We start from the raw sequence: 115,343 nt of genomic DNA, 5'->3' as shown, positions 1-115,343 counted from the left end.
TATCCGAAAGGGCAGGCGGTGGTGCATACCTATCCCCTCGGAATTGGTCGTGAGGGCTGGTCATCGCCCGTCGCTGAAACTCGCATCGCGGCCAAGTTTGCCAATCCCGCTTGGTATCCACCCAAGTCGATTCGCGAAGAGCATGCTGCCGAGGGTGATCCCTTGCCGAGCGTGGTGCCACCCGGTCCCGATAATCCCTTGGGACCCTACAAGATGACCTTGGCTTTACCGGGTTATCTCATTCATGGTTCGAACAAGAAGTTCGGTATTGGCATGCGTGTCAGTCATGGATGCTTTCGCATGCTCAATCACAACGTGTTGGAATTGGCAGCGATGGCTTCGGTTGGCACTGCGGTGCGTATTATTGATCAGCCCTATAAGGTGGGGGTCAGTGCTAATAAATACTACCTTGAAGTGCATGCGCCACTGGAAGGTAAAGAGGGCAAACTCTCGGTGGTGGACAAACATGCGAAGGTGATCAATACCTTACTGCGCTGGGACGAATTGCAGAACCTGCAGTTGGACTGGGAAATGTTGCGCGAAGTGATTGCGGCAGAAGATGGACTGCCAATCGAGATTGCCACAAGAAATACGGCGCTCGCTGCTGAGATAACACCCCGCTGATTCGGGTTCGCTTGTTTGCCAATCGTTAAGCTACGCCGCTCATAAAAAAAGCCGACCCTGTTAGGGTCGGCTTGATAGCCTGAGGCCAGACTCTTACTTGCGGCTGGCGCGCTCCAGCATGCGCAAGGCGCGTTCGTTGGCCTCGTCTGCGGTCTGCTGTGCTTTCTGCGCAGCGGCCATTGCTTCATCAGCCAGGCGGTAGGCTTCGTCGGCACGAGCTTGAGCGCGAGCGGCAGCATCCTCGCTGGCGGTCAGGCGTGCTTCGGATTCCTGTGACATGCTGCTGCAACCGGTAGCCAGAACTGCGGCCAGGGCCAGAGCAGAGAATTTCAGAACGTTGTTCATCGTGTTCCCCTTCTTTGGGCTTTCTAAAGTGCAATTTCCCGTTGGGGAAATCAGCGGCGTACATAGTACCTGTAACTTTTAGTAAGTAAACGGATATGGTGCAAGTTAGGTGGTTTTTTTATTGTTCTGCAGAGGTTTTAACTGTGATGGCGCTTTCTTTAGTTTAGGTTTTATTGGGGCAAGCTATTATAGAGTTTTGTTTCGGTAAGAGGTTCCGTTGCCGAGAGAAGTAGAGCGCTATAAATAAGTTTAACTGGGATGAACTTCTAAGAGTGTTTATTGTCTCGACCGGCGCTCAGGAAGTTTGCCTTGCGTTGTTTGCTTTGGTCAGCGCATCAAGGGGGTGTACAGTGTGGCGGCTGGATGCCCGGCACGAGGTATTGCAATGGCCAGGCAGGCTTGCTTTGCACAGTAATCGGTTCGGCCTGACGAGGAATCACATGAACGAGCTAGCTATCCATCATGACGTGGCCGGTCATCAATTTGAGGCGACCGTGGAAGGCCATCACGCCTATCTGGCTTATATGGACCTGGGTCAGCAAACGCTGGATATTTATCGCACCTATGTACCCAATGCCTTGCGCGGCAAGGGCATTGCGGCGGCCCTGACCGAGCATGCCTTGCAGTATGCCGAGAGTATGGGCTATTCGGTAATCCCTTCATGCTCCTATGTAGAACGCTATATGGAGCGGCGAGAACGAAGGGCAGGTAAACAGTGACACATAAAAAAGCCGGGCAGTGCGAATGCCCGGCTTTTTACGTTCCGCAGCCTTAGCGCTTGCGGCGCTCGGGCAGCTTATCCTTCAATTTCTCATGCATGCTAAGCACGGCTTTCTCAGTCGTTTGCCAATCGATACAGGCATCGGTAATCGAGACGCCGTACTGGAGTTGGTCAAGGTCCTTGGGAATGGATTGGCTGCCCCAGCCAAGGTGGCTCTCGACCATCAACCCGATGATGGAGGTGTTGCCTTCCAGAATTTGATTGGCAACGTTATCCATGACCAGTGGTTGCAGGCCGGGGTCCTTGTTGGAGTTGGCGTGACTGCAGTCGACCATGATGTTGGGCGTGATACCGGCTTTGGCCAGTTCTTGTTCGCAGACCGCGACGCTTACCGAGTCATAGTTGGGTTTGCCGTTGCCGCCACGCAGCACGACGTGACCGTAGGTGTTGCCCTTGGTGGTGACGATGGAGACCGCGCCTTGCTGATTGATACCCAGGAAGCGATGCGGGCGAGAAACGGATTGCAAGGCATTGATAGCGACGGCCAAGCCGCCATCCGTACCGTTCTTGAAGCCCACTGCTGAAGAAAGGCCAGACGCCATTTCCCGGTGGGTCTGGGATTCGGTGGTTCGCGCGCCGATGGCGGCCCAACTAATCAAATCCTGCAAATATTGCGGGGAGATGGGGTCCAGGGCTTCGGTGGCAGCTGGCAGACCCATGTCGGCCAGGTCGAGCAGCAACTTGCGACCAATGCTCAGTCCGTCCTGGATCTTGAAGGAGTCATCCAAGTAAGGGTCGTTAATCAGGCCTTTCCAGCCTACCGTGGTTCTCGGCTTCTCAAAATAGACGCGCATGACCAGGAACAGCGTGTCGGATACTTGCTCAGCCAGCACTTTAAGGCGTTCAGCGTATTCATGGGCCGCTTTGAGATCATGGATCGAGCAAGGGCCAATCACGATGAACAGGCGATGATCCTTGCCATCAAGAATGTCCCGAATCACCTGGCGACCGTGTGTCACGGTGCGGCGGGCGGCTTCGGTGAGGGGCATTTCGTGCTTCAGTTGCTCCGGCGTGATCAGGGCTTCGTTGGAGGCAACGTTCAGGTCATTGATCGGTAAATCTGCCATCGGTGTTACTCGTCAGTCGGGGGCCAGGCATCCCCTTGCGGCGTGCACAGCAGGAAGGGCATGGTGAGGAAGAGAGCAACCTTAACGCTTTATCTGCGGGCTCGACAATGGGGCGGGCTGGCGAAAGCCCTGTTTGCCTGTGTGTATTCGCTCGGTCATTCCCATCCGGTTGCTTTGCGCTCGAGGTGGGCGCCGCAACGTTTTCGCGACACCGATACGGTTTTTAATACTTGTCTCAGTTGTTTTTTGTCTGATTGGATTAATATGGTTATAAGAAACCGCTAGCCACATCGCCGCCGCAACATTTGAGGATCTGCCATGAAGCTTCAGCAACTGCGTTACATCTGGGAGGTGGCACACCATGATCTGAACGTGTCGGCTACTGCCAAGAGCCTCTACACGTCGCAGCCAGGAATCAGCAAGCAGATTCGCCTGCTGGAAGATGAATTGGGGCTGGAAGTGTTCGCCCGTAGCGGCAAGCACCTGACGCGTGTAACTCCGGCGGGCGAAAGCATCATTCATACCGCCGGGGAGATTTTGCGCAAGGTCGAGAACATCAAGCAGATTGCCCAGGAATTCTCCAACGAGAAAAAAGGGGTGCTCTCGCTGGCCACCACGCATACCCAGGCCCGCTACGCGCTGCCGCCAGTCATCAGTTCCTTTATCAAGCAATACCCGGACGTTGCCCTGCACATGCACCAGGGATCGCCAACCCAAATTGCCGAAATGGCAGCCGACGGCACCGTGGATTTCGCCATCGCCACTGAAGGCCTGGAATTGTTCGGCGATCTGATCATGATGCCCTGCTATCGCTGGAACCGCTGCGTGGTGGTGCCCAAGGGACATCCCTTGTGCAAAGTGCCGAAGCTGACCCTCGAAGCGCTGGCCGAGTATCCGATCGTGACCTATGTCTTCGGTTTCACCGGCCGCTCGAAGCTGGATGAGGCGTTCAGCCGCCGCGGCCTGAGCCCCAAGGTGGTGTTCACAGCAGCCGATGCCGACGTGATCAAGACCTATGTACGCCTGGGGCTGGGTGTCGGCATCGTGGCGAAAATGGCCGTGGACGAGCAACTGGATCCGGATCTGGTCGTGCTCGACGCCAGTGAGCTGTTCGAGTCCAGCGTCACCAAGATCGGCTTTCGCCGCGGCACTTTCATGCGCGGCTTCATGTACGACTTTGTCGAGAAATTCGCGCCGCACCTCAACCGCGATGTGGTGGCCAAGGCGGTGCAATGCCGCAACAAGGCAGAAATGGATGAGCTGTTCGAGAAGGTCGAGCTGCCGACCCACTGACACACCGATAGGCTGTTGAGTGAGGTGGAAAACCCTTCTTGGGTTTTCCACCGGCAGCCTAAATGAATACCCCAGCCATCCCCATCATTCTTTAGCGATCAAATTTCCCGCATGCAGCCCGCATTCTTTGTGGGTGGCTTCTTCCCACCACCAGCGGCCTTCGCGTTCATGCTGGTTGGGCAGTACGGGGCGGGTGCAGGGTTCGCAGCCAATGCTGATAAAACCGCGCTCATGCAAGGGGTTGTAGGGAACCTCCAGCATGCGGATATAGCTCCAGACCTCCGCGCTGGTCATCTGAGCCAGCGGGTTGAACTTGTAGAGGCTCTGTTCCGGCGTGGAAAAGGCGCTGTCCACTTCCAACACCGCCACCTGGCTGCGCGTGCCCGGGCTCTGGTCACGACGCTGGCCTGTCGCCCAGGCGCTCACCGTAGCCAGTTTGCGGCGCAGCGGTTCGATCTTGCGGATGCCACAGCATTCACCGTGGCCGTCCTTGTAGAAGCTGAACAGGCCTTTTTCCTTGACCAGCGGTTCCAGCAGGCGCGCGTCGGGGGAAAGGAGTTCGATGGGGATGCCGTAGTGCTCGCGTACCTGCTCGATAAATCGGTAGGTTTCCGGATGCAGGCGACCGGTATCCAGGCTGAAGACCTTGACGTTCTTGTTGAGCTTCCAGGCCATGTCCACCAGCACGACATCCTCCGCACCGCTGAAGGAGAGCCAGAGGTCGTCGCCAAAGTGCTCGAAGGCGAGTTTGAGAATGTCCTGGGGAGAACGTTCGGCATACAGCGCCGCCCATTCGGCGACATTGAAAGGGTGACTCATCAGGCTTCCTCATGATCATGGCGCTGGACGCGCTCTGCGGCGGCATCCTAACAAACCCTTGGCGGTGCCCAGAAATAACCAAGAAGCGTGCATTTGTCTTATCTGGTTATAAGAGGCGGCATTGCACGGGGTATGGCGAGCAGCTAGAGTGCCGCCTTCATTTCAAACCTCGCTTAGGAGTAGCTCGTGGAGATTGCCTGTCTCGACCTGGAAGGCGTGTTGGTGCCAGAAATCTGGATTGCCTTCGCGGAAAAAACTGGTATCGATGCGCTCAAGGCCACGACCCGGGATATTCCCGATTACGACGTGCTGATGAAGCAGCGTTTGCGCATTCTCGACGAGCATGGCCTGAAGCTCGGTGATATCCAGGAAGTCATCGCCACGCTCAAGCCGCTGGACGGCGCGGTGGAGTTCATCAACTGGCTGCGTGAGCGCTTTCAGGTGGTCATTCTCTCCGATACCTTTTATGAGTTTTCGCAACCCCTGATGCGCCAGCTGGGTTTTCCGACGCTGTTGTGCCACAAGCTGCTGGTTGACGAGACCGACCGCGTGGTGGGTTATGAGCTGCGCCAGAAGGATCCGAAGCGCCAGTCCGTGGTGGCCCTCAAGAGCCTTTATTACCGTGTAATCGCGGCCGGTGATTCGTACAACGACACCACCATGCTCTCCGAAGCGCACGCCGGCATCCTGTTCCATGCCCCGGACAATGTGATTCGCGAATTCCCCCAGTTCCCGGCAGTACATACCTTTGAAGACCTGAAGCAGGAATTCCTCAAGGCATCGAACCGGACGCTGAGTCTGTAAGACCCAAAAAAGGCGGCCCCGGAGGTCGCCTTTTTTGTCCACCGTTGCGATGTGTCGCCGGGCCGCGAACGTCCTGAGCCCACTCGGCGACCAGAAAAGCGCTGACCGCCCTACACGGCATAGCTCGGGCGTAGGGTGGACAACGCTGTTCTTGTCCACCGTTGCGGCGTATCGGCGGGCCGTGAATCTCCGGAGCCCCGCCCCGGCGGCTAGCAAAACGCTGACCGCCCTACGCCCGGGCTATGCAGTGCAGGGGCGCATCCAGCGCCAGCATGTGCTGCTGCTTGATGCTGACTCCGGCCTGTTTCATCTCTGCCCACACCGCCTGCCAACCGCCCAGTGCGCTGCCGTCCAGATGCCTGGCCTGCAGGTGCTGCCGGTGAAAATGCTCGCGGCTGCCCTTGGCCAGCAGCTCGGGCGTGAGCTGCGGCACCAGCAGGTGGTTGGCGTGCGGCAGCGTCGCGGCGATCACCAGGCCTGCCGGGTCATAGTCCGGAAACACGACAACCGGAACCGCTGAGGGCAGGCGTTGCAGTAGCTGCCGCGTGCCGCGCGTGGCGGCGCCATGCCCCCGGTACAGCACCAGCGCATCGTGCAGGTTGTCGGGGAGGGCGAAGCGGTGAATCTGATCGAAGCAGTCGAGGTTTTCCACCACTAGTACACAGGTGATCGCTTCAATATCCAGCTGATCCAGCGCGATGCGCAGGGCGCAGCTGTCAGGCACATCGGGCAGCGGTGCAGGCAGCGTCCCCTTGGCCAGCACGAAGCCGTCATCGGGTCGTTGCGGGGCAAGCTTTTCGTCGATGGCCTGGGTCGCCGCCTGGATGCGATCCTGATCGGGCAGCGGTTCGATCAGATCCCAGCCAAATCGCCGCTCGGCTTCTTTGCGTAAAAGATCACGCTCACGAGGGGTAAACACCAGGCGACGACGCTCGACCCGGCCCAGCTCGAACGCCCGGTGGATGTCTTGCCAGGTGGCGTTATAGGTCGCCTCCAGCAGGTGGTTGCGCAGCAGGCGATGGAGCGCTCCAGCGTGTTTTTTCCCTAAGCCGACAGACATAACGACAGATCCCGCACGATGTAGTTACCGCTGAACACCGGGTGGTCATCGCCTTCGGCCAGCAGTTCGAAGTAGTCCTTCTGTTCATCGGGCAAGGCTTCGTAGCCGCCAATCACCTGATACAGCCAGGTTTCCTCATCCCAGGACAGGCGTTGTTCGGCGCGCCAACTGAGCGCGGAAATCGGTTGGCCGGTCTCGATGACCTGGCAGAAATAGTCCTGCACCGCGTCCTGGATCGGGCTGGTCTCTACTTCGAAGCTTTCCAGGGCATTTAGCGTCAACTCGCCGGCTTCGGGCAGCGCCACAAGGGGACGCTCCTCTCGCTGGGCGCGCACCTGTGCCGCCAATGCCAACAGGTCGGCTTCCAGCACGCTGTCATGAATGTCTACGGCGGCGGGCGCGAGCAGAGACTCGGCCAGATTGAGCAGCTGGGGCATTTGCGGCAGGGCGGTGTGCTGGCCGGGCTGATAGTCCGGTTGCTGTTCCACATGCAGGCTCCAGCCGCGCAGCAGGCGTGTACGGCCTCGGATCTTGCGGAAGCGGCCGAGCAGATCGAGCAGGCGACCCTGAACCACACCCAATTCCAGGTAGCTGTCGCTGACATTGCGCTGCAGGCTGCTGACCAGCAGGCGGCGCAGCTCTCGCAAGTCGCCGGCGGTGTCGGCAAGGTTCTGGAAGTCGATCAGCTCCAGGCCCACCAGCAGTTCACTGACCTGGGCCTGGGCCAGTTCGTTTTCGCGGATCTTCGCGTTCAGGCTGCCGACGTAGCCAAATTCATTGTTGATGCGGCTCCAGAGCATGCGAATGCTATGGGTCAAGCCTTCGCAGAAGCTGTACACGTGCTCGCGCAGGTCGGCCAGGTAGGCATCGGCAGCGGCGAAGTCGCCTTGGTGACGCGCCTCGGTGTAGTGGGCGGCCAGGGTTTTGAAGGTGGCCAGGGTGGCGCCGGTGTTGGCGTCGATCTGCCGGTTGCGGTCGTCCTTCAGGGCCTCTTCCAGCAGGGCGCGCACGCTGCGTCGCAGGTGCAGGTCGGCGCCGGGTTCCGGGCGGTAGAGCACACCATCCTTGACCAGCCGTTCCTGCACGCCGGGCTCCAGCGCTTCATCACTGACGGAGCCGGCCAGGTACGCATCCATGATGGGTTCGGCATGGCGGCCCAGCTGGCGCAGGAAGCGCACCCCGGCTTGATGCAGGTTGCCGCTCATAGCAGGTTGCCCTGGCTGGCGGCCTCGGCGCGCTCTTCCAGCGACAGCCCTTCCGCCTCGTCGATGAAGCGGATCACCTCATAGAGGTAATCCAGTTTGCCGGTGCCGATGTAGATCTGCTTTTCCGGGTTGGGGCGCACCAGGTAGCCCAGCTCACACAGCCTCTTGAACACTTGCTTGATCTGCATGTCGATGCTGGCGCTCTGTGAGCCGAACAGCCGGTAGTGGCTGATGCGCGCCAGTTGTTCGCGGAAGGCGGGCGTGTCCTCGACGATGCCCTGCAGTTCGTTGAGGCGGATGGGGCTGCCTTCGGTCAGCGGCGCGTCCTGGGCGCTGGCGTCCTGCACCAGCAGCAGCCACTCCACGAGCGGGGTGAGGGCGTGGCAGACATCGCGAAACTGCTGGCCCACTACGCGACGTTCGTTTTCGCCCAATTGACGGTAGGCGCAATAAAAGACCTCCGCGTCCGCGCCGCTGCCTACGCTGGCCACCACCCGGTTAAGGGTGCTCAGGTAGTCGTCGGTCTGCTCACGGTTCGCCGGATTTTTCAGGAAGCGCCACCCTTCCTCGTCAGTGGTGCGGCAAATGAAGGCGCCCTGCAGCAGGCGTTCGATGACCTGTCCCTTGTTGGAAAGCATCAGGCGATCTCCTCGGTCTGGCGGGCTTTCAGGCGTTCGCCGATCACGTCCAGACGCGGCTTGACCACCTGCAGTTGGCGGGTCTGCTTGTTGACGATGTAGCGGTTCTTGAACAACGACAACACCTCGGAATCCGGGTTGGGGAAGGCGCCCAGAATGCGGATGCGGTTGCTGGTGCAGGCATCGAAGATCTTCTTCACGTTGTTGTGGTGCAGGGTGCCCAGTTCATCGATCGGCCAGTGAATCACCGCCGGGGCGTTGCCGCGCAGCAGGCGGGTGAAGGCCAGCAGGAACTTGCAGAGAATCAGGTAGGCCATGCCGTGGCTGGAGGATTCGTTGAGCTGGCGGTCGGTGCGGATGACCAGGTCGCTGTTGCCCTCACGCAGGCGCAGCTCGATTTCCAGCAGGGCGGAAATGCCGCTGGTCAGTGCCGAGCGACCGAGCACTTCCAGGGCGCGCCGCATGCTGCCGGTGTACTCCTCTCCCGGTAACTCGGTGAAGCCGCTGTTCTGCCATTCGCGGTAAGCGTTCACGAAGCTGCGCAGCTCCGGCCAGAATTCCAGCTCGGTGATGCGCGAGCGGATGGTGACCGCCGAGTTGGACACGCCGTCGAGGAACAGCTCGTCGCTGACCTCGCGGGTAATGCGCGCGCTTTGGCTGGCGATGCGTTTGTCGATATCGGCTAGTACGTCGAAGAAGTTATAGAGCTGTCTTCCGTAGTTCTGCCCGAGATCCATCAAGCCCTTGATGCTCTGCGGTACCAGCTCGTTGAGCAGCTGCGCCAGCACTGGCACCAGGCGGCGGTAATCGAGGGTCGGCACGCCGCGCTCGCTGACCACGGTGCATTCCTCGCGGCCGCGCTCCCAGGTCTCGGTGAGGCTGGAGCCGCTCTTGCCGGCCAGCAGGCTGTCGAAGCGGTCGACGTGTTGCTTGATGGTGGTCATCAGCGACTCGCGGCTGTGCAGCAGTTCCTGGCCGAGGCGCAGACGCTCGTCCAGTTCGCCTTCCGGCGCCTGCCCTTCGCGGGGCAGCTTGCAATCGTTCAGGCGGCGCAGCAGCCCCTTGAGCAGGTCCACTTGTTCGCTGATCTGGCCCTGGCGCTGCAAACCCTGCTTGCGCTGCTGTTCCAACTGGTCGCGCTGGGCCTTGTAGGCCTGCGTGGCTGTATCCAACTGCTGCTTGAGGTCGCTGGCTTCGGCCTTGCGCGCCACCAGGTCGTCTTGCAGATGCGGCTTGCGCTTGAGCCAGGTGACGGCGTACCACTCTTCGTAGCGGTGCACCTCCGAACGGAGGGCTTCGGTTTCGCGGATGCGCAGCTCGCGCTGGCGAATTCCGCTCTTCAGCTCGATCAGCTGGGTTTCGTCTACGCCGCGGGATTTCAGCTCGTTTTGGTACCAGCTTTCACAGGCGGCCAGCTCGGCCTTGCCCTGGGCACGCTGCTCATCCATTTGGCCGCGTAGTAACGCCAAACGCTGTTCCAGATCCTGAATGACCTGTTGCCAGTGGGCCGAGGCTTCCAGGCGAGCTTCCTGACGCTGTTTACCCAGTTCGGCCAGCAGCTGTTGCTGTTCCGCCGTCAGGCGGGCCAGGCTGTCGTCCAGCGCGCTCAGCTGTTTACGGGCTTCGAGACGGCGCTCGGCCAGGGCGGTGTCCAGGCGTTCTTTCAAGGCGGCACGTTCGTCGCGCAGGCGCTGCCGGTCTTCTTTTAGACCCTGCAATTGGGTACGGGTCTGCACCAGGCGGGTGTTGAGGTCATCCAGCGCTGCGGTCTGTTCAGACAGCTGGGTTTCCAGGCCGTCCTGATGGTTGCGGGCGGCCTGCAGATTGTCTTCGGCCTGTTGCAGGCGGATGCGCAGCGCGGCTTCGTCGGCGGCATGCTCGGGAGTCGGCAGCGCGGCCAGGTCCAGGCGCAGGCCATGGAAGCTGTCGGCCGGGGTGTCGCTCAGCCCCGGCTTGAGGTCGGTGCGCTGAAGCAGGCTCGGCTCGATCAACTTGCCCAGGTGCTGTTCCCAGCCCGGCTGCTCTCGGCGCAGAAACTCCAGCAGGGTGTGTTGGCCGGCGTGGAGAAGACGTGTTGCGGCATCTTTTTCCTGCTCGCGCTCGGCCACCTTGCGAGCCGCCAACTGGTGCTGCTGAGCAACGTCCTCGCGCTGGCGCAGCAATTGGCGCTCCTGCTGGGTCAGCGTCTCGACCTGCTGGCTGCTGGCATCACGCTTTTCGTCGGCTTCTTCCAGGCGTCGGTCGAAGATGTCCAGGCTGCGGCGTTCTTCTTCGCTGTAGCTGAACTGGTTGATGCGCTGCTCGTGGTCCTTGCGCTCCAGTTCGCGGGCGTGTTTCCGATTGCGAAAGACGTTTTCGGCCTCCTGGCGACGGTTGGCGAACGATGTGTCCAACTGGCTGAGTGCATCGTTTTTCTGCTGGGTGCGCGCTGCCAGTTCGTCGCGCACCGTGCCCTCCTGTTCGTGCAGGCGGTCCAGCGCGTCCTGCTGGCGTTCCTGGATGATCTGCTTGCGCTCGAGATAGGCGTTTTGCACGTCGGCATGCTGCTCGGTGAGCAGGCGCAGGCGCTCCCTGAGGTTGTCCAGTTCCAGCTTCCAGCCGTCGAGCTTTTCCAGGTCGGCCTTGGCCTGGTCGATGTCGGAATCCAGGTACTGCTGGTACTGCTCCTCAATGTGGTTGAGCTGGGTTTCATCGCTTTCGATGCGGGCCTGCACCTGGGAAAGCGCCAGGCTCAGTTCGTCGCGCCGGTCCTTCCAGGAGTCTTCCAGCAGCTTGAGCTGGAAGCCGATCTGCTCGAGTTCGTGTTTGAGGGTTTCCTGGTGGGCGAACAGCAGGGGCTCGTCGGTGCGGAAGGCCAGTAGCAGCCCGCTCAGGCGCGCCTCGCAGGTGTGCAGTTCCTGAAAATCGCGCTCCAGACGTGCAAATTCGGGACGCAGGTCGGCAAAGCCTTGAATCAATTGGCTGTCGCGAATCCAGTCTTCCACTTTCTGCGCGCTGAGGTGGGTGATGGGCGGCGCCACGCCGTCCTCTTCAAGGATGGCGGCGACCATCGACTTGATGGTTTCCATCTTGCCTTCGCGCGAATGCACGGCGCGCACCAGCTTTTCGATGTGACGCAGGCTGTGCTCACCGCTGCACAGGGAGAACTGGCGGGCCAGCTGGCGCAGTTCGGTGCGCTGGCTGTCGGCGGACAGCAGGGTGCGGTCGTTCTGAATGATCGCCCGGTACTGGCGGGTGTTGAGCTGGTTGCTGACGGGGACGCCCAGCGAACGGAAATGATAGCCAAGCTCTCTCATGGTGCGGCAGACGATGCTGTCACCCTGGCGACTGCGGGTGTAGTCCTCCAGATCGAAGCCTTTTTGCACCAGCCGGTAATCCACCCCTCGACCGTCGCTGCTGGTGGCCAGAATGGCCTGACAGGGCTCGCCATCCATGCGTTGGTATTCATAAACGAGGAAGCTATGCTCGGTGGGCAGGTACCAGCGCTCGAAGCTGTCGCGGGTCGCCGGGACCACACGACTGGGGTACTCGCCGTAAAACACCGGCACCAGGCGTTGCAGGGTGGTTTTGCCCGAGGCGTTGGTCCCACAGATGTTGGTGTGGTCGTCCACGACCAGCTCGACGACACCCTTGAGGTGGGTGTTGATCAGAATGAGGCGATTCAGGCTGGGCATGGCAATCCTTTTGAAGAAATGAAGCAGGGCGCAGTTTAAGCAAGCAGACGGCCGCTGCCGAGCCGCTTTCGACGGGAACCCTCATATTTGGGATGTTGTGCCGCCGTGCAGCCGCCCTGTGCGGCTCACCCGTGCCATGAACGTTTACAGCGCTTCCAGGGTTTCCATCAGTACGCGCACCTTGGTGAGGGATTCCTGGTATTCGGCTTGCCACTCGGAATCCATCACAATGCCGCCACCCCCCCAGCAGGCCACCTGGCCGTCCTTGACGAGCAGGCTGCGGATGGCGATTGAGCTGTCCATTTCTCCACGCACATCCAGGTACAGCAGCGAGCCGCAATACAGGCCGCGGCGGGTGGGTTCCAGTTCGTCAATGATCTGCATGGCGCGCACCTTGGGCGCGCCGGTGATCGAACCGCCGGGGAAGCTGCCGGCCAGCAGATCCAATGCATCCTTATTGGCGTCCAGCTCGCCAGTCACGCTGCTGACCAGATGATGCACGTTCGGGTAACTCTCCAGCGCGAACAGTTCGGGCACGCGTACCGAGCCGATACGGCAACTGCGGCCCAGATCGTTGCGCAGCAGGTCAACGATCATCAGGTTTTCCGCGCGGTCCTTGGGGCTGGCCAGCAGGGCGTCGGCCTGACGGCGGTCTTCTTCCGGCGAAGCATCGCGTGGGCGCGTCCCTTTGATCGGCCGGGTTTCCACCTGGTTGTCGTGAACGCGCAGAAAACGTTCGGGCGACAGGCTGAGGATGCTGGCGTCGGAGAGCTGCAGGAAACCGGCAAAGGGCGTCGGGCAGGCGGCGCGCAACGCTCGATAGGCGTGCCAGGCATCTCCGCTACAGGCGGCACGAAACCGCTGGGCGAAGTTGACCTGATAGCAATCGCCGGCCTGGATATAAGCCTGGATACGGTGAATGGCGGCTTCGTAGGTAGCGGCACTGATATCCGCTTGAAACGGAGCGGCCAGCCGGAAGGGCGCGCCTTCGCGTGCCACTGCCGGCTGGCTGAACAGGCGGATCAGGCGCTGGCGCTCGGCCTCATCCAGTCGCGGATGGAACACCAACTGGCTACGCTGGAGCTGGTGATCGCTGATCAACGCCCAGGCGTACAGGCCGAAATGGGCATCCGGCAGGGCCAGGTCATCCACTGCGGAATTCGGCATGAGTTCCAGGCGCCGGCCGAAGTCGTAGGAGAGGTAACCGATCAGGCCGCCCACAAAGGGCAGAGGCTGATCCGCGGGTGCTTCGCTCGGACCCAGCAGGCTCAAGGCATCGCGCAAGCGTTGGAAAAAGACGTTGGCGGCTTCGCCATCGGCAGCCGTCAGCTGTGCCATAGGCCATGCGGAGAGCAGATCATAGCGTCCTCGCTCCGCTGTGGGCCGGCCGCTGTCAAGCAGCACGGCTCCCGGAGCGTGGCGGACAAGCGCGAAGTAGTCAGCTGGATCAGCGAGGTAGGGCAGGGGATGACAAATGCAGATGGACATCGGAAACCGTCGTTTTTTGTGAAGGCGATTGTATTCCGTAGGACTGCTTCGGCCTAGAGTTCTGCCATATTTGCGCACTGCCCAGCGGGGCTGGTAAGTATGGAACACCCTGCGGATTTCAAAATCCGGGCATAACGATAAATATAAAGGGGTTAAATCATGGATGTTGTATCTGGGTCAGGAAGCCTTGCGCGCCCAACGCGACTCCCTCCACCCACATCGGCCGGCTACTTGCCGCGCCCGCGTATTCAGGCTCTGTTTGCCGCCAATCCCCAGGCGCGGCTGATTCTGCTGTGCGCGCCGGCGGGATTCGGCAAAAGCACCGCGCTGGGCGAACTGGTCATGGCTCAGCAACCCGGCAGCACCTGTGCCTGGCTGGCGTTGGGCGACGGTGATGATGATCCTGCGCGATTCCTGATGCGACTGATCAATGCGTTGCGTACGGTGTTGCCAGGGTTCGGCGAGGACGCGCTGGCGTATCTGTGCAACACGATGAGCACGCCGGTAACGGTCGTGATGGAGAGCGTGCTGGTCGAGCTGACCCGGCTGACACACCCCCTGCTGGTGGTGCTGGACGATTTCCAGGTCACCGATAAGGAGCTGCTCGCTGCCCTGGGGCGCCTGATCCTGCTGGCATCGCCCGGATTTACCCTGGCGATCGGCGCGCGGACCCAGCCGGCCTTGAATCTGGCCACGCTGCGGGCCAAGGGCCTGTTGCTGGATATCGGCCCGGAGGAGCTGCGCCTCGATCCGACCGAGGCCCGTGATTATTTGCACTACCGGGGCCTGCGACTGGATGAAGCGGGCCTGCAAACGCTGTATGCGCAGACCGAAGGCTGGATGATCGGCGTGCAACTGGTCAGCTTGTGGCTGAGCCATCAACCACAGGGCAGTAGCCTGCAGTCCATACCCGCAGGCGATCAAACCGCGGTGGGCGATTACCTGCTGTGCTCAGTCTTCGAGCAACTCTCGACCGAACTGCAAGATGTGCTGCTGGCGTTGAGTGTGGCCAGCCAATTAAGCGGGGAGCTGGCCAACGCCTTGACCGGTCGCGAGGATGGCCAGGCATTGTTGGAAAGCTTGGAAGTCAGGCAGTTGTTTCTCGTGCCGCTGGACCGCGAGCGGCAGTGGTATCGCTTCCACCATCTCTTCGCCGATTTCCTGCGTAACCGGTTGCGGCAGCAGAGCTTTGAACGTTTCAAGCAGCTGCATTTCAAGGCGTCCCTCTGGTTCACCAATCATCGCATGCAGAACCTGGCCATCGAGCATGCCAGCCTGGCTGACGATCCCGAAATGCTGGCCGCGCTGGTGGACGGCTACGGGTTGGAGCTGATCAACCGGGGGCAACTCAACCGATTGTATCGCTGGCGCTTGCAGGTTCCCGATTCGATTGTTGAGCGCTATCCGGTGCTGATGCTGGCCGATGTCTGGGACAAGGCGGCTAAACAGGCCTTGCCTGAAGCCAATCGTTTGCTCGATGAATTGCTGTCACGCTGGTCCGGTGAGGTGGACGTACCCCTGCGCGAGGGCTACCTGGCTGCGTTGGCGGTCAAGTCCATGCTGGCCCTGCAAAAAGATGATCTGGACGTTTGCGTCAGTCTGGCCCGCAAGATCGAAGCCCAGCTGGGCCAGCATGCCGCTTTCCTTGAGGTAGCCATGCTGGTGATCGGTGCGCTGGCCCTGGTGATGCTGGCTCAGCCCGACCAGGCGCGTCGTTTACTGGCGCTGGCCCAGCAGCGCAATCATTTCCTGGAAGGCCGTTACCTGGATATGCAGCTCAGCAACGTCGAGGTGATGCTGGCGTTGGAACAGGGCCAACTGCGTCAGGCGCAGCATTTGTCCGAGCAGTTGCGCGCCCGCATGGTGCCGGGGTTTGGCGAAACCAGCCCAGCCCTGGCGCTGCCCGTCATCAGCGCGTGTTTGATTGCCTATCACCAGGGACGTTTCGGCGGGCTAGAAGAAAGGCTGCACTGGGCGCTCAAGCATGTTGACGTGATCAATCCGATTGATTTGTACGCCCAGGGGCTCCTGTGCCTGGCACGGCTGCAGCGCACCCAGGGGCATATCAAAGAGGCCATGGCCAGCCTGGCCGCGATGCAGAATCTGGCCTCGCGCAATCAGTCCTGGCGATTCTATGCGCAGGCGGTTGCGGAAGAGATTGCACTGATTGTGCAAGAACCGGGCGATGACTCGTTCAAGCGCGCCGAGCAGCGCTTGAAAAGCATCGAATGGAGCCGACTGGCAGCTAGCTATGCGCAGCGCACTTTCAATCCTGTCACCCTTTTTCTGGGGCTGAGCCGCATTCGTCTGTACCAGAAACGAGGTCAATACAGCGAGGCATTGCATGAAATCACCCAGCTTCGAGGGCAGCTGCAAAAAGGCTGGCATGGCTTGCAGCATCTGCGTCTGGATGTGCTGGCCGCGCTCAGCTACCAGCGTCTGGGCTATCAGGAACGAGCGCAAAGTTTGCTGGTTCAAGCCTTGATGAGGGCTGAGCGCGAAGGTTTGCGCAGTGTATTTATCGAAGAAGGGCAGGCTGTTCGGGTCATGCTGCTGCAGTTGGAAGCCGCAGAGAGACACCCTGCGCTGCAAGGCTTTCTACGTGATTTGCTGGGCTTTTGGCCGGGCAGCCAGGTACCGGCCGCGCAGGAGGCACCGAGTGACGGTTTGACCGCACGGGAGCTCGATGTGATGCGCCTTGCAGCCCAAGGCATGTCCAATGAAGAAATAGGTCAGCAATTGTCGCTGGCCCTTGGCACGGTCAAATGGCACCTGCATAACATCTACGCAAAGCTCAAGGTACGCAATCGCACCCAAGCCATTCGCCGTGCCCGCGAGCTGGAGATGCTCTGATCATGACCAACCAGATCTCCGCACAATCTCAGCGGCTGCCGTTGTTACGCACCAAGCTGTTTCCTGCCGAACTGGAGGGGCACTCGCTGCTGTCCCGTGAGGTACTCATCGATCGCCTGTTCCAGGCCCGACGGTTTCCCTTGCTGGTGCTCAGTGCACCGGCCGGGTATGGAAAAAGCACCGTGCTCAGTCAACTCCGCCAGCGCTTGCAGGCGACAGGGCACAACGTTGCCTGGCTGTCCTGCGATGACGGGGACAGTGAGCCGCAACGACTGCTGGAGTACCTGCTGGCTGCGGTGGAGTCGGTATTGCCTGGCTTCGGAGCCAATACCGCCGGGCTACTGCGCGATGGCCTGAGCTGGCCGCTGGAAGCCTTGCTGGAAGCGTTCATAACCGATCTGCGCCGGGTGGAAGAACATATCTATCTGATTCTGGACGACGTACATCGCATCCGTCATCCAGGCTTCGGCCAGGGTGTGGCGTATCTGCTTCGCAATCTTCCAGAGCAGATACATCTGATCAGCAGCACCCGTTTCAACCCCCAATATCTCACGGCTCCAGGTCTGTCAGAGCGGGTCTATTGGCTCAAGGCTGAAGACCTGGGTTTGAGCCGCCAGGAAACTGCGGATTATTTCCGCTGCATCCGGCAGCAAGAGGTGAGCGATGAAGAGCTTGCGCTGTTGCACAAACGCACGGAAGGCTGGATCACCGCGCTTCATCTGGCCAGCCTGGCGCTGGCTCGTCATCCGGACCGCCGCCAGTTTCTTGTCGAGTTGTCGGGCACCGAGCGTGATATTGCCGATTACCTGACGGAAGATGTGTTGGAAGGTTTGCCAGCGGACGTGCGCTGGTTTCTAGAGCAAACCTCGATTCTCGATGAGTTTTGTGCCGATCTCTGTAACACCTTGACCGGGCATGACACGGGTCGCGCGATGCTCAAGCGATTGCAGGCCGAGCAGCTGTTCATAATCCCGCTCGATACCCAGGGGGAGTGGTTTCGTTATCACCATTTGTTCACCGAGTTTCTTCAGGGGCGCCTGGTCAGGCAAGGCGAGCCGGCGGCCTTGCTGCTCGCGGCAGCTCGCTGGAGTGAGACTCAGGGATATGCCGACCGTGCCATTGGTTACGCGCTGCGCGCCCGGGACTTCGCCTTTGCAGCCGACTTGCTGGAGCGCCAGGGCATTCGTCTGGTAACGGGGAATCGGGTTTATAGTGTGTTGGCCATGCTCAAGCGCGTGCCTGCCGAACAGATCCGCGAGCACACCGTGTTTCAACTGTTCTATGCCTGGCAGTTGGCATTCGAACAGAAATTTGCCGAAGCCGAAGCCCTGATAGAAGACGTAAGCAATCGATTGCTGCAAGGGCAGGGCAGAACGATGCATACCGGGCTCGCCGAATTGCTCGGTGCGGCTCAGGTACTCAAAGCCTTGATTCTGCTGTATCAGGATAAGCTGGAGACTTCCCTGAAAGTGGCGCGCCACTGGTTGGGGGTGGTACGCGAAGGGCAGCCTTTCTTCCGCGCCAGTCTATTTTGCGTGCAGGCAGCGGCCTACGCCTTGCTGGGTGATTTTGCCGAAGCGGCCAAATCCATTGCCAGTGCACGTACGCATCTCAACGACGTGGACAGCGAATACCTAAGCGTCATGATCAGCCTTATCGAGTCCCTGATTTGCAAGGAGTACGGCGAGCTGGAGCGTGGCCGTGCTCTCGCGGAGGCCGCGAGAAAACGCGTGGATCAGGTGTTTGGACGACACAGCCGGGTGGGCGGTCCGTTGGCGCTGGCGTACTCCGACTTGCTTTATGAGCAGGACCGGCACGCGGCCATTCTTGCCGAGCTGCCTCGGGCGACCACCTGGCGTGATGTGGCCACCCCTGTTGAGCTGGTCAATCGCGCACGCCTGGTCATGGCCAAGGCGCGTTTTTATGCGGGGGAAGCCGAACAGGGGCTGGCCGATCTCGATGAATGGCTGGAAGGCTTGCAGGACCCCGGCTACCAGCGAGTCTTCGCCCTGGCGATGGGCTGCAAAGTGCAGTTTTTGTTATGGATGCGCCGCCCCAACGAGGCATCGCGAGCCTGCCTTCAACTGGAGCAGCATTTGGACAAGCTTGATCCCATCCGCTATCCGGATGCCTTTGCTGCCTTGGCGATGGCGCAAGCTCGTCTGGCACTGACCGAACAGCGGCCAGACAAGGCTCAGCTGGCATTGGAAAACATGCTGGCCAGGCAAACGGCCGCACACCTGTGTGACCGTCGCTTGCGACTGTCGTTGTTACTCTGTGTAGCGTATTGGCGCAAAGGTAACAGCGACAAGGCGTTCTTATTGCTGCGTCAAACCGTGCAAGATGCCTGGGCGCGGGGTTACCGACGAGCATTTCTGGATGATGCGTTGTGGCTGCTGCCGCTCTGGAATGCCTGGCAAGCCCGTGAACCGCGCACCGAGGCCTGGCAAATGTTGGGGGAAATGCTGCGCGAACAATGTCGCCGGCTGGCTGTTGATCCGCTGAAAATCGATGAGAATCAAGATGTCAGCCATCGCGAGCGGGAAATATTGAGGCTGGTGGCGGCGGGATTGTCGAACCGCGACATCGCCCAGGCCATCCACCTCTCCGAAGCCACCATCAAGTGGCATCTGCACAACTTGTTCGCCAAGTTCGGCGTGCGCAGCCGCACCCAGGCCGTGCTCAAGGGCAAGAGTCTCGGCTTGCTCAGCGAAGCCTGAGCCTCATCAATGGGGCCGCCATCCCTTGGATGGGCTGGCAGCCAGCCCAACCGCCACTAGTTTTGTTCGCAGGACGAGCTCAGCGCTTTCCGCCCCACAAGGAAGATGCCGTACGGGGCGGTGAGGGGTCCTACTGTCGAGGCAGGTGTCGCGGCAGTGTCTATGGATAACCCCATCTGTGAACTGTGGAGATAACAATAATGAAATTGAACCAACTGGCTCTGGCTGCAGCGTTTCTGGCCGCTCCGTTCATGGCTCAGGCCGACCTCAAGGCCATGGATGACAACGCCCTGGCAAGCGTGACCGGTCAGGACGGCATTAGCCTGTCCGGTGACTTCAACGGCAGCATCGGCGCCATTGTGTACACCGATAACGATACCAACGGCGGCAGCCTGCGCCTGGAAGGTATCACCTTCACCGGCTTCAGCATTTCCGATGCCAACCCGCTGATGATCGACGTGGTTACCACTGATATCGCCGGTACCGATACTCAGCAGCTGCAAATCTCCCTGCCGGAAATGACCGGTCAGATCGAAATCGCCGCCATCAAGGTCGGTGACGCCTCTGCCGCCAGCATTGGCTCCCTGGCAATTATCGATCAGAACCTGGCCGGTACTACCATCAAGATCTGGGGTCACTAAGCACCAGTTGGCTTGAGGCTTAAGGTGGTCTACCGGCTCTGGCTGGTAGATCGCTTCCTCAGGTAAGGGAGTGCACAGCAAAGATGATCGAGATTTTATTGGGCAGCTTGCTGGCCGTTGTCGGTTTTACCGAGACAGTGGATACCAAGCCGGTCCGCGAGGGTACGGTCAATCTGACCTACGGACTTACTCCTGCAGGGCAATTGCGCGAAAGCGTAGTGCTGGAGCCGATGAATCAATTGCAGTTTCGTAATGTGATTCGTCAGGCCTATGACTACAGCTGCGGTTCAGCCGCTCTGACGACGCTGCTGGATTACTACCTGGGGCGCAATCTGGAAGAGCGCCAGGTCATGGAAGGCTTGCTGCACTACGGGGAGGCAGAAAAAATCGCCGAGCGACGCGGTTTTTCTTTGCTGGATATGAAGCGTTTCGTAGCAGCGCTGGGCTATGAAAGCGGTGGTTTTCGAGCTGAATTCGACGATCTGGAAGGCCTGGAACATCCTGCAATCGTGCCTATTGAATATGCTGGCTTCAAGCATTTCGTCGTAGTGCGGGATGTACGTGACGACCATGTGTTTGTGGCCGACCCCGCCTTGGGCAATATCAGCTTTACCCGGGCACGTTTCGAAGCTGTGTGGGATCAGAACGTATTATTCATCGTCTACCCGGGGGATAACCCCTCTATAAATGCGCTGGCATTGGATGAGCGAGATATGCGGCTTGTGGATGATCGAACGACCAGCCTTCTGGCTTTCCGCGAATTTCCACAGTTGGCGAAATTTAGCCAGAACCAAGCTGCCGAGCTTGGCTCAGGCGGTGGCATTCAATATATCCGCCGTAAGTAATTATCCGCCGCAATAAGCACCCGCTGCACAGGATGTGTCGGCATCTAAAAATAATAGGGGTAGCGCCATGGGAGTTAGGGGAGTTGCGTGGCTGGCTTTTTTGGTAATAGCCAGTGCTGGTCCAGTGTGGGCGGCCGAACAGGACGTTAATGAGGCTCGCGAAGCATTAAGCAAAAAAGAGGAAGACGCAGATAGCGCAAAAGCGCTGGAAGAGGTTTTCCAAGCGGCGGAAAAAAGCTATACCTTGCTGAAGAAAGGGGAGCGTACACTGACCTACGGTTTCGATTACTCCCTTACTCGCGATACGGTGATTCAGACCATCCGGGCCAATAACGATATAAGCAACCCCGTATATAGCGTAATAGGCCAAAGCGAGGCTCAGCACACCTTTACCAACTCGTTTACGTTCGACTATGGCGTTTGGGATAACCTGACCTTTAGCGTGCGTTTGCCCATGATTGCCAAATACGACACCGAACGGGATCTGGATGTATATAGCCTGGGCGATATATCTACCAGCCTGCGCTGGCAACCCTGGAATTCGCATCGCGGCCGGCCGGTCACTACCTTGTATGCCAACCTTGGCCTTCCCACCGGCGAAAGCCCATACGACATCAATCTCAGTGAAGACTTATCGACAGGTAACGGTTATTACAGCCTGGGCCTCGGGGCAAACATGTCCTATGTCATTGATCCAGTCGTTCTGTTCGGCTCGTTGGGTTATACCTACAACCTGCCGGTCAAAGATATAGACCAAGTATTCGGCAGCAGGTTACTGCAAGAAGTCAGACCCGGGTCAACCTTCTCATTGAGCATGGGATTTGCTTATGCCTTGTCCTACGATGTATCGCTGGCTGCTTCCTATCAGATGGCTCACAACCTGAAGCCTGAATACGAGTTTATTGATAGCACCAGCAAGGGAACTGAACAAACCAGTGCGGTTATGAATTTCTCGCTGGGTCTGCGAACTTCTCCAGACCGCATCGTTAATGTCAATGCCGGGTTTGGCATGACCGAGGATTCGCCCGATGTCCTGCTGGGAATCTCCATGCCCTTGGATATCAAGGGCCTGAAGGCCCAATAACCCGCAGGCGGACTATTCATGAGTAAGCGAATTTCGCCGCTCGCGCGGGCGATTGCCGGGGTGACGTTGCTCTGGGCGATGCAAAGTCAGGCTCAATTTTCTCAAAACCTGACCATTGGCAACCCTAAGGCCATGGCCTTGGGCAATGCCATCACTGCGGATTCCAGCGGTATTGATGCCGTGCATTATAATCCTGCCGCTCTTACCAAGCTCAAAGGTCGGCAAACGGCTGTAAAGATCATTGCCGGTGGTATGGACATTCGCGCTGAGTTCGATGCGCCAGCCGATTATGGAAGCAATTTCTTCGGGTATAACCAGGATCCCATTGCTGGAAGTCGAAGCAGAACCACCACGTCGGCCATGTATTTGCCTGGACTGGGCGGGACAACCGAAATCCCCGTCCTGGTGGCTCCACTTGCCGGCCTCTCCATTAACCCGCCCGGTTCCAAGTTTACGTTTGCCACCAATATTTATACGCCCCAAGCCGTAGGTTATACGCGGGAAAACGATGACCCCGGCCGTTATCAGGGCAAGGAAGTCGTCATGCAGCGCATCACGTATTTCTCACCGTCGGTGGGTTATCAGGTAAACGATGAGCTGTCAGTTGGCTTGTCGATTGGCTTTTCTCACCAGGCGCTGGCGCTAAAACAAGACCTTCGGGCCCCAGGCATGTTCACTGGCCTGATCGCGGCTGTGCAGGATGCAATGTGTGTCGTGGGCAGCAACCCGCTGGATATCATTCTCAACCTGTGCGGAGGAGAGCTTGGCCCGTTCACTGATCTCGCCGAATTGGAAGTGGATTTAGAACAAACCCTCTCGCCGACCTGGAACCTTGGAATTCTATGGGAGCCCAGAGACTGGTTTGCCTTGGGCGCTGTGTATCAAAGCGAAGCAAAAATGCACATGCAGGGTACCTACCGCATTGATTACACGCAAAACTGGCAAGGTCTGTGGCAGGGGTTGAAAAGTTCTGTCTTCGGTATCTTGCCACCGCTGAGTGTGATGTCCGCTGATGGGCTTTATGCCTATGAGCAAGGCAACGTGTCGATGGACCTTACATACCCGGCCCATTTTTCCACGGGGATCAAATTGAAGCCGCATCGCCAGTGGCAGTTCAATATGGATGTCAAATGGACCGACTATTCGGCGTGGGAAAATTTCGAGCTGAAGTTTGATCGACCTCTGGACTTCCTGAAAGTGGCCAGTGTGTTTTCACCCAACAACGCCACGCGCAATTCAATCATTCTTTCGCGTGATTATGAGTCCGTCTGGAGCATGGCCTTCGGGCTGCAATTCGATGTCAATGATCGCTTGAGTTTGCGCATGGGATATGAGCCGCGAAAATCGGCGATACCTGGCAATAAGGCGGATGCTCTTGCCCCCTTGGGAGATGCCGATCTTTATGGCTTGGGCGCTGGTTATCGGTGGGATCCGGAAACCGAGATCGATATCGGCTTCAATTACATGGTCAGCAAACAAAGCATTCCGGGAGGAAGCAGTTGCAACGTGAACTGTTCGGGGCTGCTGGATATGGTTTATAACCCGTATGCCGACCTGGACATCAAAACCACCGTAAAAGCCTATGTGTTTGCCCTGACTTATCGAACCCGCTTTTGAGTACGCGCTATGCCTTTTGTGCTGCTTATGTTGCTGATCGTCGGAACCTGCGCCCAGGCAGATAATGGTCGGTATCTGACCTGGATCGATGATCAGGGTCACGTGCATAACACCTTCGTCGATGATCGTTATGCCGCGCAGCAGCGGCAGGCCGAGCGGCGTATCGAGGCTGGCGATCAAAAGCGGAGCGGGGGATGGACATCAGGTGCGGTGGCTGAAAGCAAGCGTCGCTACTTCACTTGGGTCGATGCCAATGGCACGTTGCACAACAGTGCTTACTCCGGTGTAGAAGAGGCGGGGCACGACACCAAACGACTGCGCAATGGAGGCGCGGCCGCGGAGTACATTGATGCCGACGTTCTGGAAGGCCGCAGCTTTGTGCGCAGCGAACACGGCACGGCTTACTACACCTGGGTCGACGATCAGGGGCGTATGCATAACTCGCCGTTGCCGCAAGGCGCAGAACGAATCGCCGAGCCCACGTCCATCGCATTCACCGAGGGGCGGCAAATCGAGTTCGCTCGTGCCACACCTGGGCTGCCTGCCTTGGATGGCCAGCCCAGCCCAGCCCTGCAGGCGTTACTCAAGGGAAGCCAGGCGCGCGATGGCGGTCCATACCAGGCATTGCTTGAACGTTGTTGCACACAATTGTCGGACAGTGCATTTACCGAGCTTTCCGTAGAGGAGCCTCGCTACCAGGAGCTGAGCCGCTTCTCGCCAAGTTTGCAGTTCCCCATGGGGCGTAGTTATTACGCAGCCCTCAGTCTGCCGCGCTCGCAGCACACCTACGGTTTGCGGGTGCGCAGTTTCGCCAACAAGCAAGTTGTTTATCCCTCTCTATTGTTTCTGGACGAAGCCAAGCGTCCCACTCGCCTGGTGAGCGATGCCGTGTACCAGCTGCATCCGGAAACCTGGTATCGCTATGCCTTTCTGGAAGGCACTGTTCCCGTGCATGCGGGACAGGGGGAACGCTATGTGCTGTTGCTGACCACGGATGAAGACCGCGTCTTGCGCACTCTGGATAACAAGCCCTTCAACCGTCCCCTGCAGCGAGCAGCGATTGATTCGACTGGCCTGCAGACGCACCGCCATGTAGATCATGGCGAGTTCGAACTGGCTATCATTCGCTGAGTCGATGTAAAAAAGCCCGACGCGTAGGTCGGGCTTTCTTCTAGCAGTGATTGGTTCAAATCTTTGCTGGGACGTGCCCGAACAACTCCTGGGCAAATTTCACGCGCTGTTCAGGCGTGTCCTTGTCGCCCTTCTTCTTCAAGTTTGCCAGGTGCGCCTCGACGGCATGGGCCCGGTGTGTCAGGCCGCAATCGTTGGCAATCTGGATGTTAAGACCGGGGCGGGCATTGAGTTCGAGAATCAACGGCCCCTTGTCCTGGTCGAGGACCATGTCAACGCCGATGTAACCCAGTCCGCAGAGCTCGTAGCAGCCTGCGGCGAGCTTCATGAAACCGTCCCAGTTGGGCAATTGCACGCCATCCACGGCATTGGTGGTGTCTGGGTGCTTACTGATCTTGTTGTTCAGCCAGGTGCCTTGCAGGGTAACCCCCGTGGCCAGATCCACGCCCACGCCGATGGCCCCCTGATGCAGGTTGGCCTTGCCGTTGGACTGGCGGGTGGGCAGGCGCAGCATGGCCATCACTGGGTAGCCCATCAGCACGATGATGCGGATGTCCGGTACGCCTTCGTAGCTGATGCTCTTGAAGATCGGATCGGGCGTGACGCGATACTCGATCAGCGCCCGGTCACGGTGGCCGCCCAGGGAATACAGGCCCGAGAGAATGTTGGAGATCTGCTGCTCTATTTCCTCGAGGCTGATGATTCGGCCGGACACCGTTCGGTAACGGCCTTCGAAGCGGTCGGCGATCACCAAAATGCCGTCACCCCCGGCGCCTTGTGCAGGTTTGATGACGAAATCCTGGCGACCGCCAATGATCGTCTCGAGCTTCTCGATCTGCTTTTCCGTCTCGATGATCCCGTACATTTCCGGGACGTGAATACCGGCCTCGATGGCCCGTTCCTTGGTGATGATCTTGTCATCGACAATCGGGTACAGACTGCGCTTGTTGTACTTCAGCACGTAGTCCGCATTGCGCCGATTGATACCCATGATGCCTTTGTCGCTGAGGCCCTTCCAGGTTCTCCATAGACCTAACATGGCTCAGTCCTTCAAAAAGGCTTTGAAGCGGAACAGTTCGGTCAGGCGGTAACCACGGTAGCGGCCCATTGCCAGCATGAAGCCCACCATGATCAGCAATACCGCCGGGAAGGTGAAGATGAAATAGGTCAGCTCTGGAATGCTCATCAGCATGAAAGCCAGGGTGGCCGCAACCAGCGTGCCGATCGCCACCTTGAAGGCATGGGTGCCGCCGCGTTCTTCCCAGGTGATCGACAAGCGTTCGATGGTCATGGTCAGGATGACCATGGGGAACAGGGCGATGGACAGGCCGCGCTCAAGGCCCAGCTTGTGGCTGAGCAAACTGATGATTGCAATCAGCACCACAACGAAAGTCAGCACCACGGAAAGGCGTGGCAGCATCTGTAGCTTGAGGTGCTCAAGATAAGATCGCAGTGACAGGCCCAGTGCGGTAATCAAGGTAAACAGGACAATACCGAAACCCAGTTGGGTTTCGCGGAAGGCCAGGGCGATCAGTACCGGGGTAAACGTTCCAAGGGTCTGCAGGCCGCCCAGGTTGCGCAGGATCAGGATCACCAGCACGCCGATGGGAATCATGATCATGATCTGATAAGTCTGCTGGGTTTGCAGCGGCAGACCGTAAAGCGAGTATTCGAGGAAGCCGGCGTCGGTTTGCTCATCGGTGAGCTTGGCCAGACGGATCGCATTGATCTCGCTGTTATTGAGGGTGAAGGTGACATGGGGTTGTTTGCCGCCTTCGACGCTGACCAGCGGGTCGTCGCCGACCCACCAGATCAGCCGGTCGCTCGGTAGCCCTTGCTCCCCGGTAACCGGATTGAAGTACAACCATTGGCTGCCGTTGTAACTGCGCAGCCACAGCTCCGGCGTCTGGGAGATATCGGCGGTCAACCGAATGGCATTGACCCGTTCCATCGGGACATGGGCAACGGACAGCAACAGGTCGATGACCTTGGCCTTGTTGGGGATTGATCGGTCTCCCCCCAATAACAGCCCGACATTGTCGTCAGCGGTATTGTTGACCCGCTTGATCGTTTCGCTGATGAACGTTTCAACATCCGCCGAATGTTGGCGAATGGGCGCCAGCAGCGCTTCGGCGGCAATTTTTTCCGGCCCTTCAATGGGGATGCTATCGCGGAAGATAGGCCCTTTTTCTTCGGGCTTTTCCACACCGTAGCGCTTGGTAAGCACCAGGCGGTAATACAGCGTCTGGCTGCCGTTGGCCCGGCGGGCCGACCAGGTAACTTTGCGGTTGCCATCGATGCGGTTGATGCTCACCCCGTAATTGTTCGAGATAAAGCTTTCATTGAGGCTGACATGGTCTTGGTTCAGCGGCGGGACGAACATTTGAACCTTGACCGGTTCCCTGGGGTTGGCTTGAAACTCGACTTTGGCGTCGATATTCCACAGATCATCGGTTTCGTCCTCAGTGACCGGAATGCCCAGTATGAAGATCTGATAGGCCGTAATCAGAACGCCCAAGGCCACCAGGATGGTGATCAGGATTTTCAGATGCAGGGTAAGAGAGCGCATGGGGCTGTTTACTCGCCAGAGGGTGCGTCAGGTGCGCAGTCGGGTTTGCCGGCTGCGTATTTAAGGCTGGGATCGACCAAGGCTTCAAATTGTTTGAGCGCTTCGGAGCCTATCAATAATGGATATTGAAAGGCGCTGCGATCTGTGAGGTTTACCTCAATCGTACGTTGTGCCTGACCCAGGCAGAGCTGCAGCTCAATGACTGGGCGAGCGGTGTAGGTCTTGTTTTCCTCAGGATCAATATCACCAGCACGACGCTTGATCTTGCTGATGCGCGATAACGGCCGCTCGATCACCGAATCGTCGGCCCCCTCAAGGCCCAGACGGAAACGAACCCAGGTTTCTCCCTCACGACTGAAGCGTTGAATGTCATGGGCGCTGAGGGATGAGGTTTTCGCCCCCGTGTCGAGTTTGGCTGCCAATTGTTTATCGAGGTCGGCAAGCAGGGCGTACTCGTTCAAACCATAGATGGTTTTTTCAAGGGCAAAGCTTTGGCTGGCAAAGCAAAACAGAAAGCTGAAGGCGATCGAAAACGTGCGTCTCATAGGGTCCAGTAATTGCTGTCGGCGGCGGGGTCAAAGATGACTGGCGGCGTGGCGGAAGCCTATGGGTGCCAGCGAGTTCAGGGAAATGGACTGATTCGCGGTGCTCAGGTTAGCGCTTGGGGCGCAGATTCTAACACGCAGGTTTTGTGACTGCGATTGCATCGCTGTTACGCGATCGGGGGCCGGAAAGGATGACGAAGGTAGCATGGCGTTTCTCGATGAGTGTCGACAATACTGGGTAATCGGCTAGTTGATTTGCCCGGTTTTCGGCTATCCTTGCCCGCAGGAGAATTCAAGGTGTCGACAATGTTTGAAATTGAGTTCGCTGCTCAGGTCAAGGGCGAGGACGGGGAAACCCTGTCCGAACAAGTGTTTCGCAGCATTCAGGCGGCAATTGTCAGGGGAGAGATTGCTCCGGGGAGCAAGATTTCCGAGCCGGAGCTTGCGCGAGTGTATGGCATCAGTCGCGGGCCGCTTCGGGAAGCCATTCACCGCCTTGAGGGACAGCGACTTTTAGTAAGAGTTCCCCATGTGGGTGCGCGAGTTGTGTCATTGGGCCAGAGCGAGCTTATCGAGCTGTACGAAATACGTGAGTCACTGGAAGGCATGGCCTGCCGTTTGGCGGCTGAGCGCATGACCCAAGGGGACGTCGACGAATTGCGGCGCGTTCTGGAAACCCATGAGCGCGACGAAGCGTTCCGGGCTGGGCGTGGTTATTACCAGCAGGAGGGCGATTTTGATTTCCACTACCGGATTATCCAGGGCAGTGGCAATCAGACGCTTGTGAAGTTGCTCTGCGACGAGCTGTACCAGTTGGTACGCATGTACCGCATTCAGTTTTCCAAAACGCCAAACCGGCCGCATCAGGCCTTCAGCGAGCATCATCGTATTCTCGATGCTATCGCCGAGCGAGACGGCGAACTGGCCGAATTATTGATGCGTCGGCACATAGCAGCGTCGCGGCGCAATGCCGAGCAATACTTTCAGGACAATCAGCAAAGAGGTGAGTCATGAGCCAAAGTACTCCGGGCCAGCGTTTTCGTGACGCGGTGGCTGCCGAGCATCCCCTGCAGGTGGTCGGTGCCATCAATGCCAACCATGCACTGCTGGCCAAGCGCGCGGGTTTCAAAGCGATCTATCTGTCGGGGGGCGGGGTGGCCGCCGGTTCTCTAGGGGTGCCGGATCTGGGCATCACCGGTCTGGATGATGTCCTGACCGATGTACGCCGTATTACTGATGTCTGCGACTTGCCGCTGCTAGTGGATGTCGACACCGGCTTTGGCGCCTCGGCCTTCAACGTGGCGCGCACGGTCAAGTCGATGATCAAGTTCGGCGCTGCCGCGATTCATATTGAGGACCAAGTAGGCGCCAAGCGGTGCGGTCATCGTCCCAACAAGGAAATCGTTTCCCAACAGGAAATGGTCGATCGCATCAAGGCGGCGGTCGATGCCCGCACGGACGACAGCTTCGTGATCATGGCGCGTACCGATGCGCTGGCGGTGGAAGGCCTGAACGCCGCACTGGACCGCGCAGCCGCCTGCGTGGAAGCCGGTGCCGACATGGTGTTTCCCGAGGCCATTACCGAATTGGCCATGTACCGCACGTTCGCCGAGCGTGTAAAGGCGCCGATTCTGGCCAATATTACAGAATTTGGTGCCACACCGTTGTACACCACCGAAGAGCTGGCCAGTGCCGCTGTATCTCTGGTGTTGTATCCACTCTCTGCGTTCCGGGCCATGAACAAGGCGGCCGAGAACGTTTACACCGCGATCCGTCGCGATGGATCGCAGAAGAACGTGATCGATACCATGCAGACGCGCATGGAGCTGTACGAACGCATTAATTATCACGCCTTCGAGCAAAGTCTCGATGCGTTGTTTGCGCAGAAGAAAGGCTGAAACGAACAAGGCGCCTGACAAGGAGCCGGCAAGGCAATTGTGCACTATCCAGAACAAATCCAAGAAGGAGAAAGCAATGGCTGACGCAAAAGTACTCACCGGCGCAGGACTGCGCGGGCAAATCGCCGGGCAAACCGCCCTGTCCACGGTTGGCAAGGAGGGCGCCGGTCTGACCTATCGCGGTTATGACGTGCGTGATCTGGCCGAGCATGCCTGTTTTGAGGAAGTGGCCTACCTGTTATTCCATGGCGAGTTGCCGAATGCTGCCCAGCTGGCCGCCTATCGCGAGCGGCTGCACCAGTGGCGCGACCTGCCCGATGTGCTGAAGGAAGTCCTGGAGCGCGCTCCGGCCAATGCGCACCCCATGGACGTGATCCGTACCGCCTGCTCGGTGCTGGGCATGCTGGAACCGGAAACCGATTTTTCCCAGCAGCAGGACAAGGCAGACCGGCTGTTGGCCATGGGCCCTTCGGTCATGGCCTACTGGTACCGCTTCAGCCACGGCGGCGTGCGCATCAACTGCACCAGTGATGAAGAAAGTCTCGGGGGGCATTTCCTGGCCCTGCTACATGGGCGAAAGCCGAGCGAGCTGGAGGTCAAGGTGATGAACGTCTCCTTGATTCTGTACGCCGAGCATGAGTTCAACGCTTCCACGTTTGCGGCGCGGGTGTGTGCTTCGACCCTGTCCGACATCTATTCCTGCGTCACCGGCGCCATCGGCACGCTGCGTGGCCCGCTGCACGGCGGTGCAAACGAAGCGGCGATGGAGATGATCGCCAGCTACAAGACGCCGGAAGACGCCCGTGCCGGCACCTTGGCGCTGATTGAGCGCAAGGAAAAGATCATGGGTTTCGGCCATGCGATCTACAAGGACAGCGACCCGCGTAACGAAGTGATCAAGCAATGGGCGAAAAAACTTGCCGACACCGTGGGCGACACCGTGCTTTACCCGGTCTCGGTGGCCATCGATGAAACCATGTGGGAACAGAAGAAGCTCTTCCCCAACGCGGATTTCTACCACGCCTCGGCTTATCACTTCATGGGCATTCCGACGCCGCTGTTCACGCCGATCTTTGTCTGCTCGCGCATGGCCGGTTGGTGCAGTCACGTCTTCGAGCAGCGTGCCAACAACCGCATCATCCGACCCAGTGCCGAGTACGTCGGCGTGGAGTTGCGCAAGGTCGTGCCGATCGACCAGCGCTGATTTGCCAGGAGCGGGCCGGCACCGGTCCGCTCATCCGCTTTATGAAACATCACCATGAGTCCAAGGCATGAACACCGAATTCCGTAAATCCCTGCCAGGCACCCAGCTGGACTATTTCGATACCCGGGCCGCGGTCGAAGCCATCCAGCCGGGCGCCTACGACACGCTTCCCTATACCTCGCGAGTTCTGGCTGAGCAGCTCGTACGCCGCTGCGATCCGGCCATGCTGAGCGACTCACTGAGGCAGATCATCGAGCGCCGGCAGGACCTGGACTTTCCTTGGTACCCGGCTCGCGTGGTGTGCCATGACATCCTTGGCCAGACCGCGCTGGTGGATCTGGCAGGCCTGCGCGATGCGATTGCCGAGCAAGGGGGCGACCCGTCCAAGGTCAACCCGGTGGTGCCGACCCAACTGATTGTCGACCACTCACTGGCGGTGGAACATGCCGGCTTCGACCCGGACGCGTTCGAGAAGAATCGCGCCGTGGAAGAGCGTCGCAACGAAGACCGTTTCCACTTTATCGAGTGGACCAAGACTGCATTCAAGAATGTCGACGTGATCCCAGCCGGTAACGGGATCATGCACCAGATCAACCTGGAGAAGATGAGCCCGGTGATCCAGGCGCGCGACGGTGTGGCCTTCCCGGACACCTGCGTCGGTACCGACTCGCATACGCCCCATGTGGATGCCCTGGGCGTCATCGCCATCGGTGTCGGCGGCCTGGAGGCCGAAACCGTGATGCTGGGCCGCGCTTCCATGATGCGCCTGCCCGATATCGTCGGCGTCAAGCTGACCGGCAAGCGTCAGCCGGGCATCACTGCCACCGATATTGTCCTGGCCCTGACTGAATTCCTGCGTCAGGAGCGCGTAGTCGGTGCCTGGGTCGAGTTCTTTGGCGAAGGTGCCGACAGCCTGTCCATCGGCGACCGCGCCACCATCTCCAACATGTGCCCCGAGTACGGCGCGACGGCGGCGATGTTCTACATCGACCAGCAGACCCTCGAGTACCTCAAGCTAACCGGTCGCGAGCCGGAGCAGGTGGCGTTGGTCGAGAATTACGCCCGCACCACTGGCCTTTGGGCCGATGCCCTGAAAACCGCCCAGTATGAGCGCGTGCTGTCGTTCGACCTGTCCAGCGTCGTGCGCAACATGGCCGGCCCGAGCAACCCGCACCGTCGCCTGCCGACCAGTGCGCTGCAGGAGCGCGGTATCGCCAGCGACGCCCAGCTGGCTGCGGCCCGCGCCGAGGAAGCCCAAGGCCTGATGCCCGATGGCGCAGTGATCATTGCCGCCATCACCAGTTGCACCAACACCTCCAACCCGCGCAACGTGGTCGCTGCCGGCCTGGTGGCGAAGAAGGCCAACGAACTGGGTCTGCTGCGCAAGCCCTGGGTCAAGACGTCCTTCGCTCCGGGTTCCAAGGTCGCCAAGCTGTATCTGGAAGAGGCCGGCCTGCTGCCCGAACTGGAAAAGCTCGGTTTCGGCATCGTCGGCTACGCCTGCACCACCTGCAACGGCATGTCCGGTGCGCTGGACCCGGTGATTCAGCAGGAAATCATCGACCGCGACCTGTATGCCACGGCCGTGCTGTCCGGCAACCGCAACTTCGATGGCCGTATCCATCCCTATGCCAAGCAGGCGTTTCTCGCCTCGCCACCGCTGGTGGTGGCCTATGCCCTTGCCGGCACCGTGCGCTTCGACATCGAGCAGGATGTGCTGGGCCACGACGCCCAAGGCAACCCCGTGACCTTGAAGGATCTGTGGCCGAGCGACGAGGAAATCGACGCCATCGTTGCTGCCAGCGTCAAACCGGAGCAGTTCAAGCAGGTCTACATTCCGATGTTCGATCTGGGTACCGTGGAAGAGGCCAAGAGCCCGCTGTACGACTGGCGCCCGATGTCCACCTATATTCGCCGTCCGCCCTACTGGGAAGGCGCCCTGGCTGGGGAGCGCACACTCAAGGGCATGCGCCCGCTGGCAGTGCTGCCGGACAACATCACCACCGACCACCTGTCGCCCTCCAACGCCATCCTGCCCGACAGCGCTGCGGGTGAATACCTGGCGAAGATGGGCCTGCCGGAAGAGGACTTCAACTCCTACGCAACGCACCGCGGCGACCACTTGACGGCGCAGCGCGCCACCTTCGCCAACCCACAGCTGGTCAACGAAATGGCCGTGGTTGATGGGCAGGTGAAAAAGGGTTCACTGACCCGTGTCGAGCCCGAAGGGCAGGTGATGCGCATGTGGGAAGCCATCGAAACCTACATGAATCGCAAGCAGCCGTTGATCATTATCGCCGGCGCCGATTACGGACAAGGATCGTCTCGCGACTGGGCGGCCAAGGGCGTGCGCCTGGCCGGTGTAGAGGCCATCGTGGCCGAAGGCTTCGAGCGCATTCACCGCACCAACCTAGTGGGCATGGGTGTGTTGCCGCTGGAGTTCAAGCCGGGCACCGACCGCAAGACGCTGGGCATCGATGGTAGCGAAACCTTCGATGTGATCGGCGAACGCACTCCACGAGCAACCCTGACGCTGATCATCACCCGGCGCAACGGCGAACGCCTGGACGTGCCGGTGACTTGCCGCCTGGACAGTGATGAAGAGGTGTCGATCTACGACGCCGGCGGCGTATTGCAGCGTTTCGCCCAGGACTTCCTGGAGTCGGACGAGGCCCGTTAAATCGCTCTGGGCCAGCGGCTGCGGTCGTGCAGCCTCTGGCCATTATTCAGGACAGCATTCATGGCACACCTACCCCAAATCAAGATTCCCGCCACCTACATGCGCGGCGGTACCAGCAAGGGCGTGTTCTTTCGCCTGCAGGATTTGCCCGAAGCCGCTCAGGTGCCAGGGGCTGCGCGCGATGCGCTGTTGCTGCGCGTGATCGGCAGTCCCGACCCGTACGGCAAACAGATTGATGGCATGGGCGGAGCGACTTCCAGCACCAGCAAGACAGTCATCCTGTCCAAGAGCACCCGACCCGATCACGACGTCGACTATCTGTTCGGCCAGGTATCGATCGACAAACCCTTCGTGGACTGGAGCGGCAATTGTGGCAACCTGTCGGCAGCGGTCGGCTCGTTTGCCATCAGTGGCGGTCTGGTAGAGGCCAGCAGGATTCCTGAGCACGGTGTGGCAACCGTGCGGATCTGGCAGGCGAATATCGGCAAGACCATCATCGCCCATGTACCTATCACTCAATGGGATGTACAGGAAACCGGCGGCTTCGAGCTGGATGGGGTGACATTCCCCGCGGCCGAAGTGCAGCTGGAGTTTCTCGATCCAGCCGATGAGGGCGAAGGTGAGGGCGGTGCGATGTTCCCCACCGGCAATCTGGTGGATGAATTGGAGGTGCCGGGTATCGGTACGCTCAAGGCGACAATGATCAATGCCGGTATTCCTACGATCTTCGTCAATGCACAGGAGCTCGGCTACACCGGCACCGAATTGCAGGAAGCGATCAATGGCGATGCCAAGGCGCTGGAGCTGTTCGAAAGCATTCGTGCCCAAGGTGCAGTGCGCATGGGGTTGATCAAGGACCTGTCCGAGGCGGCCCAGCGTCAGCACACGCCGAAGGTGGCCTTCGTGGCGCCGCCGGCCGATTACGTTTCTTCCAGTGGCAAGGCCGTGAACGCTGGCGACGTGGATCTGCTGGTACGCGCAATGTCGATGGGCAAGCTGCACCATGCGATGATGGGCACGGCTGCGGTGGCAATCGGTACTGCTGCAGCTATTCCCGGCACCCTGGTCAACCTCGCTGCGGGCGGTGGCGAGCGCAGCGCGGTGCGCTTCGGTCACCCATCAGGCACCCTTCGGGTGGGTGCCGAAGCCCGTCACGTGAAGGGTCAGTGGACGGTTACCAAGGCCATCATGAGTCGCAGCGCCCGGGTGCTGATGGATGGCTGGGTGCGCGTGCCCGGCGACGCCTTTTAGCCGGCCTGCCAGAGCGGGTCTCCTACACTGATCCTCATTACCGAGGGTCAGTGTCATGAGCGCCAACGTTGATCTGAACGATCGCCCCGAGTACGACCAGGTTCTGCAGGATATCGCCGACTATGTCCTGGGCTACCGGGTCGAGTCGCAAGAGGCGCTGAGTACTGCGCGTCATTGTCTGATGGACAGCCTGGGTTGTGCGTTGCTGGCGCTGCGCTTTCCCGAATGCACCAAGCATCTGGGCCCCCTCGTCGAAGGCACCTTTGTGCCCCGGGGCGCCCGCGTACCAGGCACACGTTTTTGCCTGGACCCGGTCAAGGCGGCTTGGGATATCGGTTGCCTGGTCCGCTGGCTGGATTACAACGACACCTGGCTGGCGGCGGAGTGGGGGCATCCCTCGGACAACCTGGGCGCGATCCTCGCCGTAGCCGATCATCTCTCGCAGCTCGCGGTTTCCCGAGGCGATGCACCGTTGCCGCTGCGTGTCGTGCTCGAGTCGATGATCATGGCCCATGAGATCCAGGGCGTGCTGGCCCTGGATAACGCATTCAATCGTGTCGGCCTCGATCACGTGCTGCTGGTCAAGGTGGCCTCCACCGCGGTGTGTGCCAAGCTGATGGGAGCGAGCCGTGAGCAGGTATTGTCTGCACTGTCCCATGCCTTTGTGGACGGACAGGCGTTGCGTACCTATCGCCACGCACCCAACGCCGGTTCGCGAAAATCCTGGGCGGCGGGCGATGCGTCCAGCCGTGGCGTGCGTTTGGCCGATATCGCCCGGCGCGGCGAAATGGGCATACCCGGTGTGCTGAGCACGCGGCAGTGGGGCTTTTATGACGTGTCGTTCAGTCATACAAATGTTGATTTGCAGACCAAAACACAGAACGAGCGCGAGTTCCGTTTTTCACGTGGCTACGGAAGTTACGTCATGGAAAACGTGCTGTTCAAGATCAGCTTTCCCGCCGAGTTCCATGCACAGACTGCATGCGAGGCGGCGGTGATACTGCATCCGCAGGTGCGGGGGCGGCTACACGCGATCGACCGGATCGTTATCACCACCCAGGAATCAGCAATTCGCATCATTTCCAAGGTCGGCCCGCTGGCCAACCCCGCCGACCGTGACCATTGCCTGCAGTACATGACTGCCGTGCCGCTGATCTTCGGCCACCTGACTGCCGAGCATTACGAGGATGGATTCCATGCTGCTCACCCGATCATCGATGAGCTGCGCGAAAAGATGGGCGTGGTCGAGCAGCCGCGTTACAGCCGTGACTATCTGGACCCTGACAAGCGCTCCATTGCCAATGCCGTGCAGGTGTTCTTCCAGGATGGCTCGTGTACCGAGAATGTGGAGGTGGAGTATCCGCTGGGCCACCGGCGGCGCCGTACCGAGGGCATCCCCTTACTGGCGGAGAAGTTCAAGGCGAGCCTGGCTACGCGTTTCGCCCCTCAGCGATGTGCGCAGATCGTCGAGTTGTGCTCGGATCAGGCTCGGCTGGAGGCGATGCCGGTTAACCGCTTCATGGAGTTGTTTGTGATCTGAGCAAGACGGCAGGGCGCGACGTCACGCCCTGTCCAAGAGGCGCGGCGTTACTTGAGTCGCCGCTCTACACCGATCTCGACCAGAATCTTGGCGGAGATCTCTTCCACCGAGAAATGCGTGGAATTGATGTGGGGGATGTTCTCGCGGCGGAACAGATTCTCCACCTCGCGCACCTCGAATTCGCACTGGGCGAAGCTGGCGTACCGGCTGTTGGGCTTGCGCTCGTTGCGGATGGCGGTGAGCCGGTCCGGATCGATGGTCAGGCCGAACAGCTTGCTCTTGTATTGCTTGAGGGCCGCCGGCAATTGCAGGCGCTCCATGTCTTCTTCGGTCAGCGGGTAGTTGGCGGCGCGGATGCCGTATTGCATAGCCATATAAAGGCAGGTCGGCGTCTTGCCGCAACGCGATACGCCAACCAGAATCAGATCGGCCTTGTCGTAGTAATGCGTGCGCGCACCGTCGTCATTGTCGAGGGCAAAGTTCACCGCCTCGATGCGCTCCATATAGTTGGCGCTGTGCGAGATGGAGTGCGACTTGCCCACCGAGTAAGAGGAGCTGGCGTTGAGTTCCTGCTCCAGCGGCGACAGGAAGCAGGAAAAGATGTCGATCATGAAACCGTCTGACTGCGCCAGGATGTCGCGGATGCTCTGGTTCACGATGGTGTCGAAGATGATCGGGCGCATGCCGTCTTTTTCAGCCGCGGTATTGATTTGCTGTACCATGGCCCGCGCTTTTTCGGCACTGTCGATATAAGGCCGGGTCAGCTTCTGAAACGTGATGTTTTCAAATTGTGCAAGCAGGCTTTGCCCAAGCGTTTCGGCGGTGATGCCGGTTCCATCCGAGATGAAGAAAGCAGTTCGTTTCATTTGCGCCGAAGGCCTTAAGGTAGGAACGATTCTTGGCTATCATACCCGGGCTATGTCCACGCCGGGTCGGTGGGCATTGTCACTTATTTCCCCGGGGCAGGCCAATCGAGCGGAGCAGATCCGCATGAGCCTATCCCATACAGCGTGGAGAGAATACCTTGGTTGAGTACGTAGTTTCCCTCGATAAGCTCGGCAATCACGACGTCGAGCGCGTAGGGGGCAAGAACGCCTCCCTGGGCGAGATGATCAGCAACCTCGCAGGTGCCGGCGTTTCCGTACCCGGTGGTTTTGCGACCACCGCCCAGGCGTATCGCGACTTTCTGGAGCAGAGCGGTCTGAACGACCAAATCCACGCGCTGCTCGATTCGCTTGACGTCGATGACGTGAATGCCCTGGCCAAGGCCGGTGCGCAGATTCGCCAGTGGGTGATGGAAGCTGAGTTTCCCGAGCAACTGAATGCCGATATCCGCACCGCCTTCGCCGAAATGTCCCAGGGCAACCCGAACATGGCCGTTGCCGTGCGCTCCTCAGCCACCGCTGAAGACCTGCCGGATGCCTCGTTCGCCGGCCAGCAGGAAACCTTCCTCAACATTCGTGGTGTGGAGAACGTGATTCGCGCCGCCAAGGAAGTCTTCGCGTCCTTGTTCAACGACCGTGCCATTGCCTACCGTGTGCATCAGGGCTTCGATCACAAGCTGGTCGCCCTGTCTGCTGGCGTACAGCGCATGGTCCGTTCGGAAACCGCTACCGCGGGCGTCATGTTTACCCTGGACACCGAATCCGGTTTCCGCGATGTCGTGTTCATTACCGGTGCCTACGGCCTGGGCGAAACCGTCGTGCAGGGCGCGGTCAACCCCGATGAATTCTATGTTCACAAGCAGACCCTGGAGGCGGGCCGTCCGGCCATCCTGCGTCGCAACCTGGGCAGCAAGGCGATCAAGATGGTCTATGGCGACGAAGCCAAGGCCGGCAAATCGGTGAAAACCGTCGAGGTCGATCGTGCCGACCGTGCCCGTTTTGCCCTGACCGACGAAGAAGTGACCAGCCTCGCCAAACAGGCGCTGATCATCGAGAAACACTATGGCCGTCCGATGGACATCGAGTGGGCCAAGGACGGTGACGACGGCCAGCTGTACATCGTGCAGGCGCGTCCGGAAACCGTGAAGAGTCGCACCAGCGGTAACGTCATGGAACGTTACCTGCTGAAAGAAAAGGGCACCGTACTGGTTGAAGGTCGTGCCATCGGCCAGCGCATCGGCGCCGGTCCGGTCCGGATCATCAACGACGTGTCCGAGATGGACAAGGTTCAGCCTGGCGACGTGCTGGTCTCCGACATGACCGATCCGGACTGGGAGCCGGTCATGAAGCGCGCCAGCGCGATCGTTACCAACCGTGGCGGGCGCACCTGCCACGCGGCAATCATCGCGCGTGAGCTGGGTATTCCGGCTGTGGTCGGCTGCGGCAATGCCACCCAGGTGCTGAAAGATGGCCAGGGTGTGACCGTATCCTGCGCTGAAGGCGATACCGGGTTCATTTTTGAAGGTGAGCTGGGTTTCGATATTCGCAAGAACTCCGTCGACGCGATGCCCGAACTGCCGTTCAAGATCATGATGAACGTCGGCAACCCGGACCGCGCCTTCGACTTCGCCCAACTGCCTAATGCCGGCGTCGGCTTGGCGCGTCTGGAATTCATCATCAACCGCATGATCGGCGTGCACCCAAAGGCGCTGCTGAACTACGCCAGCCTGCCGCCGGAAATCAAAGACAGCGTGCAGAAGCGCATCGCGGGTTATGACGATCCGGTGAATTTCTACGTCGAGAAGCTGGTCGAGGGCGTCAGCACCTTGGCTGCTGCGTTCTGGCCGAAGAAAGTCATCGTGCGCCTGTCAGACTTCAAGTCCAACGAATACGCCAACCTGATCGGCGGCAAGCTTTACGAGCCGGAAGAAGAAAACCCGATGCTCGGATTCCGTGGTGCCTCGCGCTACATCAGCGAGTCCTTCCGCGACTGCTTCGAGCTGGAATGCCGCGCCATGAAAAAGGTGCGCGACGTCATGGGCCTGACCAACGTCGAGCTGATGGTGCCGTTCGTGCGCACCCTGGGCGAAGCCTCCCAGGTGGTGGATCTGCTTGCCCAGTATGGCCTCAAGCGCGGCGAGAACGGCCTGCGCGTGATCATGATGTGCGAGTTGCCTTCCAACGCCCTGTTGGCTGACGAGTTCCTGGAATTCTTCGACGGCTTCTCCATCGGCTCCAATGACATGACCCAGCTGGCCCTTGGCCTGGACCGTGATTCGGGCATCATTGCCCACCTGTTTGACGAGCGTAATCCGGCGGTCAAGAAGCTGCTGTCCAGCGCCATCCAGGCTTGCAACAAGGCCGGCAAGTACATCGGCATTTGCGGCCAGGGCCCCTCGGATCATCCGGATCTGGCCAAATGGCTGATGGAACAAGGCATCGAAAGCGTGTCGCTGAATCCTGACTCGGTTCTCGATACCTGGTTCTTCCTGGCGGAAGGTCAAGTCTGAGTCTATCGACCATACTGGCAAGGCGGGTGTTTCTACCCGCCTTTTTTTATGTTCAAGAAAATCAAAAAATGCAAAGTAGCAGTCGGCTTTTTCCTGTTGTACTGCTCAGCGCCGACCTTTGCGGCGATCTGAGCGAAGATGTTTACCTGCTGAAACCCCGCAACAGCCCCGACGAGACGGTCGAACTGGCCGTCACCCGACTGGGCCGGGCACAAGAGCCGGGCAAGCGGGGCATTCCGGTCGTCCTGTTGCACGGCAGCTTCTCCAATCGACGATTCTGGTTTTCGCCGCGAGGAATCGGTTTTGGCGCCTTTCTGGCGCGTGCCGGGTTCGATGTGTGGATACCTGAAATGCGCGGGCATGGCCTGTCGCCGCGCAATCGTGACTATCGACGTAACCGGGTAGCGGACTATGCCCGTTACGACCTGCCGGCCATCGCGGCCTTCATCCAGGAACAATCTGGCCAGGCGCCTCACTGGATGGGGCATTCGCTGGGGGGCGTAGTGCTGGCGGCTGCGTTTGGCGGTCACTACCTGACCGACCGTGAAGCTGCATCGATTGCGCTGTTTGGCAGTCAGGTAAGTCAGATCTATTGGCCGCTGAAATTTCCGCCGCTGGAACTGGCTGCGCATGGGTTGCTCAGTTGCTTCAAGTACCTGTCGGGGCATCGTCTGAAGCGCGGGCCGGAAGATGAGCCCGTTGCTGTAGTCAGGGAAACCCTGCGCTGGCACGGATTGTTCGGGCGTTTTGGGAACGCGCAAAGCAACTGGTGGGCTGGGTTGGCTGACGTGCAGATTCCGGTTCTGGCGGTGGCGGCAGAAGGGGATCGGCAGGATTCACCCAAAGCCTGCCAAAAGCTGCTCAAGCAGTTTGGCTCGTCGCAGCGGGAGTTCCTGTGTCTGGGACCCAAGAGCGGATTCAGTAATCCCTTCGGACATATTGAGATGCTGGTCAGCAAATCGGCGCAGCGTGAAGTCTGGCCCTTGATGCTCGACTGGCTGCAGGAGCAGCGACTGGCGGCGCCGCAGGCGACACCTCCGGTTACGGGCAAAGCCCTGTGCTAAAGGCGTTACTGCAGATAAGATGTCTCGCCTGACGGCTGTTTCGTTCACCGAGAACAATCCAAGGAGCTACCTCATGCAATACGTCACCCCTGATCTGTGCGATGCCTATCCGGACCTGGTGCAGGCCGTCGAACCGATGTTTGCCAACTTCGGCGGGCGTGATTCCTTTGGTGGCCAGATCGTCACCATCAAGTGCCACGAGGACAATTCGCTGGTCAAGGAGCAGGTCGATCAGCCGGGCGAAGGTAAAGTGCTGGTGGTCGATGGCGGTGGTTCGCTGCGCCGTGCGCTGCTCGGCGACATGCTGGCCGAGAAGGCCGCCAAAAACGGCTGGGAAGGCATCGTGGTGTACGGTTGCGTGCGTGATGTGGACATGTTGGCGCAAACGGACTTGGGCGTGCAGGCGCTGGCCAGCCATCCAATGAAAACCGATAAGCGCGGCATCGGTGACCTCAATGTGGTGGTGGCGTTTGCCGGTGTGACTTTCCACCCCGGACATTACGTGTATGCCGACAACAACGGCATCATTGTTTCCCCACAGCCGTTGAGCATGCCGGGTTGATACATCTGTTGCGCTGATGCAGATGACCAACGTGGTTGAGAGTGGCCTGCTGCATGCCTTCGTGATGGATGGCCGAGGCGGTGCGCGAGGACTGGCACCCGAGGACCTTGAAGGGCTTTGCCTGGAAGAGGGGGAGAGCCTCTGGTTGCATTGGGATCGCGGTCATGTCCAGGCGCAACGGTGGTTGCGCACGGCCAGCGGGCTCTCTGTCTTCAGTTGCGATCTGCTGCTCGAAGACGCAACCCGCCCGCGTGTGCTGACGCTGGACGACGAGCAACTGCTGCTGTTTCTGCGCGGCGTCAATTTCAATCCCGGCGCCGAGCCGGAGGACATGGTGTCGGCGCGCTTCTTCGCCGATAGCCGACGGCTTGTTTCACTGCGTCTGCGCCCCCTACATGCAACCGATGAGATGATTGCCGCCTGGGCACGCAGCGAAGGACCGAAAACGCCTTCCGAAGCCTTGTTGTACCTGGCTGAGAGCATGACCGAGAAGCTTGAGGCGCCACTGACTCAGCTGGCTGAGCAGCTCGATGAACTGGAAGAGCGTGCCGAAGCCGATGAGCGTCATTTGCCTGAACATGGTTCACTCCTGCAGATTCGTCGCCGGGCGGCTGCGTTGCGCCGTTTTCTTACCCCGCAGCGTGATCTGTTCGCCACGCTGTCACGCAGTCGTCTGTCCTGGTTCGTGGCGGACGATACCGTTTACTGGAATGAGCTTAACAACCGCTTGATCCGGTATCTGGAAGAGCTTGAATCGATCCGCGAGCGAGTGGCCTTGCTGCTGGAAGCTGAACAGCAACGGCGCAGCGAGCATGTGGGACGAACCCTCTACCGCCTGGCCATCATTACCGGTTTGTTTCTGCCGCTGAGTTTTTTGGCTGGATTGCTGGGCGTCAATGTCGGTGGCATGCCGGGGATCGAAAGCCCTTATGGGTTTCTGCTGGTGTGCCTGTTAATGGCGCTAGTGCTGGCCATTGAGTGGTGGTGGTTCCGCCGTTTGCGCTGGTTGTGATGTGACTTGCCCATTTCTCGCCACGTCTAGCCGACAGGCAACCCGAGGTTCCCATGCAAGATCCCTTTGAAGAATCCCTGCGCGACATGCTCAAATCGGTGCCGGCCTCCCATGATGACGGGGCTGCGCTGGGACGTGTTCTGAAGACCGCCAATCGCCAGGTTGGAGCCGGTGATCTTTTCTCGCTGGTGGGTAACTGGTTCGAGGCGCTGATGATTGCCCTGAACAACGGTTCGGGGCACCTCAAGCCGACCTCACGAAAACTCTCTGCATCCGCTCGTTTTGCTGAAAAAAAGGCTGACTGAATAATGGAATTCGATCCCTGGACCCAAAGCCTCGTCAACGCCATGAGTACCATGTGGGGCTCGGTAGCGGCGTTCATTCCTCGGATGTTCGGCGCGCTGGTCGTGGTGCTGCTTGGTTTCGTGGTAGCCAAGCTGCTTGATACGCTGTTGTCGAAGCTGCTGGCCAAGATCGGCCTCGACCGGTTGATGGCCGGTACCGGCATGAACAAGATGATGTCTCGCGTGGGCATCCGGGTTCCGGTGTCCACCCTGATTGGCAAGATCGTTTACTGGTTCGTGTTATTGGTGTTCCTGGTCTCGGCGGCCGAGTCGCTGGGGCTGCAGCGGGTATCCGCGACCCTCGACGTGTTCGCTCTGTATTTGCCCAAGGTGTTCGGCGCGGCTCTGGTTTTGCTCGCCGGTGTGCTGCTCGCCCAACTGGCGAGCAGTCTGGTGCGTGGCGCCGCCGAAGGTGTCGGCTTGGAATATGCCAATACCCTTGGCCGTGTGGCCCAGGCCATGGTGATCATCATCAGCATCTCAGTGGCTATTGGCCAACTTGAGGTCAAGACCGATCTGCTCAACAACATCATTGCCATCGTGCTGATCACGGTTGGACTGGCGGTGGCGCTGGCGTTGGGGCTGGGCAGTCGGGACATCGCCGGGCAGATCATTGCCGGGATCTACGTACGGGAACTGTATGAGGTCGGGCAGGATGTCGTGGTCGCGGAAATCAAAGGCCAAATCGAAGAAATTGGTACGGTGAAAACCGTTTTGCTCACCGATGAGGGCGAATTGGTGTCGATTGCCAATCGAATGATGCTAGAACATCGGGTCAGCAGCCGCTAAGGCTGCAATCCTGCTACTGTATGCACCGATTTGCCCGACCCTAAGGGCTGATGCGGATTCGACCCGACCTCCGATAGACTAGTTTTGAATAAAGCCCATCCCCCCAGCCAGCGCTACAATCCCCGCGATCTATCCGATGAGGAGTTGGTCGCGCGCGCCCATTCGGAGTTGTTTCACGTTACTCGGGCCTACGAGGAGTTGATGCGTCGTTATCAGCGCACCCTGTTCAATGTCTGTGCCCGTTATCTGGGTAATGACCGGGATGCCGATGATGTTTGTCAGGAAGTCATGCTCAAGGTTTTGTATGGCTTGAAGAACTTCGAAGGCAAGTCGAAGTTCAAAACTTGGCTATACAGCATCACCTACAACGAATGCATTACCCAGTATCGCAAGGAACGTCGCAAGCGCAGGCTGCTCGATGCTCTGAGTCTGGATCCTCAGGAAGAAGCCGCGGAAGAAAAAACCGCCACGCTTCAAGATACCGGGGGATTGGATCGCTGGCTGGTGCACGTCAATCCGATCGATCGTGAAATACTCGTGTTGCGGTTTGTCGCAGAGCTGGAGTTTCAGGAAATTGCCGACATCATGCACATGGGCTTGAGTGCCACCAAGATGCGCTACAAGCGCGCCTTGGACCGAATGCGGGAAAAATTTTCCGGCGCGCTGGAAACTTTGTAGCGGCAATCCCCCTCTATGGTTCAGGCTCCTCGAACTTTTAAATCACAAGTTCATTATCAGGAGCGCACATACCACATCAGATGGGGATATAAGGATGAAGCTCAAGAACACCTTAGGTGTTGCCATTGGCTCCCTGCTTGCCGCGACTTCTTTGCAGACGCTGGCCCAAGGTCAAGGTGCTGTTGAGGTGGAAGCCTTCGGTAAACAATATTACCCGGATAGCCGACGTGATATTGAAAGCTCAGGTGAGCTCTACGGCGCAGGTATCAGCACCTTTCTCACCGATGATGTTTCTCTGGGCTTGTCCTATGGCGAATATCACGATCTCTCCTCAGACGATCCCGTCGCCGCCGATGGCGGGCACAAAAACATCAAAGGTAGCTTGGCGGCTCTCGATGCCGTCTATCACTTCGGTGAGCCAGGTGTAGGGCTGCGCCCGTACCTGTCCGCCGGAGTGGCGCACCAGAGCATTGGCCAGGCTGACCGCAGTGGCCGCGACAGCAGCACGTTTGCCAATGTCGGCGCAGGGGTGAAATATTATTTCACTGAGATGTTCTTCGCCCGCGCTGGTGTCGATGGCATGCATAACATCGACCGTGGCGACAGCGAGTGGATGGCCGGTGTCGGCGTGGGTTTGAACTTTGGCGGAACCCAGCGTGAGGTAGCGGCAGCACCGGAGCCGATGCCGGAGCCGATGCCTCAGGAAGAGCCAGTACCTGACGTGGTAAGTGTCGAGCTGGACGTCAAGTTCGACTTCGATAAGGACGTCGTGCGGCCTGACAGTTACGCCGATATTCAGAACCTCGCGGACTTCATGAGCCAGTACCCGGATACCCGGACCACGGTCGAAGGCCATACTGACTCCGTGGGCACCGATGCCTATAACCTCGACCTGTCCGAGCGGCGCGCCAACTCTGTGCGCAAGGTATTGGTTGATGATTACGGTGTTGGCGGCAACCGTGTCGACTCGATCGGCTACGGTGAAACCCGACCGGTCGCGGACAACGCAACCGAGGAAGGACGCGCGATCAACCGTCGTGTGGAAGCGCATGTGGAAGCTGAGGCTCAATAAGCTTCCTCCCCAGTTAGGAAAAACCGGCTTCGGCCGGTTTTTTCGTTTAGGCGGATTGCGACAGTTGCAACGTGGCGGGAAGCGCCGCTACTTCGCCAATTACCAGGATCGCCGGACTTTTCAATTGAAAGTCCGTAGCCGCCTGTTGCATGGCGGCTAATGTGCTGCGGCAATGGCGTTGCTGCGGCAGGGAAGCATTTTCGATCAGGGCCACCGGCATGTTGCTGCGCATACCACCGGCCAGCAGGCTGTCACGCACTTCTGTCAGTTTGGCCACGCCCATGTACACCACCAAGGTAGTGCCGCCCTTGGCCAGCGCGGCCCAGTCCTGCGTACTGTCATCCTGGGTGTGAGCGGTCACCAGGGTTACGCCACGGGCAATGCCGCGCCGGGTCAAGGGTATGCCACAAGCAGTGGGGCCGGACAGCCCGGCGGTAATGCCGTTGACGATTTCGACTGGGATGCCGCGAGCGCTCAACCAGTCGGCTTCTTCACTGCCGCGACCAAAAATGCACGGATCGCCGCCCTTCAGGCGCACCACACACTTGTCCTGCCGGGCGTAGCGCAGCATGAGCCGGTGAATGAACGCCTGGGGTGTAGAGCGACAGCCGCCGCGCTTGCCCACCGGGATCACACGGGCATTGGGGCAGTGCTCCAGTACCGCCGGGTTGACCAGATCATCAATCATCACGATGTCGGCGTGCTGCAACGCCTTCACCGCCTTGAGTGTGAGTAACTCCGGATCACCGGGACCCGCACCGACCAGCCAGACTTTTGCATTCATGGTTTTTCCTTCCATAACGAATATGTTCAAACAGCCATCGGCCGACTTGCCAGCAATCGCCGGATCTCAGGCACGCAAGAGCCACAACTGGTACCGCATTTGAGTTCGTGTTTCAGGCCGCTGAGATCGAGCCCCCTGGCTATGCCGGCGCAGACACTGTTTTCGCTGACGTTCAGGCAATTGCACAGGGTCTTGCTGGGTTTGGTGTCGCCGCCGGGTTGCGCAGAAAGCGGGGCCAGCAGCCAGCGGCGCAGTTCGGTGTCAAACCGGCCTTCTTCCCATAGGCTTTGCAGCCAGTCACGGGCCAGGGTTTCGCCGGCCAGGCGCAGGGCGACGATGCGATCGTCCTCAATGCGCAGGCGCTTGCCCACTGTGCGGTGCGGGTCGTCGTAGGCCAGGACCGCTCCTTCGTGCAGGCCGAGCAACCTATCGATACGTGCCAGCCACTCGGCATCAGGCGCCCGTGAGTGGGCGGCCTTGATCCGCAATGCCGGGCGATCGCGCCCCGCCAGGCTCAGGTTGGCGTAGGCGAAGTTTTCAAATAACGGGCGTAACTCGTTGAAATGGCGCTGCACATCGCCTTCGATCAGGACAAACAACTGCCAAGGCAGCTCCACTTTTTCTACGTCAACGGCACTGATTTTAAGCTCCGGCTGCTTGGACAGCGGGTCGAAAGCGGGCTGGGTCAGCACGTTAATACCCAGGCCTTTGAGAAAGCGGTTGCCCCAATGCATGGGCAGCCAGGCCTGGCCGGGGAGCAGCGCTTCGTCGGCGTGAACCGGCAGGATCAGGCTGCCGCGCCGGCTGCGCAGCCGCACCAGATCGCCGTGCCGCAGCTGGCGTTGGCGCAAATCATCAGGATGCAGGCCGAGCACCGCGTCTGGCGCGTGGCCAAACAGCTGCGCGGCGGTGCCGGTACGGCTCATGCCGTGCCACTGATCCCGCAGGCGACCGGTATTGAGGAGCAGCGGATAACGGGCGTCGCGTAGTTCTTTCGCGGCCCGGTAAGGCTCGGCGATAAAGCGCGCGCGGCCATCTGCGGTAGAAAAGCGCCCGTCGAGGTACAGGCGCGGCGTGCCCTGGCGGGCGCCAGGCGGAAACGGCCATTGCTGCGGGCCCAGTTGTTCCAGCACAGCGTGGCTGAGGCCGGAATAATCCAGGTCGCGGCCAGCAGTGAGGCCCTTGTACTCCTCGAACAGCGCTTCGGGGCTAGTAAAGTCGAACAGGCTCGGCCGGCCAGGCCGTAGGCGCTGCTCCAGACGGCGGGCGAAATCGCAGATGATGGACCAGTCCGTGCGCGCCTCGCCGGGTGGCGTGACGGCGCGGCGTACCCGGCTGATGCGCCGTTCCGAGTTGGTCACGGTGCCGTCTTTTTCACCCCAACTGGCGGCGGGGAGTAACAAATCGGCGAAGCTGCAGGTTTCTGTCGTGGCGAAGGCGTCCTGCACCACCACGCACGGACAACGACTCAGCGCCTCATGAATTTTTTGCTGGTCCGGCAGCGACTGCGCCGGGTTGGTGCAGGCGATCCACAGCGCCTTGATGCGTCCGTCATGTACCGCGTCGAACAGCTCCACGGCGGAAAGGCCGTTGGTTACCGGCAATTGCTCCACGCCCCAATAGGCCGCGACTTCGGCACGGTGTTCAGGGTTGCCTGCTTCGCGATGGCCGGGCAGCAGGTTGCTCAGGCTGCCGGTTTCACGGCCGCCCATGGCGTTCGGCTGGCCGGTCAGGGAAAAGGGGCCGGCGCCAGGTTTGCCAATTTGCCCGGTGGCCAGGTGCAGGTTGATCAGCGCGCTGTTTTTGGCGCTGCCGGCGGTGGATTGGTTCAGGCCCATGCACCACAGGCTCAGGAAGGTGGGTGCACTGCTAATCAGGCGGGCGCAGTGTTGCAGTTCCTCGAGGCTGATGCCGCATAGCCGGGCGACGCTGGCCGGCGAATAGTCACGCACCAGTAGCTTGAGCTCATCGAAGCCCTGGGTGTGCGCATCGATATAGGCTCGGTCGATCCAGCCTTCCCACAGCAACAGGTGCAGCAGGCCGTGGAACAATGCGACATCGGTACCGGGCAGGATGGCCAGGTGCAGGTCGGCCAGTTCGCAGGTGTCGGTGCGCCGCGGGTCGACCACGATGATGCGCATCTGTGGGCGTGCCGCTTTGGCGGCTTCCAGACGGCGGAACAACACCGGGTGGGCGTAGGCCATGTTGCTGCCGACAATCAGCAGGCAGTCGCTTTGTTCGATGTCCTCGTAGGAGCAGGGCGGGGCATCGGCGCCCAGGCTGCGCTTGTAGCCCACCACTGCGCTGGACATGCACAGCCGCGAATTGCTGTCGATGTTGTTGGTGTGCACCATGGCGCGGGCCAGTTTGTTGAAGGCGTAGTAGTCCTCGGTCAGCAACTGGCCGGAAATGTAGAAGGCCACGCTGTCCGGGCCGTGCGCGGTGATAGTGTCCGCGAACACCGTGGCGGCGTGGTCCAGTGCGGTGTCCCAGTCGGTGCGGCTGCGGGCCGGGGTTTTACCCAGGCGCAGCTCAGGGTACCGGGCGCGGGCGTCGACATCGCCGGTCAGGTGCAGGGACGCGCCCTTGCTGCAAAGCCGGCCGAAATTGGCCGGATGGTCAGGGTCGCCTTGTACGCCGAGGATGCGCTCGCCGTCGTGTTCGATAAGCACGCCGCAGCCGACACCACAGTAGCAACAGGTCGAAGCGGTGATAGTGGGCTTAGTAGGCACGACACCCGATTCCAGGATTGGCGGCGGGTTCATGCGCAGTCGGCCGCGGTGTTTGGGTGCATGACCTGAGGCGGGCTAGCGGGACTGTGCGGGTCCCGATGGGCCCCGTCGCCGAAGCAGCTTTGGCCGAACATCATGTAATCGCGTATCTGGCTGATATCGCTCCGTTCGCGCACCTGGCGGAAATACCAGCCGCCGTCAGCGGTGTCGCCATACAGGCAGGCGCCAACCAGTATGTTGTCCTTGATCACCAGTTTTTTGTATACGCCGCCGAGAGGGTCGGAGAGGATGATGGTTTCGGTGCCTTCAGCACCCATGAAGTCTCCAGCCGAGAACAGGTCGATGCCGGTGACCTTGAGCTTGGTGGAGGTGACTGAGCCCTTGTATAGGCCAATGCCGAACTGAGCCAGATGGTTGGCGCAGACCTTGGCCTGCTCGAACAGCGGCGCCACCAGGCCATAGGTGGTGCCGCGATGGTTGGCGCACTCGCCGACTGCGTAGATGCGCGGGTCGTAAGTCTGCATCGTGTCGTTGACCAGGATGCCGCGGTTGCAGGGCAGGCCAGCGCTTTCTGCCAGAGCGGCATTCGGGCGAATGCCGGCGGCCATGACCACCAGGTCGGCAGACACCACCTCGCCGTCCTTGAAGCGGACAGCGCAGACGCGGCCGTCACCGTTGTTGAGCAACTCGTCGGTGACGGCGCTTAGACGAAAGCGGATGCCGCGTGATTCCAGGGCGCTCTGCAGCAACTTGCCGGCGGTACGGTCGAGCTGACGCTCCAGCAGCCAGTCGCCCAGGTGCACCACGGTGACGTCCATGCCCCGTTGCTTGAGACCGTTGGCGGCTTCCAGGCCGAGCAGGCCGCCGCCGATGATCACGGCGTGACGGTGGGTCTTGGCGGTGTCCAGCATTGTGCGGGTGTCGGCAATGTCGCGGTAGCCGATCACGCCGTTCAGTCGGTGTCCCGGCACCGGCAGGATAAACGGGGTGGAGCCGGTGGCGAGCAGCAGGCGATCGTATTCAACCTCGCTGCCGTCGTCGGCAATCACTGCGCGCCGGTGACGGTCGATCTTCACCGCCGTGCGGCCAAGCAGCAGGCGGATGCTGTGCTGTGCATACCAGTCGAGGTCGTTGAGGACAATTTCCTCGAAGGTCTGTTCGCCTGCCAAGACCGGCGACAGGAGGATGCGGTTGTAATTGGGGTGCGGCTCGGCGCCGAACACGGTGATGTCGTAAAGATCTGGAGTGAGCTTGAGCAACTCCTCCAGTGTGCGCACTCCGGCCATGCCGTTGCCCACCAACACCAGCTTGAGTTTTTTCATCCTGCTTCTCCGTCACGGAGGCCGAAGCCGAAAAACAAAAAAGGCGTCCCGCCGGTTATCCGGCAAGGACGCCTTTGTCCTGTTCCCCGATTCATTCGGGAAGCGCTGGCTGTCGTCGTTGAGGGCCGAGCGCGATGTCTGTTCAGTGGGGATAAAGCAGGGGTTGTGCCAACTGGTCAAACGGCCGATCCAGGAGCTTTTCAGGAGCGCTGGGTCCGCTGGAGCTGCACCGCAATAGTGCGGGTTGCCCGCATGGGTGCGCGTTCGCTGGGCGGTGTACGCGAGGCGGTGTTCGGGTCAGGGAAAGCAGGCCGGTACACGAAGGTGTACCGGCCTCAGGCTTAGTGCGCCATGAAACGGCGGAAGCCTTGCAGCTCCGTGCGAATCACGGGCAAGAGCTGTTGCACGACCTGCATCGGATTAGGCAGAGCATTGTCATTGGCCTGGCTGGCCTGCATCGCGGTGAAGTTGCCATTGGCGAAGGGCACTACGACCTTGTGGTGTTCATCAATAAAGGCCAAACGATCCCAGTCGCCGGCGATCAGCGTACGGTTGGCCTTGGGTTCGAACAGGCTGTGGCCGATGCTGTAATCGCGTCCCGGATTCTGCACGCCGAGCAACGGCAACAGAGTTGGCAACAGGTCGACATGGCTGGTGCGCAGGCTTTCTTGCTGGGCTTCCCGACCGGGCACCCAGAGCACCATCGGTACGCGGATCTGCTCATCGGAGAAGGTGGAATTGTGGCCCCAGCGGCCGTGCTCCATAAACTCCTCGCCATGATCGCCGGTGATCACGATCAGCGTGTCGTTCATCAGGTCCTTGGCCTTCAGGTGGTCGAGTACCCGGGCGATCTGGCCGTCCAAGTGATGCACGGCGTTCAGGTAGCGCTTGCGAATGCCTTCGATATCACGCTCAAGATCCATACTGGCGTAGCTGAAATCTGGCAGGTAATCCGGTTCGATCACCGACTCGGGCGGGAAATTGTAATTGGCGTGGGGCGACTCGAAGAACATGAACGTCATGAACGGTTTGTTCGGGTCGCGCTGGTCGATGAAGTCCAGCAGGTCGCCAACGTTCTTGCGATCGCGCTGCCAGGTGGGGGCGCTGTCGAACGCTTGCATCTGCTCCGGTGGGACGCGGACGAACAAGGTCTTGTCGAACTCCGGATAGGTGAACTTGGCGCTGGTGAACAGACGGATCTGATAGTCCTGCTGCTGCAGCACGTCGATCACTGGGCTACCGATTCGCGCGTTGAGCACCGGGAACCAGAGGTTGGCCGGTAGACCGTAGAACTGACTGAACAGCCCCATGCGTGTGCCGTTGCCGCCGGAAAAGTGGTTCTGATAGCGCAGCGCGTGTTCGGAGAAGGCCGTCGTTTGGGGCATGACATAGGCATTGAGGGTGTCGGCACGCCAGGACTCGGACACCAGCCAGACCAGGTTCAGCGGTTTTTCCGGCGGCTGGATGTATAGAGGTGCCTGCGGGTAGGCCAGTTGGCCCTTGAGGGTGGCGTTTTCGATTTTCAGGCTTTGCGGACGGTCCAGCCCCAGCGTTTCATCCAGGAATCGGCTCATGGTCAGCGGCTGATAGAAAGGTACGCGTTGCGCCGTTTCCAGCAACGGGGTGTAGCCATAAAACTGGCTCACGGCATAACTGAATCGATCACCCAAGGTCATGATGAAGAACAGCGACAACACCCAGGCCATGCGCGGCAGGCGCAGGCGGGGAGCGAAACGGAGCACGGCGCTGGCCAGCAGGCGCAATACTGTCTGGCTGAGGAGAAAGCCGAAGCCAATCATGGCGAAGCCGAAATAGCTGGACTCCGAAGAGCCCAGCGCGGCAATACCGCCTGGCGTGGTAATGATGTTCCAGACGAAGCCATTTAAATGGAAGCCGTACAGGGTCCATAGCAGGCCATCGGTATAAACCAACAGCTGCACCAACGTAGTCATCACGATCTGCACTGTGAATTGCCCACCGCGGGGCAACCAGCGGCTCAGGCGACTCAGCAACCACGAGGGGAAGAGGAACATCAATGCGTAGGTGCCAATCAGCACGAACTGATAAAACATCAAGCCAGGCGTGGTCGAAGCTTCAAAAAAAGTAGTCAGGTGCACTGCCAGCGCTAACCAGCTCAGCATCCAGAACAGGGTATCGGCACGCAGGCGATAGGGAATTGGGCGATGCATGGAAATTCCTGTGTCTCGGGAGCCATGCTCCCCGCAAGTTGGCAAGAGCGCTTTCGGGCATTCAATGGCGGTCAGGAGCGACGCTCTGTGACCGAATGCTGATTGCGCTGAGGTGGCAGGGCAGAAACTCGCACGGATTGCTTGACACAGGTGCATCGTTTCTTGCCTGCGTGGAGGGATAATCGGCGGGAGAGAACGTTTCTTTAATAACAAACAGGCCTGTTTTGCACAGGCCCTGAACACATGGAGATCACGCTGCCGGTCGCTGCTGGCGCTGATAGAGGAATTCCAGCACCGCGCTGCGGTAGCGGTGGTACTGGGTATCGTTGGCCAGTGCCAGACGGTTACGCGGTCGCGCCAGTTCGACCCTGACGATGTCACCGATTGTAGCGGCCGGGCCGTTGCTCATCATCACGATACGGTCGGAGAGCAGCACTGCCTCGTCAACGTCATGGGTCACCATCACCACCGTGCTGCGGGTGGCGGTAACGATGCGCAGCAGCTCATCCTGCAGGTGGGCGCGGGTCAGGGCGTCCAACGCGCCGAACGGCTCATCCATAAGCAGCACCTTGGGTTCCATGGCCAGTGCGCGTGCGATGCCGACGCGCTGTTTCATGCCGCCGGAGATCTCGCTGGGGTATTTGTGCAGGGCGTGATCCAGGCCAACCATGTGCAACGCCGCCTCGGTGCGCGCGGTGCGCTGAGCTTTGCTTTCCTGAGCGAACACCTTCTCCACCGCCAGGTAGACATTGGCGAAGCAGGTCATCCAGGGCAGCAGGCTGTGGTTCTGGAATACCACGCCACGCTCCGGCCCTGGACCGTCGATTTCCCGGCCATTGCAAATCAGTCCGCCCTCGCTGGCATCCAGCAGGCCGGCGATGAGGTTGAGGACGGTGGACTTGCCGCAGCCGGAGTGGCCAATCAGCGAAACGAATTCGCCCTGGGCGATGCTCAAGTTGACGTCGCTGAGGGCCTGAAAGCGGCCTTTGCGGGTATCGAAGTGCTTGCTGACTCGGGTCAGCTCAACGAATTTGTCCATCACAAAGCTCCTGCGTGCTGTGTACGTTTGGCGGACAACACACAACGGTTGTCCACCCGGGGTTCAGGCCGTAGGTAAATGTCGTTTTGGGAGGTGACAGCCAGCGTGCTGGCCTAACAATCAGCTCGCGTAATCGAAACGCTTGGCCAGCCACACAAGACTCTGTTCCAGTACCAGGCCAACCAGGCCGACGATGATGATGGCGATCAGAATGTGCTCGACGTTGAGGTTGTTCCATTCGTCCCACACCCAGAAGCCCAGACCGATGCCGCCGGTGAGCATTTCCGCCGCAACGATCACCAGCCAGGCGACGCCGATGGCCAGGCGAATGCCGGTCATCAGGTGCGGCAGCACCGCGGGGAACAGGATGCGGGTAAGCACCTTGAACTCGGAGAGCTTGAGCACTCGCGCCACGTTCAGGTAATCCTGCGGCACGCTGGCCACGCCGGCGGCGGTGTTGAGGATGATCGGCCAGATCGCGCTGATGAAGATCACCCAGATGGACGCCGGCCCGGCCGCCTCGAAGACCAGCAGGCCAATGGGCAGCCAGACCAGCGGCGAGACCGGGCGCAGCAGGCTGATGATGGGTGACAGCATGCTGGCCAGGAAGGCGAAGCGGCCGATGGCGAAGCCCAGCGGAATGCCGACCAGCGCCGCCAAGCCGAAACCGACCCCGACCCGACCCAGCGAGTTGAGAATGTTCCAGCCGATACCCATGTCGTTGGGGCCGTTGTCGTAGAAGGGGTCGGCAAACAACAGCAGCGCCGCCTGCCCGGTGCTCAGCGGTCCTGGTAGTCCTGTGCTTTTCGCTGCAATCAGCGACCAGACGAATAGAAACAGCGCAATCCCCAGGAGCGGCGGCACGCAGGCCTTGAACAGCGGGCGCAGTAGAGTGGCCAGCGTTCTGGTCGGCAACTGCGCGCTGGGCGTTTGCAGGGGGGGCGTCACGGAAGCATTCATGGTGACTCTCCTAAATGTCAGGCTTTGACGGCAAACGACTGGACGTAGGCCGCCGGGTTGCTGCCATCCCAGAGCTTGCCGTCGATCAGCGTGCTGCTGCGCATCACGCTATCCGGTACAGGCAGGTTGAGCGCGCTGGCTGCCTCGCGGTACAGCGCGGTCTGGTTAATGCCTGCGGCCACGGCGGCGTAGTTCGGCTCCTCCTTGATCAGACCCCAGCGGCGGAACTGGGTAAGAAACCACATGCCGTCGGAGTGATAGGGGAAGTTGACGCTGCCTTCACGGCAGAAAACCATGGCGTGCGGGTCCTGCCAGCTCTTGCCCAGGCCGTCCTCGTAGTTGCCGAGGAAGCGCTGCTCGATCACGTCCACCGGCGCGTTCACATAGGCCTTGCCGGCGATCAGCCTGGCCGTGCTTTTGCGGTTCTCCACGCTGGCATCAATGAACTGGCTGGCTTCCAGCAAGGACATGACCAGTGCGCGGGCGGTATTGGGGTATCGCTCGATAAAAGAGCGCGTGGTGCCGAGCACTTTTTCCGGGTGATCCGGCCAGATCTGCTGGCTGGTGGCTGCGGTAAAACCGACCTTGTCGAAGATGGCTCGCGCGCCCCAGGGCTCGCCAACACAGAAGCCGTCCATGTTGCCGACGCGCATGTTGGCCACCATCTGCGGCGGCGGCACGGTGATGGTTTTCACATCGCTCAGCGGGTTGATGCCGTGGGCGGCGAGCCAGTAATACAGCCACATGGCATGCGTGCCGGTGGGAAAGGTCTGGGCGAAGGTCAGCGGCGTGGGCGACTGGCTGACATGGGCGGCCAATTGCTCGCCAGTGGTCACGCCGGCGTCGCGCAGCTGCTTGGAAAGGGTGATGGCCTGGCCGTTCTGATTCAGACCCATGAGCACGGCCATGTCTCTTTGCGGGCCAGCCACGCCCAACTGGGCGCCGTACATCATCCCGTACAGCACGTGGGCGGCATCCAGTTCGCCGGTGTTGAGCTTGTCGCGCACCCCGGCCCAAGACGCTTCCTTGCTCGGGATGATATTCAGCCCGTATTTACTGCCGAAACCCTGGGTGGCGGCCACCACCACCGAAGCGCAGTCAGTGAGCGGGATAAAGCCGATCTTCAGGTCGGTCTTCTCTGGCGCATCCGAGCCGGCGGCCCAGGCACTGCTGCGCAAAAAACCGGGGGCGGCGAGGCTAAGGCCGGTGACGCCGGCAATCGCAATGGACTGTTTGAGAAAGTGGCGACGGTTGCTGTCCAGCGGAATATCCGAATTTCGCTCGCTCATGGGTGTGGCTCCTTTACTCCTGGCAATAAAAAACGGCGTGCCAGACGGTTCCTCCAAAGAGGTCGGTCTGACGAACGCCGTTGTTCGTGAAGCGCAGCCCGCCGCCGTTGGCGTGCTATGCGAAGTTATGTTCCATAAAGCAAAGGGCTTGCCAATTTTTCTTTTCTTATAAAAAGCTTTTAAAACAAAGGGTTGAGATTTTCTTTGTGAGTGGGGGCAGGTAAATGCCTTGTGGTTGTGCGGCGCAGAAGGCGCCCTGCGCCAGAGCAGCGCATGCCGGCGAGCGACTCACAAGTTCGAGGCCGCTCTCGGCTGCGGTGGCTTAGCTAACTTATGGGGACGGCCCCACAGTTCAGGCAGATGCGAATCAGGCCTCGGCTTTGCGGGCCTTGGCGGGAGGAGTAACTAGGCCATCAGCGCGGAACATCGCCTTGATGCCACGCACTGCCTGGCGGATGCGATCCTGATTCTCGATCAAGGCGAAGCGCACATGGTCGTCACCATAGTCGCCAAAGCCGATCCCCGGCGAGACCGACACCTTGGCTTCAGCCAGCAGCTTCTTGGCGAACTCCAGCGAGCCCAGGTGAGCATAAGGTTCAGGAATCTTCGCCCAGATATACATCGAGGCCTTGGGGTTCTCGACCATCCAGCCGGCTTCGTGCAGGCCTTTGACGATCACATCGCGGCGCTGCTTGTACTGCTCGGCGATGTCGCGCACGCATTGCTGGTCGCCTTCCAGCGCGGCGATGGCGGCGACTTGCAGCGGGGTAAAGGTGCCATAGTCATGGTAGCTCTTGATGCGCGCCAGCGCGCTGACCAGCTCGGGGTTGCCGACCATGAAGCCGATGCGCCAGCCCGCCATGTTGTAGCTCTTGGACAGGGTGAAAAATTCCACCGCCACGTCCTTCGCACCGGGAACCTGCATGATCGAGGGCGCCTTCCAGCCGTCGTAGACGATGTCGGCGTAGGCCAGGTCGTGCACCACAAGAATGTCGTACTGCTTGGCCAGCGCCACCACGCGTTCGAAGAAATCCAATTCCACGCACTGGGCCGTGGGGTTGGAGGGAAAGCCGATGATGATCATCTTCGGCTTGGGAATCGACTCGCGGATCGCCCGCTCCAATTCGGCGAAGAAATCCACGCCCGGGATCAGCGGCACCGAGCGCACCTGGGCGCCAGCAATCACCGCGCCGTAGATATGGATCGGATAACTGGGGTTGGGCACCAGCACGGTGTCGCCCTGGTCCAGAGTTGCCAGCATCAGGTGCGCCAGGCCTTCCTTGGAGCCGATGGTGACAATGGCTTCGCTTTCCGGGTCGATCTCCACGGCGTAGCGATCCCTGTACCAGTGCGAGATGGCGCGGCGCAGGCGTGGAATACCGCGGGAGGTGGAGTAACCGTGGGTGTCCTCGCGCTGGGCGACCTGGACCATTTTTTCCACGATGTGCGGTGGCGTGGCGCCGTCCGGGTTACCCATGCTGAAGTCGATGATGTCCTCGCCACGGCGGCGGGCTGCCATCTTCAATTCGGCGGTGATGTTGAACACGTAGGGGGGGAGACGATCGATGCGCGCAAAGCGGCGCGGTGCCTTGTCAGACATGCTTTCCTCGAAGTACGTAAGCGCCCGGAACCGTCCGAGCGACGTTGGCCAGTACGCTGGCCAGGCGCAGAACATACGCCGAATAAGCGACAGGCCGCAAGCTCCGCCTCTGCAGGTTGGCGATTATGAGAGCCGAGCTTACCGCCTCCGATTGTGGCGCTGCTGGCGGCCTCGCCCTCCATGAACGTATGCGCTGCTGGTGGGGGTCGAACTATGGACTGGCTGCTGCGCCGCCGGTTTGCGGGCTGACCCGCCACACGGTATTGCCGACGTCATCGGTGACCAGCAGCGCACCTTGGCTATCCAGGGCTACATCCACGGGCCGCCCCATGGCTTCTTGTTTCTCGTTGAGGAAACCGGTCAGTACATCGATGGGCTGGCCGTTGGGTTTGCCATTGGCGAAGGGAATGAATATCACTTTATAGCCGCTGTGCGGTTTGCGGTTCCAGGAGCCGTGCTGGGCCACGAACAGCCCTTCGTTGAACCGGGGCAGGGCGCTGCGCTCGGCAAAGCTGATGCCCAGCGAGGCGGTGTGGGCGCCGAGTGCGTAATCCGGCACCAGCGCCTTGGCGACCAGGTCCGGACGCGGTGGTGTGACGCGCGCGTCGACGTGCTGGCCGTAGTAGCTGTAAGGCCACCCGTAGAAGCCGCCTTCCTGCACCGAGGTGACGTAGTCCGGCACCAGATCGCTGCCGATTTCATCGCGCTCGTTTACGGCGGTCCACAGGGCGCCGGTGTGCGGTTCCCAATCCAGACCGTTGGGGTTGCGCAGACCTGACGCAAAAATACGCGACTGTCCCGAAGCAAGATCGTACTCCCAGATCGCCGCCCGACCTTCTTCGTTTTCCATGCCGTTTTCGCCCACATTGCTGTTGGAGCCGCTGGTGACATAGAGCTTGCGACCGTCCGGGCTGGCGATCAGATTCTTGGTCCAGTGATGGTTGATCGGTCCGCCTGGCAGGTCCATCACTTTCTCGCCCTGCACATTTATGCGGGTCTGGCCTGCACGATAGGGAAACCGTACCACCGCGTCCGTGTTGGCCACGTACAGCTGATCGCCGACCAGCGCGATGCCGAAGGGCGAGTTGAGATTCTCCAGAAAAGGCGTCTGCACATCGGCTACGCCATCCCGATCGCTGTCGCGCAGCAGACTGATCCGGTTGGCACTGGGGACGCCGGCGCCGGCTCGTTCCATTGCCTTGTCGGTGAACCAGGACTTGATGCTTTTCTTTTTCCCGGGCTTGGGCGGCGCGTTGGTCTCCGCCACCAGGACATCGCCATTGGGCAGTACATACAGCCAGCGGGGATGATCCAAACCCCTCGCGAAAGCGTGTACGACAAGGCCTGCAGCGGGTGAAGGCCGGCCATTCTCCGGCCAGCCCACGGCGGTGGCCACGTTGACGGTTGGAATCAGTGTCTTGTTGGGTTGGGGCAGTGCAGGATCGGGTCCGTAGCCTGCTTCGACAGGTAGCAGAGCGTGTTCGCTGCAGGCACTGAGGCTCAGAACAAGCAGACTGGACAGAAACAGGCGATAAGAGGACATGCGCGCCTCCGGGAAAAGTGGTTTTCCCTTCAGTGGCAGACTCCAGAGCAGGCTGTTTGGTTCTGGATGCCCGAGGCAGGGTGAGGGGATCGAAACTCCAGGGTTAGCCCTCGGAACCCAGCAGTTCGCTCATGGCGATGACCTGTTCGGCCACCTGGATCAGCTTCTGCTGCCGCCCCATGGCCTGGCGACGCATCAGGGTATAGGCCTCTTCTTCATTGCACTGCTTCATCTTCATCAGCAGGCCTTTGGCCAACTCGATACGCTTGCGTTCTGCCAGTTGCGCCTCGCGAGCCTGTAATTCGGCCCGCAATGCCTGTTCGCTCTCAAACCGGACCATGGCCACATCAAGAATGGGTTGCAGGCGCTCGGCCTGGATACCTTCGACGATATAGGCACTGACCCCGGAGCGGATGGCGCGGCGCATTACGTCCGGATCGTGCTCGTCGGTGAACATGACAATCGGCCGGGGCTGCTCGCGGGTGACCTGGACGATGTGCTCCAGCACGTCGCGCCCCGGGGATTCGCTGTCGATCAACACCACATCGGGGCGTACTGCCGCCACACGCTCAGGCAGATTGAGACTCGACCCCGGCTCGTCGATAACCGCGAAGCCCGCCTTCAGCAGGGCGCTTTTCAGGCGACCGATTTTTTTTGCGGTGTCATTGATCAGCAGGATGCGCAGTGGGTGGGCTGCCGCCTCTTTTGGGGGCAGCGGGTAACGGGAATTGTTCATCATGGCTTCATCCTGGTGCGTGTCGATGCGCTCAGACCGACTCACTCGGGCGTCCGCCTTCGATGAAGCGGTTGCCAGCAGGAAAGTTCGTTGAGCGTAACAAGTCGTGAATGAAGTCAGGCAAGGGCTATGCCAAGGGATTGAAAGCTCTGCCCGCCAGTGGCCCGTTGCAGGCCGAACAACAGCGGCAGGCAGGTCTCATGAATGTAAGGCGGACAGATAGCGTCAGCGCTGGATGATCTGCCGGACATGCGACTGCGGAATCTGCTTGGTGCGCCCTTCCTCATCCTTGTATTCGAGCAGGCCGGTGTCATCGTCCAGCCTGGGCTTGTCGCGGCTGTCGAGCATCTGTCCATCGTTGGTGGCAATGATGTAGTCGCTGGCGCAGCCGGCAAGGCCCAGCACGCAGCATGCGGCTATGATCCAGTGCTTCATGATCTACCTCTCTTGTCGTTGATCCGCCAAATCGGCGTACAAGGTAATGACAAGCGAAGGCGCCAGATGCTCCCGACAAAATGACCAGACGTGCCGGAAACGAAAAAGCCCCGCACAAGGCGGGGCTTTTCGTTTACCGATGACGCTTAGGCTTGAACGACCGGGATCTGGGCGTTCGCAGCGGCTTCGCGGAACTCGGCGATCTGGTCGAAGCTCAGGTAGCGGTAGACATCGGCAGCCATGCTGTCGATGTCCTTGGCGTAGGCCATGTACTCTTCGACAGTCGGCAGCTTGCCGATGATCGAGGAGACCGCAGCCAGCTCGGCAGACGCCAGGTACACGTTAGTCGCATCACCCAGGCGGTTCGGGAAGTTACGGGTCGAGGTGGACACCACGGTCGAACCGGTCTGGACACGTGCCTGGTTACCCATGCACAGCGAGCAGCCCGGCATTTCCATGCGCGCGCCAGCCTTGCCGTAGATGCCGTAGTAGCCTTCTTCGGTCAACTGGTGAGCATCCATCTTGGTTGGCGGAGCCAGCCACAGACGGGTCGGAATGCCGCCCTTGACCTTTTCCAGCAGCTTGCCGGCGGCGCGGAAGTGACCGATGTTGGTCATGCACGAACCGATGAACACTTCGTCGATCTTCTCGCCAGCAACGCTGGAGAGCAGACGGGCGTCGTCCGGATCGTTCGGGGCGCAGAGAACCGGCTCCTTCACGTCGGCCAGATCGATTTCGATCACGGCAGCGTATTCGGCGTCCTTGTCGGCTTCCAGCAGCTGCGGCTTGGCCAGCCAGGCTTCCATCGCCTGGGCGCGACGCTCCAGGGTGCGGGCATCGCCGTAGCCTTCGCTGATCATCCAGCGCAGCAGGGTGATGTTGGACTTCAGGTACTCGGCGATGGCCTCTTCCGGCAGCTTGATGGTGCAACCGGCAGCCGAACGCTCGGCGGAGGCGTCGGACAGTTCGAAGGCTTGTTCAACGGTCAGGTTGTTCAGGCCTTCGATTTCCAGGATGCGGCCGGAGAAGATGTTCTTCTTGCCCTTCTTCTCGACCGTCAGCATGCCTTCCTGAATGGCGTAGTAGGGGATGGCATGGACCAGGTCACGCAGGGTGATGCCCGGTTGCATTTCGCCTTTGAAACGCACCAGTACGGATTCCGGCATGTCCAGCGGCATGACGCCGGTGGCGGCGGCGAAGGCCACCAGGCCGGAACCGGCCGGGAAGGAGATGCCCATCGGGAAGCGGGTGTGCGAGTCGCCACCGGTGCCGACGGTGTCGGGCAGCAGCATGCGGTTCAGCCAGCTGTGGATGATGCCGTCGCCGGGACGCAGGGACACGCCGCCACGGTTCTTGATGAAGTCCGGCAGGGTGTGGTGGGTGGTGACGTCGATCGGCTTCGGATAGGCGGCGGTGTGGCAGAAGGACTGCATCACCAGGTCAGCGGAGAAGCCCAGGCACGCCAGGTCTTTCAGCTCGTCGCGGGTCATCGGGCCGGTGGTGTCCTGGGAACCGACAGTGGTCATCTTCGGTTCGCAATAAGTGCCCGGACGTACGCCCTTGCCTTCCGGCAAACCGCAGGCGCGACCAACCATCTTCTGGGCCAGGGTGAAACCCTTGCCGCTGTCAGCCGGAGCGACCGGCAGTTTGAACAGGTTGGCCGGGCCGAGGCCCAGTTCGGCGCGAGCCTTGTCGGTCAGGCCGCGACCGATGATCAGCGGGATACGACCGCCAGCGCGAACTTCGTCCAGCAGCACGTCGGTCTTCAGTTCGAAGGTGGTGACCAGCTCGTCGCTGCCGTGGCGGCGCACTTCGCCCTTGTAGGGGTACACGTCGATGACGTCGCCCATGGCCAGGTTGGAGCAATCGAACTCGATCGGCAGAGCGCCGGCGTCTTCCATGGTGTTGTAGAAGATCGGGGCGATCTTGGTGCCGAAGCAGAAGCCACCTGCGCGCTTGTTCGGCACGTTCGGGATGTCGTCGCCGAAGAACCACAGCACGGAGTTGGTGGCAGACTTGCGGGACGAACCGGTACCGACCACGTCACCGACGTAGGCAACCGGGAAGCCCTTGGCCTTCAGTGCCTCCATCTGCTTGATCGGACCGACCGAGCCGGGAACGTCCGGGTTGATGCCGTCGCGGGCCATCTTCAGCATGGCCAGGGCGTGCAGCGGGATGTCCGGGCGCGACCAGGCATCCGGAGCCGGGGACAGGTCGTCGGTGTTGGTTTCGCCGGTGACCTTGAAGACGGACAGGGTGATCTTTTCAGCCAGCGCCGGGCGCTTCTGGAACCACTCGCCGTCAGCCCAGGACTGCAGCACGGCCTTGGCGTTGGCATTGCCGGCCTTGGCTTTTTCGGCGACGTCGTGGAAGGCGTCGAACATCAGCAGGGTGTGCTTGAGTTGCTCAGCGGTCACGGCGGACAGCTCGGCATCGTCCAGCAGCTCGACCAAAGTGGCGATGTTGTAGCCGCCCTGCATGGTGCCCAGCAGTTCAACGGCGCGTTGCTTGTTGATCAGCGGAGAGGAGGCTTCGCCCTTGGCAATAGCGGAAAGGAAACCGGCCTTGACGTAGGCGGCTTCGTCAACGCCCGCGGGAACACGGTTGGTGATCAGGTCGACCAGGAAGGCTTCTTCGCCGGCCGGTGGGTTCTTCAGCAGCTCGATCAGGCCTGCGGTTTGTTCGGCGTTTAGCGGCTGGGGCACGATACCCTGGGCGGCACGCTCTGCTACGTGTTTGCGGTAAGCTTCAAGCACAGTTATTACCTCATCAGTGGTCCCATCGAGGGCGGGACACTTTTCCTGAGAATCGTCGCGCCATGCGCTCTGCCGCGTTATGGGCGGCTTCGCCATGACTGCGAAAATTCCCCCTCAAGAAGCTGTTTTCAAAGTTTTACGCCGATTGGGACGAGGGGTAGGGCTACCGGCACTGGGCAGTGTCTGCGCCACTTCGTCCCGTTCGGATTCTCAACTGTGCTCGTGACGCTTTGAAAACAGCTTCGCTCGGACGTTGGCGCCTAAAAAGGCGGGTGGATTCTAATGGAGATTGCGTCCGAAGTTAAGCCCGCACGCATGGGGCAGGCGGGGTGACCGGGGTTAGACAAAGGGCTAAGATGCCGCCCTGTTCGACTTTCCAGCTCGTTTCGTCATGTCCAAAACGCCCATCAAGACTCCGTGCATCGGTCGTTGCTCCACCGTCTATGGGGATCTGGTGTGCCGTGGGTGCAAGCGCTTTCTCCACGAAGTGGTGGAGTGGAATGGCTATGACGATGAGCGCAAGCACGAAATCATGCTGCGCCTGGAGACGTTGCTGGTTCATGTGATGCGCAGCAAGCTGCAAGTCCTGGATGCGGCGCGTCTGCGCCAGCAACTGGAACAACGCCAGATTCGCTTCGTGGCCGAGCAATCGCCCTATTGCTGGGCGTATCAATTAATCGCACGTGGCGCACGCCTGATCAATCGCCTGGATGCCTATGGCCTGGCGTTGTTGCCGGAGTTCCGCGACTGGAGCCTGGTCGATGTGCGCGATGCCATCGACAATGAGTTTTTTGCCCTGTCTGAAGCGCATTACCAGCAAATCATGGTCGCTAAAGGGCGTGAGGTTCTGTGACGTAAGTGAACCGTCCTGCGACGGGTACGCCTGGCGTTACAAAAAGCCGCTCCATAAGAGCGGCCTTTTTGGTTGGCGTTTTAGCGGTTGCTGAGCAGTTCTTCGAGGTGCGCGATGATGTCATTCGGCTTGAGCACCAGTACGTCGCTTTCCAGTGAATCCAGCACCACTTCGGCGGTGTTGCCCATCAGCGCGCCAGACAGTCCGGTGCGCGCCACGGTGCCGATCACGGTCACAGCGGCATCGAGCTTGTGGGCGGTTTTCGGAATCAGTACGTCAGCCGGGCCTTCCTTGACATACAAGTGATCGTCAGCGATTTCGAAATCTTTCTGGAATTGCTTACAGGCTTCCCGGTAGCGTGCCTCGATGGTTTCCTTGAGTTGGAAGGTCGGATCGGCGGCGGAGAGCATTGGCGAGGGGTGGGCGCTCAGGACATACAGTTCGCCCTGGGTCAGGCTGGCGATGTCGAAGCCGTGGCTGACAATGCCGCTGTGCAACGTGCGATGTTCGTTGTCGGAGTTGCCCACATCGACGGCGGCCAATACGGGACGTCCGCTCCAGGGTTTTTCGGTTTTCACCATCAGCACCGGGCAGGGGCAATAGCGGAGAAGCTTCCAGTCCTCGGGCGTCAGAAAGGCTTTTTTCAGCAGGCTGTCGCGCTGATGTTCCTTGATCACCAGTGCGCAACCCTCGGCTTGCTGCACGGCGATGACGGTCTGGTGCGGATTTTCCTTCCAGTATTGCTGGGTGCTGACGCTGTAGCCTTCAGCCTTTAGCTGCTCGCCCAGCTCTGCCAACAGGGCGGAATGGTCCTGTTTGCTCTCCGCACAAATGAGCAGGTGAAGCTGCGATTGTGTGACGCCGGCGATCAACTTGGCACGTTTGAGGGCAAGCGCCTCAGGCAGCTCGGGCTGGACGATGACCAGAATGCGGCGGATCGCTTGCATAGGTGTGCTCCTTCAAACCGGGAATTGATTAGCTTCCACTTTAGTCGGGGTGCGATAAATCGCGTTGACTCATATCAAGTGCGCAGGCCTGTTATCACGGGCCGGCACTCGTATAATGCCCCGTTTTCTGCAACCGAGCCGAGACTCATGCTGTTATCTGTCGCTGTATCCCCTTTGCGGGCTCGTTTCCTTGCGGATTCCGGGAGGCTGGCATGAGTTTGCCGGAAATTCACGACTTTCTGGGCTGCCGCACGCCCGAAGCCTGGGTGAGCGTCGCGTTGACGGAGCAGGAGGTCCTCCTGCTTGATCACAAGAACTGCGAATTCAAGGCCGCTTCGACGGCGTTGAGCCTGATCGCCCGCTACAACGACCGGCTGGACCTGGTCAATTACATGTCGCGCCTGGCCCGCGAGGAGCTGGTACACCACGAGCAGGTTCTGCGCCTGATCAAGAAGCGCAAGATTAATCTGCGCCCCGTGTCGGCGAGCCGCTATGCCTCGGCGTTGCGCAAAGGCGTGCGCACGTCCGAACCGCACAAGATGGTCGATACCCTGGTCGTCGGCGCGTATATCGAGGCGCGCAGCTGCGAACGTTTCGAGGCGCTGGTGCCGCACTTGGATGAGGAATTGGGCAAGTTCTATGCGGGGCTGCTGCAATCCGAAGCGCGGCATTTCCAGAACTACCTGAAGTTCGCCTACGCCTTCGGTGAGCAAGCGGATGTGGATGCGTCGGTCCTGCGCTTTCGCGAGCTGGAGCGCGAGTTGATCGAAAGCCCAGACACAGAATTCCGCTTCCACAGCGGCGTGCCCTCATACGCTTATTAGGACGGGTTGAGCGAAGCGATTTCCATCAAGTGGCACTTCTCGGTGCTGCACGCGCCGAGGACTTACGCTTCTGCTTCCAACGCAAACGGCGCCTGCTCCAATCCCTGTTCGTCTATCTGCAAGGCCCAGCCCTGGGTGTCCCAGTCGCCTAGTACGATGCGTTGCACCGGCTGGCCGTTGACGGTCAGTTCATGCACGGCCGGACGGTGGGTGTGGCCGTGGATCAGGGTGTGCACGCGATGTTCGGCCATCACCCGCTCCACTTCGGCCGGTGTAACGTCAGTGATTGCCTCTGCCTTCATGCGCGTCTGTGTGCGGCTTTCGTTGCGCAGCTTGCGCGCCAATTGCTGCCGCTTTGCCAGAGGCAAATGACGCAGGATGAACAGCGACAGCGGGTTGCGCAGCAAGCGACGCATGCGCATGTAGGCCTGATCGGCGGTGCACAGGCTGTCGCCGTGCATCAGCAGGACCCGTTCACCTGCCAGCTCCACCACGCAGGGGTCGTTCAGCAAGGTGCAGCCAGCCTCGCGGCAAAACGCCTGGCCGATGAGGAAGTCGCGATTGCCATGCATCAGGAAGATGCGTGTGCCCGTCTCGCTCAGCTGGCGCAGGGCTACGGCGATTTCGTGCTGAAAGGGCGACATGCCGTCATCGCCAATCCAGACCTCGAAAAAGTCGCCCAGGATATACAAGGACTCGGCCTGCACGGCGCGTTCGCGCAGAAAACGCAGAAACGCCCGGGTGATGTCCGGGCGTTGCTCTTCGAGGTGCAGATCTGAGATCAGCAGAATCATCGGCTTACTCGATGACTTCTGCCTTCTCGATCACGACGTCTTCTACCGGCACGTCCTGGTGGCCGGCCTTGGAGGTGGTGGCCACGCCCTTGATCGCATCCACAACGTCCTGGCCTTCGGTCACTTCCGCAAAGACCGCATAGCCCCAGCCCTGCATGGTCGGCGCGGTGTGGTCGAGGAAATCGTTGTCTTTGACGTTGATGAAGAACTGCGCGGAGGCCGAGTGCGGCTCCATGGTGCGGGCCATGGCGACGGTGTATTTCTTGTTGGACAGGCCGTTATTGGCCTCGTTCTTGATGGTGGCGCGGGTGGATTTCTGCTTCATGCCCGGCTCGAAGCCGCCGCCCTGGATCATGAAATTGCTGATGACCCGATGAAAGACGGTGTTGTCGTAATGGCGGTCTTTTACATACTGAATGAAGTTGGCCACGGTTTCCGGGGCCTTGTCGGCGAACAGTTGCAGGGTGATGGTGCCGTGGTTGGTGTGCAGCTTGATCATGACAAGGCTCTCTGTAGCGGATTAGTAGGTCTGTCAGGTGCTTGACAGCTTGGGCTATGATACGGCCTTTGTTTTGCCCGGCCTACCCTGAGCCGCGCACTGTCTGTCCAAGGATCCCATGAGCAAGCCCGAGACTCCCGCCGCCGCCGCGAATTTCCTCCGCCCCATCGTTCAGGCCGACCTGGACAGTGGCAAGCACGCGAAAATCATTACCCGCTTCCCGCCGGAGCCCAACGGCTACCTGCACATCGGCCATGCCAAGTCGATCTGTCTGAACTTCGGCCTGGCCGAAGAGTTCGGCGGGCAGTGCAACCTGCGATTCGATGACACCAACCCGGCCAAGGAAGACCAGGAATACATCGATGCCATTAAGGCCGATGTGCAGTGGCTGGGTTTCCAGTGGGCCGGCGAAGAGCACTACGCGTCCGACTATTTCGACCAGTTGTATGACTGGGCCGTGCACCTGATCAACACCGGCAAGGCCTATGTTTGCGACCTGTCACCGGATGAGGCGCGCGAGTATCGCGGAAGCCTGACCGAGCCCGGCAAGAACAGCCCGTTCCGCGAGCGCAGCGTTGAGGAGAACCTGGACCTGTTTGCGCGCATGAAAGCCGGCGAGTTCCCCGATGGCGCGCGCGCGCTGCGGGCAAAGATCGACATGGCCTCGCCGAACATGAACCTGCGCGACCCGATCCTCTATCGCATTCGTCACGCCCACCATCACCAGACCGGTGACAAATGGTGCATCTACCCGAGCTACGACTTTACACACGGTCAGTCGGATGCCATCGAAGGCATCACCCACTCGATCTGCACCCTGGAGTTCGAGGACCATCGTCCGCTGTACGAGTGGTTCCTGGACAACCTGCCGGTGCCGGCCACGCCGCGCCAGTATGAATTTGCTCGCCTCAACCTGAACTACACCATTACCAGCAAGCGCAAGCTCAAGCAGTTGGTGGACGAGCAGCATGTCGCCGGCTGGAATGATCCGCGCATGTCTACGTTGTCCGGCTTCCGCCGCCGTGGCTATACCCCGGCCTCGATCCGCAATTTCTGCGACATGATCGGTGTCAACCGCGCGGGCGGCCTGGTGGACATCGGCATGCTGGAATTCGCCCTGCGCGAAGACCTGGACGCCAACGCAGGGCGCGCCATGTGCGTGCTCAAGCCGCTCAAGGTTGTGATCACCAACTACCCAGAAGGGCAGGTGGAAAACCTTGAGTTGCCGCGCCATCCCAAGCAGGACATGGGCGTGCGCGTGCTGCCGTTCTCCCGCGAAATCTACATTGATGCCAGCGACTTCGAAGAAGTCCCGCCGGCCGGCTTCAAGCGCCTGATCCCAGGCGGCGAAGTGCGCCTGCGCGGCAGCTACGTGATCCGCGCCGACGAAGCGATCAAGGACGCCGAGGGCAATATCGTCGAGCTGCGCTGCTCCTACGACGAGAACACCCTGGGCAAGAACCCGGAAGGCCGCAAGGTCAAGGGTGTGATCCATTGGGTGCCGGCCGCCGAAAGCGTTGAGTGCGAAGTGCGCTTGTACGATCGCCTGTTCCGCTCGCCGAACCCGGAAAAAAACGAAGAGGGCGGCGGCAACTTCCTGGACAACATCAATCCTAATTCCCTGGTCGTACTCACAGGCTGCCGCGCCGAACCCTCGTTGGCCAAGGCCGTGGCCGAAGAGCGCTTCCAGTTCGAGCGCGAGGGCTACTTCTGCGTCGACAGTCAGGATTCCGCGCCGGGTGCGCTGGTGTTCAACCGCACCGTCACGCTGCGCGACTCCTGGGGAGCCTGATCCATGGCGTTGTCGATCTACAACACCCTGAGCAAGACCAAGGACGTCTTCACGCCCCTGGTCGATAACCAGGTGCGCATGTACGTGTGCGGCATGACGGTGTATGACTTCTGCCACATCGGCCATGCGCGGGTGATGGTGGCGTTCGACGTGGTGACGCGCTGGCTGCGTCACCGGGGTTACGACGTCACCTATGTGCGCAATATCACCGACATCGATGACAAGATCATCCGCCGCGCCCAGGAGAACGGCGAGCCGTTCGAGGCGCTGGTCGAACGCATGATTGCCGCCATGCATGAGGACGAGGCGCGCCTCAGCGTGCTGCGCCCGGACATCGAGCCGCGTGCCACGCAGCACATCGACGGCATGTTCGCGATGATCCAGACCTTGATCGACAAGGGCTACGCTTACGCGCCGGGCAATGGCGACGTGTATTACCGGGTCGGCAAATTCGCCGGCTACGGCAAGCTGTCGCGCAAGAAGATCGAAGACCTGAAGATCGGTGCGCGCATCGAGGTCGACGAGGCCAAGGAAGACCCGCTGGACTTCGTGTTGTGGAAGGGCGTCAAGCCCGGCGAGCCGAGCTGGCAGTCGCCCTGGGGTGCCGGTCGTCCCGGCTGGCATATCGAGTGCTCGGTGATGTCCACCTGCTGCCTGGGTGAAACCTTCGACATTCATGGCGGCGGCCCGGACCTGGTGTTCCCGCACCATGAAAACGAAATCGCGCAGAGCGAGGCGGCCACCGGCAAGTTGTACGCCAATGTCTGGATGCACGCCGGCGCGGTGCGCGTGGACGGCGAGAAGATGTCCAAATCCCTGGGCAACTTCTTCACCATCCGTGAAGTGCTGGAGAAGTACCACCCGGAAGTGGTGCGCTACCTGCTGGTGGCCAGCCACTACCGCAGCCCGATCAACTACTCCGAAGACAGCCTCAAGGAAGCCAAGGGCGCCCTGGAGCGTTTCTATAACGGTCTCAAAGGCTTGCCTGAAGCGGCACCCGCCGGTGGCGAAGCATTTATGGAGCGCTTTGCCGCCGCCATGGACGATGACTTCAACTCACCGGAAGCCTGTTCAGTACTGTTCGAGATGATCCGCGAGGTCAACCGCTTGCGTGACACGGATGTGCAATCCGCTGCCGCGCTGGCTGCACGCCTGAGAGAGTTGGCTGCCGTACTCGGCGTGCTGCAACTTGAGCCTGAGGCCTTCCTGCAGGCCGGTGCCGCTGGCAAGGTCGATGCGGCCGAAGTGGATGCCCTGATCGCTGCGCGCCTGCAAGCGCGCGCGGAGAAGAATTGGGCCGAATCCGACCGTATTCGCGACCAGCTCACGGCGATGGGGGTGGTCTTGGAAGATGGCAAGGGTGGCACGACCTGGCGTCTGGCTGAGTAAGCCTGTCGTACTGAAAAAGGCCGCTATGCGGCCTTTTTTCATTGGAGAAGCTGTTGGGGGCGGACGAAACGTTACCCTGCGCAGGCACTTTACATATGGAGGTTAGAGGTCTTCTTCTTCCTCGGGCATTACATCCGTAACGATCACCTGAGCATGTGTGCTGTTCTCGTTTTCCAGGCGTAGTCCGAAGTAGCGCGTGTCGTTGGCATCCCAAAACGCCTCCAGCTGCTCGGTCGTCGCGTTTTCGAGCAGCACTCCCTGGCTGTGTTCCAGAATGACCGAGTAGCGTATTTCTGTGCCCATAAGGAACTCGTAGCAGTAAAGGAGGGTTGCTTAGTGGTGCCATTATGCCATCACAGGTTGCAATCTTTCTTTACCGCCTATCGCTTGTTAGGCCTCAACGCTTTCAGCTAAAGGGGCATGGACACTCGATTCGAGCAAGGCTCGATGATAGGTATCGCTGCGCTCCACGCCACCCTACGAGCGCGCTGACAGCATCCTATGCAGATGCGTAGAGGATAAGGGCGGCCTAGATGCGAAACACCAATGCAAGTGACTTCTCGCCATTAACGGTGCTGTAGCTGATGCTTCCCTGGTGCGCTTCGATGATGGAATGGGTGAAGGCCCCTCCTCGGTCAACGCCCCGAACGTGGCATACGCAGCCACCAGGTTCGCTCACCGGCTGCCGTGGCTCTGGTTGCAAGGAAATACCTGGGTTGGCCAGTGTCAGGGATAGGCAGTGTTCGTCCTGTGCAATTTCCAGCGATATCGTTGCGCCGTCCGGCGTGTCGCGCAGTGTGTTCGCCAGCAGGTTCGACAAGGCCTGACGCAGCATCAGAGCATCGCCTTGCAGCATGCCTGTGCCATCTAGTTCAAAGTGGATGCCACGCCCTTTGGCGGGTACTTCATAAAAATCCAGCACACTGGCGCATAACTCACGCAGCTCGACAGGCTCGCGATGCGAGAGGATTGAGTCAGGGTTGGCCTTGGCTGGGATGTCGTCGATTATGCGTGCCTGACGGGCCAGGACGGCATTGAACGCCAAGGCCAGCGGCAACAGCTCGGCAGGTACTTGCTGGGTGGAGAGGCACACCACGGGTGATTGTGCCGAGGCCGAAATTGCCGTCTGGCTCAGCTCGTGAACCGGGCGCAGCCCTCTGCTCGCTATGGTCCATCCCAGCAGCACACTGCCGGGTATGACCAGGAGCAAGGCAGCCCATAACCAGCCGCTCAGAGAACGAAGAAACGCGCGATGCTCAGTGACATCCAGCATCAGCAACACGTTGAGCTGTTGCCCGTCGCGTGTGATCTGGCGCTGCAGACCACGCCAGGTTTTCGCGTTGTGCGACCATTCGGTGGTCCCTCGCCGCTGCCATTGCGGGTAATTCAGCGGAATTGCGACCTGTTCGGGTTCGCTGAACAGAACGCGGCCATCGGCATCGAAAATCAGCGCGGACAAGTCGCGGTGTCCGTCCATAAGAGACCGCAGCTCGGGTTGCACCACCTGCAATTGATACAGATCGCCAAGCCCCAGTAACAGAGTTTCGGCGCCATCGAGTTTCTCCTCCAGCACGTACTGGTCGAACCTGTCGAAATGGCGTTGGCTGAATTGATCGAACACGAACCCAGACGCCACCAGAACGCCGCACACCGCCAGTGTGAACAGTAGGCTCAGGCGCGACGTCAGCGAAAAGTGGGCCATGGACGAGCCTCCTGCTGGACACAGTCTGTATCCGGGCCGCAGTTACAGAAATCACCCGTCGAGGGCCGACACGTTGAACTATCGATATCAGGTCCGTTCATCTCACACCTTGGAAAACTCAGTAACATCGCCACGCTAACCGGCCTGGGACAATAGGGAGACAGCATGATGCCCAAGGTGTTTGTTGATCATTTCAAGAATGTGACCCAAGACTACCTTGACCATCGGCCCATCCCGGCGAGTTGTTCAAGTGGCTGAGCCGACAATGCGGGCAGCATGATCTCTCGTGGGATTGCGGAGCGGGCAATGGCCAGGCGGCAACCCATCTGGCCCAAGACTTTCGGCACGTGGTGGCGACTGATGCGAGTGCGGCACAACGTGCTGCGGCCATACCCCATGAACGGGTCAGTTGAGGTTGGCTCAGCGAAATGCGCAGAGCTGGATTCTGCATCCGTCGGTCGCGCAAGCCCTGCACTGGTTCGATAGCGAACGCTTTTATGCCGAGGTGCGAGAGTGTTTAGGCCCGATGGGGTAGCCGCGGTGTGGTGTTATGGCCTGGTTGAGTCGGAAGGTGACGAGGTGGACTCCTCGCCATGAACCCTACCGGCGTGACCGGCAGTTTTTTTCCGTAACGCGGGTGCAACCCCGTCAAAGATGCGTGCCTCGCTCGGTAGGGCATATCGGCTCCCGCTCACGTTGACCCGCCCCAAGAAAGGCAGCCGTGCGTTAGGTTCCCATTGACTCGCGTAGCCGTTTGTACAGCGTCGTGCGGCTGATTCCCAAGCTGCGTGCCAGGCGTGAGACATTGCCGCCGCAGGCCTGCAGTTGGTTGATCAGGGTGTCGTTGGCGATATCCGTCGGCACTAAATGAGCCTGCGGTTGCGGGCCAGACGCGGGTTGCAGGTCGCCGAAAAACTCCTCAGGCAGGTGCTCCACGCGGATGGACTGGTCGTCGGCCAGGGCCAAGGCAATCTTCAGCACATTGCTCAGTTGGCGCAGGTTGCCCGGCCAGGAGTGACGCAGGAACAGTGCCATCACCTCGGGACTGAGGCCGGCGGTTTGCCTCGGCGCGCGGTGCTGCTCCCAGACACGCTGGATCAGGGCAAGCTTGTCGCTGCGCTGGCGCAACGGGGGGATTTTCAGGCCCAGGCCGCAGATGCGGTAATAAAGATCAGCCCGGAATCGTCCAGCGGCGACTTCCTCGCGCAGGGGACGATTGGTTGCGCAGATCAAGCGGAAGTCCACGGCAACCGCGTCGCCGCCGCCCAGCGGCTGCACGCAGCGTTCCTGCAAGACCCGCAATAGACGGGCTTGGACGTTGAGAGGCATATCACCGATTTCATCCAGAAACAGCAGGCCCTTGTCAGCCTTGCGGATCAGCCCAAGGCTGCCTTTTTGGTGGGCGCCGGTGAACGCGCCTTTTTCGTAGCCGAACAGTTCCGACTCCACCAGTTCGGTAGGCAGCGCTGCGCAGTTGACGGCCACCAACGGCCGGCCGGCCCGTGAACTGGCCTGGTGCAGCGCCTTGACCAGGACGTCCTTGCCGACGCCGGTTTCGCCGTGGATCAGTAGGGGAATATCCTTTTCCAGTAGGCGCAGCGCCTGATCGACGAGTTTATGAACCTGAGCATCACCCAGGTCGATATCGCTGAGTGTGAGCGGTTGCCAAACTCGTTGCGCAGCTGTGACCACGGGCCCTGGACGCTGAAATTTGCGTACCTGGCCATGAAAATGCACTTGGCCAGTGCTGTGCAGCAGCAAGGGTTGCTTTTCGGGCAGATCAAGCAACAGCCGCAGGGGCGTATCGAACAAGCGCTCCAGATGGGTTTGGGCCGCCGTCGTGCCCAGCAGGCTGTCGGCGCGCCGGTTGGCGGCGACGACCCAGCCGCTGTCATCGAAGAGCAGCAGGCCAGCCCAGGGACTGTCCAAATTGTCCTGGCCGGTATTGAAGACCAGCTGATGATGCTCGCGGTGAAACTGATCGAGGAGCAGGCGGTTCTCCACCGACTGGCAGAGCATTTTCACCAGCCCCAGGGTGTGAGAGGGCGGCAGGTAGCTGTCGCTGGACACATCGAGGACGCCGATTACCCTGCGCTGTGCATCGCAGATCGGCGCGGCAGCGCTACTCAGACAGCGGGTGGCTTCGAGAAAGTGCTCGTCGCGCTGAATATGCAGTGCCTGCTCACAGGCCAGGGCGGTGCCGATGGCATTGGTGCCGCAATGGCGCTCCAGCCAACTGGCGCCGAGGCTGAAACCCGGCTGCAGGGCAGGCTCGATATTGCGCCGGTCACCCCAGGAGTGCAGCAATAGCCCTTGGGCATCGGTGAGCAATACCAGGCAGCGGGAATTGGCCAGGATGTTTTCGTAATAAGGCAACACTTCGCGCTGGGTGGTATGCAGCAGGGTGTGTTGAGTGTGCAGCAGCGTGGTGATATCCAGCCCGTCCTCGGCGCTGAAACGGGGCGGGCTGCGGTGGGTAAGACCGTAGCCCTCGCAGCGTGTCCAGGAGTCGCGGATCAATGCTTCATGGGTAGAAGCGGTCATGGCGGCGCCTCAGCGAGATGGGGCTGCGGCCCGATTCCCGAAAAGACTGCGTGGCTTTTTCAGCGCCGCCAAACCCAAGTGTGTGTGAACAGTCTTGTACGTACCTGTGCAGTGTCAATGTTCAAGTTTGTTCAAGGCGCGCTCGCCGGCAGGCGCCGGAATCGCGTGAGATGCCGTTTTAGAGCCTGATAAGCGGGTTGGCACGCTTGTCGCTAAGCAGAGGCAAACAATAACGTTGCAGGGTCCGCCATGTCGCTGACGCTGGATCGAGTCTCGAAAGTCGTCGATGGACAGACGCATATCGACGCGGTGAACCTGAGCTTTGAACCGGGCTCCTTCAACGTGCTGGTCGGCCGCACGCTGTCCGGCAAGACGTCCTTGATGCGCTTGATGGCCGGCCTCGACCAGCCCAGCAGTGGGCGCATCCTGATGCATGGCCGTGAGGTCACGGGTATTCCGGTGCGCAAGCGCAACGTTTCGATGGTCTACCAGCAGTTCATCAATTACCCCACCCTGAGCGTGTTCGAGAACATCGCTTCGCCGCTGCGCCAGAACGGCACGGGGCGGAAAGAGATCGAGCGTCGGGTACGCGAGACCGCGCAGATGCTGCGCATCGAGGGGCTGCTCGAGCGTTATCCGTTGGAGCTGTCGGGCGGCCAGCAGCAGCGTACGGCGATGGCCCGGGCACTGATCAAGGACGCTGAACTGGTGTTGTTCGACGAGCCGCTGGTCAATCTCGACTACAAGCTGCGCGAGGAACTGCGCCAGGAAATGCGCGAGCTGTTCAAGGCGCGCCGTAGCATCGCCGTGTATGCCACCACCGAGCCCAATGAGGCGCTGGCTCTCGGCGGCACGGTGACCATCCTCCATCAGGGCCAGGTGATCCAGAGCGGCCCGACGGCAGAGGTCTACCATCGGCCCAGCCAGGTACTGGCCGCCGAGTTGTTCTCCGAACCGCCGATCAATCTGCTCTCTGGACGGATCGCCGCCAACGAGGTGAGCGTTCAGAACTCCCTGCACTTTCCGCTGAACGCCGATCTGCGCAGCCTGGCGGAGGGAAGTTATCGCTTTGGTGTACGACCCAGTCATATCGGCCTTGTACCGTCCAACGATGACGATCTCGAGGTGTCCGGCGTGGTGGAACTGGCCGAAATCAGCGGCTCGGAAACCTTCCTGCATCTGCGCAACGAACAGTTCGGCCTGGTGCTGCACTTGCAGGGCGTACATGACTACGACGTGGACGCACCGATCCACGTGTACATCCCCACCCACAAGCTGTTCGTGTTCGATGCCCGAGACCAGTTGGTTCGGGCGCCGGGCCTGCACGCCTGAGGAAGCGAGATGGCCGAGATCCGCCTGCACAACCTGGCCCACAGCTACAACCGTCGTCCCAGTGGCGCAGAAGACTACGCCATCCTGGAGATGAACCATGTCTGGGAGCAGGGCGGTGCCTATGCGCTGCTTGGCCCTTCAGGATGCGGCAAGACCACATTGCTCAACATCATTTCCGGGTTGCTCACGCCCTCCCAGGGTGAGGTGCTGTTTGACACCAAAGTGGTCAACGACTTGCCGCCGGAGCGGCGCAACATTGCCCAGGTGTTCCAGTTCCCCGTGGTCTACGACACCATGACGGTGTACGACAACCTGGCCTTTCCGCTGCGTAACCAGGGGCAGCCGGCCAGCAAGGTCGATAGCCGGGTGCGGGAAATCGCCGAGGTGCTTGACCTGCAGGCGCTGCTGCAGCGTAAGGCGCGCAACCTGACCGCCGATGAGAAGCAGAAGGTGTCCATGGGCCGTGGTCTGGTACGCGACGACGTGTCGGCGATCCTCTTCGACGAGCCGCTCACGGTCATCGACCCGCACCTGAAGTGGAAGCTGCGCCGCAAGCTCAAGCAGATCCACGAGCAGTTCAACCTGACCATGATCTACGTCACCCACGATCAGTTGGAGGCCTCGACCTTCGCCGACAAGATCGCGGTGATGCACGCCGGGCAGATCGTTCAATTCGGTACGCCGCGCGAGTTGTTCGAGCGGCCTCGGCACACCTTCGTGGGCTTTTTCATCGGTAGCCCGGGGATGAACCTGATCGAGGTGCGTGCCGAGGCCGGTGGGGTGGGCTTCGCAGACGTGAATCTCCCCTTGTTGCCCGGCGTGCTGCGGCGCTTGCCGACACTCAGTGGCAAGCGTCTGCACGTGGGCATTCGTCCAGAATTCGTGCAGGTCTGCGCAGAGCCTCGCGAGGGAATGCTGGGTGCCGAGGTGGAGCACCTCGCAGATCTGGGCACCTACAAGATCCTTACCTTTCTCCTAGCGGGCCAGCGCCTCAAGGCACGCCTGGCTGAAGAAGATCCAGCACCGACCGGACGGGTGTGGGTCAGTTTCCCCGGCCAGTGGCTGATGCTGTATGCCGATGACCTGCTGGTGGAGGGCGAGGAATGAATCGGGTTCCCAACAACCGTGCCTGGTGGCTGGTGCTGCCGGTATTCCTGCTGGTGGCCTTTAGCGCCGTGTTGCCGATGATGACAGTGGTGAACTACTCGGTGCAGGACATCTTCGATCCCTCGACGCGCTATTTCGTCGGCGCCGACTGGTACCGTCAGGTTCTGCAGGACCCGCGCCTGCACGATTCGCTGCTGCGCCAGTTCGTGTTTTCCGCCTGCGTGCTGCTGATCCAGATTCCCCTGGGTATCGCCATTGCCTTGAACATGCCGGCCCGTGGACGCTGGGCCTCGCTGTGCCTGATCCTCATGGCCATTCCGCTGCTGATTCCCTGGAACGTGGTGGGCACCATCTGGCAGATCTTCGGCCGCGCCGATATCGGACTGCTGGGCTGGGTGCTGACGCGGTTGGGCATCAGCTACAACTATGCCTCCAACACGCTGGATGCCTGGGTCACGGTGCTGGTCATGGATGTCTGGCATTGGACCTCGCTGGTGGCGCTGCTGTGCTTCTCCGGCCTGCGGGCGATTCCGGATGCCTATTACCAGGCGGCGCGTATCGACCGAGCCTCGGCCTGGGCGGTGTTTCGCCATATCCAACTGCCCAAACTGAAAAGCGTGCTGTTGATCGCGGTGATGCTGCGTTTCATGGACAGCTTCATGATCTACACCGAGCCGTTCGTGCTCACGGGCGGCGGGCCGGGCAATGCCACCACCTTCCTCAGCCAGACGCTGACCAAGATGGCCGTGGGGCAGTTCGACCTGGGGCCGGCGGCGGCGTTCTCGCTGATCTATTTCCTGATCATCCTGCTGCTGTCCTGGCTGTTCTACACGGCCATGACCCATGGCGACCAGACGCGCTGAGGGCCGGCCGATGAACATCCGCAAAGTCCTTGTCCTGGTGATCTATCTGCTATTTCTGCTGGTGCCCATCTATTGGCTGCTGAACATGTCGTTCAAGAGCAACAGCGAGATTCTTGGCAGCCTGACGTTTTGGCCGCGGGAGTTCACCCTGGACAACTACAGGGTAATTTTCACCGACCGCAGCTGGTACAGCGGCTATATCAACTCGCTGTATTACGTGTCTCTCAACACGCTGATTTCCCTGGGCGTGGCACTGCCAGCGGCCTATGCCTTTTCGCGCTACCGCTTTCTGGGCGACAAGCACCTGTTCTTCTGGCTGCTGACCAACCGCATGGCGCCGCCAGCGGTGTTTTTATTGCCGTTTTTCCAGCTGTATTCATCGATCGGGTTGTTCGACACGCATATCGCCGTTGCACTAGCCCACTGCCTGTTCAACGTGCCGCTGGCGGTGTGGATTCTTGAAGGTTTCATGTCCGGGGTGCCCAAGGAAATCGACGAAACGGCCTATCTGGACGGCTACAGCTTTCCCACGTTCTTCCTGAAGATTTTCGTGCCCCTGATCCGCTCGGGCATCGGCGTTACGGCGTTTTTCTGCTTCATGTTCTCCTGGGTCGAACTGCTGCTGGCGCGCACCCTGACCTCGGTGAACGCCAAGCCGATTGCCGCGGTGATGACCCGTACGGTGTCCGCCGCCGGCATCGACTGGGGCGTACTGGCAGCCGCCGGGGTGCTGACCATCCTGCCCGGCATGCTGGTCATCTGGTTCGTGCGCAACCACGTGGCCAAGGGCTTTGCCCTGGGGCGGGTGTGAAATGGCGTGGATGGCCTGGACGTCGCCCACCGCGTTGTTCTTTGCCGGCATCGGCGTGCTGCTGCTCGGCATGAGCCTTTGGCAACTGCGTTCGCCGAGCCTCGAGCGCAAGGGTTTCCTGCCGATCAGCACCACGCGAGGTGATCGGCTGTTCATCGGTTTGTTGGGTAGCGCCTACCTGCATCTGCTGGTAATCGGCGTGACTGATTGGAATCTGTGGATAGCCTCGGCGCTATCCGTCGTCTGGTTATGTGCGGTGATGCGCTGGGGCTGACTGAGTGGGTCGGTTCCTTCTTAAAAGCCAACGTTTAGCGCAGCAGGGCTGACGCGCAGCAGACGTTGAATACTGGAGGTGTCTATGTTCGACAATAACAAGACCCGACATAGCACGGCACTGGCGGCCCTGCTGACGTTGTCCGGTATCAGTGGCCTGACTTGGGCCGACGCTTATGAGGACGCGGCGAAGAAGTGGATCGAGGAAGAGTTCCAGCCCTCGAGCCTAAGCAAGGAGCAGCAGATGGAGGAGATGAAGTGGTTCATCAAGGCCGCTGAGCCGTTTCGCGGCATGGAGATCAACGTCGTCTCGGAAACCATCACCACCCACGAGTACGAAGCCAAGACCCTGGCGCGCGCTTTTACCGAAATCACCGGCATTCGCCTGCGCCACGACCTGATCCAGGAAGGCGACGTGGTTGAGAAGCTGCAGACGCAGATGCAGTCCGACAAGAACATTTATGACGGCTGGGTCAATGATTCGGACCTGATCGGCACGCATTTTCGCTACGGCAAGGCGGTTGCGATCAGCGACATGATCAAGAACGAAGGCAAGGACGTGACCTCGCCAACCCTCGATCTCGACGACTTCATCGGTATTTCCTTCACCACCGCGCCGGACGGCAAGATTTATCAGCTGCCCGACCAGCAGTTCGCCAACCTCTACTGGTTCCGCGCCGACTGGTTCGAGCGTCCTGAACTGAAACAGCAGTTTAAGGAGCGCTACGGCTACGAGTTGGGCGTGCCGGTGAACTGGTCGGCTTATGAAGACATCGCCGAGTTCTTTAGTAAGCACGTCAAGGAAATTGACGGCAAGCGCGTCTATGGGCACATGGATTACGGCAAGAAAGACCCGTCGCTGGGCTGGCGCTTCACGGATGCCTGGTTTTCCATGGCTGGTGCCGGCGATAAGGGCTTGCCCAATGGCTTGCCGGTGGACGAGTGGGGGATTCGCGTCGAGAACTGCCATCCGGTCGGCTCCAGTGTCAGCCGTGGCGGCGATACCAATGGTCCGGCCGCGGTCTATGCGACACAGAAATACGTCGACTGGATGCGTGAATACGCGCCACGCGAGGCGCAGGGCATGACCTTTTCGGAGTCAGGACCCGTCCCGGCACAAGGCAACATTGCCCAGCAGATATTCTGGTACACCGCGTTCACGGCGGATATGACCAAGCCCGGCTTGCCGGTGGTCAACCCGGACGGCACACCCAAGTGGCGCATGGCTCCGTCGCCCAAGGGCGCGTACTGGGAAGAGGGCATGAAGCTCGGCTATCAGGACGCCGGTTCCTGGACCTTCCTAAAATCCACGCCGGAGAAGCGCCGGCTGGCCGCCTGGCTGTATGCGCAATTCGTCACCGCGAAAACGGTATCGCTGAAGAAGACCCTGGTGGGCCTGACGCCGATTCGCAAATCCGATATCGAGTCGGCGGCCATGACCGAAGCCGCGCCCAAGCTTGGTGGCCTGGTGGAGTTCTACCGCAGCCCAGCGCGGGTACAGTGGACGCCGACCGGCACCAACGTTCCGGATTATCCACGCCTGGCGCAGCTCTGGTGGCAATACATCGCCGAAGCGGCCAGCGGTGACAAGACCCCCCAACAGGCTCTGGATGGTTTGGCCGAAGCCCAGGACACCATGATGGCGCGTATCGAGCGCTCCGGTGTGCAGCCCAACTGCGGGCCGAAACTCAACGAGCCGCGCGATCCCGAATACTGGCTGAACCAGCCGGGTGCGCCGAAACCGAAGCTGGCCAACGAGAAGCCACAGGGACAAACGGTGAGTTACGAGGAGCTGATCAAGTCCTGGGAGCAGGCGCGGTAAGCAGCAGACTGTCCAATCAAAAACGGCACCCGAAGGTGCCGTTTTATTGTCTGCCAGCGCTTAAGGATGCAGTTCTTCAGCGGCGTACAGCGTATTTTCCAGCAGGCAGGCGCGGGTCATGGGGCCGACGCCACCCGGTACCGGAGTGATCCAGCTGGCGCGCTCGGCAGCCGGGGCAAACTCAACGTCACCGCGCAGCTTGCCGTCTGCCTGACGGTTAATACCAACATCGATGACGATGGCGCCCGGCTTGATCCACTCACCCTTGACCAAGTCGGTGATGCCGGTGGCGACCACCAGCAGATCGGAACGCCTGACGTGGGCTTCCAGATCGTGGGTGAAACGGTGGGCCACGGTGATCGTGCAGCCTGCCAGTAACAGCTCCAGCGCCATCGGTCGACCAACAATATTGGAAGCACCGACCACGAGGGCATTCAAACCATGCAGATCCACGCCGGTGCTTTCCAGCAGGGTCATCACGCCTTTTGGGGTGCATGGGCGCAGCAGCGGCATGCGCTGGGCCAGGCGGCCGACGTTATAGGGATGGAAGCCATCCACGTCCTTATCCGGGCGAATGCGCTCGAGCAGTTGCGAGGCGTCGAGATGCTTGGGCAGCGGCAGTTGGACCAGAATGCCGTCAATGGCCGGGTCGTCGTTGAGCTGGTCGATCAGACCAAGCAACTCATCCTGGCGAGTGTTTTCCGGCAGGTCGTAGGCGCGGGACAGAAAACCCACCTCCTGGCAGTCCTTGCGCTTGTGGGCGACGTATACCTGGGATGCCGGATCATGTCCGACCAGAATCACGGCCAAGCCAGGCGCGCGCAGGCCTTGCTGCAAGCGATCAGTCACGCGTTGGGCGATCTGTTGGCGGAGAGTGGCAGCGATCGTTTTGCCATCGATCAGTTGTGCGGTCATTACGCTTGGTTAACCATCGTAAGGGGAAGAAAGGGGCGGGCATTCTCTCACGCGCAAGCCGGTGGGCAAAGATGTGCGCCCGGTGCTTTGACGTAACTCGTTTATCTCACAGGAATTTTTTTTCATTTGAGTGTTGACGAGGTGAAGGAGCATCGCTAAGATGCGCCCCACTTGTCGAGCACAGCTAGTCGCTGGGTAAGATGGCAGTAGGGATAGAGGTTAGGATTTCTACTGCAGTCGAAGCTTTAAAAGTCCGCGCTCAGTCTGAGAATGCAGATGATTAAGCGCCCGTAGCTCAGCTGGATAGAGCATCCGCCTTCTAAGCGGATGGTCGCAGGTTCGAGTCCTGCCGGGTGCGCCATTAAAGGCAGCTTAGGCACAAGTAAACGCAATATGGTGGGCGTAGCTCAGTTGGTAGAGCACAGGATTGTGGCTCCTGGTGTCGTGGGTTCGATCCCCATCGTCCACCCCATATTCGAGAAAGCGCCAGGCCACGAGCCTGGCGTTTTCGTTTCAAGCTTGACATGCGGACGTGGTGGAATTGGTAGACACACCAGATTTAGGTTCTGGCGCCGCAAGGTGTGAGAGTTCGAGTCTCTCTGTCCGCACCATCTAAGCCCTTGATTCATAAGGGTTTTCCTCCCCAAGAGTGACGATAAAGTGCCTTTTGGGACTGCCATGGGACCGATATGGGACTACAGGCAGGGAAAAGAAACGGGGCAGCCCTTTGCAGGTGCTGCCCCGTTTTCGTTTCTGCGGCCCGTCCGGCTCACCATTTCAATGCATGCTCCAACAGTCCGATCATGTCTTGGCCGTTCTCAGGGTTTTGTATCTGGTGTTCTTGGCTGCCAATGTCACGGCGGGTCGCAGTCAAGTTTGCGCCTGGCCAATTCCAGCTGTCTTGTTGCGTTCCTTCCAATCGAGGGCATAAGCCAGCGATAAGAAAGCGAGGATGATGAGCAGTTCGTATCCCGCTTTGCTAAAGCTGTTTCCATGCTCGACGACTTATGCCGTTCTGTCTTTGATGCAGTCCACAGTGTGCCATCACCATGCGGCACGTCTCGAAAGCGAGCATTAAGTCGCCTTCACTCCATGCGGCAACATGTTTCTTCGCCTTAGGTAAGCGCAGAGCGGATTATTTGATGCCGCCGGCAACAGCGTCATTGTTCACCTGCTGCAGCGCCGCCTCGATGCAGAGGTTTTCCAGGTCGCGGCCGACCGATGCCGCAGCGACCAGGGTTCCCGCGCGAAAGAAGCGTGCCGTGAAATCCTGCTCCGTCAGGCTGCCATGGATCTGGACGTCGTCCCAATCGGCCGCGTAGCCGGTGTAGCGCAGGTCCAGGTCGTAATGGTGAGTCCAGAAGAATGGCACATCGGTAAAGGCCAGTCCGGCACCGAGCATATTGGCCGCGGCTGTCTGGCCTTGTCGTTGTGCATGCACCCAATGTTCGACCCGGATCAGCTGCGTACCGTATCGATAGCGGACGGCATCCCCGGCGGCGAAGTGGCCGGGGACCGAGGTCTGCAGGTCGAGGCCGACCTGGATACCGTCCTGGATCGTCAGTCCGGCGGCAGCGGCGAGCTCTGTGCGCGGCGTAACCCCTACGCCCACGATCAGCAGGTCCGCCGCCACCCGGCTGCCGTCCTCCAGCGTCAGCACCTTGCCGTCGAAGTGGGAGGGTGCGGCGCTCAGGTGGAAAACCACACCCTGTTCCCGATGCAGGTCGGTGAGAAAATTGCCCAGTTCACGGCCGAGCGCACGCGCCATCGGCACTTCATCCCGGGCGATCACATGCACCCTGAGTCCACGTTGGCGCAGGGCGGCGGCCGCCTCCAAGCCGATGAAACCGCCGCCGATCAGGGCCACCGAAGATGCGCCTTGGCTGGCTTCGATAATGGCCCGGGCATCGGCCAGCGAGCGTAGCAGGAACACATTGGGCCGCTCGAATCCAGGTAAAGACAGACGTCGCGGCTCCGCGCCCGTAGCGATGAGCAAGGAGTCATAGGCCAGCCGCCCGCCAGAGTGGGTCGCTACCTCGCGGGCGTCAGTATCGATGGCGGTCACATGGCAATCGAGGCGCAAATCAATCCCGCGCTTGGCGTAGAACTTCGGTCCACGCAGGGGAATCCAGTCTTCCGAAGCGGTGCCGGCCAGGTAATCCTTGGACAGGTTGGGGCGGTCGTAGGGCGCCGATGTATCGGCGCTGAGCATCGACAGGGCGCCGGCGTAGCCCAGCTCGCGAAGCCGTTCGGCGGCGGCAAATCCGGCGGCGCCGCCACCGATGATCAGGACGCGCCCTGGCCGGTTGCGAGGCGCGCTGGGCGCTGCCGGCTGCTCGGCCGTAGCCTTGCTGCGCACGAACAGGGTGTTGTCGATGATATCCACGTTCCATTTCGTCAGTGCGGTGAAAGCCGGCGCCCGCAACGCAGCTCCCGTGCGCAAACTGAAGCAGGCGTGGTGCCAGGGACAGCGGATTTCCTCGCCGGCCACCAAACCCTCGGCCAGCGGCCCGCCATAATGGGTACAGGTCGCGCTGAGCGCATGGAAACCGTCGTCCAGTCGGGCCACCAGAACGGCGTCACCCTCCACATGGCCAACCAGCACGCCGGTTGTCGGCACGTGCGCCACCGGCACGCCGTTGGTGAGGTCAGGGCCTCGGGGTGTGGTATCGGCATGAGCCATGGCGCGACTCCTTTAATAGGTGATCGCCCGGTGGGCGCGCTAGTGCCCGCTCAGCCGCTTGGCGAACGACGCTGCGTACGCTGGTGAGCGAAACAGCAGGATCGGATCATCGGTGGGCGCAATACCACTGCTCATCACCAGCGGATCGAAGTTGATCTTTTCGCAGGCGGCGCCTTTCTGTGGCATGGCCGTAGTAATCGTCAGAGTGCCGACCTTGAGCTGTTCGCGGTTCTCCGGCCAGGCCACGGTCGGGTCGGTCTCGGGATCACCGGGAACGCCGAGGGTGACGATCATGTCCCAGCGAACGGGCCCCTGCTGGGTCCGTTCCATTAAGCGTTGTTCAAGGAAGTTCGCCGGCAAGGAGGTGAGTTCCGCGTCGGAAAGGCGCTGCTCACCGTCCTGGGGCACGAAGCGCCAACGCACCAAGGTGGTCTGATCCTTCTGATCAATGAACTTGAAAGTATGGATGCCGAAATAACTGCTGGTGGCGAAACTGGTCGGTGGGTTGTGTTTGGCGAGAAAATCCGCCTGCGCCAGGCTGTCCGGGTGGCTGGCGCGGAAGGCTTTGATCTTTTCCGGGTCGGGCTTGCCGGTTGCCGGGTCAGGCTGCATGGCAATCAACTGATCGAGAAGGGTTTTCGGCTGGGCAGCGCCAAACAACGGCGTGTTGATCATGGTCATGTGCTGCAGGCTGCCGTCGCCCAGCTTGAATTCCAGCGCCATGCCGCGGGGGATTTTTGCCGTATCGGCCACTTTGGGATTGCCGCCGGGCAGTGAGAAGCGGGCGACCACTGGGACGGTTTCACCGGAAAACAGCGCCGAGCGTGAATAGGCGGCCGCAGTGGGCAAGCCGACAAATTCACCGGTCGCGCAGGTGCCCTTGATGTGATTGCGACGCTCTCCTGGGGTGACACCGAAGGTGTTCTCGAAGGCGTTCACCATTTGCTCGGCCGTCACGTCCTGTGCCAAGCATGACGGTGCGATGAGGCCCAGCCCTGTCGAGAGGAATCCTGCCGTCAGTAAAGAGTGAATTTTCATGCCCGAGCCTCTGCAGGCGTCGCCTCGAATGGAGATTACCGTGCAGCATAGTCTGGGTTGTCTCGCAGATACGGGCGCTTTGTCAGTCTGTCAGCGGTCTAGCAGTTTTCCATAAAGATTGGCCATCTGTTCGCCCATTCGGTCAGCGGTGAAAAAATCGCGGTAGCGTTGTGCAGCTCTAACTCCCATTTCAGCGGTCCGCTGAGGATCGTCCCACAAGCTACGCATGGCCTCGCGCAAGGCAATCGGATCGGCCGGAGGCACCACTAATCCGGTCTCTCCGTGCAGGTTGATATAAGAAGTACCGCTGCCAATTTCGCAGGAAATCATCGGTTTGCCGAACATGGCTGCTTCAAGCAGGGATATCCCGAAGGCTTCGGAGCGCAGGTGGGATGGGAAAACCATGGCAGTGCACAGTGTCAGTAGTGTCACTTTGTCTGCTTCGTCAAGCCGGCCTATGAAGTGCAAGTGAGTGAGCCCTAGCCTCTTGGCCTGTGCATGCAGCTCCTGTTCCAAAGGACCGGAACCGACAATCACGATGGGATAATCGGTGCCATGCGCTGCGTCGAGCAGTACATGCAAGCCCTTGTAATAACGCATGACGCCTACAAAGAGGAAGAATCGAGGGCCGAAACGCTCCGCCCAGTGCTGCAGGCGCAGGGCGTCCGGCTCCGGGTATGACGCCCGCTCCAGGCCGTAAGTGATGACGTCGACCTTGTCCCGAAAGCGGGTCAACACCTCGCTGCTTTCGAGGTAATTAGGCGATGCGGCGACTATACGGTTGGCCTTGGCGAGAAAACGCAGCATCAAGGGGCGATACAGGTGCAGCAGCCATTTTTGGCGGACGATGTCCGAGTGGTAAGACACGACATAAGGTTTGTCGATAGACGCAGCGAAGTGCAACATATCCATGAAGGGCCATGGAAAATGGTAATGCACGATATCCGCCTGTGCGGCCAACGCTTTCAAACGGCTCAACGCGCTGAACGAGAATCCTGTGGACGCCAGATGCAGATCAAGCTTGGCCTGATGAACGCGATGACCGCCGACCTTTAGCTCGGACGATCCGGGATTGGCACTGAGCGTCAACACCTCACTGTCAACACCGTGCGGGTGCATGCTCTCGCACAGCTGAAAGATGACTTGCTCGATTCCGCCCATGGTATCTGGGAGGTAGGTTTTGAAAAAATGCAGAACGCGCATCAGGACTCCACAACTTGTCGGTAAACGCTCGCCGTGATTTGCGCGCAGCGCTGCCAGGAAAACGCTTGGGCGCGCAGCAAACCTGCGTCGCGTTGGTGTTGCCAGTACGGCTGATCTTCCATGAGCCGCTGGATAGACTCGGCACAGGCTCGATCATCATGTGCGTCGATATAGGTGCCAGCCTCGCCTGCCACTTCGGGTAACGACGAATTGCGAGTCACAATTACCGGCGTGCCGCTGGTCATGGCCTCGAGCACGGGTAAGCCAAACCCTTCATAGAGCGATGGGAACAGCATCAGTCTTGCTCCCGCCACAAGCTCGGCGACTTGGTTGTCGTCCTGATATCCCAGCAAGCGTACTTGACCTGTTGCCAAGGCTTTCTGCAGAGGTGCTGCCAGTTGTTCGGGACGCCAGCCAGACATGCCGACGATGACCAGCGGGTATTGCTCGCGCGTTACCGGAGGCAAGTGTTCATAGGCACGCAGCGCTACCTGCAGGTTTTTTCGCGGTTCGAGCGTACCCACGCACAACAGGTAGCGGCCGGGTTGCAGGTTCAGGTGTTGTAGGCTCGCTATTAATTGCGATGTTGTGCGAGGGTGAAAACGTGCCGAGCAGCCCAAAGGAGCCACTGTCACGCGTTCGATGGGTACGCCGTAATGACGACAGACCTCATTGCCGATAAAGCGGGAGTCCACAAGGATGTGGCGCGCACGCTTCACACTGTTCGCGGCATGGCGTTCGATTTCCGCCAGACGATCCTTGGGTTGGGTCTCGGGAAAATGCACATGGGTCAGGTCATGCAGGGTCATGACCATGGGGCCGTCAAACTCAAAGGGCCACAGGCTGGGGTCGTGATAGAGCGAGGCGTCGCCAGCGCACCGTGCAAATCGCTGTTGCTCGATGTTACGCCGCAGTTTATAGGCATGGGGTACGCAACGCTTGATCAGGCTGCTCAAGCGTGAATAACCCGGCAGAGCCGCGGCGGGCAATTCAGACTGCCAGCTCCAGCCGTTGAAAAGCTGCAACTCGAGTTCGGGCTCCTCTGCGGACAATGCCTGCACCAGTTCGGCGAGATAGTGACCGATGCCCGTACGTGGCGCCCGCAAGATGTTGGCGTTAAGAGCAATTCGCATTGGGCTGGCTTGATTGTCGTGAATTGTTGCGCAGCCCCATGAGCGTGCCGTCTATCAATTGCTGACTGGCTTCGCGCCAACCGATCCACTGCCAGTCGGACACCTGTCTGTTCGAGGGGAAGACGCCGTTGGATTCGTATTGTATTACCCGTATAGCCAGACTCTGTGGGTCAGCCAAATCGAAATAAGCAATGAAATCACTACCCACTTCGCGAAATACCGGAATATCGCTGGCTATAACCGGCAAACCGCGCTGCATGGCCTCTACCAGAGGCAGGCCGAATCCTTCGACATGGGACGGAAAAACCAGCGCGCGGGCATTTGCATAGGCATATTCAAGGCCCTTGTCATTAATCTGGTTGAACATGAACAGCTGCTTATTCAGCAAGGGGTGTTGCTTGATTCGCGCAATCAACGCATCGCACTTCCAGCCGACCTTGCCGATGATGCACAGGCGCGCGTGGCTGCCCTGGGCCCACAGCAGTTCGAAAGCGTCCAGCAAATAAGCATGGTTCTTGCGCGGCTCAATGGTGCTGACCATCAGGTAGACCGGTGCCGGATCGCGAAACATGCTTAGCAGGTCGGCATCGACACGTTGTCCCTTGCGCAGCAGGTCCAGTTCGGAACCGAGATGGAAATGGCCATGCCAGCGTTTGGCGGCCTCTTCATTTCCCAGGCGACGTTGAATTTCCGCCTCGACCTGCTGGCTGATGGTTTTGGAAATGGCCATGAAGCCATCAGCGGTTTCGGCGATCCAGTCGAACCAACGGTCAAAAACCTTGACCAGACCCGCATCGCAGAACTGCGGATGGGTCAGCGGAATCAGGTCATACACCACTGAAATGATGCCGACGCCTTGGCTTTTGAGTCGCTCAGCCATGGGAAAGAAATCGGCATGCCAGGACGAGTCAAGCAAGATCAACTGGTCACCCGCCTGAGCCTGCAATGGGACCGCACGCTGAGGCGCTGGTGGCGAATTGCGGTTGATTAGAAGGAGGCCACGCAAGGGCAGGGTGATCAGCAGGCTGGCAACTTTGCAGGGCCAGTACAGCAAGCGACGCGCGGTTTCTGAGCTGCGAAAGGGCCAGAGCCGCTCCAGCCGCGAGTGCCACCACCAGTAACGGTTGCGCAGGTGATCCAGTTTCACGATCCAGGCCTGACGCTGGGTGAGACCATGCTCAACTGTTAGGGGGGCCAGGCTCAGGACCTGATAGATCTGGCCGCCATTCATCATCACCGGTATGCATTCCACCTCGGTCTGCTGGTTGCCCAGTTGACCGATGATATTGCGCACCACTCGTTGGATGCCGGAATTGACTTCCGGATGCTCATAGACATAGGTGCATTCAATCAGAAAGCGCATGCAGTTCTCGCCATAAGTCGCTTCATGCAGGCTGTGTCTCGCGCTGTATGCTGATTTCGGCATCCAGCGAAGCGCAGCCGACGAAGTCGGGCTTGTTGATATTGATCATGTGAAACACCAGGGCGAAGTCGCGCCATTCGTAATTGGTGTCCAGATGCGAGTCGAAACGCGACAGAGACAAGGCAATCGAATAATTGCCTTTGCCCAGGTTCGCTGGAAACGCAAAGCGATACACGATGCGCTCGCCTGCGCAGAGGTTTTCCAATTCACGGTGCAGGCGGTGAGTGTTGATGCCGTAAATAGACTGACCCATGCGATCCTTGATCATGAAGCCCAGCACCAGGCGGCTGATCGGTGCGCGAACCTCGACCGTGATCTCAAGCGTTGCGCGGCTGCCCACCTCAAGCACCTCGACCCGCTGCCCCTGCGCATTGAGCAGGGCAATATCAGCAAAGCCGGCCTCGCCAGTCCCGGAAATGGTGCGTACCTTGCCATTATCGAGCCGTTCCTGACGCACCGTGTGCTGCTCCTTTTCAGCAATCATGGCACTGTAGAAATCCATGACTTCTTCGGGTGCGCCTTCCAGGGCCAGCTTCCCATTGGCGAGCAGGATGGCCCGATCACAGAGATTTTGAATCGCCTGGCGATCATGGGAAACGATCAACAGCGTTGTGCCGGCCTTTCGGAACTCGCGGATGCGGTTGAAGCTCTTGTGCTGGAAATAGGCATCGCCGACTGACAACGCTTCGTCGACGATCAGCACGTCGGGGCGCCGTGCAGTCGCCACGCTGAACGCCAGGCGCATCTGCATGCCGCTCGAGTAAGTGCGCACCGGATGGTCCATGTACGGGCCGATTTCAGCAAACGCCTCGATTTCGGGCATCAGGGCGTGCAGTTCTTCCATGTCAAGGCCCAGCAGCTGTCCGGCCATGAAGACGTTCTGGCGCCCGCTGAAGTCGGGATGAAAGCCCATCCCGAGCTCCAGAAGCGCGGCAACCCGGCCCTGAATGTGAATCTGACCGGCGCTGGGCTGGGTTGTGCCGGTGATCATTTTCAGCAGCGTGCTTTTGCCAGCGCCATTGATGCCAATAATCCCCAGCGCCTCGCCGGGATTGACGGTGAAAGAGACGTCCTGCAGCACCCATTTCAGTTGGTGGCGTGGCTTGGTGAAGGGAATCATCCATTCGGCCAGGCGTGACCAGCGGGTGGGGTACTGCTTATAGGCCTTGCCCAGCTGAATAACCTGAATGCTGCCCATCAGAGTTCATCCACCATTTCACCGGAGCGTTTACGGAACAAGCGCATTGCCAGCAGGCAAAGCACTGTTGCGATTACTGCGGACGGCCAGAGCGTCGACCACTCGGGCCAGCGGCCATAGACGAAAATTCCCTGGTAGGCGGCGATCAGCGCGAACATCGGATTAGCTTCGATCACCGGACGTATGCCGTCGGGCAGAATCGATGCCGGATATACGATGGGGGTCAGCCAGAACCAGAATTGCAGAACGATGCCGACAAATTGGCCGACGTCGCGAAAGAACACATTGAGCACACCCAGGATGATGCCCAGGCCGATGGAGAAGGCGATCTGTATGGCCAGCACCGGAATCACCGCCAGCACGGCCCAGCCCGGAAAGTTCTGTGTGACGAGCAGAAAGCCGAGAAACAACGCAAAGATAATGGCGAAGTTCAACCCGGCATTCAGAACCACAATTAACGGCAGGCAGATCCGCGGAAAGCTCAACTTCTTGATGAGGTTGGCGTGTTCCAGGAATACCGACTGGCTTCGACCGATCACCTCGGCGAAAAACCCCCAGGCAAGAATGCCCGCGCACAGGTAGATGCCGTAGGCCAGGCTGTTGTCCACTCCCGGCAGTCGAGCTTTCATCAATTGCGAGAAGATCACCGTGTACACGATGATCATCGACAGCGGATTGAGGATCGTCCAGGCGGCACCCAGCAAGGAATTGCGATAGCGCGTTTGAAACTCGCGCTGCACGCTACCCAGTACAAATCCGCGGTAGCCCCATACCGCGCGCGCTATATCCGGCGCCATTACTGCACCCTGCCGTATTGGTCTTCGAAGCGAACGATGTCATCCTCGCCGAGGTATTCACCGCTTTGTACTTCAATCATGACCAGATCGATCACACCGGGGTTTTCCAGGCGATGTCTGTGTCCTGCGGGGATGAAGGTGGACTCGTTACTATTAACGAAGCGCGGTTCACCGCCATTGATAACCTTGGCCATACCCTGCACCACAATCCAGTGCTCACTGCGATGATGGTGGAGTTGCAGTGACAGCGCGCCGCCAGGCTTGACCACGATGCGTTTGATCTTGAATCGCGCTTCTTCCTCAAGCACGGTGTAGGACCCCCAAGGCCGAGTAACTGTACGATGCAGGCGGTGGGCGGGGTGGTTTTCCAGTTTCAGCCGCTTGGCGACCTGGCGCACGTCCTGCGCCCGGTCAGCGTGGGCCACCAGTACGGCATCGTCGGTTTCAACCACAATCAGATCATCAACCCCGACAGTCGCCACCAACCGGCCCTGAGTCTGCACATAAGTGTTTCGGCTATCGATGAAGATGGCGTTGCCGTGAGCACGATTTAGCTCGCTGTCCGGCTCGACAAGTTGGCGCAGCGCCGTCCAAGAGCCGATATCGCTCCAGTCGAAGGCGGCCGGTACCATGGCGACCCGTGAGGAGCGTTCCATTACCGCATAGTCGATGGAAATGTCCGGCAGACTGGCGAAGCTCGAACCGTGCAGTTCTTGCAGCGCTACCCCCGACGTGTTTTGCAGCGGACTGTGTTCAATACAAATACGCGCCTGCTCTATCAGATCCGGAGCATGGGTATGTAGCTCGCGGATCAGGCTGCCTGCGGTAAAACAGAACATGCCCGAATTCCACAGGAAGCGCCCACTGTTCAGATATTCCTGAGCGGTAGCGCGGTCAGGTTTTTCAACGAATTGGTAAACCTGGCATCCACCCCATTCATCAATCTGCTTTCCGGCCTCGATATAGCCGAAGCCAGTCTCCGGTGCGGTGGGGCGTACGCCATAGGTAACCAGGTAACCCTGCTGAGCCAGGGTTACTGCATGCTCTGTAGCTGTCTTGAAACCGGACAAATCATGGATCAGATGATCTGCAGCCATTACCACCAAGACCACGTCTTCACCATATTCAGCGGCCAAGGCCAAGGCCGCCACTGCAATCGCCGGGGCAGTATTTCGCCCCTGAGGCTCAAGTAAAAAGCGTGCTCTGCGTCCGGCCAATTCGGCCTCTGCAAAGTGGTCTTTACTTTCAAAGTAGTGTTCGCGGTTGGTGACCGTGACGATCTCGCCGCCATCGGCGATCAGCCCGGCGGCGCGCAGGTAGGTCTTTAGCAGCAAGGACTGGCCATCCGGCAAGCGCATGAATGGCTTCGGATGGTCTTCTCGGGAGACAGGCCATAGGCGTGTACCGGCTCCGCCGGAGAGGATAACGGGGATGATCATGTGTCCTTACTCCCGGTCAACGCGGCGTAGATCGGCTTCCATCATCATTTGAATCAAAGTAGCCAGGCTGGTCTTCGGCTTCCAGCCCAGCTCATGTTCAGCCTTGGCGGGATTACCCAGCAGCACGTCAACCTCGGCTGGACGGAAGAATTGCGGATCAATAACGACATGATCCTCATAGTTCAAGCCAACATGCTCGAAGGCCAGTTTGCACATATCCCGTACGGTGGTGGTCACGCCGGTGGCTATTACATAATCATCGGCCTTTTCTTGTTGAAGCATCAGCCACATGGCTTCGACGTAATCACCCGCAAAACCCCAGTCGCGTTTGGCATCGATATTGCCCAGCCGTAACTCTTTTTGCTTGCCGAGCTTGATACGGGCTGCCGCGTCGGTCACTTTGCGCGTCACGAACTCGATTCCGCGCAGCGGCGACTCATGGTTAAAGAGGATGCCGCTGGAGGCATGCAGGTGAAAGCTTTCGCGGTAATTGACCGTGATCCAATGGCCATACAGTTTGGCCACACCATAGGGGCTGCGCGGATAGAACGGCGTGTTTTCATCCTGGCGTTCGGCCTGGATAAGACCAAACATTTCACTGGTCGAGGCTTGGTAAAAGCGCGTTTCCGGCGCGAACTGGCGAATGGCTTCGAGCAAGTGGGTTACGCCCAGCCCGTCCACGATACCGGTCGTCACAGGCTGATCCCACGAGCTGCCCACAAAGCTTTGCGCACCAAGGTTGTAGACTTCTTGCGGCCTGGATTTGATTACGGCGCGTTGGATGGAGCATGCGTCCGCGAGGTCGCCTTCGTGATAACGCACCTCGCCCTCAATGCCCAACTCACGCAAACGCCAGCGGGTATCACTGCTGCGCCGGGCTACCAATCCATGTACTTCATACCCCTTATCAAGTAACAGCTTAGCCAGGTAGGCGCCATCTTGGCCGGTCACGCCGGTAATCAAAGCAACGTTAGGCATTTTTATTTTCCTTGCTTCCTGTTTCATAACACCCATATTTTTCCATGTTAAATTTGGGTGTATTTTTATTTTTATATATCTTATTTTCCGCTTTGGTTATGCAGTTCTACTCATTTTCGAAAATATTTAAAAGTTGCACTTTTTCGTCTCAGTAGCGGCCAGGCGGTGGGCAGTTAGACTAAACAATCGGTTTTCATGGTTCTCTGGATTTCCAGTCGGAAAGCACCCTTTGCAACGTCTCAGTGATTGAAACGCTAGGCTTCCAGCCAGTCTCGTGTTGTATTTTTTGGGAGCAGCCTGCGACGCGGCGCTGCTCGGCCCGGCGCATGCGCGCACTGCTTTGTACCAACTCAATCTCCACATCTGACAGGGAGGCCATTTGTAGGATCAAATCTCGCACCCGTTGTTCGACACCCGAGCAGACGTTGTAAATCTCACCAGTACGGCCGTGATCCAATAAGCTGAGATAGGCTTGAAGTACATCGCTCACATCGAGGAAGTCCCGGGTGACATCAATATCGCCAACTTGCAGTTGAGGAGGTTGAACTCCCTTGCTGACGCGTATTAGTTGTCGGGCCATATCAGCAACCACAAAGGCTTCCCGTTGGCCTGCGCCGATATGATTGAAGGGACGAGCCACCATGATGCGCCAAGGTTCCGTATATCCCCATTGAAGGCACAACAGCTCGGCAGAAACTTTGCTGACCGCGTAGGGGTTTCGAGGTTGCGGCAGTCGGCTCTCTCGAATGGGCAACTCGCTTTCGGGTACCTGGCCGTAGACATCACCGGAACTGACGTAGAGGAAAGTTCCGGTAAAGCCGCGCCGCTTGAGGGCCTGCAGCAGGTTTAAAGTGCCCAGAAGATTGACATGAAGTGTATGCGTCGGGTCCAGAACAGACTGGGGCACGAACGTTTGCCCAGCGAGGTGGATTACGGCATCGGGAATGGCAATAGCAGCCAATGCAGTATCTATGCTGGCTGGGCTTAAGAGGTCAAGTCCGCGCGGTACGGCTTGAAGTTCCCAGTCCATGAGTCCCTTGGCAGCAGCCAGCTCACTCAAGTGCTGGCCAACAAAGCCTGTGCTGCCGGTGACGAAAAGCTTCCGGCTCATGTTCGGGATGCCCGTGTTGGATTAGCAGCCGGCGTAGAACCACGGGCCGATGGTTCTGCTTGTACCAAACCACGTGCAATTGCTGCGCCTTTGTTGCGCAAGGGCATTTCAACCCAGCGGTAATTTAGTTCACTAAGCAACAGGATGAGCCCAGCTGAGATGAGGATAAAGGGATAGAAGCAGTGATCACTCAACACCGTTTGCTCTGGATAGAGGCGGTACCAGAGTTCGCGGGTGAAGAAGAAGGCGGGTATATGAATCAAGTAAACCGCATAGGAACGTGTTCCAAGCCAAATCATCACTTGTTTAAAGAAGCCGGGGGCGCATAAGAAGTTTTTGTCATAGGAGGCGAGCCACACAAGAAGCGCAGATAGGAGAGCAATCAACCCGACGGGAATGGACACAATGTGCAATTGATTAGAGGCCAACGCTGCCATGCAGAGGAACGAACCTGCCATCAGAATGCATCCTGCCCGGTGCCCGCTGAGGATTTTCGGTTTTATTAAGAGATAAGAAGAATGCTGCGTCCATAGCGCCAGCAGAATGCCCAAGGCTAACGCATCCGTTCTGAAGCTCATTAGCATCACGGAGCGCACCGAGAAAATTTGGATCAATACCAATGCCAGCAGTAGATAAGGTAAAAGGCGGCGACTGAGTAAAATTAATAATGGGAATAACAGATAAAATTGTTCTTCCAGTGAAAGGCTCCAGTAAACAAAGCTGGTGCCATACTCACTTTGCATAAATGTCTCAGCAAAGCGAATGTTAGCTACTTGCAATACTCCGGCTATGCTCGCCTCGAAGTTAGTGCGGAAAGTGCCGAACACGCCTGATTGATTGAAAGCCAAGGACGCTATTAAAATAATGGCCAGCCATAACCAGGCAGAAGGTAGTATGCGCCAGGCGCGCCGCACCCAGAATGCAAGTGTTATGTTCAACGTGTGGGTAGTGCCATAGCTCTGTTGCAGGCGAGGTACCAGGTCGCGGGCGATGACAAAGCCAGAGATAGCGAAAAAAAGATCAACACCGAACCAGCCGCCAAAATAAGAATAAAAGCGTGTGAGCCCTGGAGTGCTCCACGTGAACAAGTTATCAGCGGCATGATGGATCACAACGAAAAGCACGGCGAAGCCACGCAGCAGTTCAATATCATCAATACGTTTTTTCATTTGTCTGCCCGCTTAGGATCACGGCTTGCGTGCAATAATCGCCTGACTTTTAGGCATGGCCTCATCCAGCGCCTTCTTGATACGCGGACCGTCAGGCGTGGAAAGCAATAAATTCCAAGTAGCCGTCCATGACTCAAGCAATGGATGCCAGGGGGGCGACAGGTCTTGTTTGCAGGCCCAGAAGAAGAACCACCAGATCGACCAGTAGAATCCGTAATCAGCTCGTCGCTCGATAATCAGACCGGCCTCTTCGACTAGGCGGGTAAATTCCTCCCGCTGAAAAACACGAATATGGTTCGGATGTTCGAAATAGGCGGCCGGCGCCAGCTTCTTCTGTACGCTCTCGCCAAGCGGGTCCGGGACGGTGATCAGGAATTGGGCTCCCGGTTTGGCCACACGTACCAATTCGCGCATGAATTGCGCCGGATCGGCCACATGTTCCAGTACTTCCATGGCGATTACTTTATTGACCCGGTCATTGGGCAGCGGAATTGGGTTAGCATCTGTAACCAGCGGTTGTATAGCCCGCGCAGGGGAGCCCTTGAGTAAGGATTCAACGGCGGCAACCTTGCCAGCATCAATGTCAGCGAAAATCACTTCTGCGCCGCGCTCTGCACAAAATGATGCAAACGGGCCATCACCACAGCCGATGTCCAGTACCGAATCCTCGGCGTTGATTGGAAACCCTTCAAATAACTCACCAGTCTCTCGGCGAAACCAGCCACTTAGACAGGCATCGGTCAAGGTTGGGTCGTTAAGCGAGTTATCAGGTTCCTGAACCACTGGAGCTGGAACCAAGAGGGTAGAGGAGGCCTCTTTCGCCGAGATCAGTCGTTTCAATCGTTGCAGCATCCTACCTTCCTTCGAAAAGAGTTCAGCGTCTGTGTGGGTAAGCAGTGCTCAATTAGGCTTCCGAGCAAGAATAACCTGGCTTTTGGGCAATAATTGATCAAGGGCCTGCTTCATTGGTGCTGCTTCTGGGATTTTAATTATTTGATGCCAGAGTTTTGCCCAGTCATTAAGCAGTGCTGGATAAGGAGCCTTAATCAGATCGTGAGTAGCTCCTATGTGGAGCTGCTTGGAAGCTTTTTGCGTGGTCCAGTACAGGAACATCCACATAGTCCAATAAAACCCATAACTACTTTTGCTCTCGATAACAAGGCCTGCGTCCGTGATTAAGCTTTCAAATTCATCAGTCTCGAATATGTTTATATGGTTAGGTGCTTCAAAATGGCTTTGGGGGCCAATTTCTTTCTGTATTTTCTCTCCCGTTGGGTGGGGGACGGTGAGTAAGTAAAGCGCTCCTGGCTGGCCTACGCGTACAAGCTCGCGCAGGATTTCTGCTGGTTGTTCTACATGCTCCAGGACTTCTTGAGCCATGATCCGCGAAGCAAGGTTATCGGGCAGTGGAAGCGGCAGGCTGTTGGAAACATAACCTTCAACTTTCCTTGCAATTGTTTGTCGCGCGGAGGAATTGACCATTGCGATCTTTTCTGCATCGCTATCGACAAAAATTACATGTGCGCCTCGGCGTGCGCAGAACAATGTTGCACCCCCCGCGCCACAACCGACATCCAGAACGACATCGGTGGGGTGGATTGCAAACCCTTTGTATAGTTCGTTGCTGTCGTTAAGAAACCAGCCACTCTGCACGGCGTCCAACAATCCGCAATCTTGAGAATCCACATAATCTGCCTGAATTTCTGCATGGTGGATTTCGGCGTGAATTTTCGAGGTCTTTTGTGATCGACGGAAATACTTGCCTAATTTATGAAAAATATGCTTATGCAAGTTCATGATGCTTGGCTCGCCGTGCGAAGTAACGGTTCCAGTTTGGCTACGGCAGCAGCACGGGAGCAATGTACTTGCATCGCGGAAATAGCCTGTTCCGACATATATTTATAACGTTCTGGATGCTCTTTGAACGTTAGATAGGCCTCTGCGTAAGCTTGAGTTAGAGCCTCCCAGCTAACGTGATGGCGCCGTGTTCTGCAGGCCAGGCGCGGGTCGTGCGGCCAGGCCGAAGCATCCCGCCAACTATCTACCACAAAAGCCACGTCTTCATTGATGTAATCCGTCATGCCTGAATGCCTGGGTGCTATTGCAGGTTTTCCGCATGAAAGAAACTCCATGAGTGGCAAGCACTGACCCTCGCCATATGATGCATTGACGACGAAGGAGGTCGCGTGTACCAGCGACTTGTAGTCGTCATCTCCCAAGTATCCCTGGATCAACAGAACCCGGCAGTTAAACTCTGGTAGCTGCGCCATGCACTTGAGCATGGCTGTTATTGCTGAGTGATATTCACGGTGCGTTAGTTTGAATATCAGCGTCGCGTCCGCTTTTTCACGTAAGGCTGTGCAGAACGCTGTTAGCAGGTCCTGCCAATTTTTTCGGCCGTCATATGGATTGAATACTGTAGTGAAAACCACCCCTTCCAATTTTATCGAATGGTCGGAGGGGGACAGTGGGTTGCTTTTGTTGAGTTCTATCGACTCGCTTACGGTGGGAGCAGGTACGGTTGATAGGTTTGGGGGCAGCGTTAGCTTGCGTCGATTCACGCTCCGGAACAGTCGTGCCAGCACACGCGACAAAGCGTTTGGCAGCGAATTACGCAGCACCAGTCGATACCATTCAATTCCATAACGTAGGGTGATGCGTAGCCAGGTTGAGAGGTCCGGGCGCCTGGCGAGGGGCGGAGTTAGGCTCTGGGCAGTGGTCAATTGTTCGGTAGGCTCAATTGCTTCGACGGATTGCCCAAACTTTCCATATGTATTGGCGTGGACTTTATCGGGATCTGCATATAGATAATCAAAAAGATCAATCTTGAGGCTGTCTAGCATTACTCCTTCGAATTGAACGGTATGCGTTGGGCTGGGAAGCCTATGTGCTGCGCTACGGATTTCATTGAAGCGGTCCCAAACTGGCGCTGGTATTGATATGGCAGGATATTGAGGCCCCAGTAGGTCATGTACGGTCGCTACGGTGAATTCAGAGTGAGTAATGGCGTGCCCCAATTGGCGCAACATGTATCCCCAATCTTGACTCGGATCATTCAGCCAGGGTTCGTTGGGGATACTGTCAAATTCCCAGGCGAACACTGGGATGGTTGGGCAGAGAAAATGAATCGGTGTTTTATGGGGTGGCGCAAAGACGAGAAAAACGCAAGACTCCCCTTTCGCTTGGTACTGTGCATAAAGAGCATCGACTTCCTGCTCAGGATTTTTGACGATTACAACTTCGCCTAGCTCATTTAATGCCGGCAGGAACTCTTTGAGCACAAAGTAATAACTGTATTCCGGCAAACCCAGGTTTGTTTTAATCGTCTCGGCAGTCGTTTCGGAATACACGAGTATTTTCATGCCTGGCGCTCCCTGCTTCCGAAATCATCCAGCCCGTTCAGATTATTTGCCAGAAATTTGTCCAGTTTTTTGCTCACGCGCTCCACTGAACAAAATTCCTTCAACTCAGTTCGAGCGTCCGAAGACATTTGCCTGTACCGTTCAGGCTCTTCGGTCGCGATGATGTAGCTACGCTGGTAGGCCATCACCAGTGAGTCCCAGCTTTGTCGATAGCGCCGAGTACGAAGCCGATTGGCTGGATCGTGCAGAAAACTAGCAGGCTCAATGGAGCATTTGACCAATACGGCTAATTTTTCAGTTATATAGTCGAGCATTGCTGTGTGCAAAGGGCTGATTGCCGGTCTGCCACTGCATAAATACTCAACTAATGGCAGGCATAATCCTTCGCATGCCGATGAGTTGACGTAAAAGGTACTGGCCTTGATAAGATCTTTATACTCCGCATCAGTCAAGTATCCATGTACGATCACAACCCTGCATTTGAACGGGGCAAGCCGCGAGAGATGAGTCATAACCTGCGTGCGATAGCTTTCAATGTCAGCGTGTACCATCTTGACGATAAGCGTCGCATTTACTTCATTCTTGAAGGCCCAGCAGAACGCACTAATCAGATCTATCCAGTTTTTTCGTCCGTCTTCTGGATTAAGCACGCTGGTGTAAACCACTCCTGATAGCTTGAGTAGCTTGGGCGTAGACAGAAGTTTGTCGGAGGCTGCGATAGTCTCGATGGGCACTGCTTTTGGATCGGTACGCGGAGTGACAACGGGTTCTGCTATCGACTGAGGTAAGAAGGGAAGAATTGCTTCGCTCCACCAGCCTTTGGCTAGTGCGCGGGTGGTTGCCCAGCGCAAAGCCCATCCAGTCAAGGGAGGGGTAATCGATGGTAAGGGGTTGCGGACCGGTTCATTCGGTTGTGCCAAACCATCAGCGGACAAACCAAGCAGGGGGCTGTCAAGAGTTTGGCCGTTGAATGACAACCGCCGCACATTCAGCTGAGGTAGTAGTCCAGAGTCGGAGCCAAGTGCATGGCGATCCCATAAAGGAGCGGGTAGCGCAATGACAGGATACGACGCTCCCATCGCTTTAGTAACTGCGTTGGCTGCTTCCTGGCTAAGTGCTATGGCGCCTGCAATCCGAGCGAACACATAACGCCAATCGTGTCGAGGATCATCATCCCAGGCTTCATCCGGGATGCTGTCGAATTCCCAAGCGAATACGCAAAAAGTGGGGCAGCGAAGCCCTAGGGAAGTCTGATGAGGTGGGCCAAAACTGAGATAAACGACTTTTTCGCCTTGCTCGATATATTGAGCATACAGGCTGTCGATTTGAATGGGGTCATCGACAACAATGACTGTGCCTGCCCGCTCCAGCGCAGGCAAGAAATCCTTCATCAAGAAGAAATAGCTGTACTCGGGCTTGCCCAGCGATGCCTGGATATTGGCGCTGCGAATTTTTGAGCTTATTAGAATTATCATTTTTATGGCTATCTACGGCTGGATAAACACGCCGCAATGGAGCAACGTGGCTTATCAAATATTATTTTAAGCAGCCAAGCTTTATGCTGATTTAAGGGGCTCCGTGGCGGCACGATTACGGCTGCGTTGAACGCCCTGAGTTATCAGTCGAGCGATATAGCACCAGTATTTCGCTCGGGTTGCAAGCGCTCGCTGGGGTTCTATCGGGTGACCGTGTGGTCAGTTTGTGATTTACGTTACCGCGGTCTCGTTTCGGCTCTAAAACGGGCCTTTCAGGCCTGGCAGCAAGGGCTGCAGAGTTCTCCTGAGGCGCTGAGAGCTACCGATGGATGGCCTGGTTTCTGTATGGGGGCAACTATTGCAGCGGCCTTCGGTTTGAAGCCATGCCACTTTCTAATTGCTGAGGCCTTGAGCACAGGTATGGCGGGCGGAGCCTGTAGGACATTCGTGCATCTTCTATGCTGAAAGAATGCACAGAAGCAGTGAATAACCGCAGTCATAGCCAGGCGGGGATTGCTGGATCTTAGGCAAACCTCGCACTCATCCTGACCACCCATTCGAGGTTTGCCGGATGACCCGTTACGCTTCACTGGAAATACCCATTCCCGACCGGGTCGCCGCTGGGCAGGCGTTGGTAGGGTTGTTGGACGGCCACCGAGAACGATCCGACGCCATTGTGCTGGCCTTGCCACGAGGCGGTGTCCCGGTTGCCTATGAAATTGCCATGGCGCTGAATGTGCGCCTGGATCTGATGCTGGTGCGCAAGCTGGGTGTGCCGGGACATGCTGAACTGGCCATGGGGGCGATTGCCAGCGGTGGGGTGCGGGTGCTGAACCGCGACGTGATCCGTGCGCTCCGAATAGGTGATGAAGCGGTGGAAGCCGTGGCCGATCAAGAGGCCCATGAGCTGTTGCGCCGCGACCAGGCCTATCGAGCCGGCCGGCCAGTACCCGCCTTGCATGACCAGTGGGTGGTGTTAGTGGATGATGGTATCGCCACCGGGGCGACCATGCGGGCGGCGGTCCAGGCTGTGCGTCAACAGGGCGCTGCGCACATCGTCGTTGCGGCGCCCGTGGCGCCCCCCGAGACGCTGGCGCAGCTGCGGATCGAGGCCGATGAAGTGGTCTGTCCGTTGGCTCCCGACGACCTGATCGCCATCGGTCGCTGGTACCGGGACTTCACCCAGGTACCGGATCAACACGTTATCGAGCTTCTGCAGCGTGCCTGGCAGCGCGAGTGCGAACAAACCGCAGGAGGTAAGTCGGATGCGAGCTTGTGAAGCAATGCCCTTGTTCCTGACGCTGAGCGATGCCGGGCTGGCGGCAGATCTGTTGCAGCCGGAGATGGCCCAAGGGTTGGTGGTCTTTGTGCATGGCAGCGGCAGCAGCCGGCGCAGTCCGCGCAACCAGCAAGTGGCACATTATTTGAGCGAGAGAGGGCTGGCGACGCTGTTGTTCGACCTGCTCACCGAGCAGGAACAGCGCATCGACAATGTCACTTACGAAATGCGTTTCGACATCCCGTTGCTGTCGCGGCGCATCATCAGCGTGATCGACTGGCTGGGTTACGACCACGAATTATCTGGCCTGCACCTGGGACTGTTTGGCGCCAGCACGGGGGCGGCCGCGGCGCTGGTGGCCGCAGCGGAGCGGCCGGATGCGATTCGTGCGGTGGTTTCCCGGGGTGGGCGTACCGATTTGGCAGAGGAGTCGCTGGGCCGGGTTGCTGCGCCCACCCTGCAGATTGTCGGTGGCGAAGACCATGAGGTGCTGCGCCTGAACCGCGAAGTCAGCCAGCGTCTGCATGGGGAGCAGCAGGTGCAGATCGTGCCCGGTGCGAGTCATCTGTTCGAAGAACCTGGCACGCTGAATGAAGTGGCGCGGCTGGCCGGTGATTGGTTTACGCGGTTCCTCAATTCTCCTGCTGAGCGGTAACAGGTCAGCTCAGTGCGTGGCACCGTGGCGCCAGACTTCGATGCGCAATTGGTCTTCATAAGGCGGCACGTGACATTCCACGACATCGTCAGCCGCGACCTGCAAATGCACGCCGACGATGTCGGCTCGCACGGGCTGGCGGCACGCGTGCCGGTCGACCAGCACCGCTGTGCGCACCTCGGTAGCGCCCAGATGGGCCAGGTAGGCGCAGGTGCGCAGCAGCGAGTGGCCTTCATAGAGCACATCGTCGACCACCAGCAAGGGCGTATTGGCCAGATCCAGTGCGGCCAGTTGCGGGTTTTCAGCCAACAGCGTGTGTGGATGCAGCAGGCTGAGATCGTCAGCGTAGCGCTTCACTTTAAGCGGGTAGAGCGGCCATTCGGGTTGCCCGGTCAACTGTGCCAGATGCTGTAGAAGCAGGCGGGCCAGCGGCTCGCCGCGGCGCAGGATGCCGACCAGCGCAGCCGGCCGGTCGCCAAGCAGAATCGCCGCGTGGTGCGCCATGCGCCGTAGTACATCATCGACTTCCTTGGCGTCGTACAGGCAAAACCGTTGAACAGGGTTGGGCATGGGGCTTCTCCATGGGCAATGGCAGCGGCTTAACCATAGCGCGCCGGGCGTGATGCGCCTGTTGGTGCCGTCCGGTTGGCTATCGTCTGGTCAGGGCATCGGCCAATCCAGGGCGAAACCCCGATCGCCGCTGTTATGAAGACTGCAGCCCAGGCGCGCACATTCGCGCTGCAGGGTGTCCTGTACCCATCGACGGTCCTCGCCCTCGGCCCACTCCAGGCGCAGGCGCCGCAGGCGGGTAGGCAGCAGCTCCAGCGCCAGCAGGCGGCCTTCATTGTCCAGGTCGGCGAAATACAACAGGCCGAGTTCGCCGCGATAGGTCGCGTGGCCTTCGATGCCTTCGTAGTCGTTCAACAGGTCGCCGCAGCCATAGAGAATCAAACGCTGGCGATAGACTTCGATGCCCTTGATATGGTGCGAAGAATGGCCATGCAGCACATCCACACCGGCGTTGTCGATCAGTGCATGGGCGAAGCGCCGCTGTTCTGCAGACACGGCAAAATCCCAGTTGCCGCCCCAGTGCAACGAGAGGACGACACGATCGCCGGGCCGTTTCCGGGCAGCAATGCAGCGGGTGATGCGCTGTACGCTGTGCATTGAGAGATCATCCAGGCGGGCCACACCCGGGCGATCATCACGGGCCGCCCATTCCGGCGGCACGCCGCAATCGCCGGTGGCAAAGGCAAACAGCAGCAGACGTCGTTCTCCCGGCAGCGCCAGGATGGCCGGCGCCTCGGCGCTGCGCAGGTCGCGCCCCGCGCCGGCATGGCGCAGGCCCTGAATGCCCAGGTGGTGGAGGGTGTCGGCGAGGCCGGTCTCGCTCCAGTCCAGCACGTGATTGTTGGCCAAGGAGCAAGCGTCGATGCGGGCGCTCAGGAGCACGGGCAGGTTGGCCGGGTGCATGCGGTAATGAATGCCCTTGAGCTGCGGCTTGCCTCGGCGGGTTACCGCTGTTTCCAGATTGACCAGGCGCAGGTCCGGTTGGCGTTGACTCAACGCCCCCAGCGCCACGCCCCAGACATAATCGAACTCCACCGGCCGGGGCACTGGCCCGTTGCGCCGTTCCGCCAGTTGCACATAGTCGCGGGCATCCTTGACCCAGGGTTCGTAGAGCCTGGGGTTGCCCGGGTGCGGCATGATCTGATCAATGCCACGGGCCAGCATCAGGTCGCCGGTCAGAAACAGCCGGCATTTGGATGCGCTACCTGACATGGCAGGTGCTCACGACGGCGTGGGGAGGAGGAGGCCATAGCCGTCCGCCAGCAGAGCCGCCACGGCCGCTGTGGTATCGAGAATGTGCAAGCGCCGCGCAACCAACTCCGCCGGCAGGCGAAAGGCAGGCACGCTGTCACAGACGACGATGTGCTCGAACTGCGGGCTGTCGAGCAGACCGGAGCCTTCGGTAAACAGCCCGTGAGCCGCGGCGGCGAACACGTGGCTGGCCCCGTTCGCCCGACAGGCTTGGCCGGCACGCAGCAGCGTGCCGCCAGTGCTGATCAGGTCATCGACGATGATGGCCGTCTTGCCTTGCACGTCGCCGCCCAGCAGCGCGCCGGTGACCACGTCATTGCTGCGATGTTTTTCCATCAGCGCACTGCCAACCGGACGGCCGATGCGTTGTTGCAGCGCCTGGCGGAACAGTTCCGCCCGCTTGGCGCCGCCCGCGTCCGGAGACACCGCAACCACCTCCGCATCGCCGAGCAGCAGCGGGGCGAAATGGGCGGCGAACAACTCGGCGCAGGACAGATGCAGGGTCGGTATGCGAAAGGCATTACCGAAGGCCGCGAGATCATGCACCTCAAGGCTCATCAACCGGTCCACGCCGCATGCCTCGCACAAGGTTGCGACATAACGGCTGATCACCGGGTCCTGGGGATGGGTGCGGCGTTCCTTGCGTCCATAACAGAGGTAGGGCGCGACCACTTGCACCTGACAAGCCCCGGCATCCTTGAGGGCCGCGCAGAAAAACAGCAGCCGGCAAAGCTTGTCGTGCACGCTGTGCCGGTTATCGCCATATAAGCCGTGGAAGACCACTACCTGCCGGCCATTGACCGACTCCAGAGGCCGGCATTTGTGCTCGCCGTCCTCGAACTCGTGCTCATCGTGGGGGCTTAGCGGACAGCCGAGACGTTGCGCCACGCGACGTGCGTAGTCCTGGCTGCCTTGCAGGGCGAACAGCATGGGTGGCTCTGTGCCCATGACACCTCTCCACGACGCGGCGCTGATGTTTTCAGCATTGTCCCTGTGGGGGCAGAGTCAAGTAGGTGGGCAGCTACCATTGTCCGTGAGATCAGGTATCAAACGGTACGGCTGGCCTATGCTGAGGATCAAGACGGCCCTGCTCGGCAGTCGGCAGGCGAGCGCACCGTAACCCGATCTTCACATCGACGGAGTACTCCATGAGCCAATACAAACGCCTGTTTCTGATCGCCGATCCCGTCAACCTGCAATCCGCAGCCATGCAGCGCGCCGCCGCGCTGGCCAGTGCCAGTGGCGCCGAACTGCACATCGCGGTGTTCATCGAACCTGTCGTGCCCCTGTTGCTGGACAAAGACTTGCGCGACACGGCGCGCAAGAATTACCTGCAGGAACAACGTTACAAGCTCAATGAGGCGGCCAAGCCGCTGCGTGCGAATGGCCTGTCGGTGACCTGTCAGGCCGTGTTCACCGATGATGTGCTGGAGGAAATTGGCCAGTACGCGGCGGAGCTGCAGCCGGACCTGTTGATCAAGGATGTGCGCCACGAACCGCTGCTCAAGCGCGTGTTCACCACGCCGCTGGACTGGCACCTGCTGCGCGAAAGTCCTGTGCCGGTGCACCTGGTCAGCGCCGATAATCTGCAGGCCTTGCCGCGCCGGGTCATTGCGGCGGTCGATCCTTCGCGTCCCGAAACGCAGATCAGCGGTCTGAACGAGCGCATCATCCATGAGGCGATCGGTCTGGCGCTGCAATGCAATGCCGAACTCCACCTGCTGTATGCATACGACCCGGCCCAGGCGTATGTCACGGATGCAGGCGGCAGTGGCTTGGCCTGGGCGGATCTGGCCAAAGATATGCGCCATTCACTGGAAAAACTCTTCGCCTCGCTGGCCGAAGAGCATGGTGTACCGCCCGAGCGTCAGCAGTTCGTGACGGGGGCTGCGCGAACGGCCATTTCCGAATGCGCCCATCGCCTGGAGGCCGACGTGCTGGTGATGGGCACTGTCCATCGGCAAGGCGATAACCGGCTGTTGGGCAGCACGACGGAGCACCTGTTGCACAAGGCGCCGTGCAGCATTTTGGCGATCAAGCCCTAGCTCGCCAGCTCTAAAGGGGGCCTTTGCCTGCGCTATCCGCGCGATCCTATACGAAGGCGCCCTTCCCCCAACAGGCGCAGGGACGGCGTAGCTGCGCCGCCCCCTCGTAGGCACCAGCTCCATTCAGCGATAGACGTTTGGTCGCAGGGCGAGAATCAGGACTTCTTCGCCGTCTGGAATGTCTCGATAACAACGCGGCCTCGCCGATTGCCGAGCCCACACGATGATTGAAGCCACGTGGATTGCATTTGCCTTTGGCTTGGGGCTGGTGGCTCGCCGTCTGGGGTTGCCGCCGCTGATTGGCTACCTGGGCGCTGGTTTTGCCCTGGCCGCCTTCGATAACCAACTTGGAATTACTCGCCAGGACAGCGAAATCCTGGGTCATTTGGCACATCTAGGTGTGCTGCTGTTGCTGTTCACGGTCGGCTTGAAACTCAAACTGGGTAATCTGGCGCGCCCCGAGGTAGTGGGCGTCTGTCTGTTGCACTTTATATTGTTGTTCGGGTTGATGCTGCCTCCGATCCTGCTGTTTCTGGACGTCAGCTGGCAAGACGGCCTGATGCTGTCGGTGGCGCTGACCTTCTCCAGCACCGTACTGGCGGCCAAGATACTCGAGAGCCGGCGAGAACTCCGTGCTTTTCACGGTCGGGTGGCAATCGGCGTGCTGATCGTGCAGGACCTGATTGCGCTGGTGGTGATGAGTCTGGCCAGCGGCCGTGCCCCGTCGCCCTGGGCGTTGCTGGTGTTCCTGCTACCACTGTTACGCCCATTGCTGTACCGCCTGCTCGATCGCAGCGGTCATGAGGAATTATTGGTGCTGCTTGGCTTGATGCTGGCGCTGGTGGTCGGTGGCGAAGGCTTCGAGGCGGTCGGGCTCAGTTCAGAACTGGGCGCGCTGGCCTTTGGCGTCTTGTTGGCCAAGCACCCGCGTGCCAATGAGCTGTCCGACTCGCTGTGGTCGGTCAAGGAAGTTTTTCTGGTCGGCTTTTTTCTACAGATCGGCATCGGCGGTCTGCCGGATGTCCATGCGTTGGTTTTCGCCGCAGTGATATCGTTGCTGTTGCCGCTCAAGGCGCTGCTGTTTTTTTTCCTGTTCCTGGCTTTTCGCCTGCGCTCGCGCAGCGCCTTCCTCAGCGCCGCCAGCCTGACCCACTACAGCGAGTTTGGCCTGATCGTCATCAGCGTGTTGATGCCGCAATGGCTGGTTCCCCTGGCGATCACCTTGGCTTTCTCGTTCATTCTGTCCGCCCAGTTCAACCGCGTCTCCGCGCAGTTTTATGACCGTCTGGCGAGTCGCCTGATTCCGCTGGAGCGCAATATCCGTCACCCCGATGAACAGCCGGTGTCGCTCGGCGATGCGCAGATTCTGGTCATGGGCATGGGCCGCTCCGGCCGCGCGGCCTATGACTATCTGCACGAAAAAGGCTACCGAGTGGTCAGCCTGGACTCCGATCCGGAGAAGGTCGAACGCGCCACCCGTGACGGGCGTAACATTCTCTACGCCGACGCCGAAGATCAGACCTTCTGGCAGAGCCTGGAAATGAATCAGACCGAGGCGGTGATCCTGACCATGAACGACGCCGAGGCGAAGATCATCGCCTGTCACAAGCTGCGTGAAAAAGGCTTCAAAGGCCTGGTGGTGTCCCACGCCCTCTACGAAGACGTCGCCCGGCAGATCGAGGCAGCAGGGGCGGACCACACCTACCTCACCATGACCGAGGCAGGCGCGGGCCTGGCGCAGAGCGTGGCGGAGCAGTTGGAGGGCAGGGCAGAGTAGTGCGGGGTTGGAAAAATCGATATTTCGGTCAGGTGAGATGGTCACAAATTACCAGTTTGTAATAGTCGGACACCTAATCTCGATTTAGCCTATGGCCTTTTTTTGGAGTCCGAGATGCGCATTCTGGTGGTCGAAGATGAAGTCAAAACGGCGGACTACCTGCGCAAGGGCCTGAGTGAGTCTGGCTATCGGGTTGAGGTCGCACTCAATGGCCTGGATGGTCAACAGCTGATCCAAACGCAAGCGTTCGACCTGATCATTCTCGATGTGATGTTGCCTGGCCTGGACGGCTGGCAACTGCTGCAAAATATCCGCCAGACTTCGCAAACGCCGGTGCTGTTTCTTACCGCCCGTGATGCGGTGGAGGACCGCGTAAAAGGCCTGGAGCTGGGCGCCGATGATTATTTGGTCAAGCCTTTTTCCTATGCCGAGCTGCTGGCGCGGGTGCGCACCTTGCTGCGTCGCGGGCCGCCGCGTGAGTCGGCGGAATTCCAAGTGGCTGACCTGCAACTGGACCTGCTGCGCCGCCAGGTCACCCGCCAGGGTGAGCGCATCAACCTAACCAACAAGGAATTCGCCTTGCTGCACCTGCTGATGAGCCGCGAAGGCGAGGTTCTGTCGCGTGCCTTCATTGCCGCGCAGGTGTGGCAGATGAACTTCGACAGCGATACCAACGTGGTGGACGTGGCGATCCGCCGTCTGCGCGCCAAGGTCGATGATCCGTACCCGCAAAAGCTCATCCACACGGTGCGCGGCATGGGCTATCTGCTGGGCGAGCAACCGTGATCCTCTGGCCCCGCTCGCTCAGCCTGCGCCTGGCATTGATGTTTGCCCTGGCCAGCACGCTGTTGCTCGGCGCCATCGGCCTTTACCTGTTTCAGGCGCTCAACAAAGAGGTGGCCTGGCGCGACGACCTGATCCTGCTCGGGCGTCTTGAGCGCATGCGCGCGCTGCTCGACGACAGCAAGAGCATCGACGCGCTGCGTAGCTGGCCACAGCTGTACGGCAACATGCTCGGCAACCGCGAAAGCCTGCTGTGGATCATCGACGAGCAAGGCCAGGTGCTGATCGAGATCAACCAGGCGGGCTTGCCGGTTCCCCAGTTGCCCGAGGGTGACATGGTCAAGTTGACCGACAGTCTGGGTAAAACACCGGCGCGGCTGGCCTGGGTTTCGGTGTATCGCGGCGAAAAAAGCGTCACCCTGGTCGCCGGCAAATTGCTCGACGAACGCAACCAGATGCTCGCCGCTTATCGCATCAAGCTCGCCCTCGCCCTGCTGATGGGGGCGCTGCTGGCTTTTATGCTGGGCTGGTTGGTCAGCCAGCGCGGCCTGCGCCCGGTGCGCCAGCTCGCCGCGCGCGCCGCCGACATCGATGTGCAGCACCTGCATCTGCGCCTCGATGAGACTCAGGAGGTCAGCGAGCTACGCACCCTGAGCCGGGTGCTCAACCAGATGCTGGCGCGCCTGGAAGACGGCTTCGCCCAGCTGTCGCGTTTCTCCGAAGACCTCGCCCACGAAATGCGCACGCCGCTGAGCAACCTCATGGGCCACACCCAGCAAACCCTGCGTAAAACCCGCTCCATCGAGGACTACCAGAACCTGCTGGCGTCCAATCAGGAGGAGTATGAACGCCTGGCGCGGATGATCGACAGCATGCTGTTCATCGCCCGCACCGAGCAGCCGAACACCTCGGTGAACCTGCAGCAGGTCGAGCTGCACCCGCTGCTGGAGCAGCTGTGCGAGTACTTCGAGGGCATGGCCGAAGAGAACGACATGCGCCTGGTCAACGAAACCGAGGGCAGCCTGCAAGCCGACCCGGACATGCTGCGCCGCGCTTTGGCCAATCTGCTGGTCAACGCCCTGCGTTATGGCGCGCCCGGTACGCCGATCCACATTCGCAATCAGCGCAGCGACGAAGGGCTGGAAATCAGCGTACACAACCAGGGCCCGCCGATTGCCGAGGAACACTTGCCCCGGCTGTTCAAACGCTTTTACCGCTGCGACCCCTCCCGTGCCCAGCCGGGCGGCTCCGGCGGGCTGGGCTTGGCCATCGTGCGCTCGATCATGCAACTGCATGGCGGCAGCGTGCGGGTGGAAAGCGGGGAGCAGGGCACCTGTTTTGTGTTGGTGTTTCCGCTGGGGGTGTAGGTGGGAGCATTTAAGCATTTGCTCCCTGACAGCGGCGCAGGGGAAGGTTCGTTATGGTGGACAGGTAAAGCGTTGTCCACCCTACGTGGCCGTAACGTTTTGCAGACAAGGTGAAGCCTTGGCCGACTTCAGCAGGGATAACTTCCGACCTCAGCATAATTCCGGTGGTTGTCTGGTCTAGGGGCCAGTTGAAAGGGATGTTGGCCCTCAGAGCAACCCCTGCAAGGTCGCCAGGGTATCGGCCTCCTCGACGCGCTTGTCGGTACGCCAGCGCAGAATGCGCGGAAAGCGCACCGCCACGCCGCTTTTGTGGCGCTTGGACAGCGCGATGCCCTCGAAGCCCAGCTCGAAGACCATTGAGGGCGTAACGCTGCGCACGGGGCCGAAGGTCTCCACCGTGGTCTTGCGAATGATGGCGTCCACCTGACGGATTTCCTCATCGGTCAGTCCCGAATAGGCCTTGGCGAAGGGCACCAGCACCCGCTCGCCGGGCGCCGAATCATCCCAGACCGCGAAGGTGTAATCGGTGTAGAGACTGGCGCGGCGGCCGTGGCCGCGCTGGGCGTAGATCAGCACCGCATCGACGAAGAACGGATCGATCTTCCACTTCCACCACAGACCCAGGTCGCGGGTGCGCCCCACGCCATAGAGCGAGTCTTGGCGCTTGAGCATCATCCCTTCCACGCCGAGGGTGCGCGAGGCTTCGCGCTGCTCGGCCAGCGCTTCCCAGCTCTCGCCGCTCAGCCGGGGCGACAGGCGCAGGGTCGGCGCGGCGATCTCGCCGACTAACTGTTCCAGCACCGTGCGGCGTTCGGCTTGGGGGCGGCTGCGCCAGTCCTCGCCCTGGTATTCGAGCAGGTCGTAGGCCAGCAGCACGGCTGGCGCGTCGTCGAGCACGCGGCGAGTCAGGGTCTTGCGGCCGATGCGTTGCTGCAACAGGGCGAAGGGCAGAATGCCGAACGCCGCCGTGCTGCCGGCCGGTGGGTCGCGCCAGGCGACGATTTCGCCATCCAGCACGCAGCCATCCGGCAGCCCCTCGGCCAGCGCCTGCAGCTCGGGAAAGCGCTCGGTGATCAGTTCCTCGCCACGCGACCACAGCCAGGACTGGCCGTCGCGGCGAATCAGCTGCGCGCGAATGCCGTCCCACTTCCATTCCACCAGCCAGTCTTCAGGCGGCCCGAGCAGCGCCTCGAACCGCTCCAGCGGTTCCTGCAGCGGATGGGCCAGGAAAAACGGGTAGGGCTGGCCGCCGCGTTGGGCGTGTTCGTCGGTGGACTCCTCGGCAATCAACGCCAGGTAACCGACCATGCGCTGGGCGACGCGCTTGGCATCCACCCCGGCCAACGTCGCCAGCGCGCGGGTCACCAGCAGCTTGGAGACGCCCACCCGAAACGCTCCGGTGATCAGCTTCAGGCACACCAGCAGACTCGGCCGATCCAGTTGCGCCCACAATGGGGCGAGGCGCTCGGCCAACTGCTCCGGCGGCATCAAGGGCAGCAATTGATGCTCCATCCACCAGGCCAACCCCTGGTCATTGCCGGTGCCGGCCTCAGGCAACAGCAACGCGATGGTCTCGGCCAGATCACCCACCGCCTGGTAACTCTCCTCGAACAGCCAGTCGGGCAGATTGGCCTGGCGTGTGGCCAGGTCGCGCAGCAGGCGGGTGGGCACCAATTGGCGGGGCTTGCCGCCGGCCAGAAAGTACACCGCCCAGGCCGCATCGGCCGGCTCGGCCTGGCTGAAATAGGCCTGCAGCGCCTGCAGCTTGGCATTGCTGGACGTGGTGGCATCCAGCTGCGCGTAGAGTTCGGCGAAGGCCTTCATGACGACTCCTCGCTGACCGGCGTGTCGTCCTCCTCGCCGTACTCGGTGGCAAAGGCCCGGGCATCCAGGCCTTGTTCGCAGAGGTAGCGCACCAGCGGTTCGACCTGGCCGTGGGTGGCCATCACCCGCTCGGCGCCGGTCTGCCCGATGGCCCACAGCAGGCCGGGCCAGTCGGCGTGATCGGACAGCGCGAAGCCTCGATCCACGCCACGCCGGCGGCGCGTGCCGCGCAACAGCATCCAGCCGCTGGCGAAGGCATCGCTGCAGTCACCGAAACGGCGCATCCAAGTGCTGCCCCCGGCCGAGGGCGGCGCGATCACCAGCGCCTGGCGCAGCTCCGGGTCGTTCTTGCGAACGTCGCCGGCGTAGCGTGTGGCCGGCAGCGCCACGCCGGCGGCGCGGTACACCGCATTGAGCGGCTCCACCGCGCCATGCACCAGCAGCGGGCCGATGCTGGCATCGATACCGTGGAGAATCCGCTGCGCCTTGCCGAAGGCATAAGCGAACAGCACGCTGGCCCGCCCGGCCTCGGCATTGCTCCGCCACCAGGCATTGATGTCGGCGAAGATCTCCGCCTGCGGCGCCCAGCGGTAAATCGGCAGGCCGAAGGTCGATTCCGTGATGAAGCAGTCACAGCGCACCGGCTCGAAGGCCGCGCAGGTGCCATCCGGCTCCACCTTGTAATCACCCGACGCCACCCACACCTCGCCCTGGTACTCCAGGCGCACCTGCGCCGAGCCCAGCACATGGCCGGCGGGATGGAAGCTCAGGGTCACGCCGTGATGGTCGATGCGCTCGCCGTAGGCCAGCGTCTGCAGGTTGATGTCCTGCCCCAGCCGCGCCCGCAGAACGCCCTCGCCGGGCGCGGCAGCCAGATACTGCCGACTGCCCCAGCGCGCATGATCGCCATGCCCATGGGTGATCACCGCCCGATCCACACCGCGCCACGGGTCGATATAAAAATCACCGGCCGGGCAATAAAGGCCTTCCGGGCGGGCAACGATCAGGTCCATGCAGATACCTGGGCAAGAGGGTTCTGCAGGTTAAGAGTGGGGTAGGGCGGGGGAGGTTCGAACCTCCTTTTTGTTGAGTAACCAAGCCCCGCAGCAGACAAGAGCCGCAGCACATTATTTTGTGTAATAGAACGAAACGCTGACAAACGCCCTGTCGTTAACGGTCAGCTCACACAGGTCGCCAGGCCGCACGTAGTGCTCTTCTAATACAGGAATGGGCTCGCATTTGAGAGCGAGAGTAATGTTGTTAGACGGGTAGTGCCGGGTAAGACCGGTCTTGGTCGCGTTCTCTAGGTCGCCGAGCATATGTCTTCGGTCGTTAATCCAGACTTCCACCTGCGGCTTGAAACCGCTTAGAAGTCGGAAGCCATCGCCAGAGAGGTAGCAGATGTCAGCAGTGATGCGTTTTCCGCTTACGAGCTTGGCGTCCCCGTAACATGCGTTCTTGCGCGACGGGGTAGTGACAACACCATGGCCCCGGTCTACCCAGGTAGGAGCCGCTGGAGGTGTCTGTTGAGCGGTTGCACAGCCAGCGAGCAAGGTTGCGCCAATGGCTAAAATAAGCAGGCTTTTATGAGTCATGGTCAGGCCGATAAGGGAGTCGGACCACCATGATGTCAAAATAGAATTAACATTTCAGCAGGCATGACCCAGCAAGGGACAGCGCTATTTCATTCGCTAACTAAGACAGGAATAAATTTGCTCCTTTTGGTATCTGCCGGGTGGAATTGATGACTCATTTGAGCAGGGCTCTAGCCCTGCTCATCACATCTTCGCTGGGCAGCGTGGACACTTTCATCATCAAGCTCTTCAGCTCTACGTCGGGCCTCAAGCAGCCAATCGGAACTGAGTTCTGGATCTGATGGCGAATCCAGACTCAATACCAATCGCTGAATCAGCTGTGCTCGCTCTCTTCTTTAGAAAGGTGGAGCGCCTCTTCTTCAGTTTTTTGGAGATTCACGGGGGCAACCTCTCAATCACGGGGTCCCTGGACTCACGCATCTGCGCCGAGCCCCGCACGACAAGTTCATCTGATCGAGCCGTTACCCGAATCGCTTGCATGCTCAGTGCCGCCCGGCCACCTCTGTTAGCCACCGCTGCCCAACAAACCGCTCAAGCCGGCCTGATGTTCTGGTTCATCCGGAAGAAGTTGGTCGGGTCGTACTTCTTTTTCAGCTCCACGAGTCGGTTGTACGTATCGCCGTAGGCGAAGGCGATGCGGTCGGTTTCGTCCTGGGTCAGGAAGTTGATGTACGCGCCACCGCTGGCAAACGGCTGTGCCTTGGCGAAGAACTCGCGCGCCCAGGCGATGCCACGCGCGTCCTCGTCGGCGGACTCCCAGCGTCCATGCACATTCATCACGTAATTGGCGTCCCGACTCGAGTACGCCATCGCGCCGGGTGCCACACGCCCTGTCTGGCCGCCGATCGTGCCGATGAAGATCTCGCACTGTGCCGAGGGCAGCTTGGCGGCGTACTCGAGGATGATGGCGATGGCCTCATCGTTGAGCTGGGAAAAGTTATGCGACTTCCAGTAATTGCGCGCCCCAAAGGCCAGAAGGGGGTCGAATGCCTGCTGCCAGGCGCAATAGGGTTGTACGCCAATATGTTCGCCGAGCGGCGTGCCGAACCCGCGCAAGGGTTCAATCAGCTTCTGGCCCTCAGCGGGGTCCCCCGCATAGCACAGCGCCAGCGCGACCATTTCTTTGCCGTGGACCTCGTCGGGCAGGAAGGGCAGCGGGGGCGCCTTGCGTGTCACCATCCAGACGTTGAGTTCGTCCGGCATGGTCCGGGTGAAGTGGGCGAACTGCGTGAGCACGGCCTTCGCCTGGTCGAACGGGAAGACGATAAGCCCGCTGAGCACGTCCGGCCCGACCGGATGCAGCTGGAACTGAAAGCGGGTGACGACACCGAAGTTGCCACCGCCCCCGCGCAGACCCCAGAAAAGGTCGGCGTTTTCCGTTGCGCTGGCGTGCACCTGGCGGCCATCCGCCGTGACGACATCGGCGCCGAGCAGGTTGTCCACGGTCATCCCGTACTTGCGGCTCAGCCAGCCGAAACCACCGCCCAGAGTCAGGCCGGCTACGCCCGTGGTCGAGTTGATGCCCAGCGGCGTGGCGAGGCCGTGTGCCTGCGCGGCCTTGTCGAAATCAGCGAGGGTGCAGCCGGGCTCAACGCTCGCCTGGCGCGCGTCCGGGTCCACCTGCACGTTCTTCATCAACGACAGATCAATCATCAGGCCGTCGTCGCAGACGGCATTGCCGGCAATGTTGTGCCCGCCGCCGCGAATCGAGACGAGGAGGTTGTGCGTGCGCGCGAACGTGACGGCTTGGACGACATCTTCAGGCGACGTGCAACGGGCGATCAGAGCGGGGCGGCGGTCGATCATGGCGTTCCAGATCTCACGCGTCTCGTCATAGGTCGGGCTGCCGGGAACCAGCACTTCTCCGCGAAAGTGGGTTTTGAAGGCGTCGATATGGGTTTGCTGAAGCGGTTTCATAGGGACCTCCGCGAGTGGCGGCGAAGGAAAGGGTCCGCGAGTGCGTCAATGGTATGCGATCCATGAACCCCACCTGTTAAATGATGGGCGTTCCGTTTAGCGTGGCAGAGCTGGCGTGCAGTTCCACG

General features: G+C 59.7%; 93 protein-coding genes, 3 tRNA genes and 1 pseudogene (1 of these 97 running past the window's edge). 44 read left to right on the top strand and 53 right to left on the bottom strand.

Annotation, left to right across the window (positions count from 1 at the left end):
* A protein-coding gene (locus H9642_RS09805) for a L,D-transpeptidase family protein (RefSeq protein WP_251836427.1) crosses the window boundary here: on the top strand, nt 1-624 show its 3' portion. 333 nt of this gene lie to the left of the window's left edge; only the last 624 of its 957 coding nucleotides appear in the window; its start codon lies off the left edge, out of view; it ends in the stop codon at nt 622-624.
* Nucleotides 625-717: 93 nt separating this feature from the next.
* On the opposite strand, the gene H9642_RS09800 is transcribed toward H9642_RS09805, so the two are convergent.
* Nucleotides 718-969: an Lpp/OprI family alanine-zipper lipoprotein gene (locus H9642_RS09800; protein ID WP_251836258.1), complete on the bottom strand. Its 252-nt coding sequence runs from the start codon at nt 967-969 to the stop codon at nt 718-720.
* Between the two features lie 440 nt (nt 970-1,409).
* On the opposite strand from H9642_RS09800, the gene H9642_RS09795 reads away from it, so the two are divergent.
* On the top strand, nt 1,410-1,688 hold the full coding sequence (locus H9642_RS09795) for a GNAT family N-acetyltransferase (RefSeq protein WP_251836257.1): 279 nt from the start codon (nt 1,410-1,412) through the stop codon (nt 1,686-1,688).
* A gap of 52 nt (nt 1,689-1,740) precedes the next feature.
* Here H9642_RS09795 and H9642_RS09790 read toward each other — a convergent pair whose 3' ends face one another.
* Entirely contained in the window at nt 1,741-2,817 is a 1,077-nt protein-coding gene (locus H9642_RS09790; protein ID WP_251836256.1) for a 3-deoxy-7-phosphoheptulonate synthase, read from the bottom strand.
* Nucleotides 2,818-3,135: 318 nt separating this feature from the next.
* Here H9642_RS09790 and cysB point away from each other — a divergent pair, with 318 nt between their 5' ends.
* Entirely contained in the window at nt 3,136-4,110 is a 975-nt protein-coding gene (gene cysB / locus H9642_RS09785) for an HTH-type transcriptional regulator CysB (RefSeq protein ID WP_251836255.1), read from the top strand.
* 84 nt (nt 4,111-4,194) lie between these two features.
* On the opposite strand, the gene H9642_RS09780 is transcribed toward cysB, so the two are convergent.
* Nucleotides 4,195-4,929 carry a phosphoadenylyl-sulfate reductase gene (locus H9642_RS09780; protein WP_251836254.1) on the bottom strand — a complete coding sequence of 245 codons (735 nt, stop codon included), beginning with the start codon at nt 4,927-4,929 and terminating at the stop codon, nt 4,195-4,197.
* 186 nt (nt 4,930-5,115) lie between these two features.
* Between H9642_RS09780 and thrH the strand changes: the two genes are divergently transcribed.
* Nucleotides 5,116-5,733 carry a bifunctional phosphoserine phosphatase/homoserine phosphotransferase ThrH gene (gene thrH, locus H9642_RS09775; protein WP_251836253.1) on the top strand — a complete coding sequence of 206 codons (618 nt, stop codon included), beginning with the start codon at nt 5,116-5,118 and terminating at the stop codon, nt 5,731-5,733.
* A gap of 229 nt (nt 5,734-5,962) precedes the next feature.
* Here the strand turns inward: thrH and H9642_RS09770 are convergent, their stop codons facing one another.
* From H9642_RS09770 to pabB, 5 genes are all read right to left on the bottom strand, one after another.
* Nucleotides 5,963-6,793 (bottom strand): DUF7281 domain-containing protein, encoded by an 831-nt coding sequence (locus tag H9642_RS09770; protein ID WP_251836252.1) that lies wholly within the window; start codon nt 6,791-6,793, stop codon nt 5,963-5,965.
* The gene (locus tag H9642_RS09765) at nt 6,778-7,998 is read right to left on the bottom strand and encodes a phosphoenolpyruvate carboxylase (RefSeq protein WP_251836251.1); all 1,221 of its coding nucleotides are present in this window, start codon (nt 7,996-7,998) and stop codon (nt 6,778-6,780) included. Before H9642_RS09765 ends, H9642_RS09770 begins: the two co-directional genes overlap by 16 nt.
* Nucleotides 7,995-8,636 (bottom strand): hypothetical protein, encoded by a 642-nt coding sequence (locus H9642_RS09760; protein ID WP_251836250.1) that lies wholly within the window; start codon nt 8,634-8,636, stop codon nt 7,995-7,997. The genes H9642_RS09765 and H9642_RS09760 overlap by 4 nt, the downstream gene beginning before the upstream one ends.
* The gene (locus H9642_RS09755; RefSeq protein ID WP_251836249.1) at nt 8,636-12,310 is read right to left on the bottom strand and encodes an ATP-binding protein; all 3,675 of its coding nucleotides are present in this window, start codon (nt 12,308-12,310) and stop codon (nt 8,636-8,638) included. Before H9642_RS09755 ends, H9642_RS09760 begins: the two co-directional genes overlap by 1 nt.
* Before the next feature lie 144 nt (nt 12,311-12,454).
* Nucleotides 12,455-13,798: an aminodeoxychorismate synthase component I gene (gene pabB, locus H9642_RS09750; RefSeq protein WP_251836248.1), complete on the bottom strand. Its 1,344-nt coding sequence runs from the start codon at nt 13,796-13,798 to the stop codon at nt 12,455-12,457.
* A 159-nt stretch (nt 13,799-13,957) separates the two neighbouring features.
* Here pabB and H9642_RS09745 point away from each other — a divergent pair, with 159 nt between their 5' ends.
* From H9642_RS09745 to H9642_RS09715, 7 genes are all read left to right on the top strand, one after another.
* Entirely contained in the window at nt 13,958-16,651 is a 2,694-nt protein-coding gene (locus tag H9642_RS09745) for a winged helix-turn-helix domain-containing protein (protein ID WP_251836247.1), read from the top strand.
* A gap of 2 nt (nt 16,652-16,653) precedes the next feature.
* Nucleotides 16,654-19,371: a winged helix-turn-helix domain-containing protein gene (locus H9642_RS09740; protein WP_251836246.1), complete on the top strand. Its 2,718-nt coding sequence runs from the start codon at nt 16,654-16,656 to the stop codon at nt 19,369-19,371.
* A gap of 200 nt (nt 19,372-19,571) precedes the next feature.
* Entirely contained in the window at nt 19,572-20,012 is a 441-nt protein-coding gene (locus tag H9642_RS09735; RefSeq protein WP_251836245.1) for a DUF6160 family protein, read from the top strand.
* Between the two features lie 83 nt (nt 20,013-20,095).
* Nucleotides 20,096-20,857, top strand: coding sequence for a C39 family peptidase (locus H9642_RS09730; RefSeq protein ID WP_251836244.1), 762 nt, complete (start codon nt 20,096-20,098; stop codon nt 20,855-20,857).
* Nucleotides 20,858-20,924: 67 nt separating this feature from the next.
* On the top strand, nt 20,925-21,941 hold the full coding sequence (locus H9642_RS09725) for a transporter (protein WP_251836243.1): 1,017 nt from the start codon (nt 20,925-20,927) through the stop codon (nt 21,939-21,941).
* Between the two features lie 18 nt (nt 21,942-21,959).
* Nucleotides 21,960-23,558, top strand: a complete 1,599-nt coding sequence (locus tag H9642_RS09720; RefSeq protein ID WP_251836242.1) for an outer membrane protein transport protein — start codon at nt 21,960-21,962, stop codon at nt 23,556-23,558.
* Nucleotides 23,559-23,567: 9 nt separating this feature from the next.
* Nucleotides 23,568-24,689 (top strand): MalM family protein, encoded by a 1,122-nt coding sequence (locus H9642_RS09715; RefSeq protein WP_251836241.1) that lies wholly within the window; start codon nt 23,568-23,570, stop codon nt 24,687-24,689.
* Nucleotides 24,690-24,744: 55 nt separating this feature from the next.
* On the opposite strand, the gene H9642_RS09710 is transcribed toward H9642_RS09715, so the two are convergent.
* From H9642_RS09710 to rloA, 3 genes are read right to left on the bottom strand one after another with little or no spacing between them, the layout of a single operon-like run.
* Complete coding sequence (locus H9642_RS09710) at nt 24,745-25,728, bottom strand: alpha-L-glutamate ligase-like protein (RefSeq protein ID WP_251836240.1); 984 nt, start codon at nt 25,726-25,728, stop codon at nt 24,745-24,747.
* Nucleotides 25,729-25,731: 3 nt separating this feature from the next.
* A complete protein-coding gene (gene rloB / locus H9642_RS09705) occupies nt 25,732-27,258 on the bottom strand; it encodes an osmotic stress tolerance membrane protein RloB (protein WP_251836239.1) in 1,527 nt (508 codons plus the stop codon).
* A gap of 8 nt (nt 27,259-27,266) precedes the next feature.
* The gene (gene rloA, locus H9642_RS09700; RefSeq protein ID WP_251836238.1) at nt 27,267-27,803 is read right to left on the bottom strand and encodes a retropepsin-like aspartic peptidase RloA; all 537 of its coding nucleotides are present in this window, start codon (nt 27,801-27,803) and stop codon (nt 27,267-27,269) included.
* A 306-nt stretch (nt 27,804-28,109) separates the two neighbouring features.
* On the opposite strand from rloA, the gene H9642_RS09695 reads away from it, so the two are divergent.
* From H9642_RS09695 to prpD, 6 genes are all read left to right on the top strand, one after another.
* Complete coding sequence (locus tag H9642_RS09695) at nt 28,110-28,817, top strand: GntR family transcriptional regulator (protein ID WP_251836237.1); 708 nt, start codon at nt 28,110-28,112, stop codon at nt 28,815-28,817.
* Entirely contained in the window at nt 28,814-29,701 is an 888-nt protein-coding gene (prpB, locus tag H9642_RS09690) for a methylisocitrate lyase (RefSeq protein WP_251836236.1), read from the top strand. Before H9642_RS09695 ends, prpB begins: the two co-directional genes overlap by 4 nt.
* Before the next feature lie 76 nt (nt 29,702-29,777).
* Nucleotides 29,778-30,905, top strand: coding sequence for a bifunctional 2-methylcitrate synthase/citrate synthase (gene prpC, locus H9642_RS09685; protein ID WP_251836235.1), 1,128 nt, complete (start codon nt 29,778-29,780; stop codon nt 30,903-30,905).
* A 67-nt stretch (nt 30,906-30,972) separates the two neighbouring features.
* On the top strand, nt 30,973-33,585 hold the full coding sequence (acnD, locus tag H9642_RS09680) for a Fe/S-dependent 2-methylisocitrate dehydratase AcnD (RefSeq protein ID WP_251836234.1): 2,613 nt from the start codon (nt 30,973-30,975) through the stop codon (nt 33,583-33,585).
* Between the two features lie 60 nt (nt 33,586-33,645).
* Nucleotides 33,646-34,836 carry a 2-methylaconitate cis-trans isomerase PrpF gene (gene prpF / locus H9642_RS09675; protein ID WP_251836233.1) on the top strand — a complete coding sequence of 397 codons (1,191 nt, stop codon included), beginning with the start codon at nt 33,646-33,648 and terminating at the stop codon, nt 34,834-34,836.
* Nucleotides 34,837-34,891: 55 nt separating this feature from the next.
* A complete protein-coding gene (gene prpD / locus H9642_RS09670; RefSeq protein ID WP_251836232.1) occupies nt 34,892-36,376 on the top strand; it encodes a 2-methylcitrate dehydratase in 1,485 nt (494 codons plus the stop codon).
* A gap of 47 nt (nt 36,377-36,423) precedes the next feature.
* Here prpD and ppsR read toward each other — a convergent pair whose 3' ends face one another.
* Complete coding sequence (gene ppsR / locus H9642_RS09665; RefSeq protein ID WP_251836231.1) at nt 36,424-37,242, bottom strand: posphoenolpyruvate synthetase regulatory kinase/phosphorylase PpsR; 819 nt, start codon at nt 37,240-37,242, stop codon at nt 36,424-36,426.
* 158 nt (nt 37,243-37,400) lie between these two features.
* Here ppsR and ppsA point away from each other — a divergent pair, with 158 nt between their 5' ends.
* The 8 genes from ppsA to H9642_RS09625 all read left to right on the top strand — a co-directional run bounded on the left by ppsA (nt 37,401) and on the right by H9642_RS09625 (nt 45,291).
* Nucleotides 37,401-39,770 (top strand): phosphoenolpyruvate synthase, encoded by a 2,370-nt coding sequence (gene ppsA / locus H9642_RS09660; RefSeq protein WP_251836230.1) that lies wholly within the window; start codon nt 37,401-37,403, stop codon nt 39,768-39,770.
* 68 nt (nt 39,771-39,838) lie between these two features.
* Nucleotides 39,839-40,834: an alpha/beta fold hydrolase gene (locus tag H9642_RS09655; RefSeq protein ID WP_251836229.1), complete on the top strand. Its 996-nt coding sequence runs from the start codon at nt 39,839-39,841 to the stop codon at nt 40,832-40,834.
* Nucleotides 40,835-40,907: 73 nt separating this feature from the next.
* Nucleotides 40,908-41,396, top strand: coding sequence for a ribonuclease E activity regulator RraA (rraA, locus tag H9642_RS09650; protein WP_251836228.1), 489 nt, complete (start codon nt 40,908-40,910; stop codon nt 41,394-41,396).
* Between the two features lie 16 nt (nt 41,397-41,412).
* Nucleotides 41,413-42,408, top strand: a complete 996-nt coding sequence (locus tag H9642_RS09645; protein WP_251836227.1) for a CorA family divalent cation transporter — start codon at nt 41,413-41,415, stop codon at nt 42,406-42,408.
* A gap of 53 nt (nt 42,409-42,461) precedes the next feature.
* A complete protein-coding gene (locus H9642_RS09640; RefSeq protein WP_251836226.1) occupies nt 42,462-42,713 on the top strand; it encodes a CrfX protein in 252 nt (83 codons plus the stop codon).
* Nucleotides 42,714-42,716: 3 nt separating this feature from the next.
* Nucleotides 42,717-43,541: a mechanosensitive ion channel family protein gene (locus H9642_RS09635; protein WP_251836225.1), complete on the top strand. Its 825-nt coding sequence runs from the start codon at nt 42,717-42,719 to the stop codon at nt 43,539-43,541.
* A gap of 84 nt (nt 43,542-43,625) precedes the next feature.
* Complete coding sequence (gene sigX / locus H9642_RS09630) at nt 43,626-44,219, top strand: RNA polymerase sigma factor SigX (protein ID WP_251836224.1); 594 nt, start codon at nt 43,626-43,628, stop codon at nt 44,217-44,219.
* A 94-nt stretch (nt 44,220-44,313) separates the two neighbouring features.
* A complete protein-coding gene (locus tag H9642_RS09625) occupies nt 44,314-45,291 on the top strand; it encodes an OmpA family protein (RefSeq protein WP_251836223.1) in 978 nt (325 codons plus the stop codon).
* Nucleotides 45,292-45,337: 46 nt separating this feature from the next.
* Here the strand turns inward: H9642_RS09625 and cobA are convergent, their stop codons facing one another.
* The 12 genes and pseudogenes from cobA to acnB form a co-directional block, all read right to left on the bottom strand.
* Nucleotides 45,338-46,075 carry a uroporphyrinogen-III C-methyltransferase gene (gene cobA, locus H9642_RS09620; protein WP_251836222.1) on the bottom strand — a complete coding sequence of 246 codons (738 nt, stop codon included), beginning with the start codon at nt 46,073-46,075 and terminating at the stop codon, nt 45,338-45,340.
* A 26-nt stretch (nt 46,076-46,101) separates the two neighbouring features.
* Nucleotides 46,102-48,807 (bottom strand): nitrate reductase, encoded by a 2,706-nt coding sequence (locus H9642_RS09615; protein ID WP_251836221.1) that lies wholly within the window; start codon nt 48,805-48,807, stop codon nt 46,102-46,104.
* Nucleotides 48,808-48,875: 68 nt separating this feature from the next.
* Nucleotides 48,876-50,129, bottom strand: a pseudogene (locus H9642_RS09610) (NAD(P)/FAD-dependent oxidoreductase); the annotation flags it as partial.
* Nucleotides 50,130-50,470: 341 nt separating this feature from the next.
* Nucleotides 50,471-52,318: a sulfatase-like hydrolase/transferase gene (locus H9642_RS09605; RefSeq protein ID WP_251836220.1), complete on the bottom strand. Its 1,848-nt coding sequence runs from the start codon at nt 52,316-52,318 to the stop codon at nt 50,471-50,473.
* A 250-nt stretch (nt 52,319-52,568) separates the two neighbouring features.
* Nucleotides 52,569-53,357 carry an ABC transporter ATP-binding protein gene (locus H9642_RS09600; protein WP_251836219.1) on the bottom strand — a complete coding sequence of 263 codons (789 nt, stop codon included), beginning with the start codon at nt 53,355-53,357 and terminating at the stop codon, nt 52,569-52,571.
* Between the two features lie 120 nt (nt 53,358-53,477).
* A complete protein-coding gene (ntrB, locus tag H9642_RS09595) occupies nt 53,478-54,317 on the bottom strand; it encodes a nitrate ABC transporter permease (RefSeq protein WP_251836218.1) in 840 nt (279 codons plus the stop codon).
* 17 nt (nt 54,318-54,334) lie between these two features.
* Nucleotides 54,335-55,606 (bottom strand): CmpA/NrtA family ABC transporter substrate-binding protein, encoded by a 1,272-nt coding sequence (locus H9642_RS09590; RefSeq protein WP_251836217.1) that lies wholly within the window; start codon nt 55,604-55,606, stop codon nt 54,335-54,337.
* A gap of 367 nt (nt 55,607-55,973) precedes the next feature.
* A complete protein-coding gene (gene alaC, locus H9642_RS09585) occupies nt 55,974-57,206 on the bottom strand; it encodes an alanine transaminase (RefSeq protein WP_251836216.1) in 1,233 nt (410 codons plus the stop codon).
* 211 nt (nt 57,207-57,417) lie between these two features.
* Entirely contained in the window at nt 57,418-58,749 is a 1,332-nt protein-coding gene (locus H9642_RS09580) for a PQQ-dependent sugar dehydrogenase (RefSeq protein ID WP_251836215.1), read from the bottom strand.
* Between the two features lie 103 nt (nt 58,750-58,852).
* Nucleotides 58,853-59,485, bottom strand: coding sequence for an ANTAR domain-containing response regulator (locus H9642_RS09575; RefSeq protein ID WP_251836426.1), 633 nt, complete (start codon nt 59,483-59,485; stop codon nt 58,853-58,855).
* A gap of 225 nt (nt 59,486-59,710) precedes the next feature.
* Nucleotides 59,711-59,920 (bottom strand): YgdI/YgdR family lipoprotein, encoded by a 210-nt coding sequence (locus H9642_RS09570; RefSeq protein WP_251836214.1) that lies wholly within the window; start codon nt 59,918-59,920, stop codon nt 59,711-59,713.
* Nucleotides 59,921-60,066: 146 nt separating this feature from the next.
* Nucleotides 60,067-62,676, bottom strand: coding sequence for a bifunctional aconitate hydratase 2/2-methylisocitrate dehydratase (gene acnB, locus H9642_RS09565; RefSeq protein ID WP_251836213.1), 2,610 nt, complete (start codon nt 62,674-62,676; stop codon nt 60,067-60,069).
* Between the two features lie 391 nt (nt 62,677-63,067).
* Between acnB and H9642_RS09560 the strand changes: the two genes are divergently transcribed.
* Nucleotides 63,068-63,529: a DUF1289 domain-containing protein gene (locus H9642_RS09560; protein ID WP_251836212.1), complete on the top strand. Its 462-nt coding sequence runs from the start codon at nt 63,068-63,070 to the stop codon at nt 63,527-63,529.
* A gap of 80 nt (nt 63,530-63,609) precedes the next feature.
* Here H9642_RS09560 and H9642_RS09555 read toward each other — a convergent pair whose 3' ends face one another.
* Nucleotides 63,610-64,476 (bottom strand): universal stress protein, encoded by an 867-nt coding sequence (locus tag H9642_RS09555; RefSeq protein WP_251836211.1) that lies wholly within the window; start codon nt 64,474-64,476, stop codon nt 63,610-63,612.
* Nucleotides 64,477-64,688: 212 nt separating this feature from the next.
* Between H9642_RS09555 and H9642_RS09550 the strand changes: the two genes are divergently transcribed.
* Nucleotides 64,689-65,300 (top strand): MiaE family protein, encoded by a 612-nt coding sequence (locus H9642_RS09550; RefSeq protein ID WP_251836210.1) that lies wholly within the window; start codon nt 64,689-64,691, stop codon nt 65,298-65,300.
* A 62-nt stretch (nt 65,301-65,362) separates the two neighbouring features.
* Here the strand turns inward: H9642_RS09550 and lpxH are convergent, their stop codons facing one another.
* Both lpxH and H9642_RS09540 read right to left on the bottom strand, forming a co-directional pair.
* Nucleotides 65,363-66,094, bottom strand: a complete 732-nt coding sequence (gene lpxH / locus H9642_RS09545) for a UDP-2,3-diacylglucosamine diphosphatase (RefSeq protein WP_251836209.1) — start codon at nt 66,092-66,094, stop codon at nt 65,363-65,365.
* 4 nt (nt 66,095-66,098) lie between these two features.
* On the bottom strand, nt 66,099-66,593 hold the full coding sequence (locus H9642_RS09540) for a peptidylprolyl isomerase (protein WP_251836208.1): 495 nt from the start codon (nt 66,591-66,593) through the stop codon (nt 66,099-66,101).
* A 118-nt stretch (nt 66,594-66,711) separates the two neighbouring features.
* Here H9642_RS09540 and H9642_RS09535 point away from each other — a divergent pair, with 118 nt between their 5' ends.
* Nucleotides 66,712-68,385 (top strand): glutamine--tRNA ligase/YqeY domain fusion protein, encoded by a 1,674-nt coding sequence (locus H9642_RS09535; RefSeq protein WP_251836207.1) that lies wholly within the window; start codon nt 66,712-66,714, stop codon nt 68,383-68,385.
* Nucleotides 68,386-68,388: 3 nt separating this feature from the next.
* A complete protein-coding gene (gene cysS, locus H9642_RS09530) occupies nt 68,389-69,774 on the top strand; it encodes a cysteine--tRNA ligase (RefSeq protein WP_251836206.1) in 1,386 nt (461 codons plus the stop codon).
* Between the two features lie 102 nt (nt 69,775-69,876).
* Here cysS and H9642_RS09525 read toward each other — a convergent pair whose 3' ends face one another.
* The 3 genes from H9642_RS09525 to H9642_RS09515 form a co-directional block, all read right to left on the bottom strand.
* Nucleotides 69,877-70,077, bottom strand: a complete 201-nt coding sequence (locus H9642_RS09525; RefSeq protein WP_251836205.1) for a hypothetical protein — start codon at nt 70,075-70,077, stop codon at nt 69,877-69,879.
* A gap of 226 nt (nt 70,078-70,303) precedes the next feature.
* Nucleotides 70,304-71,476 carry an ATP-binding protein gene (locus H9642_RS09520; RefSeq protein WP_251836204.1) on the bottom strand — a complete coding sequence of 391 codons (1,173 nt, stop codon included), beginning with the start codon at nt 71,474-71,476 and terminating at the stop codon, nt 70,304-70,306.
* Nucleotides 71,477-72,202: 726 nt separating this feature from the next.
* Nucleotides 72,203-74,020 carry a sigma-54-dependent Fis family transcriptional regulator gene (locus H9642_RS09515; RefSeq protein ID WP_251836203.1) on the bottom strand — a complete coding sequence of 606 codons (1,818 nt, stop codon included), beginning with the start codon at nt 74,018-74,020 and terminating at the stop codon, nt 72,203-72,205.
* 249 nt (nt 74,021-74,269) lie between these two features.
* On the opposite strand from H9642_RS09515, the gene H9642_RS09510 reads away from it, so the two are divergent.
* From H9642_RS09510 to H9642_RS09485, 6 genes are all read left to right on the top strand, one after another.
* Nucleotides 74,270-75,352 (top strand): ABC transporter ATP-binding protein, encoded by a 1,083-nt coding sequence (locus H9642_RS09510; RefSeq protein WP_251836202.1) that lies wholly within the window; start codon nt 74,270-74,272, stop codon nt 75,350-75,352.
* Between the two features lie 9 nt (nt 75,353-75,361).
* Nucleotides 75,362-76,459: an ABC transporter ATP-binding protein gene (locus H9642_RS09505; protein WP_251836201.1), complete on the top strand. Its 1,098-nt coding sequence runs from the start codon at nt 75,362-75,364 to the stop codon at nt 76,457-76,459.
* Nucleotides 76,456-77,322, top strand: a complete 867-nt coding sequence (locus H9642_RS09500) for a carbohydrate ABC transporter permease (protein WP_251836200.1) — start codon at nt 76,456-76,458, stop codon at nt 77,320-77,322. The genes H9642_RS09505 and H9642_RS09500 overlap by 4 nt, the downstream gene beginning before the upstream one ends.
* A gap of 10 nt (nt 77,323-77,332) precedes the next feature.
* The gene (locus H9642_RS09495; protein ID WP_251836199.1) at nt 77,333-78,133 is read left to right on the top strand and encodes a carbohydrate ABC transporter permease; all 801 of its coding nucleotides are present in this window, start codon (nt 77,333-77,335) and stop codon (nt 78,131-78,133) included.
* A 1-nt stretch (nt 78,134) separates the two neighbouring features.
* Entirely contained in the window at nt 78,135-78,407 is a 273-nt protein-coding gene (locus H9642_RS09490; RefSeq protein ID WP_251836198.1) for a DUF2160 domain-containing protein, read from the top strand.
* An 84-nt stretch (nt 78,408-78,491) separates the two neighbouring features.
* Nucleotides 78,492-80,228, top strand: coding sequence for an ABC transporter substrate-binding protein (locus H9642_RS09485; protein ID WP_251836197.1), 1,737 nt, complete (start codon nt 78,492-78,494; stop codon nt 80,226-80,228).
* A gap of 60 nt (nt 80,229-80,288) precedes the next feature.
* On the opposite strand, the gene folD is transcribed toward H9642_RS09485, so the two are convergent.
* On the bottom strand, nt 80,289-81,143 hold the full coding sequence (gene folD / locus H9642_RS09480; protein ID WP_251836196.1) for a bifunctional methylenetetrahydrofolate dehydrogenase/methenyltetrahydrofolate cyclohydrolase FolD: 855 nt from the start codon (nt 81,141-81,143) through the stop codon (nt 80,289-80,291).
* Nucleotides 81,144-81,427: 284 nt separating this feature from the next.
* Between folD and H9642_RS09475 the strand changes: the two genes are divergently transcribed.
* The 3 genes from H9642_RS09475 (at nt 81,428) to H9642_RS09465 (ending at nt 81,754) form a co-directional block, all read left to right on the top strand.
* Nucleotides 81,428-81,504: transfer RNA gene (locus tag H9642_RS09475), tRNA-Arg, on the top strand.
* A 35-nt stretch (nt 81,505-81,539) separates the two neighbouring features.
* A tRNA-His gene (locus tag H9642_RS09470) sits at nt 81,540-81,615 on the top strand.
* Between the two features lie 54 nt (nt 81,616-81,669).
* A tRNA-Leu gene (locus H9642_RS09465) sits at nt 81,670-81,754 on the top strand.
* A gap of 524 nt (nt 81,755-82,278) precedes the next feature.
* Here H9642_RS09465 and H9642_RS09460 read toward each other — a convergent pair.
* The 15 genes from H9642_RS09460 to H9642_RS09390 form a co-directional block, all read right to left on the bottom strand.
* Nucleotides 82,279-83,826 (bottom strand): FAD-dependent oxidoreductase, encoded by a 1,548-nt coding sequence (locus H9642_RS09460; RefSeq protein ID WP_251836195.1) that lies wholly within the window; start codon nt 83,824-83,826, stop codon nt 82,279-82,281.
* Between the two features lie 39 nt (nt 83,827-83,865).
* Nucleotides 83,866-84,864 carry a catalase family peroxidase gene (locus tag H9642_RS09455; RefSeq protein ID WP_251836194.1) on the bottom strand — a complete coding sequence of 333 codons (999 nt, stop codon included), beginning with the start codon at nt 84,862-84,864 and terminating at the stop codon, nt 83,866-83,868.
* Between the two features lie 90 nt (nt 84,865-84,954).
* The gene (locus H9642_RS09450) at nt 84,955-86,067 is read right to left on the bottom strand and encodes a glycosyltransferase family 4 protein (protein ID WP_251836193.1); all 1,113 of its coding nucleotides are present in this window, start codon (nt 86,065-86,067) and stop codon (nt 84,955-84,957) included.
* Nucleotides 86,067-87,200: a glycosyltransferase family 4 protein gene (locus tag H9642_RS09445; protein ID WP_251836192.1), complete on the bottom strand. Its 1,134-nt coding sequence runs from the start codon at nt 87,198-87,200 to the stop codon at nt 86,067-86,069. Before H9642_RS09445 ends, H9642_RS09450 begins: the two co-directional genes overlap by 1 nt.
* On the bottom strand, nt 87,184-88,563 hold the full coding sequence (locus tag H9642_RS09440) for a glycosyltransferase family 4 protein (protein WP_251836191.1): 1,380 nt from the start codon (nt 88,561-88,563) through the stop codon (nt 87,184-87,186). The genes H9642_RS09445 and H9642_RS09440 overlap by 17 nt, the downstream gene beginning before the upstream one ends.
* Before the next feature lie 22 nt (nt 88,564-88,585).
* Nucleotides 88,586-89,821, bottom strand: a complete 1,236-nt coding sequence (locus H9642_RS09435; RefSeq protein WP_251836190.1) for an ABC transporter ATP-binding protein — start codon at nt 89,819-89,821, stop codon at nt 88,586-88,588.
* A complete protein-coding gene (locus tag H9642_RS09430) occupies nt 89,821-90,618 on the bottom strand; it encodes an ABC transporter permease (RefSeq protein WP_251836189.1) in 798 nt (265 codons plus the stop codon). Before H9642_RS09430 ends, H9642_RS09435 begins: the two co-directional genes overlap by 1 nt.
* Nucleotides 90,618-92,057: a mannose-1-phosphate guanylyltransferase/mannose-6-phosphate isomerase gene (locus H9642_RS09425; RefSeq protein WP_251836188.1), complete on the bottom strand. Its 1,440-nt coding sequence runs from the start codon at nt 92,055-92,057 to the stop codon at nt 90,618-90,620. Before H9642_RS09425 ends, H9642_RS09430 begins: the two co-directional genes overlap by 1 nt.
* A 6-nt stretch (nt 92,058-92,063) precedes the next feature.
* Nucleotides 92,064-93,035, bottom strand: a complete 972-nt coding sequence (gmd, locus tag H9642_RS09420) for a GDP-mannose 4,6-dehydratase (RefSeq protein WP_251836425.1) — start codon at nt 93,033-93,035, stop codon at nt 92,064-92,066.
* Nucleotides 93,036-93,228: 193 nt separating this feature from the next.
* Nucleotides 93,229-94,146, bottom strand: coding sequence for a GDP-mannose 4,6-dehydratase (locus tag H9642_RS09415; protein ID WP_251836187.1), 918 nt, complete (start codon nt 94,144-94,146; stop codon nt 93,229-93,231).
* Nucleotides 94,143-95,315, bottom strand: a complete 1,173-nt coding sequence (locus H9642_RS09410) for an acyltransferase family protein (protein ID WP_251836186.1) — start codon at nt 95,313-95,315, stop codon at nt 94,143-94,145. Before H9642_RS09410 ends, H9642_RS09415 begins: the two co-directional genes overlap by 4 nt.
* 18 nt (nt 95,316-95,333) lie before the next feature.
* Nucleotides 95,334-96,167, bottom strand: coding sequence for a class I SAM-dependent methyltransferase (locus tag H9642_RS09405; protein ID WP_251836185.1), 834 nt, complete (start codon nt 96,165-96,167; stop codon nt 95,334-95,336).
* A 48-nt stretch (nt 96,168-96,215) separates the two neighbouring features.
* On the bottom strand, nt 96,216-97,112 hold the full coding sequence (locus H9642_RS09400; protein ID WP_251836184.1) for a class I SAM-dependent methyltransferase: 897 nt from the start codon (nt 97,110-97,112) through the stop codon (nt 96,216-96,218).
* The gene (locus H9642_RS09395; protein ID WP_251836183.1) at nt 97,109-98,677 is read right to left on the bottom strand and encodes a glycosyltransferase; all 1,569 of its coding nucleotides are present in this window, start codon (nt 98,675-98,677) and stop codon (nt 97,109-97,111) included. Before H9642_RS09395 ends, H9642_RS09400 begins: the two co-directional genes overlap by 4 nt.
* Nucleotides 98,674-100,152 carry a glycosyltransferase family protein gene (locus tag H9642_RS09390; RefSeq protein ID WP_251836182.1) on the bottom strand — a complete coding sequence of 493 codons (1,479 nt, stop codon included), beginning with the start codon at nt 100,150-100,152 and terminating at the stop codon, nt 98,674-98,676. Before H9642_RS09390 ends, H9642_RS09395 begins: the two co-directional genes overlap by 4 nt.
* A 571-nt stretch (nt 100,153-100,723) precedes the next feature.
* On the opposite strand from H9642_RS09390, the gene H9642_RS09385 reads away from it, so the two are divergent.
* Both H9642_RS09385 and H9642_RS09380 read left to right on the top strand, forming a co-directional pair.
* Nucleotides 100,724-101,431, top strand: coding sequence for a phosphoribosyltransferase (locus H9642_RS09385; protein WP_251836181.1), 708 nt, complete (start codon nt 100,724-100,726; stop codon nt 101,429-101,431).
* Entirely contained in the window at nt 101,418-102,086 is a 669-nt protein-coding gene (locus H9642_RS09380; RefSeq protein WP_251836180.1) for a dienelactone hydrolase family protein, read from the top strand. The genes H9642_RS09385 and H9642_RS09380 overlap by 14 nt, the downstream gene beginning before the upstream one ends.
* A gap of 9 nt (nt 102,087-102,095) precedes the next feature.
* On the opposite strand, the gene H9642_RS09375 is transcribed toward H9642_RS09380, so the two are convergent.
* From H9642_RS09375 to H9642_RS09365, 3 genes are all read right to left on the bottom strand, one after another.
* Entirely contained in the window at nt 102,096-102,656 is a 561-nt protein-coding gene (locus tag H9642_RS09375) for a phosphoribosyltransferase family protein (protein ID WP_251836179.1), read from the bottom strand.
* A 90-nt stretch (nt 102,657-102,746) separates the two neighbouring features.
* Nucleotides 102,747-103,868: a CapA family protein gene (locus tag H9642_RS09370; protein WP_251836178.1), complete on the bottom strand. Its 1,122-nt coding sequence runs from the start codon at nt 103,866-103,868 to the stop codon at nt 102,747-102,749.
* Between the two features lie 9 nt (nt 103,869-103,877).
* Complete coding sequence (locus tag H9642_RS09365) at nt 103,878-104,855, bottom strand: ribose-phosphate diphosphokinase (RefSeq protein ID WP_251836177.1); 978 nt, start codon at nt 104,853-104,855, stop codon at nt 103,878-103,880.
* Nucleotides 104,856-105,055: 200 nt separating this feature from the next.
* On the opposite strand from H9642_RS09365, the gene H9642_RS09360 reads away from it, so the two are divergent.
* The 4 genes from H9642_RS09360 to H9642_RS09345 all read left to right on the top strand — a co-directional run bounded on the left by H9642_RS09360 (nt 105,056) and on the right by H9642_RS09345 (nt 109,879).
* Nucleotides 105,056-105,952, top strand: a complete 897-nt coding sequence (locus tag H9642_RS09360; RefSeq protein ID WP_251836176.1) for a universal stress protein — start codon at nt 105,056-105,058, stop codon at nt 105,950-105,952.
* Nucleotides 105,953-106,175: 223 nt separating this feature from the next.
* The gene (locus H9642_RS09355) at nt 106,176-107,729 is read left to right on the top strand and encodes a cation:proton antiporter family protein (RefSeq protein WP_251836175.1); all 1,554 of its coding nucleotides are present in this window, start codon (nt 106,176-106,178) and stop codon (nt 107,727-107,729) included.
* A 114-nt stretch (nt 107,730-107,843) separates the two neighbouring features.
* On the top strand, nt 107,844-108,515 hold the full coding sequence (locus H9642_RS09350; RefSeq protein ID WP_251836174.1) for a heavy metal response regulator transcription factor: 672 nt from the start codon (nt 107,844-107,846) through the stop codon (nt 108,513-108,515).
* Entirely contained in the window at nt 108,512-109,879 is a 1,368-nt protein-coding gene (locus H9642_RS09345) for a heavy metal sensor histidine kinase (protein ID WP_251836173.1), read from the top strand. Before H9642_RS09350 ends, H9642_RS09345 begins: the two co-directional genes overlap by 4 nt.
* 207 nt (nt 109,880-110,086) lie before the next feature.
* Here the strand turns inward: H9642_RS09345 and H9642_RS09340 are convergent, their stop codons facing one another.
* The 4 genes from H9642_RS09340 to H9642_RS09325 all read right to left on the bottom strand — a co-directional run bounded on the left by H9642_RS09340 (nt 110,087) and on the right by H9642_RS09325 (nt 115,215).
* Entirely contained in the window at nt 110,087-111,703 is a 1,617-nt protein-coding gene (locus H9642_RS09340; protein ID WP_251836172.1) for an ATP-dependent DNA ligase, read from the bottom strand.
* Nucleotides 111,700-112,716 (bottom strand): ligase-associated DNA damage response exonuclease, encoded by a 1,017-nt coding sequence (locus H9642_RS09335; RefSeq protein ID WP_251836171.1) that lies wholly within the window; start codon nt 112,714-112,716, stop codon nt 111,700-111,702. The genes H9642_RS09340 and H9642_RS09335 overlap by 4 nt, the downstream gene beginning before the upstream one ends.
* A 752-nt stretch (nt 112,717-113,468) precedes the next feature.
* Nucleotides 113,469-113,597, bottom strand: a complete 129-nt coding sequence (locus tag H9642_RS09330; protein ID WP_251836170.1) for a hypothetical protein — start codon at nt 113,595-113,597, stop codon at nt 113,469-113,471.
* 232 nt (nt 113,598-113,829) lie between these two features.
* Nucleotides 113,830-115,215, bottom strand: a complete 1,386-nt coding sequence (locus H9642_RS09325) for an FAD-binding oxidoreductase (RefSeq protein ID WP_251836169.1) — start codon at nt 115,213-115,215, stop codon at nt 113,830-113,832.
* Nucleotides 115,216-115,343 lie beyond the last annotated feature (128 nt).

It is taken from the genome of Serpens gallinarum (assembly GCF_014836765.1).
Lineage (GTDB): Bacteria > Pseudomonadota > Gammaproteobacteria > Pseudomonadales > Pseudomonadaceae > Serpens > Serpens gallinarum.
This window is presented reverse-complemented; position numbering and strand designations above follow the sequence as displayed.

Excerpts from the sequence above, each read along its gene's own strand:
- H9642_RS09535 (WP_251836207.1), top strand. The coding sequence starts at position 66,712 with ATGAGCAAGCCCGAGACTCCCGCCGCCGCCGCGAATTTCCTCCGCCCC.
- H9642_RS09340 (WP_251836172.1), bottom strand. The coding sequence starts at position 111,703 with ATGAAGGCCTTCGCCGAACTCTACGCGCAGCTGGATGCCACCACGTCC.
- pabB (WP_251836248.1), bottom strand. The coding sequence starts at position 13,798 with ATGTCCATCTGCATTTGTCATCCCCTGCCCTACCTCGCTGATCCAGCT.
- H9642_RS09375 (WP_251836179.1), bottom strand. The coding sequence starts at position 102,656 with ATGCCCAACCCTGTTCAACGGTTTTGCCTGTACGACGCCAAGGAAGTC.
- H9642_RS09495 (WP_251836199.1), top strand. The coding sequence starts at position 77,333 with ATGAACATCCGCAAAGTCCTTGTCCTGGTGATCTATCTGCTATTTCTG.
- H9642_RS09385 (WP_251836181.1), top strand. The coding sequence starts at position 100,724 with ATGACCCGTTACGCTTCACTGGAAATACCCATTCCCGACCGGGTCGCC.
- H9642_RS09800 (WP_251836258.1), bottom strand. The coding sequence starts at position 969 with ATGAACAACGTTCTGAAATTCTCTGCTCTGGCCCTGGCCGCAGTTCTG.
- rloB (WP_251836239.1), bottom strand. The coding sequence starts at position 27,258 with ATGCGCTCTCTTACCCTGCATCTGAAAATCCTGATCACCATCCTGGTG.
- ppsR (WP_251836231.1), bottom strand. The coding sequence starts at position 37,242 with ATGAAACGAACTGCTTTCTTCATCTCGGATGGAACCGGCATCACCGCC.
- H9642_RS09520 (WP_251836204.1), bottom strand. The coding sequence starts at position 71,476 with ATGGCCCACTTTTCGCTGACGTCGCGCCTGAGCCTACTGTTCACACTG.
- H9642_RS09370 (WP_251836178.1), bottom strand. The coding sequence starts at position 103,868 with ATGTCAGGTAGCGCATCCAAATGCCGGCTGTTTCTGACCGGCGACCTG.
- acnD (WP_251836234.1), top strand. The coding sequence starts at position 30,973 with ATGAACACCGAATTCCGTAAATCCCTGCCAGGCACCCAGCTGGACTAT.
- H9642_RS09355 (WP_251836175.1), top strand. The coding sequence starts at position 106,176 with ATGATTGAAGCCACGTGGATTGCATTTGCCTTTGGCTTGGGGCTGGTG.
- H9642_RS09435 (WP_251836190.1), bottom strand. The coding sequence starts at position 89,821 with ATGGGCAGCATTCAGGTTATTCAGCTGGGCAAGGCCTATAAGCAGTAC.
- H9642_RS09390 (WP_251836182.1), bottom strand. The coding sequence starts at position 100,152 with ATGATAATTCTAATAAGCTCAAAAATTCGCAGCGCCAATATCCAGGCA.
- H9642_RS09425 (WP_251836188.1), bottom strand. The coding sequence starts at position 92,057 with ATGATCATCCCCGTTATCCTCTCCGGCGGAGCCGGTACACGCCTATGG.
- H9642_RS09625 (WP_251836223.1), top strand. The coding sequence starts at position 44,314 with ATGAAGCTCAAGAACACCTTAGGTGTTGCCATTGGCTCCCTGCTTGCC.
- prpD (WP_251836232.1), top strand. The coding sequence starts at position 34,892 with ATGAGCGCCAACGTTGATCTGAACGATCGCCCCGAGTACGACCAGGTT.
- H9642_RS09395 (WP_251836183.1), bottom strand. The coding sequence starts at position 98,677 with ATGAAAATACTCGTGTATTCCGAAACGACTGCCGAGACGATTAAAACA.
- H9642_RS09365 (WP_251836177.1), bottom strand. The coding sequence starts at position 104,855 with ATGGGCACAGAGCCACCCATGCTGTTCGCCCTGCAAGGCAGCCAGGAC.
- H9642_RS09445 (WP_251836192.1), bottom strand. The coding sequence starts at position 87,200 with ATGCGAATTGCTCTTAACGCCAACATCTTGCGGGCGCCACGTACGGGC.
- H9642_RS09730 (WP_251836244.1), top strand. The coding sequence starts at position 20,096 with ATGATCGAGATTTTATTGGGCAGCTTGCTGGCCGTTGTCGGTTTTACC.
- gmd (WP_251836425.1), bottom strand. The coding sequence starts at position 93,035 with ATGCCTAACGTTGCTTTGATTACCGGCGTGACCGGCCAAGATGGCGCC.
- H9642_RS09715 (WP_251836241.1), top strand. The coding sequence starts at position 23,568 with ATGCCTTTTGTGCTGCTTATGTTGCTGATCGTCGGAACCTGCGCCCAG.
- H9642_RS09360 (WP_251836176.1), top strand. The coding sequence starts at position 105,056 with ATGAGCCAATACAAACGCCTGTTTCTGATCGCCGATCCCGTCAACCTG.
- H9642_RS09745 (WP_251836247.1), top strand. The coding sequence starts at position 13,958 with ATGGATGTTGTATCTGGGTCAGGAAGCCTTGCGCGCCCAACGCGACTC.
- H9642_RS09455 (WP_251836194.1), bottom strand. The coding sequence starts at position 84,864 with ATGAAAATTCACTCTTTACTGACGGCAGGATTCCTCTCGACAGGGCTG.
- lpxH (WP_251836209.1), bottom strand. The coding sequence starts at position 66,094 with ATGATTCTGCTGATCTCAGATCTGCACCTCGAAGAGCAACGCCCGGAC.
- H9642_RS09485 (WP_251836197.1), top strand. The coding sequence starts at position 78,492 with ATGTTCGACAATAACAAGACCCGACATAGCACGGCACTGGCGGCCCTG.
- H9642_RS09550 (WP_251836210.1), top strand. The coding sequence starts at position 64,689 with ATGAGTTTGCCGGAAATTCACGACTTTCTGGGCTGCCGCACGCCCGAA.
- prpC (WP_251836235.1), top strand. The coding sequence starts at position 29,778 with ATGGCTGACGCAAAAGTACTCACCGGCGCAGGACTGCGCGGGCAAATC.
- H9642_RS09415 (WP_251836187.1), bottom strand. The coding sequence starts at position 94,146 with ATGAGCCGGAAGCTTTTCGTCACCGGCAGCACAGGCTTTGTTGGCCAG.
- rraA (WP_251836228.1), top strand. The coding sequence starts at position 40,908 with ATGCAATACGTCACCCCTGATCTGTGCGATGCCTATCCGGACCTGGTG.
- H9642_RS09525 (WP_251836205.1), bottom strand. The coding sequence starts at position 70,077 with ATGGGCACAGAAATACGCTACTCGGTCATTCTGGAACACAGCCAGGGA.
- H9642_RS09695 (WP_251836237.1), top strand. The coding sequence starts at position 28,110 with ATGTTTGAAATTGAGTTCGCTGCTCAGGTCAAGGGCGAGGACGGGGAA.
- H9642_RS09350 (WP_251836174.1), top strand. The coding sequence starts at position 107,844 with ATGCGCATTCTGGTGGTCGAAGATGAAGTCAAAACGGCGGACTACCTG.
- H9642_RS09790 (WP_251836256.1), bottom strand. The coding sequence starts at position 2,817 with ATGGCAGATTTACCGATCAATGACCTGAACGTTGCCTCCAACGAAGCC.
- cobA (WP_251836222.1), bottom strand. The coding sequence starts at position 46,075 with ATGAATGCAAAAGTCTGGCTGGTCGGTGCGGGTCCCGGTGATCCGGAG.
- H9642_RS09605 (WP_251836220.1), bottom strand. The coding sequence starts at position 52,318 with ATGCATCGCCCAATTCCCTATCGCCTGCGTGCCGATACCCTGTTCTGG.
- H9642_RS09325 (WP_251836169.1), bottom strand. The coding sequence starts at position 115,215 with ATGAAACCGCTTCAGCAAACCCATATCGACGCCTTCAAAACCCACTTT.
- H9642_RS09710 (WP_251836240.1), bottom strand. The coding sequence starts at position 25,728 with ATGTTAGGTCTATGGAGAACCTGGAAGGGCCTCAGCGACAAAGGCATC.
- H9642_RS09570 (WP_251836214.1), bottom strand. The coding sequence starts at position 59,920 with ATGAAGCACTGGATCATAGCCGCATGCTGCGTGCTGGGCCTTGCCGGC.
- H9642_RS09515 (WP_251836203.1), bottom strand. The coding sequence starts at position 74,020 with ATGACCGCTTCTACCCATGAAGCATTGATCCGCGACTCCTGGACACGC.
- H9642_RS09560 (WP_251836212.1), top strand. The coding sequence starts at position 63,068 with ATGTCCAAAACGCCCATCAAGACTCCGTGCATCGGTCGTTGCTCCACC.
- alaC (WP_251836216.1), bottom strand. The coding sequence starts at position 57,206 with ATGTCTGACAAGGCACCGCGCCGCTTTGCGCGCATCGATCGTCTCCCC.
- H9642_RS09640 (WP_251836226.1), top strand. The coding sequence starts at position 42,462 with ATGCAAGATCCCTTTGAAGAATCCCTGCGCGACATGCTCAAATCGGTG.
- H9642_RS09575 (WP_251836426.1), bottom strand. The coding sequence starts at position 59,485 with ATGAACAATTCCCGTTACCCGCTGCCCCCAAAAGAGGCGGCAGCCCAC.
- H9642_RS09600 (WP_251836219.1), bottom strand. The coding sequence starts at position 53,357 with ATGGACAAATTCGTTGAGCTGACCCGAGTCAGCAAGCACTTCGATACC.
- prpF (WP_251836233.1), top strand. The coding sequence starts at position 33,646 with ATGGCACACCTACCCCAAATCAAGATTCCCGCCACCTACATGCGCGGC.
- prpB (WP_251836236.1), top strand. The coding sequence starts at position 28,814 with ATGAGCCAAAGTACTCCGGGCCAGCGTTTTCGTGACGCGGTGGCTGCC.
- H9642_RS09580 (WP_251836215.1), bottom strand. The coding sequence starts at position 58,749 with ATGTCCTCTTATCGCCTGTTTCTGTCCAGTCTGCTTGTTCTGAGCCTC.
- H9642_RS09500 (WP_251836200.1), top strand. The coding sequence starts at position 76,456 with ATGAATCGGGTTCCCAACAACCGTGCCTGGTGGCTGGTGCTGCCGGTA.
- H9642_RS09720 (WP_251836242.1), top strand. The coding sequence starts at position 21,960 with ATGAGTAAGCGAATTTCGCCGCTCGCGCGGGCGATTGCCGGGGTGACG.
- H9642_RS09740 (WP_251836246.1), top strand. The coding sequence starts at position 16,654 with ATGACCAACCAGATCTCCGCACAATCTCAGCGGCTGCCGTTGTTACGC.
- H9642_RS09555 (WP_251836211.1), bottom strand. The coding sequence starts at position 64,476 with ATGCAAGCGATCCGCCGCATTCTGGTCATCGTCCAGCCCGAGCTGCCT.
- folD (WP_251836196.1), bottom strand. The coding sequence starts at position 81,143 with ATGACCGCACAACTGATCGATGGCAAAACGATCGCTGCCACTCTCCGC.
- H9642_RS09460 (WP_251836195.1), bottom strand. The coding sequence starts at position 83,826 with ATGGCTCATGCCGATACCACACCCCGAGGCCCTGACCTCACCAACGGC.
- H9642_RS09655 (WP_251836229.1), top strand. The coding sequence starts at position 39,839 with ATGCAAAGTAGCAGTCGGCTTTTTCCTGTTGTACTGCTCAGCGCCGAC.
- ntrB (WP_251836218.1), bottom strand. The coding sequence starts at position 54,317 with ATGAATGCTTCCGTGACGCCCCCCCTGCAAACGCCCAGCGCGCAGTTG.
- H9642_RS09645 (WP_251836227.1), top strand. The coding sequence starts at position 41,413 with ATGCAGATGACCAACGTGGTTGAGAGTGGCCTGCTGCATGCCTTCGTG.
- H9642_RS09335 (WP_251836171.1), bottom strand. The coding sequence starts at position 112,716 with ATGGACCTGATCGTTGCCCGCCCGGAAGGCCTTTATTGCCCGGCCGGT.
- H9642_RS09430 (WP_251836189.1), bottom strand. The coding sequence starts at position 90,618 with ATGGCGCCGGATATAGCGCGCGCGGTATGGGGCTACCGCGGATTTGTA.
- H9642_RS09490 (WP_251836198.1), top strand. The coding sequence starts at position 78,135 with ATGGCGTGGATGGCCTGGACGTCGCCCACCGCGTTGTTCTTTGCCGGC.
- H9642_RS09635 (WP_251836225.1), top strand. The coding sequence starts at position 42,717 with ATGGAATTCGATCCCTGGACCCAAAGCCTCGTCAACGCCATGAGTACC.
- H9642_RS09795 (WP_251836257.1), top strand. The coding sequence starts at position 1,410 with ATGAACGAGCTAGCTATCCATCATGACGTGGCCGGTCATCAATTTGAG.
- H9642_RS09410 (WP_251836186.1), bottom strand. The coding sequence starts at position 95,315 with ATGAAAAAACGTATTGATGATATTGAACTGCTGCGTGGCTTCGCCGTG.
- H9642_RS09755 (WP_251836249.1), bottom strand. The coding sequence starts at position 12,310 with ATGCCCAGCCTGAATCGCCTCATTCTGATCAACACCCACCTCAAGGGT.
- H9642_RS09780 (WP_251836254.1), bottom strand. The coding sequence starts at position 4,929 with ATGAGTCACCCTTTCAATGTCGCCGAATGGGCGGCGCTGTATGCCGAA.
- H9642_RS09765 (WP_251836251.1), bottom strand. The coding sequence starts at position 7,998 with ATGAGCGGCAACCTGCATCAAGCCGGGGTGCGCTTCCTGCGCCAGCTG.
- H9642_RS09505 (WP_251836201.1), top strand. The coding sequence starts at position 75,362 with ATGGCCGAGATCCGCCTGCACAACCTGGCCCACAGCTACAACCGTCGT.
- H9642_RS09735 (WP_251836245.1), top strand. The coding sequence starts at position 19,572 with ATGAAATTGAACCAACTGGCTCTGGCTGCAGCGTTTCTGGCCGCTCCG.
- H9642_RS09510 (WP_251836202.1), top strand. The coding sequence starts at position 74,270 with ATGTCGCTGACGCTGGATCGAGTCTCGAAAGTCGTCGATGGACAGACG.
- H9642_RS09380 (WP_251836180.1), top strand. The coding sequence starts at position 101,418 with ATGCGAGCTTGTGAAGCAATGCCCTTGTTCCTGACGCTGAGCGATGCC.
- rloA (WP_251836238.1), bottom strand. The coding sequence starts at position 27,803 with ATGAGACGCACGTTTTCGATCGCCTTCAGCTTTCTGTTTTGCTTTGCC.
- H9642_RS09590 (WP_251836217.1), bottom strand. The coding sequence starts at position 55,606 with ATGAGCGAGCGAAATTCGGATATTCCGCTGGACAGCAACCGTCGCCAC.
- H9642_RS09760 (WP_251836250.1), bottom strand. The coding sequence starts at position 8,636 with ATGCTTTCCAACAAGGGACAGGTCATCGAACGCCTGCTGCAGGGCGCC.
- cysS (WP_251836206.1), top strand. The coding sequence starts at position 68,389 with ATGGCGTTGTCGATCTACAACACCCTGAGCAAGACCAAGGACGTCTTC.
- cysB (WP_251836255.1), top strand. The coding sequence starts at position 3,136 with ATGAAGCTTCAGCAACTGCGTTACATCTGGGAGGTGGCACACCATGAT.
- H9642_RS09450 (WP_251836193.1), bottom strand. The coding sequence starts at position 86,067 with ATGCGCGTTCTGCATTTTTTCAAAACCTACCTCCCAGATACCATGGGC.
- H9642_RS09400 (WP_251836184.1), bottom strand. The coding sequence starts at position 97,112 with ATGAACTTGCATAAGCATATTTTTCATAAATTAGGCAAGTATTTCCGT.
- H9642_RS09405 (WP_251836185.1), bottom strand. The coding sequence starts at position 96,167 with ATGCTGCAACGATTGAAACGACTGATCTCGGCGAAAGAGGCCTCCTCT.
- H9642_RS09540 (WP_251836208.1), bottom strand. The coding sequence starts at position 66,593 with ATGATCAAGCTGCACACCAACCACGGCACCATCACCCTGCAACTGTTC.
- H9642_RS09770 (WP_251836252.1), bottom strand. The coding sequence starts at position 6,793 with ATGTCTGTCGGCTTAGGGAAAAAACACGCTGGAGCGCTCCATCGCCTG.
- H9642_RS09440 (WP_251836191.1), bottom strand. The coding sequence starts at position 88,563 with ATGCGCTTTCTGATTGAATGCACCTATGTCTATGAGCATCCGGAAGTC.
- H9642_RS09725 (WP_251836243.1), top strand. The coding sequence starts at position 20,925 with ATGGGAGTTAGGGGAGTTGCGTGGCTGGCTTTTTTGGTAATAGCCAGT.